Below are 97,689 nucleotides of genomic sequence, written 5' to 3'. Positions count from 1 at the left end.
CGCCGCCGGTCTGGAGCGCATCCAGGACCTCGGAGTCGGCGCGATGACCTTCCCGGCCGCCGGATCGGCAGCCGACCTGGCCCTGCTGCTGTGCGACCACCACGGCGCGTCGCTGATCGTCACGGCCGGTCACACGGCCTCGATCGAGGAGTTCTTCGACCGGACGCGCCAGCGCAGCAACCCCTCCACGTTCCTGACCCGGCTGAAGGTCGGGGAGAAGCTCGTCGACGCCAAAGCGGTGGCGACGCTGTACCGCAGCCGGGTGTCCGGCGGGGCGATCGCGCTGCTGGTGCTGGCGATGCTCGTGGCGGTGGTTGTCGCGCTGTGGGTGTCCCGGGCCGACGGTGCCGTGCTCGACTGGGTCGTCGACTACTGGAACCGTTTCACGCTCTGGGTACAGGGTCTCGTCAGCTGAACGGGTCGGTGAGCTGTGATCACGCTACGTGCGCACGCGATTTCCCTGGCGTCGGTGTTCCTGGCATTGGCCATCGGGGTGGCCCTCGGTTCGGGGCTGCTGTCGAACACCGTGCTGTCGGGGCTTCGTGACGACAAGAAGGAACTTCAGCACCAGATCGACACCCTCACCGACGGCAAGAACGCGCTGAACGAAAAACTCAAGGCGGCAGGCGAATTCGATGCGCAGATGGCACCGCGGATGGTGCACGACGCATTGAAGGACAAGTCGGTGGTGGTGTTCCGCACACCGGATGCCGTCGATGGTGACGTCGACGCCGTGTCGCGGTTCGTCCGCGATGCGGGTGGCACCGTGACCGGCAAGGTCTCGCTCACCCAGGAATTCGTCGAGGCCAACTCGGCCGACAAACTGCTCTCGGTGGTCAACTCGCCGATCGTGCCGGCCGGTAGGCAACTGAGCACCGCGGCGGTGGACCAGGGATCGCAGGCGGGCGACCTCCTGGGCATCACTCTGCTGATCGACAAGAACCCGGCCGCCGCGCCCGTCGACGACACCCAGCGCCAGACCGTGCTCGCCGCGCTGCGCGACACCGGGTTCCTGACCTATGGCGATCCGCACATCGGCGCCGCCAACACGGCGCTGATCGTGACCGGAGGCGGCCTCGGCCAGGACGGCGGCAACAGGGGCTCCACCGTGGCCCGGTTCGCCGCCGGGTTGGCGCCGCACGGCACCGGTACTGTGCTCGCGGGACGCTCTGGGTCGGCTTCTGGAACCGGTCCGGTGGCTGTGACCAGGTCAGATGCCGGTTTGACCGCCACGGTGAGCACAGTGGACGACGCCGATTCCAGCGCCGGTCAGATCACCGCCGTCCTGGCTCTGGGCGATCTCGTGAGCGGAGGGAAGCCCGGCAAGTACGGCACCGGGCAGGGCGCGACGTCGGTGACCGTCCCGCAGTAGCGAGCCGCGACCGCCCAACTGCTCCGCGTACGCGCGGCGCGTCAGCGACGGCTTGTCGGTGTCGGTGTTAAGGTGAGATTCCGTGGGTCGGCAGGCCACAGCAGTTTCTCGATTCCCTGCCCGTCGTCACGGAGGATGCTTTTGCCCGCCTTACGCAAGCACCCGCACACCGCCACCAAACACCTCTTCGTCACCGGTGGTGTGGCGTCATCGCTCGGTAAGGGGTTGACCGCTTCGAGCCTCGGTCAGCTGCTCACCGCGCGAGGGTTGCAGGTGACGATGCAGAAGCTCGACCCCTATCTGAACGTCGATCCGGGCACCATGAACCCGTTCCAGCACGGTGAGGTGTTCGTCACCGAGGACGGCGCAGAGACCGACCTCGACGTCGGCCACTACGAGCGGTTCCTGGATCGCAACCTGTCCCAGTCGGCCAACGTGACCACCGGCCAGGTGTACTCCACGGTGATCGCCAAGGAACGCCGCGGCGAGTACCTGGGCGACACCGTGCAGGTGATTCCCCACATCACCGACGAGATCAAGAGCCGGATCCTGGCCATGGCCGAGCCCGATTCGTCCGGACAGCGCCCCGACGTGGTGATCACCGAAATCGGCGGCACCGTGGGCGATATCGAGTCGCTGCCGTTCCTGGAGGCCGCCCGTCAGGTGCGCCATGAGGTCGGCCGGGACAACTGCTTCTTCCTGCACGTTTCGCTGGTGCCCTATCTCGCCCCGTCCGGTGAGCTCAAGACCAAGCCGACCCAGCACTCGGTGGCCGCGCTGCGCAGCATCGGCATCACCCCCGATGCCCTGATCCTGCGGTGTGATCGTGACGTCCCCGAACCGCTCAAGAACAAGATCGCGCTCATGTGCGACGTCGACATCGATGGTGTGATCTCCACTCCGGACGCGCCGTCCATCTACGACATCCCCAAGGTGCTGCACCGCGAGGAACTCGACGCGTACGTGGTGCGCCGGCTCAACCTGCCGTTCCGCGATGTGGACTGGTCGGAGTGGGACGACCTGCTGCGCCGGGTGCACGAGCCGCAGGAGACGGTTCGGATCGCCTTGGTGGGCAAGTACATCGACCTGTCCGACGCCTACCTGTCGGTGGCCGAGGCGCTGCGCGCCGGCGGCTTCAAACACCGCGCCAAGGTGGAGATCCGGTGGGTGGCCTCCGATGACTGCGAGACCGACCTCGGTGCGGCCGCCGCGCTGTCCGATGTCGACGGGGTGCTCATTCCGGGCGGTTTCGGCATCCGCGGCATCGAAGGCAAGCTCGGGGCGATCTCGTTCGCCCGCAAGCGCGGCCTGCCGGTGCTGGGTCTGTGTCTGGGACTGCAGTGCATCGTGATCGAGGCGGCGCGGTCGGTCGGTATCGCCGGTGCCAACTCCGCCGAGTTCGACCCGAAGACAGTGGACCCGGTGATCTCCACGATGGCCGATCAGAAGGACGCCGTCGCCGGTGAGGCGGACCTGGGCGGAACCATGCGGCTCGGCGCGTATCCCGCGGTCCTGGAAGCGGGATCGATTGTGGCCCAGGCATATCAGGCGACCGAGGTGTCCGAGCGGCACCGGCACCGCTACGAGGTCAACAACGCCTACCGGGACCGGATCGCCGAGAGCGGGCTGCGGTTCAGCGGCACCTCGCCGGACGGGCACCTGGTGGAGTTCGTGGAGTACGACTCGAAGATCCATCCGTTCCTGGTCGGGACCCAGGCCCACCCCGAACTCAAGAGCCGGCCGACGCGGCCGCATCCGCTGTTCGCCGCGTTCATCGGCGCGGCGCTGGACTACAAGGCCGAGGAGCGGTTGCCCGGCATGGACCTGCCCGAGGATTTCGCCGAGGATGCCGGGGAAGTGGAAGCCGGCGAAAGTCCTGTCGACGACGCCGAAGCCGCTTCACTTGGCTGAACACGACTTCGAGACCCTGGCCAGCGAAACCGTCTACGTCGGAAACATTTTCGCGCTGCGCGCGGATGAGGTCAGCATGCCCGGGGGCGGTTCGGCCCGGCGCGAGGTCGTCGAGCATTACGGCGCGGTGGCCGTGGTGGCTCTCGACGAGGACGGCAACGTGGTGCTGGTGTATCAGTACCGGCACCCGCTGGGCCGTCGGCTCTGGGAACTGCCCGCCGGTCTGCTCGACCTCGGTGGGGAGCCTCCCGAGGTGACCGCGGCCCGCGAACTCGTCGAAGAGGTCGGCCTCAGGGCCGACCACTGGCGGGTGCTGGTGGATCTCGATTCGACGCCGGGGTTCTCCGACGAGAGTGTGCGGATCTTCCTGGCCACCGGGCTGACCGACGTCGGACGCCCCGAGGCCGAGCACGAGGAAGCCGACATGGTGGTCGAACGCGTGCCGTTGCAGGAGGCCGTTCGCCGGGTGTTCTCCGGCGACATCGTCAACGGCATTGCGGTGGCAGGCATTCTGGCCGCGCACGCGATGCCCGATGGCGAGGCGTTACGACCGGTCGAGGCGCCGTGGACCGACCGGCCGACAGCGTTCAGGCGGCGAAAAGGCCTGCTATGACGACGCCGTCCCCCGTCCGATCGGCCCTCGACGACCAGTTACAGGGCTACCTCGATCACCTGACGATCGAGCGGGGCGTGGCGGCCAACACCTTGAGCTCCTACCGGCGCGACCTGCGCCGCTATGCAGAGCATCTGACCCAGCGTGGAATCGATGATCTGGCCAAGGTGGCCGAGGCCGATGTCAGTGACTTCCTCATCGCCCTGCGCCGGGGCGACCCCGAGTCGGGAGTGGCTGCGCTGTCGGCGGTCTCGGCCGCCCGGGCCGTGGTCGCGGTCCGCGGTCTGCACCGGTTCGCCACGGCCGAGGGGATCACCGCACTCGACGTCGCCCGCGGGGTGAAACCGCCCACACCCAGTCGCCGGCTGCCCAAGAGTCTGACCCTCGACGAGGTGCTCGCGTTGCTCGAGGCCGCAGGCGGGGACAGCGAGGCCGACGGTCCGCTGACGCTCCGCAACCGCGCGCTGCTGGAATTGCTGTACTCCACCGGGGCGCGGATCTCGGAGGCCGTGGGTCTCGACATCGACGACATCGACACCCAGGCCCGCTCGGTGCTGCTGCGCGGCAAGGGCGGCAAGCAACGGCTGGTGCCCATCGGCCGTCCCGCGGTCAGCGCCCTCGACGCCTACCTGGTGCGGGGCCGTCCGGATCTGGCCCGGCGCGGCCGGGGCACGCCGGGGATCTTCCTCAATGCCCGCGGCGGGCGGCTGTCCCGGCAGAGTGCCTGGCAGGTGTTGCAGGATGCGGCCGAGCGGGCCGGGATCACGTCGGCGGTCTCGCCGCACACGTTGCGGCACTCGTTCGCGACCCACTTGCTCGACGGCGGCGCCGACGTGCGCGTCGTACAGGAACTGCTCGGTCACGCCTCGGTCACCACCACGCAGATCTACACCATGGTCACCGTGCACACGCTGCGCGAGGTCTGGGCGGGTGCGCACCCGCGGGCGCGCTAACCGCCCAGATACTCCGATTCCAGCACCAGGTCAGGCAGCAAGGTCTGGTACTCGGCATGCGTCTTGTGATGCTTCGTATCCCAGAGTGACCCCTGCTGCTCCTGCATGTAGGCCAGGTACTTCGGGGCTCCCGGAAGCTTCACGTTGTCGGCGACCACGATCGAGCCGCGGTGCAGCCAGCCCCGGTCCACCAGGCTCTGCAGGTCGGTCAGATAGGCGTTCTTGTCGTGATCGAGGAACACGAAATCCAGCCCGCCGGCATCGAACCCGCCTGCCGAGAGCGCGTCGAGCGTGCGTCCGCCGTCGTCGATCGTCCCGACCACGCAGGTGATCCGGTCGGCCACCCCGGCGTGGGCCCAGATGCGTCGCGCGATGTCGGCGTTGGTGGGGGAGAACTCCACCGAGAACACCCGGGCGGCCGGCGCGGCGCGGGCGATGCGCATGGCCCCGTAGCCGCAATAGGTGCCCAGCTCCAGAGCCAGGCGCGGATTGGCCCGCACGACCGCCGCGTCGAGCAGCGCACCCTTCTCGTCGCCGACGTTGATCAGAAACGACTTCTCGTAGGCGAACTTGTCGACGGTGGCGATGACATCGTCGAGGTCGCCCGCGCGGGCGTTGGCCACGACATAATCGGCGGCCGCGGCCTCCCGGCCATCGCCCCACTGCCCGGTGCGGGCGAAGTGTCTGGCGCCGATTCCCATCCGGATGAACGACCACCGCAACAGCGGCAGCCGCTGTTTGAGACTCATGACGCACACCATATGCGCCCGATTGCCCGCGGGTCTGCCCGTCCTAGCTGCGTACCGACGTTAAACTTGCGGGGATGTGCGCCATGACTGCGGGATGCCTGACCGGTGGCGGTCGGGCGTGAACGACGACGGCGGGCATGACGGACTGTTCGAGCACAGCTCACCCGAGCTCGGTCTGACCGGGCGGCCACCGAGGGACATCCCCGAACCGCGGCCCCGTTCGACCCACGGCCCGGCCAAGGTCATCGCGATGTGCAATCAGAAGGGCGGGGTCGGCAAGACGACCTCGACCATCAACCTGGGGGCCAGCCTGGCGGAGTACGGCCGCCGGGTCCTGCTGGTCGACCTGGACCCACAGGGCGCGCTGTCGGCGGGCCTCGGCGTCCCGCACTACGAACTCGAGCACACGGTGCACAACCTGCTGATCGAACCGCGGGTGTCGATCGACGACGTCGTGATCAAGACTCGCGTCAGCGGCATGGACCTCGTGCCCAGCAACATCGACCTGTCGGCCGCCGAGATCCAGCTGGTCAACGAGGTGGGCCGCGAGCAGTCACTGGCCCGGGCCCTGTACCCGATCCTCGACCGCTACGACTACGTGCTGATCGACTGCCAGCCGTCGCTGGGCCTGCTCACGGTCAACGGGCTCGCCTGCGCCGACGGTGTGATCATCCCCACCGAATGTGAGTACTTCTCGCTGCGCGGGCTGGCACTGCTGACCGACACCGTGGACAAGGTGCACGACCGGCTCAATCCGAAGCTGTCCATCAGCGGCATCCTGGTGACCCGCTACGACCCACGCACGGTCAACGCGCGCGAGGTCATGGCCCGCGTGGTGGAGCGGTTCGGCGACCTGGTGTTCGACACCGTGATCACCCGGACCGTGCGGTTCCCGGAGACCAGCGTGGCCGGCGAGCCGATCACCACCTGGGCACCCAAGTCCGGCGGCGCCGTGGCCTACCGATCGCTGGCACGCGAAGTCATCGACCGGTTCGGCGCGTGAACGATGTCCTGAACAACCCGACCACCGAGGGCGCCGAAGCGGATGCCGCGGTCGGGGACGAACCGACTGCCGGCGATCAGCAGAACCGTTTCCAGGTTCGGCTCACCAACTTCGAGGGGCCGTTCGATCTGCTGTTGCAGCTGATCTTCGCGCACCGGCTCGACGTCACCGAGGTGGCATTACACCAGGTCACCGACGATTTCATCGCGTACACCAAGGAGATCGGCGCCCGCCTCGAGCTCGACGAGACCACGACGTTCCTGGTGATCGCGGCCACGCTGCTTGACCTGAAAGCCGCCCGGCTGCTGCCCTCGGGCGAGGTGCACGACGAGGAGGATCTCGCCCTGCTGGAGGTCCGCGACCTCCTGTTCGCCCGACTGCTGCAGTACCGGGCGTTCAAACACGTCGCGTTGATGTTCGCCGAACTCGAGGCCGCGGCGCTGCGCAGCTACCCGCGCGCGGTGTCGCTGGAGGACCGCTACTCGGACCTGCTGCCCGAGGTGATGCTCGGCGTCGATGCCGGCAAATTCGCCGAGATCGCGGCCGCCGCCTTCACCCCGCGCCCGGTGCCCACGGTGGGTATCGACCACATCCATGCGCCCAAGGTGTCGGTGCCCGAACAGGCGCACCGGATCATCGCCCTGCTCGAACAGCGAGGGATCGGCGAATGGGCAACTTTCTCCGAACTCGTGGCAGAGTGCACCGACGGACTCCAGATCGTCGGCCGCTTCCTGGCGCTGCTCGAACTGTTCCGGGCCAGGGCGGTAACATTCGAGCAACCAGAAGCGCTTGGAGTGCTCCAGGTTTCGTGGACCGGAGATCGGCCGACCAGCGAACATCTGGCAACCGCGGATGCGGAAGAATAGCGAGAACGATGACTGACGAGATCTCCGATTCCGGAGAGCTGTCCGATGATGCCCCGGGTGATGTGATCCCGGTCGGAGATGACCTGGGCATCGACGTGGCGACGGTTCCGGAGCTCGAAGACGGTGAACTCGGCGCCGTGTTGGAAGCGTTGTTGCTGGTGGTGGACACGCCGGTGACGGTCGACGCGCTGGCCTCGGCGACCGAACAACCCGCCTACCGGGTGATGGCCAAGCTGCGGCTGATGGCCGAGGACTTCGCCGCGCGGGACAGCGGCATCGACCTGCGCGAGGCCGCGGGCGGGTGGCGGATGTACACCCGGTCGCGGTACGCCCCGTACGTCGAGCGGCTCCTGCTCGACGGCGCCAGGTCCAAGCTGACCCGGGCGGCCCTGGAGACCCTGGCCGTGGTGGCCTACCGCCAACCGGTGACCCGGGCGCGGGTGAGCGCGGTGCGTGGCGTCAACGTGGACGCGGTGATGCGGACCCTGGTGGCGCGCGGTCTGATCACCGAGGCAGGCACCGATCCGGACTCTGGCGCGGCGGCGTTCGCCACCACCGAGCTGTTCCTGGAACGGCTGGGCTTGTCGTCGCTGTCCGACCTGCCCGACATCGCGCCGCTGCTGCCCGATGTCGACGTGATCGACGACCTGAGCGAATCACTCGGCGACGAGCCGCGTTTCGCCAAACTCAACGGCGGCTCATCCGGCAGCAATCAGCCGCTGGCCTTCGACGTGGACAAGGACTGACATGGCTGAAGAAGGCGTACGGCTGCAAAAAGTGTTGTCACAGGCCGGAATTGCCTCCCGGCGGGTGGCCGAACGGATGATCACCGACGGTCGCGTCGAGGTGGATGGTCGACTGGTGACCGAGCTCGGCACGCGGGTCGACCCGGCGGTCGCAGAGATCCGGGTGGACGGATCGCGCGTCGTACTCGACGACACCCTGGTGTACCTGGCGATCAACAAGCCGCGCGGCATGATGTCGACGATGTCCGACGAGAAGGGCCGCCCCTGTGTGGGGGACCTGGTGGAGCACCGGGTCCGGGGCAACAAGAAGCTCTTTCACGTCGGCCGGCTCGACGCCGACACCGAGGGGTTGCTGCTGCTGACCAACGACGGGGAGCTCGCCCACCGGTTGATGCACCCGTCCTATGAGATCCCCAAGACCTATGTGGCGACGGTGATCGGCACGGTGCCGCGCGGACTCGGGAAGAAACTGCGCGCCGGTGTCGAATTGGACGACGGCCCGGCCCATGTCGATGACTTCGCGGTGGTGGACACGGTCCCGGGCAAGACCCTGGTGAAGGTCACCCTGCACGAGGGGCGCAACCGCATCGTGCGGCGGATGCTGGCCGCAGTGGATTTCCCGGTGCAGGAACTGGTCCGCACCGACATCGGTTCGGTGGCGCTCGGCGAGCAGCGGCCGGGCAGTATCAGGGCGCTCAGCCGCAAGGAAATCGGCGAGCTTTATCAGGCGGTGGGAATGTGAGCGGGTCTCTGGTGGTAGCGGTCGATGGACCGGCGGGAACCGGAAAGTCTTCGGTTTCAAGGGGTTTGGCGCAGGCGCTGGGTGCCAGCTACCTGGACACCGGCGCGATGTACCGCATCGTCACCTTGGCGGTGCTCCGCGCCGGTGCCGACCTGGACGACGCCGAGGCGATCGACGCGGTGGCCTCGGGCGCGGTGATCGGTGTGGGTTCGGATCCCGGTGAGGACCGCGCCTTCCTGGCCGGTGAGGACGTCTCCGCCGAGATCCGTGGCGACGAGGTGACCCGGGCGGTTTCCGCGGTCTCCGCGGTGCCCGCGGTGCGCACCCGGTTGGTCGATCTGCAGCGCGAACTGGCGGCATCGGGCGGCCGCGTGGTGGTCGAGGGCCGCGACATCGGCACCGTGGTGCTGCCCAAGGCCGACGTCAAGATCTTCCTGACCGCGTCGGCCGAGGAGCGGGCCCGGCGCCGCAACGCCCAGAACATCGCGAGCGGGCTGCCCGATGACTACGCGACGGTGCTCGCCGACGTGCAGCGCCGCGACCACCTCGATTCAACGCGGGCCGTGTCGCCGCTGCGTGCGGCCGAGGATGCTCTGGTGGTCGACACCAGCGATATGGACCAGACACAGGTCGTGACACACCTTCTCGACCTGGTGACCCAGCATGCGGGGGTACGGCGATGAGCGTCTCTGACGGAGACGGCACCTGGTCGGACGAAAGCGACTGGGAGTTCGGCGACGAGGTTGCCGAGGTTCTTGAGGAAGCGGCGGCGCCGCCTCCGGTCCTGGCCGTCGTCGGTCGGCCCAATGTCGGGAAATCGACTCTGGTGAACCGGATCCTGGGCCGTCGCGAAGCCGTCGTGCAGGACATCCCCGGGGTGACCCGCGACCGGGTGTCCTATGACGCGAACTGGCTCGGTCGTCGGTTCATGGTGCAGGACACCGGGGGATGGGAACCCGACGCCAAGGGCCTGCAGCAGCTGGTGGCCGATCAGGCGCTCGTGGCGATGCGCACCGCCGACGCGATCATCCTCGTGGTCGACGCGGTCGTCGGCGCGACCTCGGCCGACGAGGCGGCGGCGAGGATGCTGCGCAAGTCGGGTAAGCCGGTCTTCCTGGCGGCCAACAAGGTTGACACACAGCGGGGCGAATCCGATGCCGCGGCACTGTGGTCGCTTGGCATCGGCGAGCCGCACGCGATCAGTGCCATGCACGGCCGGGGCGTGGCCGATCTGCTCGACACCGTGATGGAAAAGCTGCCTGAGGTTTCGGAGGTCGGTGGTAGCGGTGCCGGCGGCCCACGCCGCGTGGCACTGGTGGGCAAGCCGAACGTCGGCAAGAGTTCGCTGCTGAACCGGCTGGCCGGCGACGAGCGCTCGGTGGTGCACGACGTCGCGGGCACCACGGTCGATCCTGTCGACTCGCTCATCGAATTGGGCGGCAAGACTTGGCGTTTCGTCGACACCGCCGGTCTGCGGCGCAAGGTCGGCCAGGCCAGCGGCCACGAGTTCTACGCCTCGGTGCGCACCCACGGCGCGATCGACGCGGCCGAGGTGGCGATCATGCTGATCGATGCCTCCCAGCCGCTGACCGAGCAGGATCTGCGGGTGCTGTCGATGGTGATCGAGGCCGGGCGCGCACTGGTCATCGCATTCAACAAATGGGACCTGGTCGACGAGGACCGGCGGTACCTGCTGGACAAAGAGATCGACCGGGAACTGGTGCAGGTGCAGTGGGCGCCGCGGGTCAACATCTCGGCCATGACCGGCCGGGCGGTGCAGAAGCTGGTGCCTGCGCTGGAGACCTCACTGGCCTCCTGGGACAAACGGATCTCGACCGGACAGCTCAACAACTTCCTCAAGGAGATCGTCTCCGCGACACCGCCGCCGGTGCGCGGTGGCAAGCAGCCCAAGATCCTGTTCGCCACCCAGGCGGCCACCCGGCCCCCGACCTTCGTGCTGTTCACGTCGGGGTTCCTCGAGGCCGGTTACCGCCGGTTCCTGGAGCGGCGCCTGCGTGAGCAGTTCGGTTTCGAGGGCAGCCCGGTGCGGATCAACGTCCGGGTCCGCGAGAAGCGCGGAGCACCGAAGAAGCGCTAGTGATTTGTGCACGCCGGGTAACGCCTGGCGTGACGCGCCGTGCACAAGTCGGGCCGATAGGGTGGCCCGAGTGTCTGTCACCCACATGATCCTGATCGCCCTGGCCGGCGTCGGCGCGGGAGCGATCAACGCCATCGTCGGGTCCGGCACGCTCATCACCTTCCCCACGCTGGTGGCGCTGGGGATTCCGCCGGTCACGTCGACGATGTCGAATGCCGTCGGTCTGGTGGCCGGCGGGGTTTCGGGCACCTGGGGTTACCGGCGCGAACTGCGCGGGCAGTGGAAGCGGCTGCGCTGGCAGATTCCCGGATCGGTGATCGGCGCCGGCCTGGGCTCCTGGCTGCTGCTGCACCTGCCGGAAAAAGTGTTCGTCACAGTGGTGCCGATCCTGCTCATCCTGGCCCTGGTTCTGGTGGTCGTCGGCCCGCGGATCCAAGCCTGGGCACGGCAGCGCGCGGAGGCGTCCGGGCAGTCGGCCGACCATGTCAGCCCGAAGCGCATGGCTGTGCTGGTGATCGGCACGTTTGCGGTCGGTGTCTACGGCGGCTACTTCACCGCCGCCCAGGGAATCCTGCTTATCGCGGTGATGGGTGCGCTGTTGCCCGAGTCGATGCAGCGGATGAACGCCGCCAAGAACCTGCTGTCGTTGTTGGTCAACATCGTGGCGGCGCTGGCCTACACGATCGTCGCGTTCGACCGGATCAGCTGGGAGGCGGCGGGCCTGATCGCGATCGGTTCGCTGATCGGCGGATTCCTCGGCGCGCACTACGGCCGCCGGCTGTCGCCGAACGCGTTGCGGGCCGTGATCGTGGTGGTGGGCCTGATCGGGCTGTACCGGTTGCTGACGGTGTGAGCCCATCGACGGGATCCCGCCCACGCTCTTGTAGGCTTGCTCAGTCTGTCTAACGACGAGGGAGAGGGGCGACCGGTGGCTGAACGTGCATACCGAACCGCACCGTCTACCCTTGCTGCTCTCGAGCCGTTCTGGCCGTCGCGCCGGTTGATGGCTTTCGACGAATGGTGTCGCGCGCGCATCTGATCCGCGCCCGTCAGTCATCAGGTCGCCCGGCGACCACAATCGAAAGCAGCCGAACCCATGCGTTCGCTTCTGATCTTCACGCTCGTCGGCCTCGGGGCCCAGTTGGTCGATGGTGCGCTCGGCATGGCCTTCGGTGTCACCGCCTCGACCCTGCTGGTGCTCAGCGGGGTGGCCTCGGCGCAGGCCAGCGCCGCGGTGCACCTGGCGGAGGTCGGCACCACGCTGGCGTCGGGTCTGTCGCATTGGCGGTTCAAGAACATCGACTGGAGCATCGTGCTCAAGCTCGGTGTGCCCGGCGCGATCGGCGCATTCCTCGGGGCCACGGTGCTCTCCTCGCTGTCGACCGAGGACGCCGCGCCGCTGATGGCCTCGATCCTGCTCGGCATCGGCGTGTACGTGCTGCTGCGGTTCTCACTGGGTTCGCCGCCGGCGTTCCGTACCGGCAGCTCCTCGCACACCGCGAAGTTCCTGACCCCGCTGGGCTTGTTCGGCGGCTTCATCGACGCCTCCGGTGGTGGCGGCTGGGGTCCGGTGACCACCAGCACGCTGCTGTCGCAGGGCAAGACCGCGCCCCGCACGGTGATCGGATCGGTGAGCGCCTCGGAGTTCCTGGTCGCGGTATCGGCGTCGCTGGGCTTCCTGGTGGGCCTGCGGTCGGACTTCCTGCACAACCTCCCGATCGTGGCGGGCCTGGCGGTGGGCGGTGTCCTGGCCGCACCGCTGGCGGCCTGGTTGGTGTCGAAGGTCAGCCCCGCGCTTCTGGGCACCGCGGTGGGCGGCGTGATCGTGCTGACCAATGCACAGAAGCTGCTGAAGTACTTCGGCATCCACGGAGCCGCCTCGACGGCCATCTACGTCACGATCGCCGTCGCGTGGGCCGGACTGGTGTTGTACGCCTGGCGGACGTCGCGGGCGCCGGAATACCTGCCCGAGGAGCTCGACGCCGAGGAGCCTGCCGAAGAAGAGCTGGCAGACGAGCCGGACACCGCAGCGCGGTGACACAACGGGGGAGCGATTGGGGCGAAAGCGAGTCTCTACGGTAAGCTTTCGACTCGCTGCCGGTGCAAGCCGGAAGCAAGCGGGCTGTGGCGCAGCTTGGTAGCGCACTTGACTGGGGGTCAAGTGGTCGCAGGTTCAAATCCTGTCAGCCCGACAGATGAAGTAGCAGGTCAGAGGCGGTTTCCGAGGTTCGGGAACCGCCTTTTTCATGTCCGTACCCAAACGCTGTACCCAAACCGGTCGGGACGGCCGGTTGCGGCGCGATGGTCCTGCGACTGCCGGTCGTGCCGACGATGCGGCCGGGTCGCCGGTACACGATCGCGCCGAAGGCCACGTACACAACCATCCGCGCGGCTCGCCGGTCAATTACGGATTCGGTATTCCTGGTGTCAAAGCTCCCGGTGTCCCCGGTGTTACATCCAGCGCGGGTGCTGGAGGTCCCGGTGCGGGGATCCGTGGTCCCGGTATTTCCGGTGTCTCAGGTGGTCGCTCATCTGGCGGGATTCCCTCGGTGGGCAAGACCGGTTCGCTCCAGAAACCGTCCGGGGCCATGTGGTCTTTGCAGAAATTCGTGGAGTTCATCACCACCATGTATTCCCTCCACAACCCTGGCGGGTTGGGTGCTGGTGCCATCTCGCCATCTGGACAGCGCCACGTACAGCTGAGGGCGCCGACACCTGCGCCACCGAATGCGAAGCTACCGCCGCCGTTGGCGGCACCGAGAACGCCGTTGACGCCGAAACCACCTGCCTCGCAGTGCATATGCGAGCCGTTGATCTCGGTCGGATAGTCGCAAAAGCCACCTTGCGCGAACAGCGCGCCGCCGCCGGACCCAACGCCGGGATATGGGCAGAGGTCGGCGTGCGCCGATCCGGCCGGGAGAAACATTGACGCACAGAAGCCGAAAGACACCACCGAAGAGCAAGTTATGAGCTTCTTCATTCTCTTCATCCGATTCGTGTACTCGAATTTGGGGCCGCTACGAATTCGAATTCTGCTCCGGCCCATCGCCCAACGTGGTCCGTTTGATGCAGCCGCCGACTCGGAGTGGTCATGGCGACTTCACCTTCGTCGCCACGTCGACCAGGATTTTTGCCCAACTTCTTGGCGCGTCACGCGACGATGACGTCCGGAAATGGTTCTGACCTGCCCGGAATCGACACCCAGACACCTCAGCGGATGTCACGCCGATGGTCAGCCCAGGCCGATGCCGAAACCGAATTCGAAGTCCACATTGACGCCCGGCACCCCGCTGACGGTGTCGGTGGGCGCGTTCGGGTTGCCGACGCAGTAATCGACCTCGACGCCATCGACAACGTCGCTGGTGCAGGTTGCGATCGGTCCGGCCGAGGCGTTCGGCGCGCTGACGATCGCGGATAGGGCGAGCGTGCTCGCCGCCATTGCCCGCCGCCCGAATCGTGCCCGCACGGCGTGCTACTTCGTGAGCAGCGAGTGGTACAGCTCGAACGAGGCCTGTTCGACCCAACCGTGCTGCAGCTTGCCGTCGGCCACGGACCAGACAGCGGTGCCGGTCATGGCGATCGGTTTACCGTCGGGTTCGGTGCCGAGGATGCCGTTGTTGGTCCCCGTCAGTACCCACCGGGAGGTGACGCGGGTGCCGTCCTCGTTCTGAAAGGACTCGAGTGGGTTGATGTGCAAGTCGTTGACGTGATCGAGGAATTGCTGCACCCAGTGTTCGACGTCGTCTATTCCAGAGATTTTCTGACCGCCTGCTTCGATGACGATGTCGGCGGCGGCGAAGCGGCCGAGGGCATCGGCTTCGTGGGCGTTCCAGACGTCGTCCCAGAATGCCCTGACGATCTCTGTTGATCGCATATCTGTACGATCCCACTCTTCTGCCACGACCGTAGGGATTTCGACATGCGCGCAGAAAATCCTGGTTCTACTCCCGCGAGAACGAACTGATGCCCGGCGCCGTGCGGGTGGGCCACGACGGTTTTCCCGTTCGACGGATGGATCGGCGCGAAATCATTTGGCTGTGAGGGCAAATCGAACTGCTCGCGGTCTGTGCGACTGGGGGAGATGTGAAAGAAACCCGGACACACCCGAGTTCGGGTAATACGGTGGCAGTGTTGTCGATCCTGTCCGTCAGCATGCGTAGGGGAACGTCTTGCACAACATCGCGCGGGCATTCATCGACCATCCCGAGATTCCGATCTTCCTGGCGCTGGCCGGCGGCTATTTCTTCGGAAGATTCCAGTACAAGGGTCTGGGTCTCGGCGCGGTCACCGCGACGCTGCTGTGCGGCGTCATCCTCGGCGCGGTGTTCCAGACCGGTGGCGACAGCATCCACATCGACGGTGTGGTCAAGCAGGTGTTCTTCCTGCTGTTCCTGTTCGCGCTCGGGTACAAGCTTGGGCCGCAGTTCTTTTCGGGTCTCAAGGGTGACGGACTGCCGCAGGCGGTGTTCACCGTCATCCTGATCGTCGTCGGCCTGGCCACGGTGATCGTGCTGGCCAAGGTGCTCGACTACGACCCTGGCCTGGCGGCCGGCCTCGCATCCGGGGCTCTGACGCAGTCGGCGATCATCGGTGTCGCCCAGACGTCGATCGCCGACCTCAACATCGGAGCCGACACCATGCGGCAATGGCAGGACCTGGTGTCGGTCGGGTACGCGGTCACCTACATCTTCGGCACGATCGGCGCGGCGATCTACTGCGGCAGCATCGCCCCCCGTCTGCTCGGTATCCGGGACCTCCCGGCATCGGCGAAGGATCTCGAGAAGAAGCTGGGCTTCCGGGAAGAGGTCGCCGACGTGCTGCCGGCCTACGACCAGATCGTGCGACGGTCCTACCGGATCGTGCGCGGGCTGCCCGAGCGGCACGGCGAAGGTATGACGGTCACGGAGATCGAGGACTTCCTGCGCCAGGAGACCGGCGGCCGCGTGTCCATCGCGCAGGTCCGCCACGACGGCAAGATCGTGCCTGCCGCAGCCGATCTCCGGGTGTTCCCGGGTGACGATGTCGCGGTGAGCGGACGGCGGGAGTGGGTCATCGGCGGACCGATCACCGACCTGTGTGAGGAGGTCGATGACCCGGACCTGCTGTCCTATCCCCTCGAGGAACTCGACGTCGTGCTCACCAAACACAGCGTCGACGGTATGACGATCGGACAGGCTTCCGCCGACCCCGACTTCCGCGGCGTCTATCTCAAGCGCATCATGCGGGCCGGCCACGAGATCCCGATCGCCTCCGAGGTGAAACTGCGGCAGGGAGACGAGGTCCGTCTGGTCGGGGAACGTCACCTGATCGAGAACACCGTTGCCCTCGTCGGCTATCCGGAGCGCACCACTCCGGAGACCGACATGGTGACCGTGGGCCTCGGCGTCGCCGTCGGTGCGCTGATCGGGCTTCCCACCCTCATGGTGGAGAACATCCCGCTGTCGCTCACGACCAGTGTGGGTGCGCTGCTGATGGGTCTGCTGATCGGCTGGCGCCGATCGAAATCGCCGACCTTCGGCCGCATACCCCCTGGCGCACAGTGGTTCTTCGAAGGCGTCGGCCTGACCGCGTTCATCGCCATCGTGGGCATCACCTCAGGCCCCGGCTTCATCAAGGGTTTACAGAACTACGGCGTGTCCCTGTTCCTGGCCGGTGTGGTGGTCACGATGGTGCCGCTGGTGCTGATGACGTTCATGGCCAGGTACGTCTTCAAGTTCGACCCGGTACTGACGCTGGGCATGCTGACCGGCGCGCAGACCACCACCGCGGCGGTCGGATCGGTGCGCGAGGCCGCGAAATCCAGTGTGCCGCTGCTGGGTTTCACGGTGCCCTATGCCATCGGGAACATTTTCCTGTCCATCGGCGGCGCCGTCGTCGTCGCTTTCATGGCCTAGCCGCCACGATCCCCGAAAGGACCTTCGATGACCTTCGAACACATCTCCCGTGAGGAGATCGTCGAACTTCAGCAGCTCTCGCCGTTCGAACTCAAGTCCAAGCTGATCGAACTGGCCGACGAACTGGAGGAGCGCTCGACCTTCCACATGCTCAACGCCGGCCGCGGCAACCCGAACTTCATCGCCACCACACCGCGGGAGGCCTTCTTCGCCCTGGGAACTTTCGCGCTCGAGGAATCGCGTGCGGACCGGGAGTGGGACCACGAACTCGTCGGTGTGCCACAGAAGGACGGCATCGCCGACCGGTTCCGGGCGTGGCTCGCCGACCGCAAGGGACAGCCGGGGATCAAACTGCTCTTGCAGACATTGGGCTACGGTGTCGACGAATGCGGTTTCGACGCAGACTCTTTCGTGTGGGAGCTGGCCGACTCGATCATCGGCGATCACTATCCCGAGCCTGACCGGATGCTCAAGCACAACCACGAGATCACCAAGCGCTACCTGATGCAGGAACTGGTGCCCGGCAAGGACCTCGGTGACTACGACCTGTTCGCCGTCGAGGGCGGCACCGCGGCGATGTGCTACATCTTCGACTCGCTGATGCTCAACCGGCTGATGCACCGCGGCGACAAGGTCGCGCTGATGGTGCCGATCTTCACGCCGTATCTGGAGATCACCGAACTCGACGAGTTCGATTTCGAGCGCGTCTACATCGAGGCGTCGGCCACTTTCGAGGACGGCAGGCACTCCTGGCAGTTCCCCGACTCGGAGATCGACAAGCTGCTGGACCCGGACATCAAGATTCTCTACTGCGTCAACCCGACCAACCCACCGTCGGTACGCATCGCGCCAGGGACACTCGAGCGGATCGCCGACGTCGTCAACAACAAGCGGCAGGACCTCATCGTCATCACCGACGACGTCTACGGCACCTTCATCGACGGCTTCCAATCGCTGATGGGCGCCGCGCCCCGCAACACCATCACCGTCTACTCGTTCTCGAAGTACTTCGGCGCCACCGGCTGGCGGCTGGGCACCATCGGCATCGCGGCCGACAACGTGCTCGACGAGAAGCTGGCCGCGCTGTCGGAGGAGGACAAGGTCCATCTCGACAAGCGATATGCGCCATTGACGTTGACACCGCGCAACATCAAGTTCATCGACCGTCTGGTGGCCGACAGCCGCAATGTGGCGCTCAATCACACCGCAGGGCTGTCACTGCCCCAGCAGTGCCAGATGCTGCTGTTCTCCGCGTATTGCCTGCTGGACAAGGAGGACTACTACAAGCACCAGGCGCAGGCATTGATCGCCAGGCGGTACAAGGCATTACAGCGCGGGATGCAGATCGACATCGAGCCCGATCCGAACCGGGTCGCCTACTACGTGGAACTCGACTTCCTGGTGTGGGCCGCCGAGCGCACCTCGGATCCGAAGTTCATCGAGTTCGTCGAGGCCAACTACGAACCCACGGACATCCTGTTCCGGTTGGCCGAGCAGACCGGTGTGGTACTGCTCAACGGTGGCGGGTTCGAGGGGCCCGAGTGGTCGGTCCGGGTCTCTCTGGCCAACCTGCGCGACAAGCAGTACGAGGAGATCGGCGCGGCGATGATCACGGTGTGCGAGGAGTACCTCGCCGAGTACGGGGACAGCAAGGGCAAGAAGGGCTGACGGCCGGAACCCGCACGGCCCGGACGGTATTGGTTCTCCGGGCCGCGGGTTCAGGATCCCAGGGCGTGTGCCATTGCCACCACGATCGGGCCGAGTAGGGGCAACGCGACGTTGGAGAACGCGTAGACGATCGTGTAGGCCATCAACGGAGTGGCATTGCCCGCCGCCTGCTGGACCGCGGTGACGCCCGGCGTCGAGCACTGCTGGCCGGTGATGGCGCCCAGCGCGAGCGGCGCGGGCAGGTGCATGATCTTCCACGCCACGAACAGCGACACGAACGCCGGTATCGCCGTCATCGCGACACCCGCGATCGGAAGGCCGATGCCGAACTCTTTGACCAGCGAGACCGCTTGCGGGCCTGAGGACAGGCCGACCGCGCAGATGAACACCGCCAGGCCGAGCGTCTTGATGACGTCAGCCGCATCCGAGGCGTACTGCCCGAATGTGGGCCGCTTGGAGCGGATCCACCCGAACAGCAGGCCTGCGAGCAGGCAGCCGCCGCCGGTGCCGAGGGTGAGTGGGATATCGCCGATCGGCAAGACCAGTCGCCCAACGAGGAAGCCGGCGACGAGCCCGATCGAGATGAACACCAGGTCGATGGTGATCGACGGGTTGAGCCGGAACCCGATCCGGTCGATCAACCGCTGGAGGTCGTGAGAGTTACCGGCGAGGCGCACGACGTCGCCGTGCTGGATCGTGGTGCCGTCGCTGACGGGTAGGTCCTTGTCGCCGCGGGTCACGCGCTGGAGGAACACGCCGCGCCGTTCCTCGACACGGACATCTCGCTTGAACTGGCCCAGCGTCGTGGTCTTCAGTTCCTTGGCGGTGACAACGACATCGGCGATGTCGAGGTTCATCGCCAGGTCGTCGCCGACGACCTCCTGTCCGATGACGTCCTCGGCTCCGACGACCTTGTCGCGCAAGCCCACGACGAGGACTTTGTCCTTGAAGGCCAGTTGGAGATCGGGTTGGACCTCGAGGAGCCGGCCGCCTCTGGAGACCTGCTCGATGGTGGTCTCGTCGCCCAGGTTGCCCAGGACGTGGGCGACGTTTTCGCCGGCCGCGATCGTGACCTGGTAGACACGTCCGACGATGCGCGGCGCGGCGGGAGTGGCGGTGTCCTCGTCGGTTCCGCCGCCGAGCTGCTTCCACAGCTTGGCGGCCTCGTCGCGGAGGGAGACCCGCATGATCAGCGGGAAGAACTGACTGGACAGCAACACGATGGTGATGAGCCCGCAGATGTACGAGATCGAGTACGCGGTGCCGACATTCGCCTGGAGTGTCGCGATCTCGGCGTCCGAGAGCGGGAGTTTGGCGATGGCGTCGGTGGCCGTGCCGACTACCGCGGACTCGGTGGCCCCGCCTGCGAGCAGACCCGCCGCGGTGCCGACGTCGAGGTTCATGATGAGGATCGCCGCCGCGGTGATGCCCAGGACGGAGACGATCTCGACGACGGTGAACAGTCCGTACTTCAGGCTCTTGCGATTGAGGCTGGCGATGAATGTCGGCCCGGAGACGTACCCGAGCGTGAAGATGAACATCGCGAAGGCGAGAGTCTTCACCTGGTCGTTCAGCTTGATGTCGCCGGCCATGCCGATCAGGATCGCCACGAGCAGCGTTCCGGCCACGCCGCCGAGCGAGATCTTCCAGACCCGTACCTTGCCGACCGCGAATCCGAGCGCGAGACACACGAAGAGCGCGATCTCGGGCGTCGATTCGAGCATTTCGATGACCCCGCTGATCCCCGTCATCCGTTTCTCGCTCCCACGCGCTCTGCCGCGTCGCTCGAAAGCGGCATCCAGGTGTCGGAGCCGGTGTCCGATCTGCGCATAGGACTCCTCGGGGAGGGTTCACATCGAAACGGGCCCAGATGATTCGGCGGTTTCTCGTGTCGAGCGGTCGTCACTTCACTCGGCGGTCACCGACGATTGTGAATGTATCCGGATTGGGGGCTGCACACTGCACAACCGCAAATTCCACTGGGATACAGCGCTATCCGGATACGGCCCGGCGAGACGCGGTTTCACCGGGCACCAATTCGAGGTTGTCGCCGACGTCGATCGTGACCACGGCCGTCGCCTGGAACAGGCCGTAGAAGTCGTCGGTCCTGGCGAAGGTGTGTGCCCGGGAGAACAGCGGCTGCACGTCGAACACCCGCACCCGGAGCTTCTCGCGCGTGAGTCTGCCTAGTTCCCGGCCGGATTCGGGATCGGTGATCACCTGGTCCGACTCGGAGTGCACGGCAAAAACCATGCCCGGCACCACACCTGCCTCGGCGCCGCGATTGATCACCAACGTGTAGTCGTCCTCGATGAGCGCGACCTGGCCCGAGAGAATGTGCCCATCGGTCATGACGCCGCCAGGGAATTGCTTTCTCGCAAGGACTTGGGCGCGGAGCCTGCCCTGATGCGCGGCCGTGCGTCGTGGCCTTCCAGGGACAGCAGCGCGTCGACGTGGCTCGCTTCGTCCTGCTCGGTCCCGAGCGTGAGTTCGACGGCGGTCTTGGCCTGGAACAGCGCGATCATCGCGTGCTGCTGGCGTTCGGCGCCGAATGCGTTGAGCGCGACCGCGAGCTTCTTGTCGACGTACTCGACCGAACGCTGCAATTCGGGCGCCGAGGCTCCCTGGCTTTCCGCCCGCGGCGCTTGCTCGACGCCGAGTCCGCTGTACCAGCGGTGTGCGAGCGCACCGAGGGCGAACGAGCACACCGGGACCACCACGACGATGCAGGCCAGGCCGAGCGAGTTCGACAGTGCGATTGCCCCGACGATGCCCAGGAGCATGGTCATGACCACCACGGTCACCAGGCGCACGGCCGGCGGCACTGCCGCGATCGAGTTGGACAGCTGTCTCAGGGCTTGGCCGCCGGATCGCGCAATGCCGGCGACGAACCCGACCACGGCGGTGGCGGCAGTGCGCGTGACCTGCCCCACCTTGTCGGCCTGCTCGCGCGTCACCGCGGGCTTGGGCATCGACCACACCCGCTGCTGCTCCGGCGGCGCCTCGGCCGCGGTCTGTGGTTCACCCTGCACCTCGTCGGACTTCGGCTCGGACGTCTCGGGAGCCGGCACAACGTTTGTCACATTCGCATCAACAACCACATCTGCATCATCGCGCCGGTAGCGTCCGATGCCGGTTCCGGCGCGCCGAAGATCGGCAATTCAAAGGCTGGGTGTTGCTCACACGGCCAATCCCTTTCCCGGTGTGGCCGGTCCGCGCTATGAATCAATGGTGAGCAACCATGTGAACCTGACCGCGCAGGAAAGCTCGTTGATTGCTGAGAGTCATCCCGATGCTCTCGCTCGGATGGACGAGAAGTCGCTGAAGGACCTGCAGAGTCGGCTCAGACAAGCACGTGACAAGAACTTCAGCCTCTTGCGGCGCCAGGGCGCGGCTCGCGTCGAGGCTGAAGGTGCCCGCGGATCCGCTCAGCCGGCCAACGAAAAGCGCGGCGAAAAGGTGGACGTCTTCGATGAGGCGCTGGCTCGGGTGACTCAGCGCCTGGAGGACATCAGCGACGCCGAGTAGCACTCGGCGGGCTTTCCTGCGAAAGCCCTGTCAGCACTGTTTCCCCGGGTCGAACCTGCGGTAGCGTTGTTAGTGGTTCTAGGTAATCCGGCAACGTCCGGTCGGGAAGCAGAGGAGCAGCCGCGGTGGATCTCGGTGTCTGGGGTGATCTGACGATTCTTGCCGCCGTGATGGCGGCGACCTTCGCGGCGTGCGTCTTCGTGTACATCGGCCGGTTGGAGAGGCGAACCCCCGCTGCGCTCGGTGAGAAGGTGGGCGCGCACAAGGCCGTTCTGGCCAAGCTGCGCAAGCGCGAACCGATGTCACGGGACGAGTTCGACTACGCGACCGAGCTGGTGAACGACGCTCGATCACCGCTCGCCTACGCGATACCCGCCGTCCTGTTCAGCATGGGGTTCTTCTATGTGGTCGGCTGCCTCTACGAACTCCACGTTCACGGCGGCAACCCCTCCTTCCGGACGTTCATCGGGGGGATCCCGATGCTGACGTCGATGAACATCGCGGCGCAGTTGCGCCGCGTCGCGGCCCTGAAGGGAAAGCTCGGACAGGTTTCGGTCACGGCACCCGAACCGGCCGATGAGCTCAGACCTGTTGGCGCGAACTGAATTTCGCTACTTGCTCGGGCGTGACGACCCGGCGACCGGGTCTCCGTCCTCCCACAACAACAGTTGGCGCACCGCTGCGCGCGAGCCGTAGGGCTGCAGCATCTGGCTCGCGGGGCGGGGGCGCACCCGCAGCGGCCACCAGAACCAGCGCCCGAGCAGGGTGGCGATGGCCGGCGTCATGAACGAGCGCACGATCAGCGTGTCGAACAGCAGACCGAGGGCGATCGTCGTTCCGATCTGACCGAGGATCCGCAAGTCGGCGAACACGAACGAGGCCATGGTGGCCGCGAACACCAGGCCGGCCGACGTCACCACCGCGCCGGATCCCGCCATGGCGCGGATGATTCCGGTGTTCAGGCCGGCGTGGATCTCCTCCTTGAACCGGGAGACCAATAGCAGGTTGTAGTCCGACCCCACGGCCAGCAGCAGGATGACGGCCAGTGCGAGCACGATCCAGTACAGGTCGATGCCGAGGATGTCCTGCCAGATCAGCACGGAAAGCCCGAACGAGGCGCCAAGGGACAGGGCCACGGTGCCCACGATGACGATCGCCGCCACGATGCTGCGGGTGATGAACATCATCACCAGCAGAATCAGGGAGAGAGCCGCGATTGCCGCGATCATGAGGTCGTACCTGGCGCCGTCCTGAATGTCCTTGTAGGTGGCGGCAGTACCGGCCAGGTAGATCCTGGACCCGGCCAGGGGAGTGCCCTTGACGGCATCCTGCGCGGCGTGCCTGATGGCGTCGATGTGCGAAATGCCTTCGGGCGTAGCGGGATCACCGTCGTGGGTGATGATCATGCGAGCGGCCTTGCCGTCCGGTGACAGGAAAAGCTTGAGCCCACGCTGGAATTCGGGGTTGGTGAACGCCTCCGGCGGCAGATAGAACGAGTCATCGGTCTTCGACGCGTCGTAGGCCTGACCCAACGCGGTGGAGTTCTGCAACGCCGCCGCACTCTGGTCGTTGAGACCAGAATTGGTGGCGTAGTTCGTCATCGTCAGGTCGCGGTTGGTCTGTTGGCTGGCGATCTGAGGAGGAATCAGCGCCAACAGCTTCGGCTGCAGCGCATCCAGTTTGGCGATACTTCCCGAGACGTTTCCCAGCTGGTCGGTCAGCGCGTCGATGCCGTCGAGGGCGTCGAAGACCGACCGCAGCGCCGCGCACATCGGGATGTCGAAGCAGTGCGGCTCCCAGTAGAAGTAATTGCGCAGCGGGCGGAACTGGTCGTCGAAGTCGGCGATCTTGTCCCGCAGGTTCTGGGCCGTGGCGACCGTTTCCTGGAACGCCTTGCTCTGTTCATCGGTAATGGCGCTGGACTGCTGTTGAAGCGAATACTGCTGCCGCAGAACGTCGATCGAGCTGTTGATCACGTCCACCTGTTTGAGCAGGTCGGCCGTGCGGGCCTGCTGGAAGGGCAGATTGTTGATCTGTGCCGCATTGCTCGCGCTGATCTGGAACGGAATCGACGTGTGGTCCAGCGGCGTGCCCAGCGGCCGGGTGATCGACTGCACCTGAGCGATGCCGTCGGTGTGGAAGACAGCCTTGGCGACGCGCTCCAGCAGGATCATGTCGGTGGGATTGCGTAGGTCGTGATCGGCTTCGACCATCAGCAGTTCGGGATTCAGCCGGGCCTGCGAGAAATGGCGTTCCGCGGCCGCGTAGCCGACATTGGCCGGGGCGCTGGCCGGCATGTAGGGCCGGGCGTCGTAGCTCGTGCTGTATCGCGGCAGGGCGAGCAGCCCGATCAGGGCGACGGCGATGGTCACCACCAGGATGGGCCCGGGCCAGCGGACGATAGCGGTACCGATACGTCGCCAACCTCGGGTGCGCATCGGACGGGACGGCTCGAACAGGCCGAAGTGTCTGCCGATGACCAGCAGCGCCGGCGCGAGGGTCAGCGCTGCCACCACGGCGACGAGGACACCGATTCCGGCAGGCACGCCGAGACTGTTGAAGTACGGGAGCCGGGTGAAGGTCAGGCACAACACCGCGCCGGCGATCGTCAGGCCCGAGCCCAGGATGATGTGCGCGGTCCCGTGATACATCGTGTTGAACGCCGTGACGCGGTCCTGCCCCGCATACCGCGCTTCGTGAAAGCGGCCGAGGATGAAGATCGCGTAGTCGGTTCCGGCGGCGATCACCAGCAGGGTCAGCAGATTGGTCGAATACGTCGACAATTCGATGATGCCGGCGTTCGCCAGCACCGCGACGACGCCACGCGACGCGGTCAGCTCGATCATCACCGTGAAAATCACCAGAATCGCCGTCGTGAAGCGACGGTAGAGCGACAGCAGCATCACCAAGATCACCCCCAGGGTGATCAGGGTGGTTTTCAGGGTGCCGTGGCGGCCCACCTCGAACTGATCGGTGACCAGGGGAGCGGCACCGGTGACATAGGCCCTGACTCCGGGCGGCGGTGGTGTGTCATCGACGATGCGACGCACTGAATCGACGGATTCATTGGCCAACGACTCGCCCTGGTTGCCGGCGAGGTACACCTGCACCAGTGCGGCCTTGCCGTCGGCGCTCTGTGAGCCGGCCGCGGTCAGCGGATCGCCCCAGAAATCCTGGATGTGCTGGACGTGCTTGGTGTCCTGTCGGAGCTTCTGAACCAAGCCGTCGTAGTAGTGGTGCGCGTCGGCGCCGAGCGGCTGGTCGCCCTCCAGCACGATCATCGCCGAACTGTCGGAATCGAACTCGTCGAACACCTTGCCGATCCGCTTCGCGGCCTGCAACGACGGCGCGTCCTGGGGGCTCAGCGACACGTTGTGCGACTCGGCGACGGTCTCCAGCTGTGGCACGAAAACGTTCGTCACCACCGCCAGGCCCAGCCAGAACAGGGCGATGAGCACCGAGAACCGCCGGATGAGATCCGGAACCCGCTGGGCGCTCATCCGGACTTGTCCAGGCAGTAGGTGAAGGCGTTCAAGGTGTTCACTGTTCTCTCGTCCTTGACCACGTCGTCGATCTTGATCCGGCAGCCGATCGAGTCGCCGTTGCCCTGCGCCGAGACGTTCACCGCGACGGCGGGCTGGGTGGTGGTCGTGTCGTAGGTCCAGGGCAGCGTGACGGCGTCGGCGCGCTGCGGTTGGGCGTTGACGTCCATGTAGGTGATGGTCGCGACTGTGCCGGGCGGGCCGAAAACCTCCAGGACCACGTGTTTGGGGTTGAACGGCACGATGTCGCTTCCAGAGCCACTCGGTGTCGCCGTGACGTCCTGAGAGGCGAAGATGCCGTGCAGCCGGAACACCACGAAGCCGGCCAGCGCGATCACCACAACCGCTACCAGGTACATCCAGCGTCGGACCAGCCGGCGTCCGATCGAAAACCGCTGCATCCGTGACCCTTTCAATGCGCGGTGACAGGCGCGGACCGCAAGAACATTCCTCTAGGACGACTAATCAACTAGGTTGACACGGTATGGCACCGGGGCGGGCATCACAACCGCGTAGCTGCGGAATGTTCCTGTGCGTCACCTGGGAATCGGGCGCTGAGTACGCCGTCGCCGAACGAAGTGTGAACACCAAAGCCACAAAAGGCGTCGCTCGGGCATTACAGATTCGAAGCCTGAATCGAGTGGCCAAGGGGCCAACTATCCCACGTTGCTTGCCCTGGAGGACGCGTCGATGGCCGCATCTTGAATAACGAGCGAAGGCTGACGGCTCTAGACACTGGCATATCCGTGGCGGCCACCCGATGGTTGGTCGCGCACGGCAGGTGCCTGCTTGGTTGAGCTCCGTTTCTCGTACCCGCAACCCCACCCATCTCGGAGCGGCGAGAACTGTGCGTCAGCACTTCTGACGGGTCCTATGATTAGCAGCCGTTGTAGGTCGGTCACCGTGGCAGGACAGGGCCTTCGGTTGAGGGGGTTTGACAGATTTCTGGACGAGAGGCCCTCTGCGGTCAGCCAGCATTGAGGAAGTGCCCCAGATGAGGATCCACAAGGTGCTCCTCGTCATCACAGTAGTTGTCACAGTTCCCGCATTCGGCGCCCTAATCTTCTATGTCGCATTTGCGTTAGGGCGCGTCTCGACCGTGCCGGGCAGCACTGACTTCTGGAAGACATTTGGACCACCAATTGCGACGTTTGCCGCTGCAATTGCGACGGTCTGCATTGGTCTTGTCGCGTTCTTCGGGGCGGTGTACTCCACCTATCACCTAGCGAAAAGCAATGAAGCCACTCGCAAACAGACGGCGGCGGACAATAAGGCGACCCGAGAACAGACGGCGACAGACAACAAGGCCACCCGAGAACAGACGGCGACAGACAATGAAGCCACCCGCAGGCAGACAGCCAGAGACAATGAAGCCACTCGCAGGCAGACAGCGGCAGACAACGAAGCCACTCGGAAACAGACATCGAGAGACAACGAAGCCACCCGCCGACAGACGTCAGCAGACAACAGAGATGCTCGTCGACAGACAGCAACGGACAACGAAGCGAGTCGTAGACAAACAGCACGAGACGAGGAACTCGCCAGATGCTGGGATAGGTTTACCTGGCTGGTCGACCGCCTTGGCGGAACCTCGGCAGATAATGCGCAAGTTGCGACAGCGCCTAGCCTCTTCCCCGCTGACGTAGTCGTGGAGATTGCCATCAGTCTCGAAGCTGACGCCGACCGATTGGAAGACGAGAGCCTGAGGACGGCAGTACGCCTCTACCAACAAAGTCTTGGTGAACAGTTCGAGTTCTGACCTGCGCGTCTACTATGGAAATGGCCAAATGACGAACATCGCTCTCAGAATGAACAAGATGACGAACCCGCTTCGACTGCAGATCGAGGGAATGGAGCCGCGCAGGTACGCCCGAGCGGCCAAGAGGGCTGCCAAAGCGGCGGAAACCTCCGCCCGCAAGGAGGGCATCGAGGTGTCGGCTCGTATACGGCATCTGCTTGATTCCACAGAGGAGCAGTTAGCCGGCGAGCAACGTGCGCGGCTCGCAGCGCGGGCCGAGGGCGGCTCGCCAGCGGGTGGCGAAGCGGGCGGGAATCCGGCTGCACAATCCGAGTCGCGTCCAGACAAGGGACTCGAACTTCACAACCCTCTAACGCCTTCCGTGGAAGCGTCGACCGGCTTGGCGACGGCGGCGCGGGCGGCCGTGCTTACGTTACTTCCCACTACACTTCCCACTACTCTGTCCGGCCTCGGTCCTTCAGCGGCATCAGTCAGTGCAAGCCTTGCCACCACTTTCGGTCCGAGTCTGCTGTCCATCTGGTTGCAAGGCGAAGAAGGCCAGGAGAGGTCGGTTTTCGTAGAGGCAGCGGTTGAACGGCCCATCGGCCGAGATCTGCCGCTCCTAAAGGGCGAAGGGATGATGTCGGCGGATGGTTGCTGGCGAGTGAGCTGGACTGACGCCGGTGATCTGTCGGTGATCGTGAGAGGCGACGAGCCATGGTCAACGCCAGTTGCGGACGAGGATGTAGTGACTGTCGATCCCGCAACGGGGACGATCGTCGTAAAGGGTACGAATCCGCGTTCAGTGTGGACGAAGAACCCAATTGAGGCTGCACATAGATCCATCGGCCGCCGCGTGGGGGATCATGTCCAGGTCATTCGTATCCGCTGCCACGAACGCAGTTTCGCTCCGACCGTTATCGCTAGTCCGACATGGGAACGGATCCGTTCGATGGCGGGCGGCTTCATAGAAGATGAGGTGCACGAAGCACTGCCAACCGCCGACGTCGTTTGATGAGCGAGGACTTCGGTGGTCCTCTAGGCGAGGTCTGGATCGCTCCCCGAGAGTACGAATTGGGAGCGGAGCGGTGGCAGTCCGCTGCGATCGAACAACTAGCGCGGGCGATCGACCCTCTCCTTGGTCAGGTTGGCCGTGAAACCTTGCATGACCTGCCTGAGCCCGAGGATGAACAGGCATCCACCCCTAGCTCAGAGACGCCTCTGTTCCGTAGCGTGCGAATTGAGCACCAGTGGACGTGGAGCGCGGAAGACGTACTCAAGTTCGACGTCGACTCGTACCTTTGTCAGCTCTACGAAACGGCAGAATCTGTTGGGGGGCAGATGGTGAGCGCGATGCTCCACCACATAAGCGCAATCGCCGATGAATATGGACAGACACTCAGCGCCGAAGGGCGTAATTTCTACGATCTGCTAATCGAAGTTGCTGAGAAGATGGACATCGATTTCGATGATGACGGCAAGCCCACGACGATGATTGTGGTCAATCCAGAGACATATAAGAAGTTACAAGCGGATGGCCCGACACCCGAGCAAGAAGCGAAGTTGCAGACAGTGTTTGATCTGAAGCGGAAGGAGTGGAGTGCTTCGCGCAGTCGTAGAGACCTTCCTTGATTCGCTAAGCGAGCGTGAGTTTGATGCGCCTCTGTTGGCAATATTGGCAACTAGGGGCTTTTACGACATCCACTACATCCATGGAGCTTTCGAGTTTGGTAAGGATGTCATCGCCAAGAAAAAGGACCCGCATAGCGGAGACGTCTTCCAGTACTCTATTCAGTCGAAGGCAGGCAATGTGAGTCAGTCTGACTGGCGCACGATCCGGCCCCAGATCGAGGAGTGTGAGTACAACACGCGCGCGCACCCCTCCTTCGATGAGACCTTGCCGCGCGTTGCTGTCCTCGTGACTACAGGTCGTCTCAAGGGCAGCGCACCCATCGATGCGCAAGAGTTCAAAAGGAGCTGTCAGGCAAGAGGCCTTGCGGAGTTTGAGATTTGGGATCGGGAGGATGTTCTCCTGTGGTTGTCTACAGATCCGTCGCTCGGCCTAACGGCAGCCGACGTCCAGGACGACCTAATTGCAGTTGTCAGCAAGATTCGGAATAGGGACGTGACGGAGCCCAGCCTCGAGAGATTCTCTCGGACATGGCTCGTCGGAGAACCTGACAGGATTAGGCTCGCTCGAGCCTCCATTGAAGCCTCGATCTTGTGCAACGCACTCAGGCAAACTCAACGGCTCGATCTGGCGGCGTTGATGTCACTTCACCTCCACCGAGCCGCTTGGCGTCCGCTTGAGGGAAAGGACGTAGCCCGTTCTACTGAGTCGGAGTCCGCGATCCGGTTGTTCATCTCTTACTCGTCCGAGATATTGAACCAAGTCGAACCTTTTCTTAGCGACCCGCTTGAACTACTCCGAACTCTCATGAGTCCAGTTGCCATCGCGACATATTCGGCCGCGTGTATGCGACTGCTAGAGCTGCTCGGCTTGCTAGCTCTGGAGGCAGACGGCGAGCTGTCGAGTCGAGCTAGTAGGGCTGTCATTCAGCTGTGCGCCAACCATCCTGGTTCCTGGCGGCCTCCGGCGGATCAATTTGCAGCTTCGTTGATACCGCCAGTCGTTGTGATTGCGAATAGTGACAGTCACTCTGCAGCGATGTATCTCAAATCGGTCAGTAGCTGGCTGCTTGACCGGCATGACTCCCGTTGCAACGGACTGGGATTAGCCAGTTTGGATGAGAACGAACAGGTCGCTGTTGAGCGCTTGCTTGGTGGCGCTCTCGAAAGCACGGAATTGGACCGTCGGCGTTCGAGCTATGTCGCAACCGTGGTACTGGATCTGCTGTTAATTCTCGGATTCGATGAGCTGTATCAGGCAGTTCTCGCCAACGTTCGTGCACTGCAGATTCATCCAATCATCACTCGAGCGAACGAGTCGGACGAAAAGTGGATCCGTGGTGGCGGGCGGGTTTGGCCGCAGTCGAACATCGGTTACGAAGATGAAGGCGGCAAGAGACCGGAGCACCACTCGCTAGAACCGCCGGCCACGGCCAGCGACACGCTACTCTTGTCGGCGGTGGCCCGCAGCAGACACTACCCCCAGGCAATTAGCGAGCTTGTCCACCCCGTCTAGTGCGATCAACAATGGTGCATTATGGAATTGGAAGCCCATTTCGAGACGCTGTGCCTCTCATTTGCCGGTGCGATCGACAATCCGCTTGGCACCCCGAGGATCCTGAGACGGCTCGCACGAAGTGCCGCGGCCTGTGGGTAGCTGAGGTTGGAAATGCCAGCCTATTCGCCCACTCGGTGCTGATTCAGAGAGCTGATAAGTAACAAGCAACGGACGGGTTGATTCAAGCGCTATTTGGCCGTGTATCACGTCAGGTACGTTTCGTGCCCTTTGGGGAATCCACCGCCGTTGGTGGCAATGTGCACGTGGTCGTAGTGGTTGGCGGTAGCTCCGCCGCGATCCGACATCATTCGCGGGGCCTTGCCGTGGGAGTAGATCTGCTGCCGGAAGATCACGTGGTTCACGCCGAACCGATCGGCATTGTCGAGGACGTAGGCGACGATCCGGTCTCCGAGGGCTTTGCCCTCCGGAGTGCTGTAGTTCGGGATCATCACGTCGATCGCCAACCCGTTCGGGTGCCACTTCATGGAATCGGCCCGGACCCCGCCGATGTCCAGAATCTGGGGGAACCGCGCGCTGACCGCGCGGGCCGCCAGGATGGTCTCGATCTGGAGGCCCTTTTCCGAGGCCCGGCCGGCGGGCAGCGGGAACCGCATGTTCCGGCGCACGGCGCGGTCGGCACGCGCAGCGGGTGCCGCAGGCGCGGCTGCCGGCTGGACGGCTGGGGGTGCGACAACCTCGGCACCGCCCTTGGTGGCCGGCACGGTGTCTGCGCCGACGACGAGGAGTGCGGCGGCAGGCACGACGACGGCAGCCATCGCTGCAGATCGGCGGCGCCGATCCTTTTTCAACTGGTGTCTACCCACGAGGACCGGACCCTACCGGCGGGGTGGACCATCCCCGGAATCGCGAAGTTGTCTGGTGCTGTCGATGGCAACTAGTTCGGCGGGTAGCCGTCAACCGATGCTTGACGCGCACGGGCGTCGGGCGAACGCGAGGTGAACAATGGGCGAACCCCGGCGTATTGGCAGGTCAGAAATCATCGCACACGCGGTCGCCGGTCCGGATTTCCGTGGGCGGGCACGGTGTGCGAGCGGGCCCGAAGGGGGCTCGATCGGAGTGACGTGTGCCCAGATGGGCAAAATTTATGGCATTTACCACACCAGTCGGTCAACAGTGCCTACGCCGCGGCTGACGACGGCGTAATTTGAGCGAATCAAGCCCCGTCGAAAACGGGAGGTCGAGCCATGACAGATGTCGACTGTTGCGTGGTGGGCGCGGGCTTCGCAGGCCTCGCCGCGGCCTTGCGGCTCAAACAGGCGGGCCGCTCCGTGGCCCTGCTCGAGGCGCGTGACCGGGTCGGTGGCCGGACCTTCACCGAGGTGCTGGATGACGGAACGTGGATCGACCGCGGTGGGGCCTGGATCGGGCCGGGGCAGGACCGCATCAAGGCCCTGATGGCCGAGTTCGGCGTCGAGGAGTACAAGGAGTACGTCGACGGCGACGCCATGATGATCCTCGACGGCAAACAGCACCGCTACTCCGGCACGATTCCGTGGGCGATGAGCCCGTGGGCGATCGCCAACCTCGGCGCCGGACTGCTCGAGGTGGAGCTGATGTGTAAGACCATTCCGTTCGATGCCCCATGGGAGGCGAAGAAGGCGGTCGAGTGGGACCGGATCAGCCTGGGGGAGTGGATCAACCGTCACATGCGCTCCAAGCAGGCGCGCGAGATGCTCGAGATGGCGCTCGCAGGCATCTACACCTCGGCGGGATCCGAGGTGTCGTTGTTGTGGGCGCTTCACCAGATGGGGTCGGGCGGCGGTCCGGGCTTCGTCATCTCCAACAAGGGCGGTGCCCAGGACGCGCGGGTGCGCGGTGGCATGGGCGCCGTCTACGGACCGATGGCAGCCGAACTGGGCGGCGCGCTGCACCTTTCGCAACCGGTGCACCTCATCTCGCACGACGACGACGGCGTGACGGTGCACGCCGACAGCCTGACGGTGCGAGCCCGGCAGGCGATCGTCGCCGTCCCGCTGGCTGTGGCGAGCCAGATCATCTATGAGCCAATGCTTCCCGTGGACCGGATGTTCCTCCACCAGCGGATGCCCAGCGGTGCCGTCTTCAAGATCTCGGTCATCTACGACACGGCATTCTGGCGGGCCGACGGGCTGTGCGGACAGTCCGCCGCACCCGGCAGCCCCGCGACGCTGACCATCGACGCCTGCACCGACACCGGCACTCCCGGCATCATGTGCGTCATCACCGAGGGGCCCGCCGCCCGCAGGCTGGGGCTGCTGGACGCCGCCGAGCGCAAAGCTGTCGTGATCGGTGAGTTGATCGACCGGTTCGGTCCGAAGGCCGCGTCACCGGTGGGCTATCACGAGCAGAACTGGACGGTCGAAAGGTATTCGGGTGGCGGGATGATCAGCCACGCCCCGCCCGGTGTGCTCACCGAGTTCGGGCCCGCGCTGCGCGCCCCGTGCGGACGGATCCACTGGGCCGGCACGGAGAGTTCGGCCATCATGTGCGGCTGGATCGACGGTGCGGTGCGGTCGGGTGAGCGTGCCGCCGCCGAGGTGCTGGCCGCCGAGAGCGTGGCGGCCGCGTAATAAAGCCCACGTAGCGCGTTTGCGGGGGCTACCGTGCATTCGTCGGCGTTCGATCGAGTCCGGTATCGCTGTTCCGGGCCAGCCCGCGACGAGGTGATGTCGAGTGCACAGCGGTGAGTTGGAGAGTCGGCAGGCGCTCACACTCGACGAGTCCGTGCTGGCCGACGCCGAGGAACCAGACCGCCCGGTTGTCGACTTCCTGCGGGCCACGCCCGGTCGGATCGCGGTGCTGGCCGTCATCGTGATCGCGGCGGTGCTGACCGTGGGCGTGGCGGCATCGGCGACGGCGGCCGATCGGCAACGCGAGCTTCAGACCCTGCGGTCACACACCGAACCGCTGGCCGATGCCGCACAACGGATCTACAGTGCCCTGTCGTCCGCCAACACGACCGCGGCCACCGCCTTTCTGGCCGGCGGTGTGGAACCGCGCGAAGTCCGCGATCGCTACGACGCTGCGGTCGGAGAGGCCTCAGCCGGCCTGGTTACGGCATCGAATGGGGTGTCGCCCAACGATATCCAGTCGCTGACATTGCTCACCGACCTGTCCAACCAGCTGGCGGTCTACACCGGCATGATGGGGACCGCTCGTGCGGCCAACCGCGACGGCCGCCCGATCGGCGTCGCGTACCTGAGCGAATCGTCGACGCTGCTGCAGCAGTCGATGCTCCCGGACGCCGAGCGGTTGTACCGGACGCAGGCCGAAGCCGTCATGGCATCGGGACGGTCGGCCGCCGCGCCTCCTGCGTTGATCGCGGGAGCCGCACTGGCAGTGGGGTTGTTGCTGTTCGCGCAGGTCTTCGTCGCCCGGCGCAGCCATCGGCGCATCAACCCCGGTCTGCTGTTGGCATCGGTGTTGATGATTGTGCTCGCTGTGTGGCTGATGGTGGCCGGACTCGTTGTGACGCACGCCGTCAACGGTGCCCGCGCGGCCGGAGGTGAGCCGCTCGAATCGGCGGTGACCGCCCGGATCCTGGTGCAGCAGGCCCGTGCGGACGAAATCCTCGGGCTGCTCAAACGCGGCTCCGACACACTCTCCGACATCCGATTCGAAGAACGGACCACACAGGTGGGACGGATCCTCGACAGACATGCGGTGAACGGGGCGCAGGACGCGCTGCACGGCTGGAAAGCCGCACACAGCGAGATCCGCGGAAAGCTGGGCAGCGGTGACTATCCCGGTGCCGTGGCGATCGCACGTGACGACGAAGTACAGGGTTCGACGGCACAGTTCACCCGGCTGGACCAGGCGTTGGGGGACGACATCGCACGATTGCGGGACCGGCAGCGCGACGGGATCACCCGCGCGTACGGGGCGCTGAGTGCGTTGCCTGCCGGTGCGGCGGCCATCAGTGTGCTGGCCGCGCTCGCCGTCGCCGCGGGCATCGCGCCGAGACTGAGCGAGTACCACTGATGCGGGTCGCAGCCGGACTCATCGTCGTCGCCGCGACCGTGGTGACGGGATGTTCCACGACGCATCCGCTCGTCCAGGTGTCGGCCTCGCTCACCACGATGCCGACGCCGAGCGGCGCCGTCGTGGCCTCCGGGGTTCGCGGCGTCCCGGTCGAGAGTTGCGATGCCACCGCGAGTTTGCGGCCTTCGGGGGTGTCCGGACCGGCAGTGCAGGCGATCCGGCAGCGGGGCCGGCTCATTGTCGGTATCGACCAGAACACCAATCTGATGAGTTTTCGCGATCCCGTGTCGGGTGAACTGACCGGTTTCGACGTCGACATCGCGCGCGAGGTGGCCCGCGACCTGCTCGGCGACCCCGCCAAGGTGGACTTCCGCCTGCTGACGTCGCCCGAGCGCATCACCGCCCTGCAGGACGGCACCGTCGACATCGTCGTGAAGGCGATGACGATCACCTGCACCCGCGCCGAGGAGATCGCCTTCTCCACGGTGTATTTCGATGCGCACCAACGGCTGCTCGTGCCCAAGGACTCGCCGATCCGGGGACCGGCTGACCTGGCGGGCAAGAGGGTGTGCTCGCAGGTGGACACGACATCGCTGGCCACGGTCGCCCGGGTGGCGCCGGCGGCGGTCCTGCTGGCCGTCCAGAATTGGGACGATTGCCTGGTCGCGCTGCAGCAGGGCCAGGCCGATGCGGTCAGTACCGACGACTCGATCCTGGCCGGGATGGCCGTGCAGGATCCGTACCTGCACCTGGCCGGTCCGAGTCTTGAGGATGAGCCCTACGGCATCGGCATCAACAAGTCGCGCCAGGATCTGGTCCGGGCCGTCAACGCGAGCCTGGACCGGATGCGGCAGGACGGGACATGGTTGTCGCTGTACCGGAAGTGGCTCACGGTGCTCGGCCCGCCGCCGAGTCCGCCTCTACCGAGGTATCGGGACTGACATGGCAGAGCAGGAGGGAACGCGCGCTGTCCTGGTGACCGAGTCGTCACCGGTCAAGGTCGAGGGCACCCGCCCGCGGTTGCGCACCGGGCGCCGTCGGATCGGGGATGGCCTGGTCGAGATCCCGATCCGGGAGGACATCGAGCCGGCCGGCGCGCTACTCACCAATCCCGTTGTCGCCGAGTCCAAACGGGAATGCAGTGGCTGCGGCCGGCCGGTGGGCCGGGGGACCGCAGGCGGGCCCGGGCCGTGCGAAGGGGTGTGCCCGCATTGCGGCGCGTTGTTCTCCTTCTCACCGCAACTGGAGACCGGCGAGCTGGTGGCGGGCCAGTACGAGGTCCAGGGTTGCATCGCCCACGGGGGAGTCGGCTGGATCTATCTGGCCGTCGACCGCAATGTCAGCGATCGGTGGGTGGTGCTCAAAGGTCTGCTCCAACCCGAAGCGCAACAGGCGCAGGCGATCGTCGTCGCCGAACGCCAGTTCCTGGCGATGGTGAACCACCCCGGCATCGTCAAGATCTACAACTTCGTCGAACACCCGGGGTTCGACGGGCGCCCGGTCGGCTACATCGTGATGGAGTACATCGGCGGGACCACCCTGGAAGCCATCCTCGGGAAACAGCGGGCGGTGTCCGGTGAAACAACCAAACAGATGATGCCGGTGGAGCAGGCGCTCGGATACCTGCTCGACGTCATGCCGTCGCTGGCGTATCTGCATTCACTCGGCCTGGTCTACAACGACCTCAAACCCGACAACATCATGCTCACCGAGGACAACATCGAGTTGATCGACATGGGCGCGGTGTCGGGTGTCGGGGATTTCGGGTACATCTACGGCACCAGAGGTTTTCAGGCACCCGAGATCGTCCGGACCGGACCGTCGGTCGCCACCGATGTCTACACGGTGGGCCGAACCCTGGCCAAGCTGACCGTCGACCTGTCCGACGATCGCTATGCCGAGACATTGCCCGCCCGCGACGAGGTGCCCTTGTTCGAGCGGTACGAATCCTTCTATCGGCTGCTCGCCCGCGCGACCAACCCCCGGCCGGCGCAACGGTTCTCGTCCGTCGACGAAATGGCGGACCAGTGCCGGGGCGTCCTGCACGAGATCATCGCCGAGCAGACGGGCTCGCCGAGTCCGCGGACGTCGACGCTGTTCAGCGTGGCGCGCTCCACATTCGGCGTCGATCTGGCGTTGCAGGGCACCGATGTGTTCGTCGACGGCCGGCGGCGCATCGTTGCGCTGGACGCCCGCGACGTCGCGGACGCCCTGCCGGAACCGGTACCGGTCGAGGACGCCGAGGACGAATGGCGGGAGGACTGGGACGACGGGATCGCCGGCCTGGCGTCCGGTGATCTCGGGGCGGCGCTGACGTGTTTCGAGCGGGTCGTGGCCCTGCTTCCGGGTGAGCCCGCACCCAAGCTGGCGGTGGCCGCGACTGCGGAACTGCTGCTGGCCGCCGACGACGTGCCGAATGCGGAACGGTTGCGGCAGTTGGCAGAACGGTCCTACCGGACGTTGTGGCGCACCGACCATGCGGTGGTCAGCGCGGCGTTCGGCTTGGCCCGACTGCTCGCCGGTCAGGGCGACCGGGCCGCCGCGATCCATGTACTCGATCACGTCCCGGTGACCTCACGCCACTACGGCGAGGCCCAACTGACGTCGGTGGTGATGCTGCTCGAGGGGCGGACCAACGCCGAGATCACCGAGGCGGAGTTGCGCGATGCCGCACGGCGCGTGGGCGGTCTGCCCGAGACCGAGCCGCGCGTTCTGCAGATCCGCGCGTTCGTTCTCGGTGTCGCGCTCGACTGGCTCCGGTCCGGCGCGCTGCCCTCGGCCGGCGAGCCGATTCTCGGCCATGCCTTCGACCAACGTGGTTTGCGCGTCGGCATCGAGGAGGTGCTGCGGGAGCTGGCGCGGCACTCGCCACGGCGGCGTCATCGCTACCGGCTTGTCGACGTGGCGAATTCGATCAGGCCCCCGAGCTGGATGTGAGGCCGGCACGATGAGATCCGGGCTGCGTCGACGGCGCGCGTCCGCGGGATCCTGGCGCGCATCTGACATTGTGACGAGCATGAAGGCGCTGATGATCTCCCTGATGGCGGCTGTGGCCGGGCTCGCCCTGGCCCCGGCGGCTCTCGCCGACGATCAGGGCTATCTCGCGGAGGTTTCCTCACTGGGCCTGCCGGTCTCCGATGACAACCGGGACGTTCTCGTGCAGCTTGGCCAGCAGGCGTGCCTGACTGCCCACGAAGATCCGGCGATGCGGCCCGGTGATCTGGCGATGCAGATCGCCGAGGCCCGGTCGGCATATCCGTTCGAGAAGGCCACGCTCGTGGTGACCGCGGCCCTGCACAACTACTGCCCGGATGTGACGGCCACACCGGGCGCGTGAGCTAGTCGCCCGACCGGGTGATCCCTCGCACCACCGCGACGCAGAGGTCGGCGCATTCGGCCGCGAGTTCCTCGGTGGTTTCCGTGGGATCCGCCAGCCAGGCTTCGATGATCTGGTTCACGCCCCCGACCATGAACTGTGCGCCGCGGCGCAACTCGGCAGGGCTCGGTGTCGCGGAATGCAGGACGTCGGGCGCAAGCTGGACGATCAGGCCGGTGATCATCTCCAGGATGTGTGTGCGGTGTTCTGCCAGTCCGGCGACGCTGCTCACGTCGCCGGTGGCGATGCGGTGGATGTGGGGGTCGGCCGCGATGATGTCGAGGAACGCGGTGAGCGCCGACCGCAGCTTGTCGGACAGCGTGCCCGGGTCCCCGACGCCCGCGTTCACCAGCGCGGTGAGCAGCTGATCCCGCACGTCGTCGGAAATGGCGAACAGCAAGGCGTCTCGGCTCTCGAACTGTTCGTAGAAGTAGCGCGAGGTCAGCCCGGCGGCGGTGCAGACGGCCCGCACGGTCACCTCGGTGATCCCGGATTCGCCCCAGATCTGGCGTCCGGCGGCGAGCAGCTTGCCTCGTCGTTCCGTGCGGCGATCGGCCGCACTGACGCCGCCGTAGCCGCGCACCACCTGTACGCGCTTCATTGACAGCACCCTACCCGGCGCCTAAATTCTGACTACGTACGTAGTCAGTCATCCCGGTCGGCTCTGTCCAGGAGGTCACGTTGAACATCCCGGCTCGTCATCCCGAACGGCCACTTGCCGTTCCCGGTGCCATTCGGACGTTCGCGATGATGCTGGGCGTCCGCAACCCCGACGCGCGGCAGTGGCGCCGGCTCGGCGAGCGATTGACGGTCGGGGACGAGCCGATGGACCGCCTGGTCGACTGGATGTCGTCGGCGGGGATGGCGCAGATGCGTCCCATGTTCGAGAAGGCGCTCGCCGAGGGCATCGACAACGTGCCCGACGCCCCGGAACCGTTGCGCGAGTTCTTCACCCGCGTCGAGACGGTCCCGGCGTGGGTGGACCGGGACAAGCTGCGCAAAGGGCAGCGCGCACTGCTCCGGGGCGGTTCCGACGGGATGTCGATCGCGCGCGATGTGTCTCTGCTCGGCGGTTACCAGTTCTCGGGGTTCAACAAGACCCTGCTGCGCACGGGTGCCCTGGAGAAGGGATCGAACAAGCGCTTCGCCGAGACGATGCAGTGGGCGATGGACGTCATCTCCGACGGCGGCCTCGACTCCCTTGGGGCCGGGTACCGGTCCACCCTGCACGTGCGGTTGATCCACGCGTTCGTGCGTCGGCACGTGGTGGCGATGCCGGACTGGCGTGCCGACGAGTGGGGTCTACCCGTCAACCAGACCGATATGGCCGCGACTCTGGTCGGTGCGCTCGTCGCACCGCCGGTGGCCTCGCTCGCGATGGGAATCCTCCCTGCGCCAGGCGAACTCGACGCCATCGCGCACCTGACCCGCTATGTCGGTTGGCTGATCGGCGTGGAGGACGAATGGCTGCCCAAGACCTTCCGCGAGAGCATCCGCGTGCTGTACCACACGTCCACCGCGCTGGCCGTTCCCGATGAGACGACGCGGCAGCTGTCGGTTCCGATGGCCGAGGACCCGCTGTCGTGGCACTACCGCGGTATCGGGGGCCTGCGTCGCCGCCTGGCGTGGGCACGGCACCTGTCGATCACCAGTGCGTTCCTCGGGCCCAGCGCGATGCGTGTCCTGGGGCTGCCGGCCTACATGCCGCCGTGGTATCCGCTGGTGAAGATGCCGGTCAATCTGATGCGCAGCGCCGCGGCGATCGCATCGCCGAGCGGCATGGATCGTGCGGTCTCCCGCGGACAACGCGAGCAACAAGCCCTGCTGCGAACCATCATCGGCGACACCGCGGCCAAGATCGGCGAGTCAGCGGTGCACGTGAGCAGCGCGGCCTGACCGCGAGTACGCCTAGCGCGTCATGGAGCCGATGAAATAGGTTTCGTGGCCCGTGGGGTAGCCGCCGCCGTCGGTGGCGATGTGGACGTGGTCGAAGTGGTTGAGGGTCTCGTTCCCGTAGTCGGCGGTCCAATGCGGCGCTCCGATGCCCGGATAGAGGCCCTGCCGCCAGATCACGTGCAGCACACCCCAGCGCTTGGCGTTGGCCAGGGCGAAACCAGCGATCTGGTTACCGAGTTCGATGCCCTCCTTGGAGTGATAATTCGGGATCATCACGTCGATCGCCAGACCGTTGGGATGCCACTTCAGCGCATCCTGCCGATACCCGCCGATGGTGGTGATCTCGGGGAACATCACCGCGATGGCGCGGGCCACCCAGATGGTCTTGACCTGTAGGCCGCCCTCGGGTGCCGGGCCCTTCGGTAGGGAGAACTGGAAGTCGCGGGCCACCACGGGTGCGCTGGCCGCCACCAACTCGGCTTGATGAGCCGCCGGCGCCGGCTGCTGCTGCTGTTGCTCTACGGGCGGCGGCGCCGCAGGGACCTCCGCGCAACATTTCGACTCGGTGTTCTGGACATAGACCATGCCCGCGGCAACGGTGACCGAGACCGCGAGTGCCAGCAACCGACCCCTGCCGCCGGCCAACCGTCGTTTCCCCACCGCAGCAATTTACTGCGGTCGCAAGCCCGGTGGGACAGGAACGGCGTCTGGCAACCTCATGTCTTTCTCCACGGCACCCGGAATTGGCCGAAATCGGGCCCTCAGGGCCCGCCCGGTGCGGTCTCGGCTTCGCGGTGCGGGCAGGTTTCGGGGAACCTGCGATGAATGGCGTCGATCAGGTGATGCGTCTCGTACAGATCGGCACGCAACTTGCCGACCTCGCGGCGATCGCATGCCGACGCTCGGCGCTTGCGCCGCTCCGCCTTCTCCAGGCGCGTCGACACGTCCTCCACGTGCCGCCACAACTCACCCAGAAGGGACTGAGCCTGCGCGGTGTCGGCGGAGTGATTCACGTTACGGATCGTGCCATCTGTGTCTCTGTTCCGCTCACTTCCCCAGATCTTGACTAACGGGAAGGTCCAGCGGATTCTGAAGCCATGGTCAGGATCAGCGAAGACATCATGATCGCCGAACTGCTGATCCGCCTCGGGGTGGCCTATCCCGACACGTCCGATGAGGACATCACGGGCTGCGTCCGCCGCGCCCAGGAGCGCTTCCAGTCCAGCCCCATCCGCGAGTTCGTGCCGTTGCTGGTGGAACGGCGTGCGCGAGCGGAGCTCGCCAGGCCGATCGTCGGGGTCTGACCGCAGCTCCAGGCCGGGGCAGGGCGCGGGCATCCTCCGCGCGACCAGGCCCGCCCGCAACAACTCGGATCGTCCTGATTTGATCGGCCTGAGCCGAACCCGCGCAAACGTTGCAGCCAGCGAGTATCGGTAATTGACGGCCATGTTTCCCGTTGACGTGCGTTGACAGCTAATCGGCCCACTCCTAACCTCCCGCCCAGGCTCGGCGACGATGGGAATGAATGTGGGATCCGCACGGGAGTGCTCGGACAGCGCGGCAACGACGCCGCTGTCGCCGTCATGCGTCGATGCCCCGCGGCGATCGGGGTAACCCCGTGCCCGTCTTCCTCGGCAGTCGGTCCTGATGGGGATCGCCTGGGCCAAACCCGCTTTCGCGGTCGGCGATTTCGTCGTCCTGGCCGGCGAGACCTTCGCCGCGATGGCGCGCCCGCCGTTCGCCTGGCGCGAGCTGCTCGATCAGATCTGGTTCGTGGCCCGGGTGTCGATCGTGCCCACCGTCGTGCTGTCCATCCCGTACACGGTGCTGATCGTGTTCACCCTCAACATCGTTCTGCTCGAGGTGGGCGCCGGTGACCTGTCCGGTGCCGGTGCCGCCCTGGCATCGGTGACCCAGGTCGGTCCGGTGGTGACCGCGATCGTGGTGTCCGGCGCTGCCGCCACCGCGATGTGCGCAGATCTGGGCGCGCGGACCATCCGCGAGGAGATCGACGCGATGAAGGTGATCGGGGTCAACCCGGTCCAGGCGCTCGTGGTGCCGCGCGTGATCGCCGCGACTTTTCGTTGCACTGATGCTGTATTCGGTGGTCGCGGTGGTCGGGCTCACCGGCAGCTACGTGTTCGTGGTCTACGTCCAGCACGTCACGCCCGGAGCCTTCGTCGCCGGTCTGACGCTGCTGACCGGCCTGCCGCAGGTTGTGGTGTCCCTGGTCAAGGCGCTGCTGTTCGGGCTGTCGGCCGGCCTGATCGCCTGCTACAAGGGGCTTTCGGTGGGCGGCGGCCCGACGGCTGTCGGCAACGCGGTCAACGAGACCGTGGTGTTCGCCTTCATGGCGCTGTTCTTCATCAACATCCTTGCCACCGCCTTCGGCGTGAAGGTGGCTCCGTGACAACCACTTCCGAGGACCGCGGGCCCGAAATCCTGAACCGGGCCGTGGACGGCACCCGCCGCGTGGGGGAGCAGACCGCCTTCTACGGCCAGGCGCTGTTGTCCACCGGGGATGCGTTGCGGCGCTATCCGGGCGAGGTTCTTCGGCTGATCGCCACGATGGGCATGGGCACCGGGGCGCTCGCGGTGATCGGCGGTACCGTCGTGATCGTCGGGTTCCTGACCCTGACCACCGGTGCGCTGATCGCCGTCCAGGGCTACAACACGCTGTCCAACGTCGGAATCGAAGCTCTCACCGGGTTTCTGGGCGCCTTTCTCAATGTCCGGTTCATCGCTCCCGCGACCGCGGGTGTGGCACTGGCCGCCACCATCGGCGCCGGTGCCACCGCGCAACTGGGCGCCATGCGGATCAACGAGGAGATCGACGCGCTGGAAGTGATGGGCATCCGGGCGATCACCTACCTGGCGTCCACCCGCATCGTCGCGGGGGTGATGGCGGTGGTGCCCATCTACACGGTCGCGGTGTTGATGTCGTTTCTGGCCACCAGGTTCGGCACCACGATCATCTACGGCCAGTCGCGGGGTGTGTACGACCACTACTTCACCACGTTCCTGCACCCGGCCGACCTGGTGTGGTCGTTCACCGAGGCGCTCGCGATGGCGGCTGCGGTGATGGCGATCCACACCTATTACGGCTACACCGCCACCGGTGGACCCGCCGGCGTCGGTGAAGCTGTCGGCCGCGCGGTCCGCACCTCGATCACCGCCGGGGTGTTCATCCTGTTGACCATCACACTGTCCGTGTACGGGCAGTCCGGAAACTTCCACCTGTCGGGGTAGCCGCGATGACCAATTCACCCCGGCGAGAAAAGATCGACCCGATCTGGTGGGCTCCGGTCCTGGTCATCGTGATCGTGGCCGTGACCGCCCTGACCGCACTGCTGTTCACCGGCACGCTGCGCCGTACCGTCCCGCTCACCCTGGTCTCCGATCGGGCCGGCCTGGTCATGGAGGACGGCGCCAAGGTCAAGCTTCGAGGTGTCCAGATCGGCGAAGTCTCGTCCATCGCAGCCGAAGCCACCGCGGGGGAGGCCGGCGCGAGGCTCAGACTCAAGATCGATCCCGACGATTTCGCGTACCTCCCCGGCAACGTCGAGGCGGAGATCAAATCCAGCACCGCCTTCGGTGCCAAATATGTCGACCTCATCGTCCCGGACGGCGGTGCGAGTCCCGAGCCGCTCCGACCGGGCGCGGTGCTGCACTCGCGCAACGTCACCGTCGAGGTCAACACCGTGTTCGAAAACCTGCAGTCCGTTGTCACCGCGATCGACCCGGCGAAACTCAACGCGGTCCTCGCCGCCGTCGGCGAATCCCTGCGGGGCAAAGGGGAAGTCATCGGCCAGGCCATCACCGACGCCAACAAGGTGCTGCTCGCGGTTAACCCCCGGATGGACACCATCCGTCAGGACTGGCAGTTGTTCGGAAAGACGACCCAGGCATACTCCGTTGCCGCGCAAGACATCCTGTCGGTCCTGGACTCCTTCTCGACGACGGCGAACACCATCAGCACCCACGCCGGGGCACTCGACGAACTCCTGCTGTCCGCGGTCGGCTTCTCCCGCTCGGGCATCGACACTCTCGGCGCAAACCAACCCAACCTCGTGCGTGCGCTGAACCTGCTCGATCCGACCACCGCACTGTTCATGAAGTACTCGCCCACCTACACCTGCCTGTTCCAGGGGGCGGTCTGGTTCCTCGAACACGGTGGCCGGGATGCACTGGGCGGTAACGGAAAATCGGTGATCATGGACGCGGCCCTGCTGGCCGGCGACGATCCCTACCGGTATCCGGACAACCTTCCGGTGGTCAACGCCACGGGCGGGCCCGGTGGCGGGCCGAGTTGCGGCTCGCTGCCGGACGTCAGCAAGAACTTCCCGGTTAAGTACCTGGTGACCGACACCGGGTTCGGCACGGGACTCGACGTCCGGCCCAATCCGGGCATCGGATTTCCCGGCTGGGCCAACTATTTCCCGGTCACCCGCGCGGTGCCGGAACCGCCGAGCATCCGCTATCCGGGCGCGCCCGCGCCCGGTCCGTTGCCGCCGTACCCGGGCGCACCCGCCTACGGCGCACCCGAATACGGGCCCGACGGAGCGCCGCTCTACCCACCGCCACCGGGCCCTCCGCCAGGTCCGTCACCGGCACCACAGGAGGGACAGCCATGAGGCGCGCGACTTTCCGCGTCGCGACGCGGGTGGTGCTGTTCACCGCACTGAGCCTGGTCTTCACCTTCATCCTGGTGACCGTGTTCGGACAGTTCCGGTTCGATTCACGCGCCTCCTACAGCGCGGTGTTCACCAATGTGTCCGGGCTCAAGGGCGGCAATTTCGTGCGCATCGCCGGCGTCGAGGTCGGCAAGGTCAAAGACCTCACGCTGCACAAGGACGGGACAGTCACCGTCGACTTCGCCATCGACAAGACCCTGACGCTGACCGAGGGAACCCGCGCCGCGGTGCGTTACGAGAACCTGATCGGCGACCGCTACCTGTCCCTGGACGAGGGACCCGGATCTGTTCGCAAACTTCAGCCGGGACAGTCGATTCCGCTGGAGCGCACATCGCCCGCACTGGACGTCGACGCCCTGATCGGCGGATTCCGGCCGTTGTTCCGTGCGCTGGACCCGGATCAGGTCAACGCGCTGTCCGGGGAACTGCTGAAGGTGTTCCAGGGGCAGGGCGGCACCATCTCGTCGGTACTGGCCCAGACCTCGGCGCTGACCACCACGCTGGCCGGGCGCGACCAGCTGATCGGTCAGGTGATCACCAACCTCAACACCGTGCTCGGCACGTTCGCCGAACGCGACGAACAGTTCGCCGAAGGTCTCGACAAGCTGTCGGAGCTGGTGGCCGGGCTGGCCGAACGCAAATCCGACATCGCCACCGGGACGGCCTACATCAACGCGGCCGCCGGCTCGGTGGCCGACCTGCTGACCACCGCGCGCGAACCGATCAAAGAGGCCGTGACCCAGACGGATCGGTTCTCCGGGCAGATCATGGCCGACCGGGACTACGTGGACGACCTGGTCAAGACCCTGCCCGACGCCTACCAGGTGCTCGCCAGGAACGGGCTCTACGGCGACTATTTCGGCTTCTACCTGTGCGACGCGATTCTCAAGCTCAACGGAAAAGGCGGCCAGCCGGTGTATGTCAAACTCGCCGGCCAGGATTCGGGACGGTGCACGCCGAAATGACGCGACTGACACTCAAGCGGTTCACCATCAAGTGGCCCACGATCAAGCCGCTGGCAGAGCGTAGCCGGCCGGCCGTCGGTGCCGTGGCCATCCTCCTGCTCGCTGCCGCGGTGCTGGCGGCCTTCTCCTACGACAAGATTCCGTTCATCAAGGGCACCTCCGACTACTCTGCCTACTTCTCAGAGGCCGGCGGCATCAAATCCGGTAGCGACGTGCGGGTTTCGGGCCTGAGCGTGGGTCGGGTCGCGCAGGTTCGGCTCCAGGGCGCCCGGGTGCTGGTGGACTTCACCGTCCGCGACGGCGTCGAACTGGGCGAGCGCACGGAGGCGGCGATCAAGACCGAGACCGTGCTCGGAACCAAGGTGCTCGAGCTGACCTCCCGAGGCGACGGCACCCTGACCGGACCCATCCCGATCGAACGGACCACCTCGCCCTACGACCTGCCCTCCGCGCTGGGGGATCTGACCACCACGATCAGCGGACTGGACACCACGCAGTTGTCCTCGGCGCTCACCACATTGGCGGACACGTTCCGCGACACCCCACCGGATCTGAAACTCGCGCTTCAAGGCGTGGCCCGGTTCTCGGACACGCTCAACGCCCGTGACGCCCAGCTGCGCAACCTGTTGGCCAACGCCAACAAGGTCACCGGTGTGCTCGCCAAGCGCAGCGACCAGATCGCCAACCTGGTGGTGACCACCAACGCACTCCTGGCCGAACTGCTGTCCCAACGTGACTCGGTCGACGCGCTGATGAACAACCTCACCGCGGTGTCACACCAGATCTCGGGTCTGGTCGCCGACAACCGCACGCAACTCAAACCCGCCGTCGACAAGCTCAACGGCGTGCTGGAGATCCTGGACAACCGCAAGGGCGAACTGCAGCGCACGCTGTATCTGCTGCGCCGCTATGCGATGTCGTTCGGTGAAGTGCTCGGGGCGGGACCGTTCTTCAAGGCGTCGCTGGTCAACCTGCTGCCCGGGCAGATCGCCCAGCCCTTCGTCGATTCCGCGTTCTCCGATCTGGGCCTGGATCCCAATGTGCTGCTGCCGTCGCAACTGGTCGACCCGGGTACCGGCCAGCCGGGTACCCCGCCGCTGCCGATGCCGTACCCGCGCACCGGACAGGGTGGGGAACCGAACCTGTACCTGCCCGACGCGATCACCGGCAAGCCGGGAGATCCGCGTTATCCGTACCGGGAACCACTGCCCGCTCCGCCGCCGGGTGGACCGCCGCCGGGACCACCCGCATCGGCCCCCGCACCAGGGGAACTCCCGCCGCCCAGTTTCGGGCCGCCGGTACCGGCCGAAGGCGGGCGGTGACCATGTCGACACGCGTACTGCGGACCGCAATCGCCTCGGCGCTGAGCGTCATCCTGGTCGTCGCGATCACCGTGGTGGCCACCCCGTGGTGGGATCGGGTCAGGGACAACACCTTCACCGCCTACTTCGACAACACCAACGGGCTCTACACCGGGGACGAGGTGCGCATCCTCGGCGTGGCGGTGGGAACCGTCGAGAGCATCGAACCCCAACCCGACGCCGCCAAGGTCACCTTCACGGTCGACAGGCAATACCCGGTGCCTGCCGATGTCCAGGCGGCGATACTGTCGCCGTCGTTGGTCAGCGCCCGCGCACTCCAACTCGTTCCGGCCTATGAGAGCGGCCCGAAACTGGCCGACGGCGCGGCGATTCCACGGGAACGCACCGCGGTTCCCGTCGAATGGGACGATCTGCGCCAGCAGTTGGAGAAGCTCACCGACTCCCTGCAGCCCACCACCCCCGGCGGGCCCAGCGCGGTCGGCGAGTTCGTCAACAGCGCGGCAGACAATCTGCGCGGCCAGGGCGATACCGCACGGGACACGGTGATCAAACTGTCGCAAGCGGTTTCGGCGCTGGGCGATCACAGCACCGACATCTTCAGCACCGTCCGCAATCTGCAACTGCTGGTGTCCGCGCTGACCTCGAGCAGCGATCTGCTGGCGTCGTTCAACACCAACCTGGCCGACATCAGCACCGTGTTGAGCAACAGCCCCGACGAGGTGGCCAACGCCACCCAGGCCCTCGACGTAGCGGTCAACGACCTGCGCGGGTTCGTCGCCGAGAACCGCGAGGGCCTCGGCGTCACGTTCGACCGCCTCAACGCGATCACCACCGCACTCAACGACAGCCGCGCCGACGTCAAGCAGGTCCTGCACATCGCGCCGACGGTGTTCCAGAACTTCATGAACATCTACCAGCCGGCGCAGAGCGCGGTGACCGGGATCCTGGCACCGGTCAATTTCGCCAACACCGTCCAGTTCATCTGCAGCGCAGTACAAGCCGCATCCCGGAAGGACTGGGAGCAATCGGCGAAGTTGTGCGTGCAATACCTCGCGCCGATCATCAAGAACCGCCAGTACAACTTCCCGCCGCTCGGGATCAATCCGTTCGTCGGGGCATCAGCGCGGCCCAACGAGATCACCTACAGCGAGGACCGGCTCAATCCGCACCTGCCGCCGGCGGCACCGGCACCGCCACCGGCACCTGCGGAATCCCAGCCTGCGCCTATCCAAACCGATCCCGCACTGGGGCTGCCCGGCCTGATGCTCCCCGGGGGGACCCCATGAGGCGGCTGGTGGTCGCGGCATTCGTCGTCGTATGCCTGGCGGTCATCCCGGGATGTGAATGGCGCGGGCTGAATTCGCTGAGCCTGCCGGGAACCGAGGGCAACGGAGACGGCTCCTACACCATCCAGGCGCAGTTGCCCGATGTGGTGGTGATCCAGCAGAACACCCGCGTGCGCGTCGGCGACGTCAACATCGGCAATGTCACCAAGATCGAAGTCCAGGACTGGCATGCCCTGGTGACGATGCGCATCGACGGCGGCGTCCACCTACCGGCCAACAGCACCGCCAAACTCGGACAGACCAGCCTGCTGGGCTCCATGCACATCGAACTCGCACCGCCGGTGGGCGAGGCGCCGCGCGGCGAACTCGCCGACGGCTCGGTGATCCCGCTGTCGGCCGCCGCCACCTATCCGACCACCGAGCAGACTCTCGCGTCGGTGTCGGTGCTCCTCAACGGCGGCGGACTGGCCCAGCTGCAGGAGATCAACCAGACCTTCGCGAAGGCGCTGGCGGGCCGGGAGAACGACATGCGCAGTCTCCTCGGCCAATTGGACATCTTCATCGCGGGGCTCAACGCCCAGACCGATGACATCATCACCGCCACCGAGAGGCTCAACTCGCTGGCCGGCCAGGTGGCGGCCCGGGACGACACCGTCGACACCGCGCTCACCACGATCCCGAAGGCGCTCGCCGTGCTGTCCGAGCAGCGCACCAAGATCGCCGATGCCGTCGACGCACTCGGAAAGTTCAGTGCGATCGCCACTTCGACCGTCGCCCAGACCAAGGAATCGCTCGTCGACAACCTGCGCAACATCGCACCGGTGCTGCGGGAACTCGCGAACGCCGGACCCGCCCTCACCCGGGGCCTGGACTTCCTGTCGACGTATCCGTGGGTGAAGAGCACGGTGGCCAACTGGTTCCGCGGCGACTTCGCCAACATCACGCTGGTGGTCGATCTGACCTTGAGCCGGATCGACAGCAGTCTGTTCACCGGAACCCGGTGGGAAGGCAACCTCACCGAACTCGAAATGCAGTGGGGCCGCACGATCGGCCAGATGCCCAGCCCGTACACGGCGGGCAACCCGCTGATCGCTCCCTACCGGTGGGGGGCGTACTGACATGATCCGGCTGTCCCGACCGGTATGGATCCAGTTGGCGATCCTGTCCACGATCACCGTCGTCGCCGTGGGCATCATGGCATTCGGCTTCGTCAAGGTCCCGGCACTCCTCGGGTTCGGCCGGTACACGGTCACGGTCCAACTGCCCGCTGCCGGTGGGCTGTACCCGACCTCGGTGGTCACCTACCGCGGTACCGAGGTCGGAAGGGTCAAATCGGTCGACGTCACCCGTGCCGGAGTCGATGCGGTGCTGACCCTGGACTCGGACATCGCAGTGCCGTCCCCGGTGTCGGCCGCCGTGCACAGCCGGTCCGCAGTCGGGGAGCAGTTCCTCGAACTGACTCCCGACCGCGGCGCGACCGGTACCTTGCGCGACGGCGATGTCATCGGCGTCGACAAGGTGCGCATCCCGGCCGACATCGGGAATCTGCTCGATGCGACCAACAAAGCCCTGCAGGCCATTCCGCCGGACAATCTGCGCACGGTGGTGGACGAGTCGGCCAAGGCCGTCGGGGGACTGGGACCCGAGCTGTCCCGCATCGTCGACGGTTCGACCGCCCTGGCCATCGAAGGCGGCAAGACTGTCGATCCGCTCACGCAGTTGATCGACCAGTCCCCACCGGTGCTCAATTCCCAAGTACAGAGCGCCGATTCGATTGCGACATGGGCGCAGCGGATGGCCGCGATCACCGGCCAACTCAAAACCCAGGACGCCGCGTTCGCGGATCTGCTGACGAAAGGAGCGCCGGCACTGGGGGAGGGCAAGGCGCTCTTCGACCGGGTGGCCCCCACCCTGCCCGTCCTGCTGGCCAACATGGTGAGCCTCGGTGACATCGCGGTCACCTACCGCAACGACCTGGAACAGTTGCTGGTCCTGTACCCGCAGGGGACCGCCGTGATGTCGGCGATCACCCTGGCCAACGCCGACACCAAACAGGCGTACCGAGGCATCTACCTCGACTTCAATCTGAACCTCAACCTGCCGCCACCATGCAACACGGGATTCCTGCCGGTGCGCCAACAGCGGTCACCGTCCGACCAGGACTACCCGGAACGGCCCGCGGGCGAGCTGTACTGCCGGGTTCCGCAGGACTCGGCCCTCAATGTTCGTGGCGTGCGCAACATCCCGTGCGAGACCAAGCCGTGGAAGCGTGCGCCGACCGTCGAACTGTGCGAAAGCGACGAGGAGTACGTCCCGCTGAACGACGGCCTGAATTGGAAGGGCGATCCCAACGAGACGCTGTCCGGCCAGGGAGTACCGCAGTACGCACCGGGCACCGATCCGCGACTGCCGCCCCCGCAGGGCACCGGCACCGCGCCGCCGCCCGTGGCCTTCGTCCCGTATGACCCGGCCACCGGAACCTATCTGGCGCCGGACGGCCGGTCCTACACCGACTCCGACCTCGCCGACAGCACGAAAGGCAAGACATGGCAGAGCATGCTGACGCCGCCGAGCGGCTAGACCAACCGGACACCGGCGGCGGCAACCGTATTCCGATCGCGCTGGTGCTCGTCGTCGTGGCAGCGCTGGCCGCTCTCACCGGCTGGCTGGGCTACCGCGATCAGCGATCACACACCGCCGAGGAGCAGCGCAACCTGTTCGTGCAGGTGGCGCGCCAGGCGGCGGTGAACCTCACCTCGATCAGCCACTCCGAAGCCGACGCCGACATCCAGCGGATCCTGGATTCGGCGACCGGTACCTTCCGCGATGACTTCGAGAAGCGGTCGGGCCCGTTCGTCGAGATCGTCAAGCGGACCCAGTCGACATCCCGTGGGACCGTCGCCGAGGCCGGCCTGGAGTCCGAGACCGGTGACGAGGCGCGCGTATTGGTCGCCGTCTCGGTGAAGACCTCGACCGGTGCTGCACCCGAACAAGATCCGCGTCGCTGGCGGATGCGCATCAGCGTCGAGCAGGTTGGCGACGACGTCAAAGTGTCGAATGTGGAGTTCGTGCCATGACCACAGATACCGCAGCGGAGCTCTCCGATCCGAGGGCCGATGAGCTGGAGACCGACGACCTCGTCGTCGAAGAACTGATCGAGGACGATGTTGAACCTGCGGAGCAGGACCAGCCCGGTTCCCGGTCCATCTCGTGGACGCGGGTGCTGGTGTTCGGCGTGCTACCCGCTGTGGCGCTGATCCTGGCGTTGGCGGCGGGTTTCCTGAAATGGCAGGACGGAGCCGCGCGATCGGCACAGGCGGCAGGCGCGGAGTCCGTGCGCGCCGCGAGCGAAAGCACCGTGGCGATCCTGTCCTATCGACCCGACACCGTGGACACCGAGCTGCCCGCGGCCGCGGACCGGCTCACCGGTGAGTTCCGCGACCAGTACACGCAACTGATCGACGACGTCGTCATCCCCGGGGCCAAACAGCAGGTGATCTCGGCGGTGGCGACGGTGCCGGCTGCCGCGCCGGTATCGGCGTCGCCCCGGCACGCGGTGGTGCTGGTACTCGTCGACCAGACCACCACGATCGGCACCGGTCCGCCGACCAAATCCACCTCCAGCGTGCGGGTCACCCTCGACAAGGTCGAAAACCGATGGCTCATTTCGCAATTCGAACCGGTCTGATCGCCGCCGTCGCGGCCCCGTTGGCGCTTTCCGGCGCATGGGGTCCGGCGCCCGCGCATGCCGACAACCAGCGGCTGAACAGCGGCGTGATCGCCAACGTGTTCACGATCCAGCATCAGGCGGGCTGCACCAACAATGTGACGGCAGACCCGAAACTGCGGTTGGCGGCCGAATGGCACACCAACGATCTGCTCGCCGACCGCAGCCTGGACGACCATGCCGGCTCCGACGGATCGACGCCGCAGTCGCGCGCCGAGGCTGCCGGATTCCGCGGCCGGGTGGCTGAAACGGTCGCCATCAACCCGGCGTTGGCGATCAACGGCATCGAGATCCTCAACCAGTGGTACTACGACCCGGTCGATTTCGCGATCCTGTCCGACTGCGCCAACACCGCCATCGGTGTGTGGTCGGCCAACAGTTTCGACCGATCGGTGGTCGTGGCCGTGCTCGGTCAGCCGGCGAACACGTAGTAATACCCATCCCGACCCGGCGCTCGGACCGGCAGACTGAGGTCATGCCAATCGACGAGGCTGTGCCCTCCCAGGACACCGTCACCCGGGACACCAAGCCGGAACGCGACCGTGCGGTCGATGTTGCGCGCCTGGGCGCCCTGCTCGTGGTGATCTTCGGGCATTGCGCCCTGCTGCTGGCCACCATCGATTCCGGGGGCGTTCGGGTCGGCAACATCCTCGGTGCACTCCCGGCACTGGCCCCGATCACCTGGGTGCTGCAGGTGATGCCACTGTTCTTCCTGGCCGGAGGGGCTGCGGGTGCCTACAGTTGGCATTCCGGTCGCTCGTGGGGCGCGTGGTTGCTCGCCCGCGCCCAGCGCCTGTGCCGGCCGGTGTTCTGGTACCTGGCGGTGTGGTCGGTGGTCCTGGTCGTGGTGCACGCGACCATGGGGGCCGAGTCCGCCGCTGCGCTCGGGCGCGAATGCGTGGCCCTGCTGTGGTTCCTTGGTGTCTACCTGATGGTGCTCGCCTTCGTCCCGGCGTTGATGCACCTGCACACGGGCCGGGCGCTGGCATTGGTGGTCGCCGGACTGATCGTCGCGTCGGGAGTGGTGGATGCCATCCGCTTCGCGGTCGGCACACCCGAGGCGGGCACCGCCAACCTGATCATCGTCTGGCTGATTCCGGTGGTGATCGGGGTGGCCTACGCACGCCACCTGATCTGCGCGCGACGGGCGATCGCGATTGCCGTCCTGGCCTTCACTGCGCAGGTGATCCTGGCGCTCACCGGCATTTACGACGTGTCCCTCGTCGTCACCGGAACCGAGCACGTGTCGAACGTGTCACCGCCGACGCTTCTGCTGGCGCTGCACTGCACGTGGATGCCATGCCTGTTCATCGCCGCCGCGGACCCGATCCGGCGCTGGGCCGCCCGCCCGCGTGTCTGGTACGTGGTTGCGACAGGCAACGGGGGAGCCATGACGCTGTACCTGTGGCACATCCCGGTGATCGCGATCGCCGCGTTCAGTCTGCATGCCCTCGGCCTGGATGCGTTCGACCCGCACGCCCCGGGCTTCTGGCCCCATCTGGCTTTGCGTGCAGTGGTTTTCGCCGTTCTCATGGCGGCGGCCTTCCGGCTGCTGTCGCCGCTGGAGCATCGCCCGCTGCCGTGGTGGGACGACCGGGTTCAGATCAGCGGCGTCCGGTCGGTGGTCACCGGAGTGCTGCTGTGTGTCGCCGGCGCCGCGTTGACACTGATGGCCAAGAACGGCCTCGACGGCGTGCTGGGCTGGTCGGCGCTCGGCGGGTTCGTCCTCGCGGCCGTTGCTGCGCGGGCCAGTGCCGGGAGGGCTGTCAAGGCCTAATTGCCCTGTGCGGCAAGATCTGTGGATAGATCCGGTGCTGTGGATAACTGCTCGGGGAGTCGGTGATCGGCGGTAGAATTCGAACATGCATTCGAATACTGTCTCTGATCAGGAGACGGTGCTGGCTGCCTACGACGAATACGATGCCGTCTGCGCGAAAATGGCCGCCCTCAACTATCAGACGTTGAGCCTGCCTGAGCTTCTCGATCTGCAGTCACGGCGCGAACATCAATTCCGGTCCGCGCCTGCGGTGGACCACCGCCTGTTGACCGAAATTCAAACCCGGACCACCCCTGGCGAGATCGGTGCGAAAAGCTGGGCCGACGTCCTGGCCATCCGGCTACGCATCAGCAACAAAGAGGCCAAACGCCGCATCGCCGAAGCCGCCAACCTGGGCCCACGCACCACCGTCACCGGGCAGTCCATGGCGCCGGTGTTGCCCGCCACTGCCGCCGCTCAGGCTGCCGGTGACATCAACACCGACCACGTCGCGATCATCCGAAAGTTCTTCGCCAAGCCACCCGTGCCGCTGGATGCCGCCACCCATGCCCAGATCGACGCCGACCTGGCTCGCATCGCCGCCGGCAACAGCCCGGAGATTCTGAAACAGTGCGCCGACCGGATCGGCTTCCTGCTCGATCAAGACGGCGACGCACCCAGTGATGAACAACCCGAACGCCACGGGGAAATCATCATCGGGCCCCAAAACGCCGACGGCACAAGCGAAATCCACGGCAGGCTCACCCCTGAAGCCCGCGCCACCCTCGCCCCGATCCTCAGTCGCTACGGCGCCCCCGGCATGTGCAACCCAGCCGACGAGCACCCCTGCACCACCGGCACTCCCAGCGCGGAGGCGATCGCGGCCGATGCCCGCACCGTCGCTGAGCGCAACCACGATGCCCTGGTCGCCATCGGCCGAAACGCGCTGTCGTCGGGAGAACTCGGCCGGCACAACGGATTGCCGGTCACGATCGTCGTATCCACCACCCTGCGTGAACTCGAGACCAGGACCGGTAGCGGGCTCACCACCTCCGGCACCCGGTTGCCGATCGCCGATGTCATCCGGATGGCCGCCCACGCCCACCACTACCTCGCGGTCTACGAGAACCATCGTCAGGTCCCGCTGTATCTGGGCCGCAGCAAGCGCATCGCGAGTGCCGCCCAACGCCTCGTCCTGCACAACCGCGACCGGGGTTGCACCCGGCCGGGATGCACCTGTCCCACCGATCGTTGCCAAACCCACCATGCCAAAGCCGATTTCAGCCAAGGGGGCCTGACTGATGTCACCGACCTGACGTTAGCCTGCCCGAAGAGCAACCGCCTGGTCCACGAAAAGGGCTGGCGCACCCGCGTGCGCGACGACGGCCGGGTGGAATGGATCCCGCCGCCGCTCCTGGACACCGGCCAGGACCGCATCAACCATTACTGGCACCCCGAAGACCTCTTCCATCCACCGGACGAAGACGAGAGTGACGATCCCTAGGGGTGGGTTACACCCGCCGAGATCACCCGTGCATCGGATTCCACGGCCGGGTGGCGATCAGCTCCGCACTCCACGTGCCGGCCCTCACCAGGGCGGCGACTTCCTCGCGGATGGTGTCGCCGATCTTGACGCTGAGCTCACGAGGCAGGTCGAGTTGCTCGGTTGCGGCGACGCCGAGACGCTGACTGAGCGCGGAGTCCGCGATGGCCGCGAATCTCAAACGCCCATCGTCGATTTCGCGGCGGCACGCCGACAGCGGAAGGAACCCGTAAGCGATACCCGCCTCGATCATGTTCTTCATCACGGCAACAGAATCCGTCGTCGTCCGGTGACTGAACTGGACCTTGGTACGCAACGCCGCATTCTGCAGTGCCACACCGATCCCCGATGACGACCGGGGTACCACCAGAGGCAACCTGACCACATCGCTGAACCCCACGGCACTGGCGTCGTCGAGGTCCGACTCGGGCCCACCGATCAGGAACAGCTCTTCGGCCAACAACTCTCGATAGAAGACCCGTTCATCGGGTACCGGGTTGATGAGTGCCACGTCGACCGCACCTTTGAGCATGGCCTCGACGAGATGGTCGGTACTCCCGACGGTCACCGAGAACGTCGCCTCCGGGAAGACGGTGGTCAGGCTGGCCAGCAGCGGTGCGGCCAACAGGTCGATGGTGGTCTCGGGTAATCCGAGGCGCAGGGTGCGGTCGAGCCGGGCCAGCGGGGTCCCGGCGTACTGGACGGCCAGTTCCAACTGCCGCAGCGGCCCGGCGGTCGACGCCCGCAGCCGCTCGCCGGCCTCGGTGAGCTCGACACCGCGACGGGTGCGGGTGAACAACGTGACGCCGAGGTCCTCTTCGAGCAGTTGAAGCTGGCGACTCAACGCCGGTTGCGCGATGCCCAGCACGCCGGCCGCGCGCGTGATGGAGCGCTCCTCGGCGATGCGCAGGAAGTACTTGAGCCGGTGGGTGTCCATCGCTTCGAGATATACCAGCCATCGAATCTCGGCATGACTGGAACCCGAAATCGGTATTACCTCCCCGCTTGTCCCCGGCCATAGCGTTTCCGATCGAAGCCATGGTGAGAGGAGACACCCCATGACGGTGCACGACGATGCCGAGGCCATCGCAGCCCTGAATCTCGACAGCCTGCCGCGCCACATCATCGACAAACGGGTCACCGATTTGATGGATCTGTCGGGCAAGAAGGCGTTTGTGACCGGCGCAGGCGGAGATGGCCTGGGCCAGGCCATCGCCAATCGCTTGGCGGGTCTCGGCGCCGACGTGGCATTGATCGGGCGAACTTTCGAGAAGGTCGAGCGCCGCGCTGCCGAGATCGAACAGCGGTGGGGGGTCAAGGCCTACCCGGTGAAGGCCGACATGTCCGACTGGGATCAGGTGCATGACGCGGTCCACACTGCGCACGAAGAACTGGGCGGGCTGGACATCATGGTCAACAACCCCGTGATGGTCGTCGGCGGTCCGTTCGAGAACCACACCAAGGCCGACATCGACCACACCGTGCTGGGCAGCCTGACCATGATGATGTACGGCGCCCATGCCGCGCTGGAATTCCTGCTCCCGCAGGGGTCGGGCAAGATCATCAACATCGGGTCGGTGGGCGGCCGGATCCAACAGCGCGGCCTGGTGGTGTACAACGCCTGCAAGTCGGGTGTCGTCGGCTTCACCCGCAATCTCGCCCACGAGGTGGCCCCGCGCGGGGTGAACGTGCTCGGCGTCGCGCCGGGGATCATGATCAAACCGGAGATGATGGAGTACCTGCTCGACCCGAAGACCCCGGCCCATTTCGCGGGCCGGGGCGCGATCCTGGAGGCCATCACCACGCAGGTGCAACTCGGCCGCGCGTCGCTGCCCGAGGAAGCGGCCAACATGGTGGCATTCCTGGCGTCGGAGGCGGCGGATTACCTGTGCGGGCAGACGATCGATGTCGCCGGCGGGCAGTGGATGAACTGAGATGCCGACCGTCACGGATATCAAGGCCGGTGCCGCCGAGCAGACCGGTCTGACGGACTTCGGCGACGATTCGTTCGAAGAGGGGCTGGGCATCCTGCTGTCCTCGTTGGACACCGAGGCCCGGCTCAACGAGCGCGGACAGGCATTCCTCTACCCCCGCATCACCGGTTATCTGGCCCAGCGCCTGCAGGTCGAAGACTGGTACCGACGCCACCCGGAGATCGACGAGGTCCCGATCGTCGCCCCCGTCATCGGCTTGGGTCTGCCGCGCACAGGGTCCACGGCGCTGTCGATGCTGCTCGCGCAGGACCCGGACATCCGGTATCTGCGGCGATGGGAATCCTCGCAGCCGTGCCCGCCGCCGTCCACGGTTCGGGGTGTGGATCCGCGGGTCCCGCCCGACAAGGGGGAGATGGTCGGCACCCGGTATCACGTGCCCGCGGACACACACGGTCCCATGGAATGTCACGAGCTGATGGCCCTGGACTTCAAGTCACATCTGTTCCAGTCTTTCGCCCAGGTGCCCACGTACTCCACCTGGCTCGTGGAAAAGGCCGACCTGACAACGACTCTGGCGTATCAGCGGCGGGTGATGAAGCTGCTGCAGTGGGGTGAACCCGACCGGCCGTGGCGGCTGAAATGTCCATCGCACGTGCTGTGGTTGGAAGCGGTCGGCCAGGTGTTTCCCGACGCCAGATTCGTGATGACACACCGGGATCCGACCGATGTCATCCTGTCCGTGGCAGACCTTTACGCTGACATCATCGGCACCTTCACCGACGAGATCGACCGGCCCTACATCGGCAGGCTCAATGTCGAACACTGGTCGCTGGGCATGGACCGGGCCTTGCGCTTCCGGGCGGACGGTGCGCAGGACCGCTTCTACGACATCGATTTCCGGGCCATGCAGGCCGATCCGATCGGTGAGGTCACCGGCCTCTACGCCTGGCTCGGCCAGCCCGTGACCGACGAGTTCGCCACACGGATGGGCAGTTGGTGGACTCAGGCCGCCGCCGAAACGCGAAAGCCAGTTCGCACGCCGACCCGGCAATGTTCGACATCGACCTGGACCACGTGCGTCCCCGTTTCGCCCGTTACACCGACCATGCCAACCGCTGGACCACCCGCGCCGGCTAGAACAGGAGCCCCACATGGCAATCGACCTCACCGGCGGTATCGACCCGTCCCGCGAGTACGTGTTCGCCCAACGGCCGGACAACCCGGAAATGCGGGACTCGGTGAGTTTTTGGACCGTCGACGACCGCGGGCAGATCGGTTTGCCCCGCATCGGGATCGAGGCCGTCGCCGCGAACTGGGACAACCACGAGATGCAGATCAATGTCGCGTTCCCCGACGGCCGGGTGTACCGCCTGCGCGACGGCGGTCCGTCCCTGCCTGCCGAAGGGCCCGACGGCAAGCCGACCGTTCTCGGAGCAGGCGGGCTGGCCTTCCGCTGCGTCGATCCGTTCGACACCTGGACGATGACGTACGCGGGCAAGGCCGTTCAGACATCGGCGGCAGATCTGGTCGCGGGAAAGTCGGACGGCCCCCTGGTCGACGTGGCGTTCCAGGTCGAGGCCAAGATGGCCGTCCCTCCGTGGATCCAGGGGGCGCTACAGCAGGACGCGGCCGACCGGATCAAGAACTCGGTGGAAGGCGACCTGATGGGCGGCCCCCGCTACGAGCAACTGTTCCGGGCGCGCGGATCGGTGACGCTCGACGGGGACAGTCAGGATTTCACCGGCAGCGGCCTGCGGATCCGCAGGCAGGGGGTCCGCAAGCTGGGCAGCTTCTGGGGCCACGCCTGGCAATCGGCGGTCTTCCCCAGCGGCAAGGCTTTTGGTTACATCGCCTACCCCCCGCGTGACGACGGGCAGCCCACCTTCAACGAGGGCTACATCTTCACCGGCGACGGCGACCTCATCCCGGCCCGGGCGGTGCGGGCACCCTGGCTGACCAAGCTGCAGGCCCTCGGCGAAGACGTCTCCGTGGTGCTGGAAACCGCCGACGGCACGGTGCACATCGAGGGCGAGACGGTGTACTCGACCCACGACATCCACCACAACGACAACACCTTCTCGGTGCGCGAGATGAAGAAGGAGAACCCCAACTTCCCGGCCCTGCAACAAGCCGGTGTGCGCTACCGCTGGGACGGCGAGGAGACCTTCGGCATGCTGGAGCGGTCCAACCCGATCGAGAAGATCGATCTCGATGCTCGGGCTTGAGGGCAAGACGTTCATCATCGCCGGGGGAGCAACCGGCATCGGTGCCGGCACCGCCAAACGGTTGGCCGCCGAGGGCGCCTCGGTGGTCGTCGGTGACATCAACGCGGCGGGGGCGAAAGCCACCGCCGAAGACATCACGGTCGCCGGCGGCAGTGCCATCGCAGTCGAATTCGACTTGGCCGACGATGAATCCGTCCGGCACCTCGTCGACGCCACGATCTCGGAGTTCGGTGCGGTCCACGGATTGGACAACGTCGGTGCCGATCTGTCGGAGAACAACCTCGGACGTGACACCACGATCCTCGACACCCCGTTCGAGGTATGGCACCGCACCCTCGACGTCAACCTGCTCGGCTTCGTGCGCACCATTCGCGCCGTGCTGCCGCACCTGCTCGAAAACGGCGGCGGCAGCATCGTCAACACCTCATCGGGGGGCTCACTGGGAACCGACCCGATGCACGTCGCCTACAACGCCTCCAAGGCCGCGGTCAACCAGCTCACCCGGCACGTGGCGAACAACTACGGAGCCAAGGGGATTCGCAGCAACGCCGTGATGCCGGGCCTGGTGATGGGGGAGACGCAGGAACGCCAGAACGATCAACAGATACAGCAGATGTTCCTGATGGCGGCCAAGGTCACGCGCCTCGGCAGGCCCGCGGACCTGGCCGCGGTCACTGCGTTCCTGCTGTCGGACGACGCCGAATGGATCAACGGCCAGACCTGGTACATCGGCGGGGCATCGCACATGCGTCAGTGACGCGGTACGAGCCCGGCGAAAACCTCAGTCCTCCTTGCGGATCAACCGTCCCAGCGCTTCACGATCGGGTGCCAGCAGCTCATCGATGCGGGCCTGGTTCACATCGGCGACGATGATCTCGCCGACCTCCTGGTACACATCGCTGAAGATGCCGTGCGCCTTCATCTTCTCCGTCTGATAGACGTTGTCCTCGGTCGGCGTCACGTAGTAGACGATCTCCGGCTTGAACCGGTGGATCAGCCATACATGGATCAGATCCATCAGGCGCTTCTTGCGCAGCTTCTCGGCGAAGGTGTTCTGGTCGCGCACCGTCAGGATGTTGCGGCCATGCCGGTCCTTGATGGGGTCGACGACGACGTTGGCCAGTGGCTCCTCACCGTCGCCGTAGATGCCGAGGTCGAGCACGTCCGACCCGGCGCGGCGCGGCCGAAGCTGCACGCGCAGGTTCTCGCCGATCTTGTAGTAATCGCCCCACAGCGCCAGCCATTCCTCCAGCAGCTTCTTGGGCACCTCGGTCTGCACCAGATGCTGGTGTTGCGTGGAGCCCGCGCCCATCGCCTTGGTGGTGGCGGTGCGGCCCGAAGAGGCGGCCAGCGCGGCGTCGCTGCGCGGCCCGCCCACCAGGGTTTGCGGTGTGCGGTAAGGAGATTCGACCAGCCGCATCTTGCGTTGCAGCCGGGCCAGCGCCAGCATGCCCTCCTGCTGCAGGGACGTCGCGAACTCCTCGCACGCCACGCCGTCGACCTGATGTCCGCCGTAGGTGATGAAGTTGAAGACGAACCCCATCTTGCCGAGTTCAGCAGGGAACGCCCGCATCTCGTCATCGGTCATCCCGGTGGTGTCCCAGTTGAACGACGGTGACAGGTTGTAGGCCAGCATCTGGTCGGGGAACTCGGCGTGGATGGCGTCGGCGAACTGCTTGGCATCGGCCAGGTCGGCGGTCTTGGTCTCCATCCACAGGATGTCGGCGAACGGAGCGGCCGCCAGCGACTTCGCGATCGCATACGGGATGCCGCCGCGAACCTGGTAGTAGCCCTCGGGGGTCTTGACCCGCTCGCAGTCCCAGGCCACGTCGGCGCCCAGCTCGTGCGCCTTCTCCTGCGCCGTGTACAGCGATGCCCGGGCAGCGAAGGCGCGCCAGTCGGCGGCGCTCATCGCGGCGGGCTCGCCTTCCTTCGCGCGGTACTCCAGAAGCTCGGCGACCGCCTCGCCGTAGGTGTTCAGACCGGCGTCGGCCTGCCACGCCTCGACGAATGCCGACTCGACCTTGTCGAACATCGTGTCCACCGAATCGCCGGCCACATGCGCCTTGACGGCGTCGGCGATGGTGCTGGTGAGGCCCTGGCGTTCCAGCCAGGCCTCGGCGGTCGCGTACTCGCCGGCGGGCAGCGCGTACAGCAGATGGCCGTTGAGCTCGGTGACACCGAGGTCGTAGAACCGGCGCACCATTGCCAGGAAACACGACTTGTACGTCGGCACGGAAAGGTTCGTCGCGCCCAGCAGGAATGGTTGATCACGCTCGTCGGCGCGGCTGTCGATCAGGTTCGCGGCCTCGGCGTCGGTACGCGCGACGATGATGCCGGGCACCCGCATGATGTCCAGCTGGAATCGCGCGGTGTTGAGCCGTTTGATCTGCTCATCCGAGGGCACCAGCACCTTGCCGCCCTGGTGTCCGCATTTCTTGGTGCCGGGACGCTGATCCTCGATGTGATAACCCGGCACCCCGGACTCGACGAAGCGGCGGACAAGGTTGCGCACATGCGGATCGCCACCGTGACCGGTGTCGGCGTCGGCGATGATGAACGGCCGGTAGTCGACCGCCGGGGTGGCCGCGCGCTGTTCGGGGGTCATCCGCAGCCGCAGATACTGCTGGTTGCGGTCGGCGGTCAGCAGCGCCCGCACCAGCCCGGCCGCCTCGTCGGGCACCTGGCTCAGCGGGTAGCTGGCCAGGTCGGGCCCGGGATCCTCACTGATGGATCCCTTGGCCGAGGTGGCCCATCCACCGAGATAGATCCCTCGGATCCCCATCCGTTTCATCACGACCGCCTGACCCGGCGAATACGGACCGAAGGTGGTGATGCTCAGCTTCTGGGCGAACAGATCGCGGAGGTAGGGAAAGAACGCCGTGGCGGCCTCACGGGCCACCGGATAATCCGACGGGATCGTGCCACGCTGCTCGGCGACCTGACGCGCCGAGTACAGCCGGGTGATGCCCGCGAACCGAGGACTGTCGATGTAGGCCTGGGTGGCCTCGACATCCTCCCGGAACGGTGATGTCTCTGCGTTGGCTTCGATGGTGGCCATGGGTTTGCTCCTCTTCGAGCTCGGCTACCTCGATTATCGCGGCGGAGACGATTCGAGGGACCGGTTGCGGAAAAATCGTCGCGGTGCCCGGCGGCACCCATCGTCTGGCTTCGTCGAAAAGCTCTGTATTCCAGCCAGTTTGACAAGCGGTTTCACAGCCTTCGCCAAGCCGCGGTCGTCGCCTCGATTCGCCCCTACCATCGGGGGTATGCCGAAGCTGACCAAGAAGGTGAAATCGCTGTTCAGTAGGCGTCGGCCGGTCACGCGCGAAGATGCCGCGGAGATTGCCGACTGGCTCAACGAGGGCGGTGCGCTGCATCCCGACGGACCGCCGACGGTCATCGATCCGAAGAAGAACAAGAAGTCCTGACGCCGGACCGGATTCGCAGATAACGGTTCTGTGGCTTCCGCCCGGACCCTAGGCTGCACGCCATGTCGATCGACCGGGCCGCGCTGGCCGCCGGTGCCATCCGATTCGCGTCGGGCGTCTCGTTTCTCGTCGACCCGAAGCGGGCCGACCGGCTATGGGGCGGACGGGAAACGCCGGACGCGACCGCGCAGCTGATGTGGCGGTCGATGGGCTATCGCGATGCGCTGATCGGCGGCCTGCTGCTTACGGCGGGACTGCGGGGCAGGGACACCCGCGGCTGGTTCCTGGCCTCCGGCGGGGCTGATGCCGCGGACCTGCTCGGCGGGATGGCGGTACACGACCAGCTGCCACGGTCGCAGCAGGTCATCGGCCTCGGGGGAGCCGTGGTCGGCATCGCGGTGGGACTGTGGGGCGCCACCCGCCGTCGGGACCGCGCGGCAGACCCGGCCACTGGCTAGGCCGATCGACCTCGCTCTAGAAATCTTCCTCGACGATGTCGCCGCGGTACCAGCGCGTGCCCATCAGATAGCAACCCATGGCCATCAGCTGCAGCGTCGGCACCAGGATCAGCAGCGCCCGGCCCAGCGCGTGTGCGCCGAGATCAGGGGTCAGCGTGTCACTGATCAGGCCGGTGACGAACGGGCCGACAGCCCCCAGGGTCGCATTGAAGAACAAGAAGATCGCCGAGGCGGTCGCCCGCTGCCCGGGCAGCACCAGCCGTTGAATGGCCGCGATCGACGGGGCCATGTACGACGTGCCGATGATGTAGCTCAGCGCCAGGAACCACACGCACGCCACGCGACTCTCCACCGTGAACGCCAGCACCGAGGCCGGCAGCAGTAGGGCCGTGGTCAGCACCACGATCCACAGCAGCCAGCGCGGATCGCGCGTTGCCAGCCGGTCCGCCAGTCGGCCCACGATCAGCAGCCCCAGGACTCCGGCCACCCCGGTGGCCAGGCCGTACTCCCACCCGACCTCACTGAGCGTCATCGACCGGGTCCGCATCAGGAAGGCCGGGGTGAACGTGGTCAGCGAGTACCCGGCGGCCGCGATGAACGCGGTGCCGCCGACGAGTGACAGGAAGCTGCGTTTACGCAGCAGAGCCCACCACTCGACCTGCGTGCCCGGTTCCGTGGGCGCCGTCACCGGCAGTGACTGGCGAACCCCGACCAACAGCAGCACCAGCGGGGCGAACACCACGCTGATCGCACCCATCACCACGAAAGCCGTTCGCCAGCCGAGGTTGTCGGCCAACAGCCCGCCGCCGATCAGGCTGGCGCCGCTGGCCAGGGGGATGGCGAAGGTGAGCACCGCCAGCGGTGCCGCGCGACGCTGCGGGGCGAAGTTGCGGGCCACGTACGCGTGCGCGGCCGGGGTGCTGCCGGCTTCACCCACCGCAACGCCCACCCTGGTGAGGGCGAGCTGAAATCCGGACTGCACGGCGCCACCGAGCATGGTCATGGTGCCCCACAGCGTCAGGCAGGCCGCGACCACCGCGCCATACGTTCCCCGGTCGGCGATTCGAGCCACCGCGATGCCGAGCACCGCGTACACGATGAGGAAGCCGAAACCGTTGATCACCCCGATCGCGGTGTCCGACAGGGCGAGGTCGTGTTTGATGGGCTCGGCCAGCACCCCAGGCAGGAACCGATCGACGTAGTTGAGGGTCCCGACCAGGGTCAACAGTGCGACCGCCGCCCACGCCCGGCGCGGCCCGTGCCCGTCGGCGGCTGCGGGCGGCACGGTGGCCAGCGGCGCCTGGCCGGTCTCACCCATGCCGGACGCCGCGCGCGAACCGCCACAGGTACTGCGGCAGCCGCCGTACCGGCACGGACTTCGGCCAATCCCGCGGACGGAAGAAGGCGTCGGAGCCTCCGTCGACGAACACCACACTGCCGCAGAGGAAATCGGCCGAGTCCGACAGCATGAAGCAGATCCAGTCGGCCAGATGGCCGGCGTCGCCGTAGCCGCCGATCGGCACCGGGAAGGACCGTACTGCGCGGCCCTCGCGCGGATCCGCGAGTTGAGCCTCGAGCAACGGCGTCAGGATCGCCCCGGGGGCCAGTGCGTTGAGCCGGATCCCGGCACCGGCCCATGCCGCGGTGACCGCGTTGATCCGCAGCCAGCGGCTGACCGCGATCTTGGAGGCCGCGTACATGATGGCCGACCCGTTGCGGCCCAGCAGTCGCAACGAGCGCACCGCCTTGTCGGTGTCACGCGCCAGCAGCGCCCGAATGGTCCGGTGCGGGACGACCGGTACGGTGGTCGTCGAATTGCTGGCGATCACAACCACTTTGGCTCGGTCCGCGGCGGCCAGTGCCGGGCGCAAGGCATCCAGGAGCTCCACCACGCCGAGGAAGTTGACCTCGGCGATCAACCGGTTCCGGTCAGCGCCGGGCCCGGGACCCAGTCCGGCGGCCAGCACGGCGCCGTCGAGCACCCCGTCGCACGCTGCCGACACGCCGTCGGCCGCTGCGCGGCGCCCCTGCGGAGTGGACAGATCGGCCACCACCTCGCCGGACTTCACGTCCACGCCGATCACGGTGTGCCCGAGGTCTCGCAGCCGTTCGGCGGCCTGCAATCCCATGCCGGATGCGGACCCGGTAACCGCGTATGTGCCGATGATCGCCTCCTTGCGGCCCGATCGTGGGCCGGCCCGGCGGCCAAAGATAGCATCCGAGACATGACCGACCTTGCCAAATACGGGCCGTGGGCCGTAATCGCCGGAGGCTCCGAGGGGGTCGGCGCGGAGTTCGCCCGGATGCTCGCCGAAGACGGGTTCAACCTGGTCCTGCTGGCGCGTAAAGCCGGTCCGCTGGAGGTCACCGCGCAGCGCTGCCGGGACCTGGGTGTGCAGGTGCGCACCGTGGCGGTGGATCTGGTGGACGATGCGTCGACCGCGCAGATCGCCGAGGCGACCGCCGACCTGGAGATCGGCCTGCTGATCTACAACGCCGGGGCCAATACCTGCAGCGAACGCTTCCTGGATGCGCCGCTGGCCGATTTCCAGAAGGTCGTCGACCTCAACATCACCAGGATGATGGAGCTGGTCCAGCACTTCGGCAGGCCGATGGCCGCACGACGCCGGGGCGGCATCCTGCTGGTGGGGTCACTGGCGGGCTACGCGGGGTCGATGCGGCACACCGTCTATGGCGGGGTGAAGGCGTACGGCCGGCTGTTCGCGGAGAGCCTGTGGCTGGAGTTGCGCGAATACGACGTCGATGTGCTGGAGCTGGTGCTCGGCGTGACCCGTACCCCGGCGATGGAACGCGCCGGCCTGAACTTCGAGGCACCGGGAATGCGGATCAACGATCCGGCCGACGTCGCGCGCGAGGGGCTGGACCACCTCGGTGCGGGGCCGGTGCACGTGGCTGGCGGCAACGCCAGACGCGCCGAGATGAACAGTGCGCCGGACCGGGCGCAGGTGGTGCTCAAGTCCGACGCCGCGATCCGCAACCTGATCAATCAGCGGGCGCCGCAATGACATCCGAGCTGGCTGCGCTCGAGGCGCGGCTGCGCCGACTCGAGGACGAACGCGACATCGCCCGGTTGATCGCGTCCTACGGCCCGCTGGTGGACGCCGCCGACGCCGACGGGACAGCTGCGCTGTGGGCGACCGACGGCCGCTATGAGGTCGAGGGCTGGGCGATGGCCGGCCGGGCAGACGTTCACGCGATGGTCAGCTCGACATCCCACCGCGCCCTGGTGGCCACGGGCTGCAGTCACTTTCTCGGGCCCGCCGTGGTCACCGTCGACGGCGATGCCGCGGTGGCGGTGTGTGAGTCGCTGGTGCTCCTCCGCCGCGAAACCCCCGACGACGGGAGCGGCGAGTATGTGGTGTGGCGGGCCACGGCCAATCACTTCGAACTGGCCCGCATGGACGGGCGATGGCAGATCACCCGGCGGTCCAGCCGCCTGCTCAACGGCGACTCGGCAGCACACCGGCTGCTGATCGCCGGTGTGGCCGGGGAGCCCGCGACCTGACCCAGATGAATTCTCGGTGCCCGGGCGGTTACCGATCTCTCCTCCGAGATGCCGATGCGGCCGGGGCGACTTACGCTCGTCGCGGTCGGGTGTCAGCCGAGGGGAATCGAGGTCGCAGGGGTGAAGACAGTGCTGGGGCTGTCGGTGACTTCGCACCGCATCGCCTGGGCGCTGGTCGACGGCCGCTCGACGGATGTCACCGCGCTCGATGACGACGCATTCGAGGTCGACGCCTCCGATCAGCTGGCCGACCGCGTCGCTGCCGCTGCCCGCAGTGCGCAGGCCATCGCGGCGACCAGCGGCCAGGACGTGGCCGCGATCGGCGTGACCTGGCACGGGCCCGACTCCGCCGATACCGGCGACCACCTGCCCGAACTTCTCGACCTTCTTGCCGCCGCGGGATTCGACGACGTGCGCGTGGTTTCCGGACAGGCCGGCGCCGACGACCTGGACGAGGATGAAGCGCAGGTGCGCGACGCCCAGGCCGCCGCACGAGCTGTCGCGACCAACGCGGTCGCCGCGACATCCAGACTGCCCCGCTACCGCCCGCCTGCCCCGTGCAAGCACCGGGCGGCACGGGTGGTGGCCGCCGCCGCGGCGACGGTTGCGGCGGGCATGCTGACGGTCGGCTCGCAGTTCACCGCACCCGCACCGATCCCGGCCGGCGACGAGGGGGACATCGCCGCGGCGGCCCCGGCTCCGCGGCTGGTCACCGTCGCCGCACCCCGACTGTCGGAACGCGCGGTGACGATGCTGCCAACCGAGGAGCCCGTCCAGGTGCAGGTCGCCGAGCGGGCCGAACGGGTACCGGTCGAGCAACCGGTGGAACCGGTCGTGGCCGCACACGTGACGCCCGCCGAGCCGGTTGCTCCGGTGCCACTCGCGCAGCCGGTAGCCGTGGTGCAAACCGCTGTGCCCCAAGCGGTTCCAGTGGTTCAGATGGCAGTTCCGGCGCAGGCGCCGGTCGCGTCGAACATGCCGACGCAGCAGTCGGCCGGAGTCCCCGCCGCGCATCTGCCGGCTGTCCAGCCGCAACTTTCTGCCGCCGAGGCCCACATCGCGGCCGATCCGTCGCCGGGCCCCGCGTCGGCCCCCGCTCCCTTGTCGGTACCCGCCCCGGCACTGGCCCCCGCGCCTCTGCCGGCTCCCGCAGTTGCCCCGTACCTCCGCCTGATCCCATCAGCGGATGGCTGCTCGCCGCGATGCCGTAGCGCGGGGTCAACCCATCGTCGCCAGGTTGTTCCAGAAGTGCCTGAGACTGTCCGTGCCGCCGAACAACGTCGTGAAATTGGTGGAATCGACCAGGACGATGTCGCCGGCCCGGCCGGACGTCGGGGGCATCCAGATCAGCGCGTTGAACTCGGCGTTGCCCGCCTCGGTGAACGGATGCGGCCGGGTGGGGTCGACGAGCTGGCGCCCCAGCACCCGCAATGCGTCGCTTTCCGGTGCGGTCAGTTCGTAGTGCGGCAGGTGCGGATGGAAATTGAACGTGCTGACGTCGGCGAGCAACCCGGGGGAGTCCAGATCGCGTAGTGCGGTCAGCGGTGCGATCTCGGTGGTGCCCTCGACGACGGCCGGACGTAGCCCCCATACGTTGTGCACCGGGACCTCGAGCGCCGCCATCAGCGAACGGGTGTACTGCCCGAAGCGTTGTTGCCGTGGCACCAGCGGATCGCCGTGATGCAGGTACTCGACCTGGCGCCGGGCGAAGTCGTCGGTGTCGCCGACGTCGTGGTGCGGTGCCAGTAGCAGGCAGGTGCCCTCGCGCTGAAGCCAGCGCCGGATCGCCGCGATCTCCGCCGGGTCGGTTTCTTGTTCGGACAGGATGTGGTCGAGGCCGAACACCATCAGGGTGTCGCAGTCATCGAGAACCCGCTCGTCGATCGGGAGCCGGTAGCCGGCTTGATCGATTCGCTGGAACACGGCCACCGGATGCCCGGTGACCTCACCCGCCAATTCCTGGAAGGCCAGCGTCGAACGGTGGAACAACTCCAGCGTGCCTGCGATGCCCTGCAGGAAGGAGGCGGCGTCGTACTCGGGCGTCTCGTATGACGGCCACAGCACGTTGCGGACCTCGGTCATGGTGGAGAACCGGTTCTCCATGGCCGCCGGATCGCGTTGGGCTTCCCACGGGTAGCTCCAGGTCCAGTAGATGCTGATCCGGCGGCGCCCGTCGTGAGGGCGGGGAATGTGGGTCTGGTTGTACGTGCGGGCACCGGTCATGAGGCCGCCTCTCCGCCACCGGTGGCCAGGTAGCGCAGTCCCGACATGCCCGGCAGGAAGAAATACGCACCACCCCGAAGTGTGGTGAAAGCAGGAATCCCCTTGTGTACCTTACGTATCGGCCGTTTGGGGACGGTGAAGTCCATGGTTCCGTCCTGCGTGCCGCAAATGGGGTCGTGCTCGTTGCCCAGCTCGTGGAACGTCTTGTCGTTGATCCAGACGTTCTGCGCGAACTCGAACTGACGCACCAGGTCGGCGCAGATGATGAACGCCGCGATACCCCGGTCCGCTCCGTCGTCGGGTGCGCCGTCCGGCAGGGCCGGACCGTAGGTGGCGCCGCGCCGGATCATTCGCCGCCGGTTCATGTAGTGCGCGGTGTCGCGTGGATTGAGCCGGCGCGCATGCGACCCCAGGGGACAGGCGTAGCCGAAGGGGTCCATCTCCTTGTAGTTGAAATCGTTGTTGCGCATGGGATCCGCGCCCAGCTCGGGATCGTCGTGGTCGGGTGCCAGCACCAGGGGAGCGCCGCTGCGCCACCGGCCCATGAACTTCGCCGCCAGTAGTTCCTCGGCTTCCGGCGAATCCGACCGCTCACGGATGTAGTCCCGGAACAGCGTGACGTGTTCCTCCAGCCGGCGGTAGGCCATATAGCTGCCGTTGCGCGAAAGTACCTCCGGTTGTGGAAGATTGGGGACAGATCCGTCCTCGTCGGGATAGCCGAGGATGAACTCGCCGGGCTCCAGCGGGTCGCCCGAACCTGGTGTCGGCTCTTCCCCGGAACCCTTCATCACCGGCTGGGACAACCGGTCACGGAACCCGAAGTGATCGTGTGCGTAGTTGAACGGCGGCGTCGCGTTCAGGTCCAGATAGGACAGGCTGCGCACCCCGGCGGTTCTGTCGAGCAGTTTGTCGTGCTCCTCGATGGAGCGCAGGCACTGCTCGTCGGTGCGCGAGAACAGGATCGCGATCGCATGGAGATCCTCACCGGCAAGTCCGCCCAACCAGTGTTCGGGCGCGGCCTCACCGGTGTCCCCGAGGATCGTGGCACGCTGCGCCATGCCCTCCCGGAACGCCGCCGGGAAGCTCGCCAGCGACTCTTCGCCGACACCGAGTGCCCGCAGTCCGGACCAGGTGAACGCCAACGTGACCCAGCGGTCGGATTCGTCCATGGTGGATACCGCTTCGGCGGCCGAGGACACCTTGTCCAGCAGCTCGGTGAGCCACGCCCGGCCGCCCTCCGGGGTGTCGAAGGTCAGGAACTCGTAGCGCCCGGTGATGGCCGGGGTGCGAGTCAACAGGATGTGCTGGATCTCGTCGAACTCGAGCACGGCCGGCTACTGCATCTGATCGAGCATGGTGGAGAAGGCGGCCTTGAGCCGCAGTGCCTTCTTGATCTCGTCGGCGGTCACGTACGGGTACTCGCCGTACTCCAGGAAACTCGGGACCTGGTGGGCCCGGACGAACTCGATGAACGCCTGGGGGTTTTCCTTCCAGTCCTCGGGGAACCCCTCCAGATTGGTGAAGACAGTGGTGATGCCGGTGGCACTGAACAATTGCACCGCGTCCTCGGTGTACTTGTCGAAGTCGGTGTCGAAGATGCCCTGATATTGGAAATGCAGTCCCGAGCCGACGTCGAAAAGTACCCAACGCAAATAATGCAGCCGCAGCGGCGCCAATACGTCCGGGCTGCCCGCGATCGCCTCCTCGATCTGTTTTCCGTATGCCCGCACCGCGTCTTCGCGGCCTTCTTTCACCTTCGCGATGATGGAAAAGCCGTGGCAGGCAGGGGTTCTCGGGTAGGTGGGTCCGTAGCGGCCCGGCTCGAGTTCGAAATAGCCTTCCGGCGGGAGGGCCATGGCGGCCGGCTTGCTCCAGACAGGTTCGGTGGCAGTCAATTTGGGGCCCCCTATGCGCTCTCGGATAACGCGGAACGCTAGCACTGTTACAGGCCCGTCAACGGCGATTGTGTTGACGCGCCGTTAAATTTGCCGGGCATTTCTCGGAAAACCTGGAAAACGCTCGTACCGGGCGTATTGTCCGCTGTGTCGGGGCCGTTCGAGGGGTAGGCCGCGACCGTCCCGAGTGACAGTGCGCCAGAGATGGGGCAGTGATGACGATCGGAGCGGGCACGAGACGGCTCCTCGCCGTGGTGGCCGCTGTTTTGACGCCGGTTCTCGTCGGCGGACTCGATGCGCCGGTGGTGCACGCCTATTCCAATACGCCGATCGAGATCCTCACCGTGCCCTCGGCTGCGATGGCGCGTGATGTCCGCGTCGAGTTTCTCGGCGGCGGGGCGGGTTCGCATGCGCTGTACCTGCTCGACAGCATGGAGGCCGGCGACGACCGCAACGGCTGGGACATCAACACCGCGGCCTTCGATTGGTATGCCGGAAGCGGAATCTCGGTGGTCATGCCGGTCGGTGGCAAGTCCAGTTTCTACAGCGACTGGTACGCGCCCGCGGTGGGCAACGGCGGCACCTGGACCTACAACTGGGAGACCTTTCTGACCCAGGAGCTGCCGGGCTGGCTGGCCACCAATCGGCAGGTTGCACCGACCGGGAACGCCGTGGTGGGGCTGTCGATGGGCGGATCGTCCGCCCTGGTGCTGGCCGCCTACCACCCGCAGCGGTTCGTCTACGCCGGTGCGCTGTCCGGTTTTCTGAACCTGTCGGCCGCACAATGGCCGGGAATGGTCCGGATCGCCATGAACTGGAACGGCGGATTCAATCCGGACGCGATGTGGGGCCCGCCCGGGGATCCTGCCTGGGCCCGCAACGATCCGACGGTCAATGTGGGGCGGTTGGTCGCCAACGGCACCCGGGTCTGGATCTACTGCGGCAACGGCACGGCACGGGATCCGTCGCTGGCCAGTCCGGATGCGCCGATCGGTGGTCTTGGCTTCCTGGAGGGGTTCGCGATCGACTCCAACCGGGCGTTCGCCGACGCGTACCGGGCCGCCGGCGGCACCAACGCGGTGTTCAACTTTCCGGACGGCATCCACAGCTGGGGCTACTGGGGTGAGGAACTGCGCCGGATGAAGCCCGATCTGTCACGCGTCCTGGGTACCGCCCCGGTCGACGGCAGCGCGAGCGAAGGCGCGAACCCGGTCCTTCGCGACCTTCCCGTTGCCGGTCAGCGGTAGCGCCTCGGTGAAGAGCACCACCCGTGGTCGCTTGAAACCCGCGATCTCTGTCCGGACGTGGTCGACGAGTTCTTCGGCGGTCGGCCGGCGTCCCGGCATCGGGACGACCACCGCGCACACCGCCTCGCCCCAGTAGTCATCGGGTACCGCGACCACGGCCACCTGGTCCACCGCTGGGTGGCCGGACAGCACATCCTCCACTTCACGGGAGGACACGTTCTCGCCGCCGGTGACGATGATGTCCTTGAGCCGGTCGACGACGAACAGCCGGCCGTCGGGGTCGGTGCGGCCCATGTCGCCGGTGTGCAGCCAACCGTTCTCGGTACTGACACCGCCGGGCCAGTAGCCGGGTGTCACCTGCGCGCCGCGCACCACGATCTCACCGACCAGCCCGGACGGCAGCAGATCTCCGGACGGCGCGGCGATACCGATCTCGACGTCCCGGTGCGGATAGCCGGCACTGGTGAGCAGCTCGGGTCGGTCGGCCGCCCCGGCGCGGTGATCGTCGGGCCCGAGAAACGTGATGTTCCCACCGGTTTCGGTCATCCCATACCCCTGGTGGAAGTCCACGCCGAGCATCTCGATCGCGCGGCGCAGCAGATCCAGCGGCATCGCGGCCGATCCGTAGGCGATCGCCGTGAGGCTGGGCAGGTCGGTCCCGGTGCGGTTCAGATGGCCGAGCAGCGAGTGCAGCATCGTCGGCGCCAGCGAACACGAGGTCACCCCGTGCGTGCGGACGAGCTGGGCGAAACTCTCCGGGCGGAACTGCGCGCACAGGACGACTGTGGCCGCCACCGCATGCTGGACCAGCATGTTGTATCCGGCGATGTGACACATCGGGAACGGCAGCAGGTACACCCCGCCGGGCGGCACGGAGCGGCCCTCGACCGAGCCCCAGACCGCCGTGAGGATCGAACGATGGCTGTGCACAACAGCTTTCGGAACCCCAGTGGACCCGCTGGTGAACAGCAGCCAGGCCGGCTCGTCCGGGTTCGTGACGTCAGGGCAGGGGAGATCGGTCGCCGACGCGGTCCGCCACCGCTCGTCTTCGAACGCGATTGTCTGCTCGACGGGAGCCCCGGTGCCGGCCAGGGCCGACAGATAACGCTCGTCGCCGAGCAACAGGGAGGGCGCGGCGGTGGACAACTGCGCGGCCTGCTCGGCCGGGCTGAGACGCTGGTTGATCAGCGTCAGCACGCGTCCACTGCGCGGCACGGCGTAATACAGCTGCGCGTAGGCGGCGCTGTTGTCGGCGACCACTGCCACCCGGTCACCCGGAGCGGTCCGGGCGGCCACCCAGCCTGCGACACCACGGATCTGGCGGTCGAACTCGGCGAAGGTGGCGGTGGCGCCGTCGTCGGTCACCACGGCCCGGCGCTGTGGCGCACCGGCGGCCGCCGCCGAGATCAACTCATGCAGAAGGGTCATGCCGGGCCACCCGGGGGGAGTTCGAACCGGTCCAGATATCGCCGCACGAAATCCTGCGCCTGGGTATGGCCGCGGCTGATGCCCAGGCCCTGCTCGAGCACCAGGATGCGCGCCAGGCTGGCCACGATCATCGACATCACCACGGGCGGGAACTCGTCGGTGTCGACGCCGTGGGCCTGCAGTGCCGAGGCCATCGCGGACTCCTCGAGGTCACGGAACCGGTCGGCGTAGCCGGCGATCTCGCTGCGGATCGCCTTGCGGTGATTGGCCAGCGCCATGAACTCCATCCACAGCGCGGCACCTTGCGCGCTGTTGAGTTCCCACAGCGCATGCAGCGGAGAGTCCTCGGCGAAGGCCTCCTGCTGGGTGCTCAGGTTCGTCTCGGCGCCGGCCTGCAGGACCGCCACGAACAGGTCGTCCATGCTGGGGAAGTAGTAGTGCACGAGTGCGGGTTTGACCCCGGCCTGCGCGGCGACCCGCCGCGACGTCGCCGCGGCGTACCCCTCGTCGAGCATGACCTGGGCGGTGGCCCGGATCAGCTCCCTGCGGGTCGTCGATTCGCGTCCGGAAGGGGCCTTTTGCGTACTCATCGCACCCTTGACCACGCGCGGCAGCGGCTGCTAGACATGGCCTGAGTGTAATTATTGGGCGATCGCCCAATGTCGGCAGTGTGGTGGCACCTGCCCCTGGCAACGAAGGTGGGCAATGACAGGACGGGTCGACGGCAAGGTCGCACTGATCACCGGGGCGGCACGCGGGCAGGGCCGCAGCCATGCCGTACGGCTGGCCGCCGAGGGCGCCGACATCATCGCCGTGGACATCTGCGCGACCTTCGACCGGTCACCGGCATCGGGGGCGACGGCCGAGGACCTCGCCGAGACCGCCGATCTGGTCAAGAACCTCGGGCGGCGCATCGTCACCGCAGAGGTCGACGTACGCGATTTCAGCGCACTCAAGTCGGCGGTCGACAGCGGCGTCGAACAGCTGGGCGCCCTCGACATCATCGCGGCCAACGCGGGTATCGGCACCACCGGGGTGAAGCTGGACCGGATGGACGAGGACCTCTGGCAGGAGATGATCGACGTCAACCTCAGTGGGGTGTGGAAGTCGGTGAAAGCCGGTGTGCCCCATATGCTCGCGGGCGGACGCGGCGGCTCGATCATCCTGACCAGCTCGGTGGCAGGATCGAAGGCCTACCCCTTCACCGGGCACTATGTCGCGGCCAAGCACGGCGTGGTCGGCCTGATGCGCAGCTTCGCGGTCGAACTGGGCCAGCATTCGATCCGGGTGAATTCCGTGCATCCGACCCACGTCAACAGCCCGATGCTGATGAACGAGAAGACCTACCGCATGTTCCGGCCGGATCTGGAGAATCCGGGACCGGACGATCTGGCCCCGATCTGCCAGACCTTCCACATGCTGCCGATCCCGTGGGTCACACCCGAGGACATCAGCAATGCGGTCCTGTTCCTGGCGTCCGACGAAGCCCGTTACATCACCGGGGTCACGTTGCCCGTCGACGCAGGCAGCTGCCTGAAATGACGGTCTATTACGACCCGTACGACGTCGGCATCGTCGCCGATCCGTATCCGGTGTACACCCGTCTGCGCGACGAGGCGCCGATCTACTACAACCAGCGCTACGACTTCTGGGCGTTGTCCCGGCACGCCGACGTCGAAAAGGCGTTGTCGGACTGGGAGACCTTCTCAAACAGCCGGAGCGACATCCTCGAACTGGTCAAGTCCGACTTCGACATGCCGCCGGGCGTGATGATGTTCGAGGACCCGCCCATGCACACCCTGCTGCGCGGACTGATGTCGCGGGTGTTCACCCCGCGGCGCATGGCCGAGATCGAGGATCAGATCCGGCAGTTCTGTGTGCGCTGCCTGGACCCGCTGGTCGGCTCCGACGGATTCGACATCATCGCCGAACTGGCGTCGATGATGCCGATGCGGGTGATCGGAATGCTGCTCGGCATACCGGAATCCGAGCAGATCGGGGTTCGTGACGCCAACGACGCCAATCTGCGCACCAAGCCCGGTGCGCCGATGAAGGTCGTGCAGGCCGACCGTATCGCCGACGGCCGGATCTACGCCGACTATGTCGAGTGGCGGGCCAACAACCCCTCCGACGACCTGATGACGGCCCTGCTCAACGTCGAGTTCACCGACGAGTTCGGAGTCACCCGCAAGCTCGAGCGCAAAGAAGTCCTGCACTACACCCAGGTGGTGGCCGGGGCGGGCAACGAGACCACCGGCCGGCTCATCGGCTGGCTGGCGAAAGTGCTTGCCGAACACCCCGATCAGCGTCGCGAGGTGGCCGATGATCGCTCACTGCTGACCCGCGCGGTCGATGAGACACTCCGCTTCGAACCCACCGGACCGCACGTGGCACGTTGGGTGGCAAGGGATTTCGAGTACGACGGCACCACGGTGCCCGCCGGCAGCGCGGTGCTGCTGCTGTTCGGTGCCGCCAACCGCGACCCGCGTCGCTACCGCAACCCCGATACCCTCGACATCCATCGCGACAACATCAGTCACCTGACCTTCGGAAAAGGTCTGCACTACTGCCTGGGCGCCAACCTGGCCCGGTTGGAGGGACGCGTCGCGCTCGACGAGCTGCTCAACCGGTTCCCCGAGTGGGAGATCGACTACGACAGTGCCCAACTGGCGCCGACTTCGACGGTACGTGGCTGGGAGAAACTGCGCCTTGTGGTGAACTGACACCGTGAGCATCTGGATCGGACAGGCCCGGCGCAGCGTCAGCGGTGAGGTGCCGGCACCGCCCGAGCAGGTGCGGGCGTTCTACGTCGACCTGGACAACATCTCTCAGGTACACCCCCTCGTGCAGTGGGTGCGCAGCACGTCCCGGGTGGACCTGGCCGACGGGTATCGGCAGGACTATCAGGTACGCGATCGAATCCCGTTGGGGCCGTTCGCGCTTCCGATCACCTACCGGGCCCGGCTGATCGTCCCCGCCGCGGGTCCGGTGACCGCGCAGGCCCGGCAGTTCCCGCAGGTGAGGCTGGACAGCCGGGTGGACTTCGCGGCGACCGGGACGGGAACGCGGATCACCGAGGAGCTGACCATCGCCGCGCCGAGGCCGTTGCTGGCGATCACCGTGGAGCAGGCGGTTGCCGCCCACGCCACGATGCTCGCGGCCATCGGAAAGCTGTTCGCGGCCTGAACTGAGGCCCAACGCTTTTCCGCGAGCAGACGCTTACGTACCCGGAAACCGCGGATTTGGGGTACATCCGCGTCTGCTCGCGCTGAAAAAAGGGGCTCCTCGGGCTACGAGGTGGCGACCGCCTCGGCGTGCTCGGTGGCCACCGACTTCGCCCAGCGGTAGTCGGCCTTGCCTGCGGGGGAGCGCACGATCTGCGGGGACCGGACGAATGCCTTCGGGATCTTGTAGCGCGCGATCGAACGCTCACACACCGCCACGAGATCCTCGTCGCTGGCCGAGGCGCCCTCGGCGAACTGCACGACCGCGACGACCTCGTTGCCCCAACGCTCCGACGGGCGGCCGACCACGACCACGTCGTAGACGGCGGGGTGCGTGGCGATGGCCCGCTCGACCTCCTCGACGAAGATCTTCTCCCCGCCGGAGTTGATGGTGACCGAATCGCGGCCCAGCAGCTGAATCCGTCCGTCTTCCAAGACGTTTGCCCGGTCACCCGGAACCGACCAGCGCACTCCGTCGATGGTCGGGAAGGTGCGCGCGGTCTTGGCCTCGTCGCCCAGGTAGCCCAGCGGGATCAGGTCCCGGCGCGCCAGCCAGCCGCCGCCCTCGCCGGGGCCGAGCACCCGGGACAGGTCTTCGGCGACCACAGCGGTATCGGACTGCGGGTTGAAGGTGGCGGCCTGGGACTCGGTGCCCGCCGTCGACGCGGTGCTCATCTGGGCGCCGGACTCCGACGCGCCCACCGCGTCGATCAGCATCAGATGCGGCAGTGCGGCCAGGATGCGCTCGCGCACGGTCGGCGACAGCGGTGCGCCGCCGTTGCTGATCGTGAACAGACCGGACAGGTCGTAGTCGCCCTTCTCGATCTCGTCGATCAGCGGCCGGGCGATCGCGTCGCCGACCACCGGGATGCTCAGCACCCGTTCGCGCGCCGCCAGGGCCAGCACGTTGTCGGGGCGCATCCGCACCACGTCGTCGGGAATGACGAGCTTGCCGCCCATGGTGATGGCGTTGTAGGCGGCCCACTGTGCCGCGCCGTGCATGAACGGCGGGATCATCAGCAGCGACAGTCCGCCACCTGCGGTGCGGGCCCGCTCGGCGAGTTCCTCGTACGAGGCGATGAAGGTGTCGGTGCCGAACGGCCGGCCACCCATCGAGGACAGGAAGATGTCGTGCTGGCGCCACAGCACGCCCTTGGGCATGCCGGTGGTTCCGCCGGTGTAGAGGACGTACAGGTCGTCGCCGGACGGAGCCGGCATTCCTGCCTGGGGCGCAGGGGTTTTCAGGATCGTCTCGTAATCGACGGCACCGGGCAGGAGCTCGTTGCCCGATTCGTCGGCGACCTGGATGAGCACCTGCAGATTCGGCAGCTGGTCGCGGATCGCGGCCACCCGGGGTGCGAACTCGGCGTTGTAGATCACCGCCCGGGCATTCGAATCCTTCAGCAGGTAGAGGAGTTCCTCCTCGACGTACCGGTAGCTGACGTTGAACGGTGCCACCCGGGCGCGGTAGCTGCCGATCATCGACTCGAGGTACTCGTTGCCGTTGCGCAGGTAGATGCCGAGGTGGTCCTGACCTGATTCGTGTCCGGCGAGCCCGTCGCGCTCGGTGTGCGTGCCGAGACCGGCCGACACCAGGTAGTGGGCGAAGCCGTCGACGCGTGCGTCGAAGTCGGCGTAGCTGAAACGGCGGTCCCGCCACACCAGGAAGGTTTGATCGGGCACGGCTTTGGCGACCGTGGAGAACACTGTGGACAGGTCGAACTTCACGTCAGCGCTCATGGCACTCCTGGTGTGCGCGGATTTCGGGCTCCACGACCATACATGGATCACTTGGCTGTATGGCCGTGGGGATGTGACCCGCGCCTCAGACCGGGAAGAAGCCGTCTCCGGTCAGAATGCCCGGCTGCCAGCCCTGCGGTCCGAGGCACAGCATCGGCCGGCCGTCAGGCGACTGAGCGGCCTCCTGCGGCCCTGGGCACGGCGACCCGATCTCCTGCACGCCGTTCAACGGGTAGGCGTAGGTCCAGAAGCCCGTGTAGACCGGCGGCCACTGGTTGGGAATCCACTTGCACTGCATGGCGGTGCCGCCCGGGCCGCGGCCGAACACGTTGCGTTCCCAGCTGTAGCAGGGTGCGCCGTTGGACGCCTCGTAGCTCATTCCAGGGACATCGGTGGGGTAGCGGCCCGGATTGTCGGGATACATGTTGCTGCCGTCGTCGGCCATGGCACCCGGCGCTGCCGAGATCGCTGTTGCCAGTGCCGCCGCGGCGACCGCCGTCGTGGCGAAGAGTTCGCGAATCATGTTCCACCCTCAGCATTGCCGACCGCCAGTCGAATCAGGCTGGCCAGTTCTTTGACTTTGGGCCAGAAGCCTAGCTGGTCGCCGAGGCGAGCAGTCGCCAATTGGGGCCGTTGTTACTCGCCGGTATCGGTGTCGAGCACGCTGACCGCGATGCCGTAGGGCAGGAACCGCACCCGCCGGACCGGATCGGTGTTGCCCGCGTTGGCCCGAAGGGCTTCGAGCTCGCTGGGATAGACCTGCTCGATGTGGGCTCCGCCGGCGTCGTCGACGGTGTAGATGGCCCACACCCCGTCACCCTTCTCGCCGGTGGTCTCGGGCTCGGTCCTGGGCCGCGAGAAGCGGCTCACCTCATCCAGCAGGCCGGCCCACCCGGTTCCCTGGCCGGGATTTGCGATGAACTTGCTCAACCCGTCGAGGGCATCGCGCAACCCTTCGCCGGCCTCACGGGCGACGCGGTCGAAGTCCTCGGGGTCGAATCCGAACGGTCCACTGCCACTCATGGCGCTCTCCTCGGTGGTTGTGGGCAATCTCAACGTGTCAAACACCAGTGTGCGCGCACGCGGCGGTGAGCGGGATGGTAAACGAACCATATGGCCTTCACACGGGACGACCTGTTAGCCACCGTCGAATTGTCACCGCAGGCAGCGGGTGCACACGACCGCCAGGGATGGGTAGGACTGTTCGCTGCGGGCGGAAGGGTCGAGGACCCGGTGGGTTCGCGGCCACACCGCGGACCCGCGCAGATCGAGCGGTTCTACAACACCTTCATCGCCCCGCGCGACATCACCTTCCACCGCGACGTCGACATCGTCGCCGGGTCCACGGTGATCCGCGATCTCGAGCTCGAAGTCGCGATGAGCCCGTCGGTCACCATGCGGATCCCCGCGTACTTGCGCTACGCCGTCGCCCCTGCCGCGGAGGGACCGCGAATCGACGAACTGCAGGCCTATTGGGAGCTGCCCGCGATGATCGGGCAATTCGCCCGGGCCGGACTCGGCGCCGTACCGGTCGGGCTGCGGCTGAGCGCGGCGTTGCTGCGTAACCAGGGCCCTTCGGGTGCGCTCGGTTTCGCCAAGGGAATGGGTGGCGCGGGCCGCGCGGGCAGGCGCCTGATCGCCGGCCTGCTCGACGGCCTGTGCCGCGGTGACGCCGTGGCGGTGCAACGACGACTGGGCGCCGACGCCGTCATCTTCGAGGGTGACGACGGGCCGATGAGTACGTCCGGGCTGGTGGAGCGCACCTCGGGTGCGTCCTGGCGCAAACTGATCGCATCCGGCCCGAGCCTGGTGGCCGGGCTGGACCGCGACGGTCGCCGGGCCATCCTGATCGCCGATCTGGGCAGCCGGCCGCGCGCGATCGCCCGATTGCGGTACTTCGCTGACGCGACGTGACCGCGGCATGAACACGCATACGGGCCCGGCTGCACCATCCCCACTTACCGGCGTGAGACCGTAGAAGGATCATGGCTGATCACGCTTACATCACCTACGAGGAATTCGGTCGCCGGTTCTTCGAGGTGGCCGTATCCGAGGACCGGGTCGGCGACGCCATCGGGGCGATCGCCGGCGATGAGTTCGAGCTGGGTCCGATCGCCCAGGGGCCGGGCAAGATCGCCAAGGTCACCGCGCGGGTCAAGATCCAGAAGCCCCGGGTGAGCCGCATCGTGGGGGAGACCATCACGTTCTCCATCCGGATCCCGCTGGAGATCGACATGGTGATCGACCTGCGCATCGACCGGCCCAAGTTCATGGTGTTCGGCGAAATCGCCCTGCGCGCCTCGGCATTGGCCGCCGAGCCGCTGTTGCTGATCCTCGACGTCAAGAAACCGCGCCCGTCCGACATCTCGATCCACGTCACCTCGAAGTCGCTGCGCGCCGAGGTGTTGCGCATCCTGGCCGGCGTCGACGCGGAGATCAAACGGTTCATCGCCGCGCACGTGGCCGGTGAGATCGACAGCCCGGAATCGGAACAGGCCAAGGTGATCGATGTCGCCAAGGAGCTCGACTCCGCGTGGGGCGGGATCTGACACCGAGGCGGGTTCGCCGGCCGTCGGCCCGTACCATTCAAGCCATGCAGCGCAACGTGATCCGGTCCAGTCGAGTGCTCGCGGGTGTCGGGGCATCGGTGGTGACCGGGATCGCGGCTGTCGTCATCGCCGCACCGGCCCACGCCGATCCGGTGGACCAGACTTTCGTCGACGCGCTGAGCCAGGCGGGCGTGGGCGCGGCAGATCCGGCCCAGGCCGTGGCACTCGGGCAGTCGGTGTGCCCGATGCTCGCCGAGCCGGGGCAGAACGCCGCCGATGTGGCAGCCAAGGTCGCCGATGCCGGCGGGATGTCACTGGGGCCGGCCACGATGTTCTCCGGGGTCGCGATCTCGACGTTCTGTCCCGCGATGGTGGCCAAGGCGGGCGAGGGCGATCTGACCGGCGGCCCGGCCGACCTTGCCTGGTCGATCCTCGGCTTCGGTTAGGCACTCAGGTACATCAGGTCCGGCCGGCGCGGCGAGCGGCCGGTGCCGCCGGACTGGCCGCGAAGGTGACGCCACAGCCACGGCATGAGCATGTTCTGCGTCCACAGCACCTGTGAGTACGCCCGGGACCGGAACGACTGGGTCTGGTCACGACCGGTCGCCCGCGCCCAATCATGGTTGCTGCCAGGCAATCCGAGTGCCTCTGCGGCTGCCGCGGCGAACAGGCAGTGTCCCTTCGCCGACCCGTGTACCCGATCGGGACTCCAGGTCTCCGGTTCGCGCATCGAAGGCGCCGAGTACAGATCGACAAGGTGGAACCCGTAGCGATCGGCGGCACCGTTGACCGCGTCGTTGATCTGGATCACCCGCTTCCCGAGCAACCGGCCCACCGGAAGGATCTGGGTGATGTCCGGGAACGTCGTGGTGACGACGGTGGCCCCGGAATCCGCGAGGGCGCGGTAGACGTACTCGAGATCGCCGAGTGCGCGGGTGAACGAGCGGCCGGGCCGGGTCACATCGTTCATCCCGATGCACACGGTGACCAGGTCGGGCCGCATGGACAGCGCGGTGGGCAGTTGGGTGTGGAGCACATCGCCGATGCGGTGGCCGCGAATGGCGAGATTGGCATAACCCAACCCCGGGTACAGCCCGTCGAGGCGTACCGCGAGCCGGTCGGCGAAACCCATCAGGCCGACGGTGTCGTCGCCATCCCACAGGCCTTCGGTCTGGCTGTCGCCCAGGGCGACATACCGGGTGAAACGTCGCACTCTGGGGACTCTAGCGCGCACCGGATCGGGCCCCGCATCCAGACACGTCGAAGGGGCGCCCGAAAAGGGCGCCCCTCCTTGATGTTTCGAGAAGTTTGGGCTTACTTCACGTCCACGTAAACCGTCTTGTTGACGACGTTGGTCTGCAAGCTGTCGCCCGGGTTACCGGAATCTGTCCGGGTGTAGGTCTGCCCCGGTCGTACCGCCACCACCGACGCCTTGTCGAGCGGAGTGGAGCCGACGTGGTTGACGACCACCTTGTAGCCCTGGGCCTGCAGTTCACTGATGGTCTGTTGGGCGTTGCCCGGTCCGGTCGGAGCGGCTTGGGCGGGTGCGGCCAGGCCGATCACCGCTGCGGCTGCCGCGCCTACCAGTGCTGTGGCAAATCCGATTCTCATCATCTTTGGTGCCTTCTTTCTTGTTCTGTTATGCCGCGTGCGGCGCACCGGTAGGGGGATGCCGGTTGGCGCCGTAGCGTGTTCGTATAGGTGTTACATAAGAGTTAACCGGCAGTTCACAAATAAAATTCCGGCTGCACGAAAAGGTATGCAGAGGGCTGCGTCACACTCGGGAACCGGCGGGCGGGTGCCGTGCACGGGCTTTGGCGCCGGCCGTGAAGTGACCCGAGTTACGCGGATGCAGCAAAGTGTGCTGGATCACCCGCGTTGTCGTGCCCGGGTCCTCGCGTAGCGTGCAAGCCGTGGCAAAGCTGAGCGCCGGTGTCCTGTTGTACCGCTTCGCCGGAACCGATGTGGAGGTGCTGATCGCCCATCCGGGCGGGCCGTTCTGGGCACGTAAGGACGCCGGGGCGTGGTCGGTACCGAAGGGGGAGTACGCCGACGGGGAAGACCCGTGGTCGGCGGCGCAACGCGAGTTCACCGAGGAACTCGGCGCACCGCCGCCCACCGGCCCGCGGATCGATCTCGACCCGGTGCGGCAGGCGGGAGGCAAGGTGGTCACGGCCTTCGCGGTGCGCGGGGACTTCGATCCCGCGACGGCCGTGAGCAACACGTTCAGTGTGGAGCTGCCCAAGGGGTCGGGGCGGTTCGTCGAATTCCCCGAAATCGACCGTGTCGCTTGGGTTTCGGTGGCAGTAGCGCGCACCAAGCTGCTGAACGGGCAGCGTCCGCTGTTGGACCAGCTGATGGCCGCACCCGAACTGGCCGGCTACGGAGAGGGGCACCCGGAGGCCGGGTGAGGGCTCAGAGGTCGAGCGTCAGCCGGTCTCCGGCCTCGGCCCGCGACACGCAGGTGAGCAGATAGCCCGCATCGCGCTCCGGGTCGGTCAACAACGTATCGCGGTGCTGCACCGTCCCGTCGGTCACCTTGATCCGGCAGGTACCGCAGAACCCTTGCTGGCACGAGTACGGCGCGTTCACCCCGGCCCGGCCCAATGCGGCGAGCAGGGTCTCGTCGGCTCCGACGGTCACCGAGGCGCCGGTGGAGGCGATGGTCACCGAGAACTCGGCGCCATCGACAACCGGTGGCGCCGCGAACCTTTCGAAATGCAGCTCCACGTCGTCACGGCCGGTGAGCGCGGCCCGGATTCCGGTCAGCATCGGGGCCGGACCGCAGGCGTAGACCGTGGTGCCGTCGGGACAACCGCCGAGAAGATCCTCGGCAGTCGGCAGGCCGTCGACATCGTCGGTGCGGATCTCGATGCGGTCGCCGAACCGGGCGAGCTCATCCAGGAACGGCAGGCTGTCGCGGCTGCGCCCGGCGTAGACCATCGACCAGTCGACGCCCAACCGCGCCGCCAGCCCGAGCATCGGCAGGATCGGGGTGATGCCGATTCCGCCCGCGATGAAGCGGAACCGCTGGGTGGGCGACCCGTAGCCGGGCACCGTGAGGGCGAACGCATTGCGCGGGCCGTGCGTGCTCACCCGGCTGCCGACCTGCAGGCTGTCGTGCACCTCCAGGGAGCCGCCGCCGCCATCGGGGATGCGCCGCACCGCAATGCGATAACGATCGGCCGCGGCGGGATCCCCGCACAGGGAGTACTGCCGAATCCGGCCGCTGTCCAGGTGCAGATCGATATGCGCGCCCGGATACCACGGTGGCAGCGTCCCGCCGTCAGCGGCGGCCAGGGTCAGCGCGATGACGTCCTGATCGTGGGCCACCACCTGCCGGTCCGTCACGGTCAGCGTGATCGTGCGGTCGAGTTCGGGTGGAGGCGAGGGCCGCCGCAGCAACCGGTTCACTCCCCAGATGGTGGCGATGGACACCTCGGCCAAACCGAGCATGGGATCGTGCCGGAACCGGCCCGACGCGCTCGGTGGCAACTGGCGGTAGCGTGACAGCAGATTCGGCATACCGGCGCCCGTCACAGGTGGGCGGCCCGCGCCGCGGGGGAACTGGCCAGGTAGGCGACGGCCTGCGCTGTCGAGCCCATCTCCTCGGGGGAGAAACCGGGCCGACAGTAGGCCAGCGTGTTGGAACCGAACATCCGGGAGAACTTCGGCAGCAGCCCCAGTTTGGAGTCGCGCATCCGCAACCGGTTCATCCGCCACCAGCCGATGTCGAGGGTCGGATCACTCTTGACCATGGCCCAGCAACCGCGCTGGAAGAACATGTAGACCGCGGTCGCGGCGATGGACATGGCCCGTACCCGGCTGAAGTAGCTGTCCTGGAAGTAGACGGCGACGTCGTGGGCGACGCTGCGGTGCTCGACCTCTTCACTGCCGTGCCAGCGGAACAGATCCGTCATCGTCGGGTCGGCGTCGAAATCCTCCCACGTGCAGTTCAGCACGAAGTCGCCCAGTACAGCGGTGTAGTGCTCGATGGCGGCGATGAGCCATAGCCGGTCGCACAGGTTCGACAGCCGGCGGCGCGGGTCGGTGGACTCGGTCGGGCCCAGCATCTTGGTGAACACGTGCTCGACCATGGCCATCAGCGGCTGGTAGTCCACGCCGTGGGCGGTGAGGAACTCGTCGAGCACCTGATCATGGGTCTCGGCGTGGGTCGCCTCCTGGCCGATGAAGCCACGCATGTCATCAGCGAGTTTGGGATCGCGCACATACGGCAGTGCTTCGTTGAACGTCGCGACGAACCAGTGCTCGGCCATCGGCAGCACCACGTTGAACAGGTTGACCATCGTCGCGGCCACGGGATGGCCGGGGATCCAGTGCAACGGTATGCCGTCGAGATCGAAGTGCACTTTACGGGCCTGGATCTGTACTGGGCCCGGATCGATCTCATTGTCGAACCGCAACGGACGCAACATCGAGAGCCTCCCTGGGATGAGTGGACTCTCAGCAGTGTACGGATTTAGGTGGGAACAGCGGTACCGGGTTACCCCTTTGGGTGAGCCCGGGCTCGCATCAGGCAGGCGGCGGAGTACCCGCGCCCGGGGCTCCCGCGATCGGGACCACCGGCGTCGGCGTCACCGTGGTCACACCGTTGCTGCCGACCCTGGGGCCGCCCGGGACGGCCGTATCGGCACCTTGCTCGGCCGCCGCCTCGCTGCAGTCCAGCATCAGGATCATCTTGCCGCTGGAGTTGACCTTCTGGGAATCGACCAGGCACTCGGACTGCGGCAGGGCGCTGCCGAAGGAACCGCCGAAGGTGGCCTTGACACCCTGGCTCTTCAGGATCGCCAGCGCCTTCATGTACGGCTCGCCGACGACGTTGATCGAGGCCGCGGTCGGCTGTGAGGTGGCGGTGCCTGAGGCCAACAGGGCGATCGAACCGGCGGCGAGCAGACCTCCGCCGAGCGCAACAAGCTTCTTCACGTGAACTCCGTCAGTCGGGTGCGTTTGCGAACATATCGCAGCTGTGACGAATGTGAAACCGGAGCAGACGCCCCGCGCGTTACATGCGGTCGCGGCCCGGGCGGGCGGTGATCGACGCCATCACGTCGCACAACGCCGCCGCCCGCGGATCCGCGAACACGTCCTCGAGCAGAATTCGCCTGCCGTCGGGGCCCGCCAGCGGGATCCGCCAGTTCGGGTATTCGTCGGTGGTTCCGGGCTGATTCTGGGTGCGCACCTCGCCGACCGCGTCGGCCAGTGACAGCGCCAGCAATTTCGAGGGAGTGCGGCCGAGATAGCGGTAGAGGGCCGACACGATCTGATCGGTATCCGGATCGGGTCCGAGCAGCCCGGCCCGGCGCAGCTCGTCGAGCCATGCCGCCTGCGCGGTGCGGTCCGCCGCCAGCTCCTCATCGGCAGGCCGGGTCAGCAACCCCAGCCGTTCCCGTAGCCGCACATGCTCGCCGGCCAGGTATCCGGGTGTCGGCGGCAGATCGTGTGTGGTCACCGACGACAGGGAGTACTCGCGCCAGCGTTCGGCGGGCAGGGGTCCTCCGGACTCGTCGGACTCGAACCACAGGATCGAGGTGCCGAACAGGCCCCGCTCGCGCAGGTAGTCACGCACCCATGGTTCGACCGTGCCAAGGTCCTCGCCGACCACGAGGGCGCCGGCGCGATGCGCCTCGAGCGCGATGATGCCGATCATCGCGTCGTGGTCGTAGCGCACATAGGTGCCCTCGGTCGGCGCGGCCCCCTTCGGGATCCACCACAGCCGGAACATGCCGATGATGTGGTCGATGCGCACCCCGCCGGAATGCCGCAGCGCCATGTTGACCACTGCCCGGAACGGTTCGTAGGCCTGCTCGGCGAGGCGGTCCGGTCGCCACGGCGGCTGCGACCAGTCCTGCCCGAGTTGATTGAACTCATCCGGCGGTGCGCCCGCCGTGACCCCCAGTGCCAGCACATCCTGCAGGGCCCAGGCGTCGGCACCGTCGGGATTGACGCCGACAGCGAGGTCGCTCATGACGCCCAGCTCCATCCCCGCCTGTACCGCGGTGGCCTGGGTCGCGGTGAGCTGTTCGTCGAGCAGCCACTGCACCCATCGGTGGAAGTCGACCGCCTGCGGATCGGCCGCCGCGAATGCGGCCACCTCCGGGTTCGCCGGATGCTGCAGCGCGTGGGGCCAGCCGTGCCAGTCGGCGCCGTACTGTTCGGCCAGCGCGCACCAGATCGCGAAATCCTCGAGGCTGCGGCCCTGCCGGGCCCGGTAGGCGGCGTACGCCACCTCCCGGCCCGCCGAGCGTTCAACCCGGTACACCTGTTCCAGCGCGGTGCGTTTGGCCCGCCAGGCCGCGTCGCGGTCGATGGTCGCGTCACGGTCGGCGCGTCTGTTGAGCGCGGTGCGCAGCGCCCGGATGCGGCCGCGGTGCCGGACCGTGGCGAACTCCGGGATGGCTTCCACCCGCAGATAGAGCGGACTGCCGAAGCGCCGGGAGGTGGGCAGGTACGGGGAGGGCTCCATCGGTGCGGTGGGGGCCGCCGCATGCAGCGGGTTGACCAGGATGAACCCGGCGCCGTGCTCGGCCGCCGACCACACCGCGAGATCGGTCAGATCGGTGAGATCGCCCGTGCCCCAGGAGTTTTTCGAGCGAATGCTGTACAGCTGGACAGCCAGGCCCCAGGATCGCCGCCGGCCCAGCCGGGCGGGCAGTTCCAGCGTGGCGGGCGAGATCACCACGGAGGTCTGGATGACGTGCTCGCCGACCCGCAACCGCAGCCGGTGATAGCCCAGCGGCAGGTCCGCAGGCAGCTCGAACGTGGCCTCACCGACCAACCGGTCCCCGAGGTCGTACGGCGGCCGGTTGTTCTCCAGCTGTCGCAAACCGCTGCGTTCGGTGCCGTCCTCGAGTAACAGCGTCAGGTCGACCGGATCCCCGTGGGTGACGTGCACCCAGAAGCTCGACGCCACCGCCGTCCGGCCCAGCACGATGGGCGGCAGAGCGCGTTGCCAGTACTGGCGGTCGTGGGCGGCCAGGGCGTCGGCTCGTTCCTGCTCGGTGCCGGCCGGCACGCCGAGCGCCTCCAGCACGGCCACCAGCGTGGACTCCGGGACGTCGGTGCGCCGGCCGGTCCAGTCGTCGAACTCGGCGGCCACCCCGTAGCGGCGGGCCAACTCCAGCAGGGCCGATGACGAAGCGGTCATGCTGCCAATCTTGGTGCCAAGAACGCGATCGTGTCAGTCGACATCGCGGGACAGCAGGTCCTCCCAGGTGTCGCGGCGCACCACCAACCGGGCAGTTCCGTTGTGCGCGAACACAACCGGAACCCGACGGGCGCCGTTGTACTGATTCGACATGGTGTAGCAGTACGCCCCGGTGACCGGCACCGCCAGCAGGTCGCCGACCTTCGGTTCGCGCAGCGCGACGGCGTCGACGAGCTGATCTCCGGACTCGCAGTGCCTGCCGACGACGCTGACCGTTTCGCCGCCGCCGACCCGGTCGGCGATGGTGGCCTCGAACCGCTGCCCGGTCAGCGACACCTCCAGGTTGTCGCCCATCCCGCCGTCCACCGCCACATGGGTGATCACCCCGTGTTTGACGGTGGTGACGCGGTACAGGGTGCAGGCACTGGTCGCCACCATGCTGCGACCGGGTTCGACGATGAGCAGGCTGTCGTGCGGCAACAGCTCACGGGCCTGGGCCACCATCGCCTCGGCGTAGTCGTCCAGGCTCGGCGGGTGCTCGTCGTAGGTGTAGCGCACCCCGAGTCCGCCGCCGAGGTCGTAGACCTCGAACGTGCCCAGCGCGGCGATCGGTTCCACCGCCGCAGCCAGCTGCTCGACATTGAGCAGTTGCGATCCGACGTGGGTGTGCACACCGTCCATGCGTAGCCGCGGGCTGGCCTCGATCCGCGCGATCGCGGCCCGGGCGTCCGCGGGCATCAGCCCGAACTTGGACCCGGCGTGGCCGGTGGCCTGCGAGGCGTGCGTGGCGGCCTCGACGCCGGGGATCACCCGGACCAGACACGGTTGCTTGTAGCCGGCGGGCACGATCCGCTCCAGCCGGTCGATGTCGTCGAAGTTGTCGATCACCACCAGGCCCACGCCGTGCCCGACGGCCAGCGTGAGCTCTTCGTCGGTCTTGGCGTTGCCGTGCAGCACCAGCCGGGCCGGGTCGGCGCCGGCCTTGATCGCCGACAGGATCTCGCCTCCGCCCGCGACGTCGAGCTGTAGTCCCTCGGACACCATCACCCGCTGGACCGCGGTGCACGGGAAGGACTTCGACGCGAATGCGACATCGCTGCGCGGCCAGCGGCTGCGGAAGGCCGCGAGGTAGTCGGCGGCCCGCTGCCGCAACGCGCCCTCGTCCACCACGATCGCCGGGGTGCCGAACTGATCGGCGATGGTATCCAGCCGGCAGCCGCCGACCATCAGCGTGCCGTCGGCGTCCTGCTGCGTTCCCGGCGGGAAGAGCCCGATCAGATCGTCGGCGGTGGTCTCGCTGTGGATCGTCACCGGTTCAGCGTGCCACTGGCGAAGTGCCCGCGAGCGCTGTTAGCCTGTCTGTAACGATCCTTACAGAGGTGGGTTCAGATGACCGCGGCAGCCACGAGACGACAACAGCAGGGCGCGGATTCTCGCGAACAGATCCTCGACGCCACCGAGCGACTGATGGCCACGCGCGGTTACGCCGCCACCTCGATCAGCGACATCCGCAAGGCCTGCGGCCTGCCGGCCAGCTCGATCTACTGGCATTTCGGGTCCAAGGACGGAGTCCTGGCGGCCGTGATGGAACGCGGCGCCGACCGGTTCTTCGCGGCCATCCCGAGCGGCGGGAGCATCGACGACCAGCTGGCGGTCCTGGCCGACCAGCAGTCGCAGCGCCCCGAGTTCCTCCGCATCCTCTATCTGCTGTCCCTGGAACGCGGCGACGACCCGACGGTGACAGCGGTGGTGCGCCGCGTGCGGGACACCGCCATCTCGCGCTTCTCGGCCGCCGTGCGCGGCCAGTTGCCCGACGACGTGCCGCCACGCCGTGCGGAGCGGGTGGTCGCCGAACTCACGGCATTCGCCGTGGCGCAGTCCGACGGCGTGTTCTTCGCCGGACACCTCGAGCCCGACACCACCGACGTGGCGCGCATGTACCTGCGGCTGTGGCAGGCCGTCACCGCCCTCATCCCGATACTCCTGGAGGAAAAGTGACCGGCAAGACCGCGATCATCACCGGTGCGAACACGGGGCTCGGATTCGAATGTGCCCGTGCACTCCTGGAATCCGATCCCGGGTGGCATGTGGTGCTGGCCGTGCGCGACACCCGACGTGGCGCCGACGCGGCGGCCCGGCTCGACCGTCCCGGACGCACCACGGTCGCTGAACTCGACCTGGCCTCGCTGCGGTCGGTGCGTGACTTCGCCGGCAGATTGCCGGATCTGGAGGTTCCGCCGTTGACCGCGCTGGTGTGCAACGCCGGGCTGCAGGTGGTCTCGGGTGCGGCGACGACGGCGGACGGCTATGAGTTGACGTTCGGTGTCAACCACCTCGGTCATTTCGCCCTGGTACAGCAGGTGCTCGGTGCCCTGACGGCCCCGGCCCGAATCGTCGTGGTCGGCAGCGGCACCCACGATCCGGACAAGTTCACGGGTATGCCTGCACCGCAATATAATTCAGCTGAGGAACTGCTGCGCCCGCCGGTGGGTGGCCTGACGGGTGAAGAGGGCCGGCGTCGCTACACCACTTCCAAACTCTGCAACATGCTCTTCACCTACGAGTCGGACCGGCGGCTGGGGCACGGGGCCCGCGGAGTCACGGTCAACGCATTCGATCCGGGCCTGATGCCGGGTTCAGGGCTGGCCAGAAACTATGGGAGCGCCCAGCGGCTGGCCTGGCGCCTGGTCATGCCGGTACTGCGGATCTTGCCCAATGTGAACAGCACCAGACGTTCTGGAGCCAATCTCGCCGCTCTGGTCGACGATCCCGCCCTCGAGGGCGTCACGGGGGAGTACTTCGAGGGAACTCGCCGGATCCGCTCCTCGCACGATTCGTACGATCCGGCCCTGGCCGCCGATCTCTGGCAGGTCAGCGAGCGGTTGGTGTCGGCGGTCGGCTAGCTTTCCCGGCGGCCCAGTAGTGTCGCCTCGGTGGCATCCGGACCGGTCTCAGAACAACGCGGCACCGCCGCGCTGCGCCGGGCCCGGATCGCCGTGGGAGCGCTGTTCCTGACCAACGGAGCGATCTTCGCCAATCTGCTGCCGCGCTACCCGGAGATCAAAACCGACCTGCACCTGAGCAACGCGGTGTACGGCGCGGCCGTCGCCTCGTTCTCCGGCGGGGCACTCGTCGCGGGATTGACTGCGGCGACGCTGATTCGACGGTTCCACAGTGCGCGGGTCGCGGTGATCGGCACCGTGGCCCTTTCCGCCTTCGTCATCGCGGCCGGCGTCGCGGGCACACCGCTCATGCTTGCCGCGGCGCTGTTTCTGGCCGGGGCGAGCGATTCGGTGGTCGACGTCGCGCAGAACGCACACGGGCTGCGGCTGCAACGCAGACACGGGCGCTCCATCATCAATTCCCTGCACGCGGTCTGGGCCGCCGGGGCGATCCTCGGCGGACTCATCGGTGCCGGTGCGATCGCGCTCGGAATACCGCGCGGAATCCAGCTTTCGGTGGTCGGAGTGCTGCTGAGCGCGGTGGCCGTGGTCGCCTACCGCTACCTGCTGCCCGGCCCCGACCATGACGACCACCCGGCCGCACACGCTTCGGCGGCGGGGACCAGGGCCGGGCCGAGGGTGTACCTGATCCTGGTGGCCCTGGTGCTGATCGCCATCGCGGGTGCCACCGTCGAGGACGCCGGAAGCTCGTGGGCCACGCTGTACCTGCGCGACTCCCTGCACACGCCGCCTGCGCTGGCGGTCTCCGGTTACATCGCCCTGGTCGGGTTCATGTTCATCGGCCGCCTGCTCGGCGACCGGCTGGTCGACCGGTTCGGCGAGGCCACGGTGGCGCGGGCGGGTGGCCTGATCGCGGCGGCCGGGATGGGGGCCGCACTGGCCTTCCCGAGCATCGCCACCACGATCGCCGGGTTCGCGCTCGCGGGACTGGGGGTGGCCACCCTGGTGCCCGCCGCCATGCACGGCGCCGATCAGCTGCCCGGACTGCGACCCGGCACCGGTCTGACCGTGGTCACCTGGCTCATGCGGGTCGGCTTCTTCGGGGCGCCGCTGCTGGTCGGGCTCGTTGCCGATGCCGCCGGATTGCGGGCCGGTCTGCTGGCCGTACCGGTGGCCGGAGTGGTGGCCGCCCTGCTGGCCGGGGTGCTCCCGCGAAAGACGGCGCCGGCACCCGATTCAGTGGGTGGGGCCGACGCCCGCGAGCTCGATCGTGAACACACCCGACACGATTAACGCGATGCCCAGCATCATCACCGGGGTCAGCGGCTCCTTGAAGAGGAACTTGACGATGACCGCGACGAGGGCGACCCCGCACGCGGTCCAGATGCCGTAGGCGATCCCCACCGGCACGCCCAGGGACAGGGCCAGCCACAGCAGATAGAACGACATCACGTACCCGGCGACGACCGGCACGACCCAGACCTTGCGGCGGAATCCGTCCGATGCCCGCAGTGCCAGCGTGGCGAACACCTCGACCAGGATCGCCCCGGTCAGCGCCAGCCACATCATGATTCGGCCCGGGGCGGGTGCGATCCGAGTTCGACCAGCAGCACGCCCCCGATGATCAGACCGATGCCGGCCACGATCGGCCAGGTGAAGGGATCCCCGAACAGCACCGCGGCCAGCACGGCCGTCGCCGCGGTACCCAGCGCGCCCCAGATGCCGTACGCGACGCCGACGGGCATGCCGGCGCGCAGAACCAGGGTCAGCAACACGAACGCGGCCAGATAGCCGGACACCACCAACACCAGCCACCCCGCATGGTCCTGGGACGCGCGCAGCGACAGGGTGGCACTGACCTCCGTGGCGACGGCCGCGATCAACAACGCCCAGGTCCGCACCCGACAAACCTAGCCGAGCTCTCCTGCGTGCGGCGTCGCGGTTGTCGCGGGCCGGCTCAGAGCACCAGGCCCAGGCGCGGCGGGCGGGTGCCGTGCAGCGTGTGGTTGCCCAGGTGGACGTACTTCCATCGGGCCGGATCATGCAGCGAATGGGTGCGCACATTGCGCCAGTGCCGGTCGAGATTCGCCGCCGTGTCCGTACCCGAGGTGCCGGTCAATTCGAAGATGGCACTGGCGATTTCGACCGCGTACTCCTGTGCGAGCGCCTTGGCGGCGGCAACCTGCAGCGACGCGCGCGCTGCGGTGTCCCGCGACAGTTCGGTCTCGGCCAATCCCTCGTCGACCACCGCGGTGCCGTGGGCGAGCAGGGCCTCCAGTGCGTACAACCGGGCGGTCAGCTCACCGAACCGGCGCACCACGTGGGGCTCCTCGTCGGCACGGGTCACCCCGGCCAGCACCGCCTCCTTCCACGGCCGTGACCGGGTGCCCACGAACTCGGCGCCGTCCTCGAGCGCGGCGCGGGCGATGCCGATGTCCACCGCGGCGTGCAGGGCCTGGTCGTAGGCGCCGAGCACACTGGGCGGCCCGTCGACCGGATCCGGTGCGGCGCCCTCCTCGATCACCAGGTCCCCGGCGACCACGACGTCGTCCAGTCGCACCTCGCCGCTGACGGTGCCGCGCTGTCCGAACGCCGACCACTGGTCCAGATCGAGGGTCACCCCGTCCTGATCCGGCCGGATGAACACCGTGGCGGTCTCGCCGTCCCTGCCGGCGATGACGGCGGCCACCGCGATCCACTTCGCACCGAGGGCACCCGTCGCGTAGTACTTGGTGCCGTTGAGCACCCACGTCCCGTCAGCCTGCGGGGTGACGGTCGTGCGCCGGTCCAGGGCGGTCGCGGTGCCGCGTTCGGCGGTGGCATTGCCCAACTGGGCACCGGCCAGGATGTCCGCGTAGATGCGCGGCGCGGGCTGCTGTTGCCCGAGGCCAGAAATCGCTTGTCCGATGACGAAATGCGACAGCAGCAACTGGCCGATCGCGCTGTCGCCGCGGGACAGCCGGCGCAGCACCTCGACCTTGACGGCCGCCGACAGCCCCGGCCCGCCATGCTCGGCCGGAACCACGACGCTCAGCAGGCCCGACTCGGCAACCTGTCGCAGTTGGGGCAACAGGGAGGCTCCGGAACGCTCACGCTCGGCGCTGCCGGCGGCGAGTTCGCCTGCCAGCGCCGCGGCGGCGGCCAGGGCCTGTTCCGCCGTGCCCAGCAGAGCGGGAGTGGTGGCTGGATCGATGTCGGTGACGGTCATGGCGGCCGACGCTACGACGGCCGCACCGCCGGGCCGAGGTTTGCAACCAGCGCGAATATTTTCCGGCCCCGCGCAGCGGGTGAGTACCGTGGGGGAGTTCGCCCAGATTCACCGAGGAGCCCGCATGACCGATCCGACACGCGCTTGCACCAGGGGTTTCCCGGGCGCCGACGAGCGGGCCGACTCGTGACGGCCCCAGGCGGACCGATCGTCGACACCGGGTACGGCCCGGTTCGCGGGACCGACGACGGAACCGTCAAGCAGTGGCTGGGTATTCGCTACGCGGAAGCACCGGTCGGTGAGTTGCGCTGGCGGTCACCGCAACCGCCCGCGCGCAGGCAGGAGATCGCCGATGCGACCGCACCGGGGCCGGTGTGCCCGCAGATCACCGATCCGAGGCTCCCGCTCGACCTCGGCGGCCGCCAGGGCGAAGACAGCCTGGTGCTCAACGTCTGGGCGCCGAGCGGAACCGAGGCCGGCGACGGCAAACCGGTCATGGTGTGGGTCCACGGCGGTGCCTACGTCCTGGGCTCGGGAAGTCAGCCGCTTTACAGCGGGGCGGTCCTGGCCGCCGAGGGTGATGCCGTGGTGGTCACGGTCAACTACCGGCTCGGCCCGTTCGGTTTCCTCGACCTGTCCCAGTTCAACGGGCGTCCAGGCGCGAAGGGACTGCGGTTCGACACCAACCTCGGCCTGCGTGACGTGCTGTCCGCGTTGCATTGGGTACGCGACAACATCGCCGCATTCGGTGGCGACCCGCAACGGGTGACCCTGTTCGGTGAGTCGGCCGGCGGCGGGATCGTCACCACCCTGCTGGCCAGCCCGGCCGCCGAAGGGCTGTTCAGCGCTGCGATCGCGCAGAGTTCCCCTGCGACATCGGTCTACGACGTCGAGCGGTCCCGGGCCGTGGCCGCCCAGTTCCTCGAGCGCCTCGGCATCGAAGGTGACGAGGTCGGGCAATTGTCCGGCGCACCGGTGCCCAGCATCCTGGCCGCGGCCAAGGAGGTGTTCGACGCGGTTCCGACCCAGACGCCCGGCCTGCTGGCGTTCGCCCCCGTCGTCGACGGCGATGTGGTCCCGGACTATCCGGTGACGGCGGCAAGGGAGGGGCGCACCCACCCGGTACCGCTGATCATCGGAACCAACGAGCACGAAGCCACGGTGTTCCGCTGGATGAAGTCGCCGCTGATGCCGATCACCCCCGGCGCGCTGCGGTCCATGTTCGCCGCGATCGCGGCCGAACAACCCGGCCTGCAACTGCCGACCGAATCCCAGATCACCTCCGCCTACGCGGGTCTACGCCCCAAGGCGATCGGATTGGGCATGGCGCGCGACATCGGATTCCGCATGCCGACACTGTGGTTCGCCGAGGGGCACAGCGCTGTCGCTCCGGTGCATCTGTACCGCTTCGACTTCACCACCCCGATGCTGCGCCTGCTGCGGCTCGGTGCCGCCCACGCCACCGAGTTGCCTTACGTGTGGGGCAATCTCGTTGCCGGGTCGAAGGATCCGACGTTCAAGCTGGGCGGGCTCAAGCACGGACGTGCGGTGTCGCAGCGGGTGCGTCGTCGGTGGGTCAACTTCGCCGCCACGGGGCAACCCTCGGGTGCCCTCGGGGAACCGGTGTGGCGCCCGTACCGCCGCGAGGACCGGGCCACCCTGGTGATCGACAAGCAGGACAAGACCGTCGCCGACCTGGACCGCGATCTGCACGCGGCCTGGGGAAGCCAGATACTCAATTTCCGGTGAGACGAATCCGCTGAGACAGAGACATTTACATGGACATGATCAGGTCCGTTCTGGACTTCCTGCCTCCGCCGATGCGGGACCCGGTGTTCTTCGCGATCCCGTTCTTCCTGGTCTTGCTGACCGTGGAATGGGTTGCGGCCCGGCGCCTGGAGCACATCGAGTCCCAGCGGGCGCCCGCCGGTGCGTTCGACTCCCGCGACGCGTGGGCGAGCATCTCGATGGGGTTGGTGTCGATCCTCACCACCGCCGGATGGAAGCTGCTCGCGCTGCTGGGTTATGCCGCCATCTACGCCTACCTGGCGCCATGGCACCTGCCCGGAAACCGGTGGTACACCTGGGTGATCGCGATCGTCGGGGTGGATCTGCTGTTCTACGCCTACCACCGGATCGCGCACCGGGTGCGGTTGATCTGGGCGACGCATCAGGCCCATCACTCCAGCGAGTACTACAACTTCGCCACTGCGCTGCGGCAGAAGTGGAACAACAGCGGTGAGATTCTGGCCTGGATTCCGTTGCCTCTGCTCGGCGTCCCGCCGTGGCTGGTGTTCGCCAGCTTCTCGGTGAACCTCGTCTATCAATTCTGGGTGCATACCGAGCGAGTCGGAAAATTTTGGCGGCCAATCGAATTCATCTTCAACACGCCGTCGCACCACCGCGTGCACCACGGACGCGACCAGCTGTACCTGGACCGCAACTACGGGGGCATCCTCATCATCTGGGACCGGATGTTCGGCACCTTCCAGCCGGAGGTGTTCCGGCCGCACTACGGGCTGACCAAGCCGGTGAACACGTTCAACATCTGGAAGCTGCAGACCCACGAATACGTGGCGATCGCCCGCGACGTGCGGCGGGCCGGCCGGCTGCGTGACCGGCTCGGCTACATCTTCGGTCCACCGGGCTGGCAGCCCGCCGAGGTGTCCGAATCCCAGCCGGTCGGGTAGCGCGGTTTTCCCGGGCCGACCCGCCTTTCGCCAGAATCATTGGCCGGCACAGGAATTGACGCGACTTACGATTCGCGTCGGCCCGGGCCGTGCTACCGGAGGAATGCCCTGCGGGCCCTGAATCGCGACACGCCGTGAGTGGGCGATCCGGGCCTTCCGGCATCGAAATTCCCAGTGTTCCCCAGTGTTTGTGTGACGTTTGAATTCGGGCCGAGCCGAATGGCACCAAAGCAAACTTCAAGTCAGTAAGGTCGACAGGAGCCGGGTGCACAATCCGGATCACGGTTCAGAAAGGGGCAATGCGTGGGAGACACACTGACCGAAGGACAGAAGCTGGAGAAGGGGGGGTCGCTCACCTCCAACAACGGCGCGTACACGCTGACGTTGCAGGATGACGGCAACCTCGTGTTGGAAGCACGCGGCCAAGCGGTCTGGTCGACTTCCACCAACGGCCAGGACGTGCAGCGGGCGGAGGTGCAGACCGACGGCAACTTCGTTCTGTACACGTCCGAGAAGCCGGTGTGGCACACCGACACCAAGGGCAAGAAGGACGTCAAGCTCGTTCTCCAGGATGACCGCAACTTGGTGCTGTACGCCGCGGACGGGCCCGCGTGGTCGTCCAAGACCGAGACCTCCGAGCCGCCGCCACCGGCCCCCGAGGCCGCCGCTCCCGAGGTCGAGGTTGCC

The 97,689-nt window shown here is 66.8% G+C and carries 95 protein-coding genes, 1 tRNA gene and 3 pseudogenes; 64 read left to right on the top strand and 35 right to left on the bottom strand.

Annotated features, from left to right (window positions below):
- From steA to xerD, 5 genes are all read left to right on the top strand, one after another.
- Positions 1–415, top strand: a 415-nt coding sequence (steA, locus tag TX88_RS19870; protein ID WP_044518924.1) for a putative cytokinetic ring protein SteA, incomplete at its 5' end; no start/stop codon positions are given.
- Between the two features lie 15 nt (positions 416–430).
- The gene (locus tag TX88_RS19865; protein WP_044518923.1) at positions 431–1,372 is read left to right on the top strand and encodes a copper transporter; all 942 of its coding nucleotides are present in this window, start codon (positions 431–433) and stop codon (positions 1,370–1,372) included.
- A 141-nt stretch (positions 1,373–1,513) separates the two neighbouring features.
- The gene (locus tag TX88_RS19860) at positions 1,514–3,283 is read left to right on the top strand and encodes a CTP synthase (RefSeq protein WP_044519606.1); all 1,770 of its coding nucleotides are present in this window, start codon (positions 1,514–1,516) and stop codon (positions 3,281–3,283) included.
- Positions 3,276–3,896: an NUDIX domain-containing protein gene (locus TX88_RS19855; protein WP_044518922.1), complete on the top strand. Its 621-nt coding sequence runs from the start codon at positions 3,276–3,278 to the stop codon at positions 3,894–3,896. The genes TX88_RS19860 and TX88_RS19855 overlap by 8 nt, the downstream gene beginning before the upstream one ends.
- Positions 3,893–4,849 (top strand): site-specific tyrosine recombinase XerD, encoded by a 957-nt coding sequence (xerD, locus tag TX88_RS19850; RefSeq protein WP_044518921.1) that lies wholly within the window; start codon positions 3,893–3,895, stop codon positions 4,847–4,849. Before TX88_RS19855 ends, xerD begins: the two co-directional genes overlap by 4 nt.
- On the opposite strand, the gene TX88_RS19845 is transcribed toward xerD, so the two are convergent.
- The gene (locus tag TX88_RS19845; RefSeq protein WP_044518920.1) at positions 4,846–5,598 is read right to left on the bottom strand and encodes an O-methyltransferase; all 753 of its coding nucleotides are present in this window, start codon (positions 5,596–5,598) and stop codon (positions 4,846–4,848) included. The two genes, xerD and TX88_RS19845, sit on opposite strands and share 4 nt — an antisense overlap.
- A 94-nt stretch (positions 5,599–5,692) precedes the next feature.
- On the opposite strand from TX88_RS19845, the gene TX88_RS19840 reads away from it, so the two are divergent.
- The 9 genes from TX88_RS19840 to TX88_RS19800 all read left to right on the top strand — a co-directional run bounded on the left by TX88_RS19840 (position 5,693) and on the right by TX88_RS19800 (position 13,245).
- The gene (locus TX88_RS19840; protein ID WP_234927183.1) at positions 5,693–6,601 is read left to right on the top strand and encodes a ParA family protein; all 909 of its coding nucleotides are present in this window, start codon (positions 5,693–5,695) and stop codon (positions 6,599–6,601) included.
- Entirely contained in the window at positions 6,598–7,467 is an 870-nt protein-coding gene (locus TX88_RS19835; protein ID WP_110917981.1) for a segregation/condensation protein A, read from the top strand. The genes TX88_RS19840 and TX88_RS19835 overlap by 4 nt, the downstream gene beginning before the upstream one ends.
- 8 nt (positions 7,468–7,475) lie before the next feature.
- A complete protein-coding gene (gene scpB, locus TX88_RS19830; protein WP_209447009.1) occupies positions 7,476–8,213 on the top strand; it encodes an SMC-Scp complex subunit ScpB in 738 nt (245 codons plus the stop codon).
- A gap of 1 nt (position 8,214) precedes the next feature.
- Positions 8,215–8,955 (top strand): pseudouridine synthase, encoded by a 741-nt coding sequence (locus TX88_RS19825; RefSeq protein WP_044518918.1) that lies wholly within the window; start codon positions 8,215–8,217, stop codon positions 8,953–8,955.
- Complete coding sequence (gene cmk / locus TX88_RS19820) at positions 8,952–9,638, top strand: (d)CMP kinase (RefSeq protein WP_044518917.1); 687 nt, start codon at positions 8,952–8,954, stop codon at positions 9,636–9,638. The genes TX88_RS19825 and cmk overlap by 4 nt, the downstream gene beginning before the upstream one ends.
- Positions 9,635–11,053, top strand: a complete 1,419-nt coding sequence (gene der, locus TX88_RS19815) for a ribosome biogenesis GTPase Der (protein ID WP_044518916.1) — start codon at positions 9,635–9,637, stop codon at positions 11,051–11,053. The genes cmk and der overlap by 4 nt, the downstream gene beginning before the upstream one ends.
- A gap of 85 nt (positions 11,054–11,138) precedes the next feature.
- A complete protein-coding gene (locus TX88_RS19810; RefSeq protein ID WP_084621945.1) occupies positions 11,139–11,906 on the top strand; it encodes a sulfite exporter TauE/SafE family protein in 768 nt (255 codons plus the stop codon).
- A 243-nt stretch (positions 11,907–12,149) separates the two neighbouring features.
- On the top strand, positions 12,150–13,091 hold the full coding sequence (locus tag TX88_RS19805; protein WP_044518914.1) for a sulfite exporter TauE/SafE family protein: 942 nt from the start codon (positions 12,150–12,152) through the stop codon (positions 13,089–13,091).
- Between the two features lie 80 nt (positions 13,092–13,171).
- A tRNA-Pro gene (locus TX88_RS19800) sits at positions 13,172–13,245 on the top strand.
- Positions 13,246–14,285: 1,040 nt separating this feature from the next.
- Here TX88_RS19800 and TX88_RS19795 read toward each other — a convergent pair.
- Both TX88_RS19795 and TX88_RS19790 read right to left on the bottom strand, forming a co-directional pair.
- On the bottom strand, positions 14,286–14,492 hold the full coding sequence (locus TX88_RS19795; protein WP_084621943.1) for a hypothetical protein: 207 nt from the start codon (positions 14,490–14,492) through the stop codon (positions 14,286–14,288).
- A gap of 33 nt (positions 14,493–14,525) precedes the next feature.
- On the bottom strand, positions 14,526–14,927 hold the full coding sequence (locus TX88_RS19790; protein WP_044518912.1) for an ester cyclase: 402 nt from the start codon (positions 14,925–14,927) through the stop codon (positions 14,526–14,528).
- A 295-nt stretch (positions 14,928–15,222) separates the two neighbouring features.
- Between TX88_RS19790 and aspT (TX88_RS19785) the strand changes: the two genes are divergently transcribed.
- Together aspT (TX88_RS19785) and aspD are read left to right on the top strand one after the other, a co-directional pair.
- On the top strand, positions 15,223–16,947 hold the full coding sequence (gene aspT / locus TX88_RS19785) for an aspartate-alanine antiporter (protein WP_044518911.1): 1,725 nt from the start codon (positions 15,223–15,225) through the stop codon (positions 16,945–16,947).
- A gap of 27 nt (positions 16,948–16,974) precedes the next feature.
- Positions 16,975–18,615, top strand: coding sequence for an aspartate 4-decarboxylase (aspD, locus tag TX88_RS19780; RefSeq protein ID WP_044518910.1), 1,641 nt, complete (start codon positions 16,975–16,977; stop codon positions 18,613–18,615).
- Between the two features lie 50 nt (positions 18,616–18,665).
- On the opposite strand, the gene aspT (TX88_RS19775) is transcribed toward aspD, so the two are convergent.
- From aspT (TX88_RS19775) to TX88_RS19765, 3 genes are all read right to left on the bottom strand, one after another.
- Positions 18,666–20,366 (bottom strand): aspartate-alanine antiporter, encoded by a 1,701-nt coding sequence (gene aspT, locus TX88_RS19775; protein ID WP_049925087.1) that lies wholly within the window; start codon positions 20,364–20,366, stop codon positions 18,666–18,668.
- Positions 20,367–20,607: 241 nt separating this feature from the next.
- Positions 20,608–20,967, bottom strand: coding sequence for a hypothetical protein (locus TX88_RS19770; RefSeq protein ID WP_044518909.1), 360 nt, complete (start codon positions 20,965–20,967; stop codon positions 20,608–20,610).
- On the bottom strand, positions 20,964–21,698 hold the full coding sequence (locus TX88_RS19765; RefSeq protein WP_244438459.1) for a hypothetical protein: 735 nt from the start codon (positions 21,696–21,698) through the stop codon (positions 20,964–20,966). The genes TX88_RS19770 and TX88_RS19765 overlap by 4 nt, the downstream gene beginning before the upstream one ends.
- 145 nt (positions 21,699–21,843) lie before the next feature.
- On the opposite strand from TX88_RS19765, the gene TX88_RS19760 reads away from it, so the two are divergent.
- Positions 21,844–22,143, top strand: coding sequence for a hypothetical protein (locus TX88_RS19760; RefSeq protein ID WP_044519602.1), 300 nt, complete (start codon positions 21,844–21,846; stop codon positions 22,141–22,143).
- A 125-nt stretch (positions 22,144–22,268) separates the two neighbouring features.
- Complete coding sequence (locus tag TX88_RS19755; protein WP_110917980.1) at positions 22,269–22,748, top strand: hypothetical protein; 480 nt, start codon at positions 22,269–22,271, stop codon at positions 22,746–22,748.
- A 6-nt stretch (positions 22,749–22,754) separates the two neighbouring features.
- On the opposite strand, the gene TX88_RS19750 is transcribed toward TX88_RS19755, so the two are convergent.
- Together TX88_RS19750 and TX88_RS19745 are read right to left on the bottom strand one after the other, a co-directional pair.
- Positions 22,755–25,643, bottom strand: coding sequence for an MMPL/RND family transporter (locus TX88_RS19750; protein WP_044518907.1), 2,889 nt, complete (start codon positions 25,641–25,643; stop codon positions 22,755–22,757).
- The gene (locus tag TX88_RS19745; protein WP_110917979.1) at positions 25,640–26,086 is read right to left on the bottom strand and encodes an MmpS family transport accessory protein; all 447 of its coding nucleotides are present in this window, start codon (positions 26,084–26,086) and stop codon (positions 25,640–25,642) included. Before TX88_RS19745 ends, TX88_RS19750 begins: the two co-directional genes overlap by 4 nt.
- Positions 26,087–26,679: 593 nt before the next feature.
- Here TX88_RS19745 and TX88_RS34330 point away from each other — a divergent pair.
- From TX88_RS34330 to TX88_RS19735, 4 genes are read left to right on the top strand one after another with little or no spacing between them, the layout of a single operon-like run.
- Positions 26,680–27,444 (top strand): hypothetical protein, encoded by a 765-nt coding sequence (locus TX88_RS34330; protein WP_162563168.1) that lies wholly within the window; start codon positions 26,680–26,682, stop codon positions 27,442–27,444.
- The gene (locus TX88_RS34325; protein ID WP_162563167.1) at positions 27,425–28,438 is read left to right on the top strand and encodes a hypothetical protein; all 1,014 of its coding nucleotides are present in this window, start codon (positions 27,425–27,427) and stop codon (positions 28,436–28,438) included. Before TX88_RS34330 ends, TX88_RS34325 begins: the two co-directional genes overlap by 20 nt.
- Complete coding sequence (locus TX88_RS19740; protein WP_044518906.1) at positions 28,438–29,055, top strand: hypothetical protein; 618 nt, start codon at positions 28,438–28,440, stop codon at positions 29,053–29,055. Before TX88_RS34325 ends, TX88_RS19740 begins: the two co-directional genes overlap by 1 nt.
- Positions 29,024–30,568 (top strand): hypothetical protein, encoded by a 1,545-nt coding sequence (locus TX88_RS19735; protein ID WP_044518905.1) that lies wholly within the window; start codon positions 29,024–29,026, stop codon positions 30,566–30,568. The genes TX88_RS19740 and TX88_RS19735 overlap by 32 nt, the downstream gene beginning before the upstream one ends.
- A gap of 245 nt (positions 30,569–30,813) precedes the next feature.
- On the opposite strand, the gene TX88_RS19730 is transcribed toward TX88_RS19735, so the two are convergent.
- Positions 30,814–31,386, bottom strand: a complete 573-nt coding sequence (locus TX88_RS19730) for a VldE C-terminal domain-containing protein (protein WP_044518904.1) — start codon at positions 31,384–31,386, stop codon at positions 30,814–30,816.
- 429 nt (positions 31,387–31,815) lie between these two features.
- Here TX88_RS19730 and TX88_RS19725 point away from each other — a divergent pair, with 429 nt between their 5' ends.
- The 5 genes from TX88_RS19725 (at position 31,816) to TX88_RS19705 (ending at position 37,928) form a co-directional block, all read left to right on the top strand.
- A complete protein-coding gene (locus tag TX88_RS19725) occupies positions 31,816–33,180 on the top strand; it encodes a flavin monoamine oxidase family protein (protein WP_044518903.1) in 1,365 nt (454 codons plus the stop codon).
- Positions 33,181–33,283: 103 nt separating this feature from the next.
- A complete protein-coding gene (locus tag TX88_RS19720) occupies positions 33,284–34,591 on the top strand; it encodes a GlnX family signal transduction membrane protein (protein WP_044518902.1) in 1,308 nt (435 codons plus the stop codon).
- A complete protein-coding gene (locus tag TX88_RS19715) occupies positions 34,591–35,532 on the top strand; it encodes a glutamate ABC transporter substrate-binding protein (protein WP_044518901.1) in 942 nt (313 codons plus the stop codon). Before TX88_RS19720 ends, TX88_RS19715 begins: the two co-directional genes overlap by 1 nt.
- A gap of 1 nt (position 35,533) precedes the next feature.
- A complete protein-coding gene (locus tag TX88_RS19710; RefSeq protein ID WP_044518900.1) occupies positions 35,534–37,528 on the top strand; it encodes a serine/threonine-protein kinase in 1,995 nt (664 codons plus the stop codon).
- A gap of 79 nt (positions 37,529–37,607) precedes the next feature.
- Positions 37,608–37,928 (top strand): DUF732 domain-containing protein, encoded by a 321-nt coding sequence (locus tag TX88_RS19705; RefSeq protein WP_044518899.1) that lies wholly within the window; start codon positions 37,608–37,610, stop codon positions 37,926–37,928.
- A 1-nt stretch (position 37,929) separates the two neighbouring features.
- Here the strand turns inward: TX88_RS19705 and TX88_RS19700 are convergent, their stop codons facing one another.
- Positions 37,930–38,568 carry a TetR/AcrR family transcriptional regulator gene (locus tag TX88_RS19700; RefSeq protein WP_044519599.1) on the bottom strand — a complete coding sequence of 213 codons (639 nt, stop codon included), beginning with the start codon at positions 38,566–38,568 and terminating at the stop codon, positions 37,930–37,932.
- An 80-nt stretch (positions 38,569–38,648) separates the two neighbouring features.
- On the opposite strand from TX88_RS19700, the gene TX88_RS19695 reads away from it, so the two are divergent.
- Positions 38,649–39,863 (top strand): oxygenase MpaB family protein, encoded by a 1,215-nt coding sequence (locus tag TX88_RS19695; protein ID WP_044518898.1) that lies wholly within the window; start codon positions 38,649–38,651, stop codon positions 39,861–39,863.
- Between the two features lie 12 nt (positions 39,864–39,875).
- Here TX88_RS19695 and TX88_RS19690 read toward each other — a convergent pair whose 3' ends face one another.
- Together TX88_RS19690 and TX88_RS19685 are read right to left on the bottom strand one after the other, a co-directional pair.
- Positions 39,876–40,532 carry a VldE C-terminal domain-containing protein gene (locus TX88_RS19690; protein WP_409365885.1) on the bottom strand — a complete coding sequence of 219 codons (657 nt, stop codon included), beginning with the start codon at positions 40,530–40,532 and terminating at the stop codon, positions 39,876–39,878.
- A gap of 92 nt (positions 40,533–40,624) precedes the next feature.
- Positions 40,625–40,876: a hypothetical protein gene (locus TX88_RS19685; RefSeq protein ID WP_044518896.1), complete on the bottom strand. Its 252-nt coding sequence runs from the start codon at positions 40,874–40,876 to the stop codon at positions 40,625–40,627.
- 84 nt (positions 40,877–40,960) lie between these two features.
- Here TX88_RS19685 and TX88_RS19680 point away from each other — a divergent pair, with 84 nt between their 5' ends.
- The 14 genes and pseudogenes from TX88_RS19680 (at position 40,961) to TX88_RS19615 (ending at position 55,117) form a co-directional block, all read left to right on the top strand.
- Positions 40,961–41,167: a three-helix bundle dimerization domain-containing protein gene (locus TX88_RS19680; protein ID WP_044518895.1), complete on the top strand. Its 207-nt coding sequence runs from the start codon at positions 40,961–40,963 to the stop codon at positions 41,165–41,167.
- Positions 41,168–41,510: 343 nt separating this feature from the next.
- A pseudogene (locus TX88_RS19675) lies at positions 41,511–42,273 on the top strand (MlaE family ABC transporter permease).
- Positions 42,270–43,112 (top strand): ABC transporter permease, encoded by an 843-nt coding sequence (locus TX88_RS19670; protein WP_044518893.1) that lies wholly within the window; start codon positions 42,270–42,272, stop codon positions 43,110–43,112. The pseudogene TX88_RS19675 and the gene TX88_RS19670 overlap by 4 nt, the downstream one beginning before the upstream one ends.
- A 5-nt stretch (positions 43,113–43,117) precedes the next feature.
- The gene (locus TX88_RS19665; RefSeq protein ID WP_044518892.1) at positions 43,118–44,497 is read left to right on the top strand and encodes an MCE family protein; all 1,380 of its coding nucleotides are present in this window, start codon (positions 43,118–43,120) and stop codon (positions 44,495–44,497) included.
- Positions 44,494–45,522: an MCE family protein gene (locus TX88_RS19660; protein ID WP_044518891.1), complete on the top strand. Its 1,029-nt coding sequence runs from the start codon at positions 44,494–44,496 to the stop codon at positions 45,520–45,522. Before TX88_RS19665 ends, TX88_RS19660 begins: the two co-directional genes overlap by 4 nt.
- A complete protein-coding gene (locus tag TX88_RS19655) occupies positions 45,519–46,844 on the top strand; it encodes an MCE family protein (RefSeq protein ID WP_210741294.1) in 1,326 nt (441 codons plus the stop codon). The genes TX88_RS19660 and TX88_RS19655 overlap by 4 nt, the downstream gene beginning before the upstream one ends.
- On the top strand, positions 46,841–48,130 hold the full coding sequence (locus tag TX88_RS19650; RefSeq protein WP_044518889.1) for a virulence factor Mce family protein: 1,290 nt from the start codon (positions 46,841–46,843) through the stop codon (positions 48,128–48,130). The genes TX88_RS19655 and TX88_RS19650 overlap by 4 nt, the downstream gene beginning before the upstream one ends.
- On the top strand, positions 48,127–49,248 hold the full coding sequence (locus tag TX88_RS19645) for an MCE family protein (RefSeq protein WP_044518888.1): 1,122 nt from the start codon (positions 48,127–48,129) through the stop codon (positions 49,246–49,248). Before TX88_RS19650 ends, TX88_RS19645 begins: the two co-directional genes overlap by 4 nt.
- Position 49,249: 1 nt before the next feature.
- Positions 49,250–50,710, top strand: coding sequence for an MCE family protein (locus TX88_RS19640; RefSeq protein WP_044518887.1), 1,461 nt, complete (start codon positions 49,250–49,252; stop codon positions 50,708–50,710).
- Positions 50,677–51,207, top strand: coding sequence for an Rv1363c family protein (locus tag TX88_RS19635; protein ID WP_209447007.1), 531 nt, complete (start codon positions 50,677–50,679; stop codon positions 51,205–51,207). Before TX88_RS19640 ends, TX88_RS19635 begins: the two co-directional genes overlap by 34 nt.
- The gene (locus TX88_RS19630) at positions 51,204–51,818 is read left to right on the top strand and encodes an Rv1363c family protein (RefSeq protein ID WP_049925083.1); all 615 of its coding nucleotides are present in this window, start codon (positions 51,204–51,206) and stop codon (positions 51,816–51,818) included. Before TX88_RS19635 ends, TX88_RS19630 begins: the two co-directional genes overlap by 4 nt.
- A complete protein-coding gene (locus TX88_RS19625; RefSeq protein WP_044518886.1) occupies positions 51,788–52,288 on the top strand; it encodes a CAP domain-containing protein in 501 nt (166 codons plus the stop codon). The genes TX88_RS19630 and TX88_RS19625 overlap by 31 nt, the downstream gene beginning before the upstream one ends.
- 44 nt (positions 52,289–52,332) lie before the next feature.
- On the top strand, positions 52,333–53,634 hold the full coding sequence (locus tag TX88_RS19620) for an acyltransferase family protein (RefSeq protein WP_044518885.1): 1,302 nt from the start codon (positions 52,333–52,335) through the stop codon (positions 53,632–53,634).
- 85 nt (positions 53,635–53,719) lie between these two features.
- Entirely contained in the window at positions 53,720–55,117 is a 1,398-nt protein-coding gene (locus tag TX88_RS19615) for an HNH endonuclease signature motif containing protein (protein WP_044518883.1), read from the top strand.
- 22 nt (positions 55,118–55,139) lie between these two features.
- On the opposite strand, the gene TX88_RS19610 is transcribed toward TX88_RS19615, so the two are convergent.
- On the bottom strand, positions 55,140–56,093 hold the full coding sequence (locus TX88_RS19610; protein ID WP_044518882.1) for a LysR family transcriptional regulator: 954 nt from the start codon (positions 56,091–56,093) through the stop codon (positions 55,140–55,142).
- Positions 56,094–56,214: 121 nt separating this feature from the next.
- Here TX88_RS19610 and TX88_RS19605 point away from each other — a divergent pair, with 121 nt between their 5' ends.
- The 4 genes and pseudogenes from TX88_RS19605 to TX88_RS19590 all read left to right on the top strand — a co-directional run bounded on the left by TX88_RS19605 (position 56,215) and on the right by TX88_RS19590 (position 60,072).
- Complete coding sequence (locus tag TX88_RS19605) at positions 56,215–57,090, top strand: SDR family NAD(P)-dependent oxidoreductase (protein WP_044518880.1); 876 nt, start codon at positions 56,215–56,217, stop codon at positions 57,088–57,090.
- A 1-nt stretch (position 57,091) separates the two neighbouring features.
- Positions 57,092–58,227 (top strand): annotated as a pseudogene (locus TX88_RS19600) (sulfotransferase family protein).
- Between the two features lie 89 nt (positions 58,228–58,316).
- Positions 58,317–59,315 carry a DUF7064 domain-containing protein gene (locus tag TX88_RS19595; protein ID WP_209447076.1) on the top strand — a complete coding sequence of 333 codons (999 nt, stop codon included), beginning with the start codon at positions 58,317–58,319 and terminating at the stop codon, positions 59,313–59,315.
- Positions 59,302–60,072: an SDR family NAD(P)-dependent oxidoreductase gene (locus TX88_RS19590; RefSeq protein ID WP_044518878.1), complete on the top strand. Its 771-nt coding sequence runs from the start codon at positions 59,302–59,304 to the stop codon at positions 60,070–60,072. The genes TX88_RS19595 and TX88_RS19590 overlap by 14 nt, the downstream gene beginning before the upstream one ends.
- A gap of 24 nt (positions 60,073–60,096) precedes the next feature.
- Here TX88_RS19590 and aceA read toward each other — a convergent pair whose 3' ends face one another.
- The gene (gene aceA, locus TX88_RS19585; RefSeq protein WP_044518876.1) at positions 60,097–62,376 is read right to left on the bottom strand and encodes an isocitrate lyase ICL2; all 2,280 of its coding nucleotides are present in this window, start codon (positions 62,374–62,376) and stop codon (positions 60,097–60,099) included.
- A 208-nt stretch (positions 62,377–62,584) separates the two neighbouring features.
- Here aceA and TX88_RS34320 point away from each other — a divergent pair, with 208 nt between their 5' ends.
- Both TX88_RS34320 and TX88_RS19580 read left to right on the top strand, forming a co-directional pair.
- Entirely contained in the window at positions 62,585–62,746 is a 162-nt protein-coding gene (locus TX88_RS34320) for a hypothetical protein (protein ID WP_162563166.1), read from the top strand.
- A 62-nt stretch (positions 62,747–62,808) separates the two neighbouring features.
- Positions 62,809–63,204 (top strand): DUF4267 domain-containing protein, encoded by a 396-nt coding sequence (locus TX88_RS19580; protein ID WP_044518875.1) that lies wholly within the window; start codon positions 62,809–62,811, stop codon positions 63,202–63,204.
- Between the two features lie 16 nt (positions 63,205–63,220).
- On the opposite strand, the gene TX88_RS19575 is transcribed toward TX88_RS19580, so the two are convergent.
- Positions 63,221–64,522, bottom strand: coding sequence for a spinster family MFS transporter (locus tag TX88_RS19575; protein WP_044518873.1), 1,302 nt, complete (start codon positions 64,520–64,522; stop codon positions 63,221–63,223).
- Positions 64,515–65,369, bottom strand: coding sequence for an SDR family oxidoreductase (locus TX88_RS19570; protein WP_209447075.1), 855 nt, complete (start codon positions 65,367–65,369; stop codon positions 64,515–64,517). Before TX88_RS19570 ends, TX88_RS19575 begins: the two co-directional genes overlap by 8 nt.
- Before the next feature lie 60 nt (positions 65,370–65,429).
- Here TX88_RS19570 and TX88_RS19565 point away from each other — a divergent pair, with 60 nt between their 5' ends.
- Complete coding sequence (locus TX88_RS19565) at positions 65,430–66,230, top strand: SDR family NAD(P)-dependent oxidoreductase (protein WP_044518870.1); 801 nt, start codon at positions 65,430–65,432, stop codon at positions 66,228–66,230.
- Positions 66,227–66,730 (top strand): nuclear transport factor 2 family protein, encoded by a 504-nt coding sequence (locus TX88_RS19560; protein ID WP_044518869.1) that lies wholly within the window; start codon positions 66,227–66,229, stop codon positions 66,728–66,730. The genes TX88_RS19565 and TX88_RS19560 overlap by 4 nt, the downstream gene beginning before the upstream one ends.
- 539 nt (positions 66,731–67,269) lie before the next feature.
- On the opposite strand, the gene TX88_RS34315 is transcribed toward TX88_RS19560, so the two are convergent.
- From TX88_RS34315 to TX88_RS19545, 4 genes are all read right to left on the bottom strand, one after another.
- Positions 67,270–67,443 carry a hypothetical protein gene (locus TX88_RS34315; protein ID WP_162563165.1) on the bottom strand — a complete coding sequence of 58 codons (174 nt, stop codon included), beginning with the start codon at positions 67,441–67,443 and terminating at the stop codon, positions 67,270–67,272.
- 505 nt (positions 67,444–67,948) lie between these two features.
- Entirely contained in the window at positions 67,949–68,953 is a 1,005-nt protein-coding gene (locus TX88_RS19555; RefSeq protein WP_044518867.1) for a hypothetical protein, read from the bottom strand.
- On the bottom strand, positions 68,950–70,281 hold the full coding sequence (locus tag TX88_RS19550; protein ID WP_044518865.1) for a Dyp-type peroxidase: 1,332 nt from the start codon (positions 70,279–70,281) through the stop codon (positions 68,950–68,952). The genes TX88_RS19555 and TX88_RS19550 overlap by 4 nt, the downstream gene beginning before the upstream one ends.
- Positions 70,282–70,287: 6 nt before the next feature.
- Positions 70,288–70,848, bottom strand: a complete 561-nt coding sequence (locus TX88_RS19545) for a hypothetical protein (protein ID WP_209447005.1) — start codon at positions 70,846–70,848, stop codon at positions 70,288–70,290.
- Positions 70,849–71,063: 215 nt separating this feature from the next.
- On the opposite strand from TX88_RS19545, the gene TX88_RS19540 reads away from it, so the two are divergent.
- Complete coding sequence (locus TX88_RS19540) at positions 71,064–72,095, top strand: esterase family protein (RefSeq protein ID WP_084621939.1); 1,032 nt, start codon at positions 71,064–71,066, stop codon at positions 72,093–72,095.
- On the opposite strand, the gene TX88_RS19535 is transcribed toward TX88_RS19540, so the two are convergent.
- Positions 72,003–73,523 (bottom strand): AMP-binding protein, encoded by a 1,521-nt coding sequence (locus TX88_RS19535; RefSeq protein WP_044518863.1) that lies wholly within the window; start codon positions 73,521–73,523, stop codon positions 72,003–72,005. The two genes, TX88_RS19540 and TX88_RS19535, sit on opposite strands and share 93 nt — an antisense overlap.
- Positions 73,520–74,113 carry a TetR/AcrR family transcriptional regulator gene (locus tag TX88_RS19530; protein WP_084622030.1) on the bottom strand — a complete coding sequence of 198 codons (594 nt, stop codon included), beginning with the start codon at positions 74,111–74,113 and terminating at the stop codon, positions 73,520–73,522. The genes TX88_RS19535 and TX88_RS19530 overlap by 4 nt, the downstream gene beginning before the upstream one ends.
- A 115-nt stretch (positions 74,114–74,228) precedes the next feature.
- On the opposite strand from TX88_RS19530, the gene TX88_RS19525 reads away from it, so the two are divergent.
- From TX88_RS19525 to TX88_RS19515, 3 genes are read left to right on the top strand one after another with little or no spacing between them, the layout of a single operon-like run.
- A complete protein-coding gene (locus tag TX88_RS19525) occupies positions 74,229–75,065 on the top strand; it encodes a mycofactocin-coupled SDR family oxidoreductase (protein ID WP_044518861.1) in 837 nt (278 codons plus the stop codon).
- Complete coding sequence (locus tag TX88_RS19520; RefSeq protein ID WP_044518860.1) at positions 75,062–76,246, top strand: cytochrome P450; 1,185 nt, start codon at positions 75,062–75,064, stop codon at positions 76,244–76,246. The genes TX88_RS19525 and TX88_RS19520 overlap by 4 nt, the downstream gene beginning before the upstream one ends.
- A gap of 4 nt (positions 76,247–76,250) precedes the next feature.
- A complete protein-coding gene (locus tag TX88_RS19515) occupies positions 76,251–76,709 on the top strand; it encodes an SRPBCC family protein (protein WP_044518858.1) in 459 nt (152 codons plus the stop codon).
- A 104-nt stretch (positions 76,710–76,813) separates the two neighbouring features.
- Here TX88_RS19515 and TX88_RS19510 read toward each other — a convergent pair whose 3' ends face one another.
- From TX88_RS19510 to TX88_RS19500, 3 genes are all read right to left on the bottom strand, one after another.
- Entirely contained in the window at positions 76,814–78,487 is a 1,674-nt protein-coding gene (locus TX88_RS19510; protein WP_044518857.1) for an acyl-CoA synthetase, read from the bottom strand.
- 85 nt (positions 78,488–78,572) lie between these two features.
- Positions 78,573–79,010, bottom strand: coding sequence for a hypothetical protein (locus tag TX88_RS19505; protein WP_044518856.1), 438 nt, complete (start codon positions 79,008–79,010; stop codon positions 78,573–78,575).
- 113 nt (positions 79,011–79,123) lie between these two features.
- Positions 79,124–79,510, bottom strand: a complete 387-nt coding sequence (locus TX88_RS19500) for an Rv0313 family protein (protein WP_044518855.1) — start codon at positions 79,508–79,510, stop codon at positions 79,124–79,126.
- 90 nt (positions 79,511–79,600) lie between these two features.
- Here TX88_RS19500 and TX88_RS19495 point away from each other — a divergent pair, with 90 nt between their 5' ends.
- The 3 genes from TX88_RS19495 (at position 79,601) to TX88_RS19485 (ending at position 81,482) form a co-directional block, all read left to right on the top strand.
- Positions 79,601–80,401 (top strand): ketosteroid isomerase family protein, encoded by an 801-nt coding sequence (locus TX88_RS19495; RefSeq protein ID WP_044518854.1) that lies wholly within the window; start codon positions 79,601–79,603, stop codon positions 80,399–80,401.
- A 71-nt stretch (positions 80,402–80,472) separates the two neighbouring features.
- Positions 80,473–81,036: a hypothetical protein gene (locus TX88_RS19490; RefSeq protein ID WP_029109350.1), complete on the top strand. Its 564-nt coding sequence runs from the start codon at positions 80,473–80,475 to the stop codon at positions 81,034–81,036.
- Between the two features lie 44 nt (positions 81,037–81,080).
- The gene (locus tag TX88_RS19485; protein WP_044518853.1) at positions 81,081–81,482 is read left to right on the top strand and encodes a DUF732 domain-containing protein; all 402 of its coding nucleotides are present in this window, start codon (positions 81,081–81,083) and stop codon (positions 81,480–81,482) included.
- On the opposite strand, the gene TX88_RS19480 is transcribed toward TX88_RS19485, so the two are convergent.
- Both TX88_RS19480 and TX88_RS19475 read right to left on the bottom strand, forming a co-directional pair.
- Positions 81,479–82,249, bottom strand: coding sequence for an SGNH/GDSL hydrolase family protein (locus TX88_RS19480; protein WP_044518851.1), 771 nt, complete (start codon positions 82,247–82,249; stop codon positions 81,479–81,481). The genes TX88_RS19485 and TX88_RS19480 overlap by 4 nt on opposite strands.
- Positions 82,250–82,350: 101 nt before the next feature.
- Positions 82,351–82,650: a hypothetical protein gene (locus TX88_RS19475; protein WP_044518850.1), complete on the bottom strand. Its 300-nt coding sequence runs from the start codon at positions 82,648–82,650 to the stop codon at positions 82,351–82,353.
- Positions 82,651–82,949: 299 nt separating this feature from the next.
- Here TX88_RS19475 and TX88_RS19470 point away from each other — a divergent pair, with 299 nt between their 5' ends.
- Positions 82,950–83,447, top strand: coding sequence for an NUDIX hydrolase (locus TX88_RS19470; protein WP_044519593.1), 498 nt, complete (start codon positions 82,950–82,952; stop codon positions 83,445–83,447).
- Between the two features lie 4 nt (positions 83,448–83,451).
- Here the strand turns inward: TX88_RS19470 and TX88_RS19465 are convergent, their stop codons facing one another.
- From TX88_RS19465 to lysA, 5 genes are all read right to left on the bottom strand, one after another.
- Positions 83,452–84,561, bottom strand: a complete 1,110-nt coding sequence (locus TX88_RS19465; RefSeq protein ID WP_044518849.1) for a PDR/VanB family oxidoreductase — start codon at positions 84,559–84,561, stop codon at positions 83,452–83,454.
- Between the two features lie 11 nt (positions 84,562–84,572).
- Positions 84,573–85,472 (bottom strand): metal-dependent hydrolase, encoded by a 900-nt coding sequence (locus tag TX88_RS19460; protein ID WP_044518848.1) that lies wholly within the window; start codon positions 85,470–85,472, stop codon positions 84,573–84,575.
- Positions 85,473–85,569: 97 nt separating this feature from the next.
- Positions 85,570–85,980: a hypothetical protein gene (locus tag TX88_RS19455; protein ID WP_044518847.1), complete on the bottom strand. Its 411-nt coding sequence runs from the start codon at positions 85,978–85,980 to the stop codon at positions 85,570–85,572.
- A gap of 79 nt (positions 85,981–86,059) precedes the next feature.
- Positions 86,060–88,201: a 4-alpha-glucanotransferase gene (gene malQ, locus TX88_RS19450; protein ID WP_044518846.1), complete on the bottom strand. Its 2,142-nt coding sequence runs from the start codon at positions 88,199–88,201 to the stop codon at positions 86,060–86,062.
- Positions 88,202–88,234: 33 nt separating this feature from the next.
- Positions 88,235–89,512, bottom strand: coding sequence for a diaminopimelate decarboxylase (gene lysA / locus TX88_RS19445; protein WP_044518844.1), 1,278 nt, complete (start codon positions 89,510–89,512; stop codon positions 88,235–88,237).
- 78 nt (positions 89,513–89,590) lie between these two features.
- On the opposite strand from lysA, the gene TX88_RS19440 reads away from it, so the two are divergent.
- Genes TX88_RS19440 through TX88_RS19430 form a run of 3 tightly spaced genes read left to right on the top strand, consistent with a single transcriptional unit; the run spans position 89,591 to position 92,397 of the window.
- A complete protein-coding gene (locus tag TX88_RS19440) occupies positions 89,591–90,199 on the top strand; it encodes a TetR/AcrR family transcriptional regulator (protein ID WP_044518843.1) in 609 nt (202 codons plus the stop codon).
- Positions 90,196–91,104 carry an SDR family NAD(P)-dependent oxidoreductase gene (locus TX88_RS19435; protein WP_044518842.1) on the top strand — a complete coding sequence of 303 codons (909 nt, stop codon included), beginning with the start codon at positions 90,196–90,198 and terminating at the stop codon, positions 91,102–91,104. The genes TX88_RS19440 and TX88_RS19435 overlap by 4 nt, the downstream gene beginning before the upstream one ends.
- Before the next feature lie 30 nt (positions 91,105–91,134).
- On the top strand, positions 91,135–92,397 hold the full coding sequence (locus TX88_RS19430; protein ID WP_044518841.1) for an MFS transporter: 1,263 nt from the start codon (positions 91,135–91,137) through the stop codon (positions 92,395–92,397).
- Here the strand turns inward: TX88_RS19430 and TX88_RS19425 are convergent.
- Genes TX88_RS19425 through TX88_RS19415 form a run of 3 tightly spaced genes read right to left on the bottom strand, consistent with a single transcriptional unit; the run spans position 92,341 to position 94,312 of the window.
- Entirely contained in the window at positions 92,341–92,670 is a 330-nt protein-coding gene (locus TX88_RS19425; protein ID WP_044518840.1) for a DMT family transporter, read from the bottom strand. The two genes, TX88_RS19430 and TX88_RS19425, sit on opposite strands and share 57 nt — an antisense overlap.
- Positions 92,670–93,005 (bottom strand): DMT family transporter, encoded by a 336-nt coding sequence (locus TX88_RS19420; protein ID WP_044518839.1) that lies wholly within the window; start codon positions 93,003–93,005, stop codon positions 92,670–92,672. The genes TX88_RS19425 and TX88_RS19420 overlap by 1 nt, the downstream gene beginning before the upstream one ends.
- A 56-nt stretch (positions 93,006–93,061) precedes the next feature.
- A complete protein-coding gene (locus TX88_RS19415; RefSeq protein WP_044518838.1) occupies positions 93,062–94,312 on the bottom strand; it encodes an acyl-CoA dehydrogenase family protein in 1,251 nt (416 codons plus the stop codon).
- Positions 94,313–94,498: 186 nt separating this feature from the next.
- Between TX88_RS19415 and TX88_RS19410 the strand changes: the two genes are divergently transcribed.
- From TX88_RS19410 to TX88_RS19400, 3 genes and pseudogenes are all read left to right on the top strand, one after another.
- A complete protein-coding gene (locus TX88_RS19410; RefSeq protein ID WP_044518837.1) occupies positions 94,499–96,061 on the top strand; it encodes a carboxylesterase/lipase family protein in 1,563 nt (520 codons plus the stop codon).
- 29 nt (positions 96,062–96,090) lie between these two features.
- Positions 96,091–97,002: a sterol desaturase family protein gene (locus TX88_RS19405; protein ID WP_044518836.1), complete on the top strand. Its 912-nt coding sequence runs from the start codon at positions 96,091–96,093 to the stop codon at positions 97,000–97,002.
- Positions 97,003–97,305: 303 nt separating this feature from the next.
- A pseudogene (locus TX88_RS19400) lies at positions 97,306–97,689 on the top strand (LysM peptidoglycan-binding domain-containing protein); the annotation flags it as partial.

Source organism: Mycolicibacterium septicum DSM 44393, assembly GCF_000455325.1.
In the GTDB taxonomy this organism is placed as follows: Bacteria; Actinomycetota; Actinomycetes; order Mycobacteriales; family Mycobacteriaceae; genus Mycobacterium; species Mycobacterium septicum.
Note: the sequence above shows the minus strand (reverse complement) of the source record. Positions and strands in the feature narration are given on the sequence as shown.

Coding starts and splice junctions, on each gene's coding strand:
- xerD (WP_044518921.1), top strand. CDS start 3,893: ATGACGACGCCGTCCCCCGTCCGATCGGCCCTCGACGACCAGTTACAG.
- TX88_RS19845 (WP_044518920.1), bottom strand. CDS start 5,598: ATGAGTCTCAAACAGCGGCTGCCGCTGTTGCGGTGGTCGTTCATCCGG.
- TX88_RS19840 (WP_234927183.1), top strand. CDS start 5,693: ATGCCTGACCGGTGGCGGTCGGGCGTGAACGACGACGGCGGGCATGAC.
- scpB (WP_209447009.1), top strand. CDS start 7,476: ATGACTGACGAGATCTCCGATTCCGGAGAGCTGTCCGATGATGCCCCG.
- TX88_RS19825 (WP_044518918.1), top strand. CDS start 8,215: ATGGCTGAAGAAGGCGTACGGCTGCAAAAAGTGTTGTCACAGGCCGGA.
- der (WP_044518916.1), top strand. CDS start 9,635: ATGAGCGTCTCTGACGGAGACGGCACCTGGTCGGACGAAAGCGACTGG.
- TX88_RS19810 (WP_084621945.1), top strand. CDS start 11,139: ATGATCCTGATCGCCCTGGCCGGCGTCGGCGCGGGAGCGATCAACGCC.
- TX88_RS19805 (WP_044518914.1), top strand. CDS start 12,150: ATGCGTTCGCTTCTGATCTTCACGCTCGTCGGCCTCGGGGCCCAGTTG.
- TX88_RS19795 (WP_084621943.1), bottom strand. CDS start 14,492: ATGGCGGCGAGCACGCTCGCCCTATCCGCGATCGTCAGCGCGCCGAAC.
- TX88_RS19790 (WP_044518912.1), bottom strand. CDS start 14,927: ATGCGATCAACAGAGATCGTCAGGGCATTCTGGGACGACGTCTGGAAC.
- aspD (WP_044518910.1), top strand. CDS start 16,975: ATGACCTTCGAACACATCTCCCGTGAGGAGATCGTCGAACTTCAGCAG.
- aspT (WP_049925087.1), bottom strand. CDS start 20,366: ATGACGGGGATCAGCGGGGTCATCGAAATGCTCGAATCGACGCCCGAG.
- TX88_RS19770 (WP_044518909.1), bottom strand. CDS start 20,967: ATGACCGATGGGCACATTCTCTCGGGCCAGGTCGCGCTCATCGAGGAC.
- TX88_RS19760 (WP_044519602.1), top strand. CDS start 21,844: ATGGTGAGCAACCATGTGAACCTGACCGCGCAGGAAAGCTCGTTGATT.
- TX88_RS19750 (WP_044518907.1), bottom strand. CDS start 25,643: ATGAGCGCCCAGCGGGTTCCGGATCTCATCCGGCGGTTCTCGGTGCTC.
- TX88_RS19745 (WP_110917979.1), bottom strand. CDS start 26,086: ATGCAGCGGTTTTCGATCGGACGCCGGCTGGTCCGACGCTGGATGTAC.
- TX88_RS34330 (WP_162563168.1), top strand. CDS start 26,680: ATGAGGATCCACAAGGTGCTCCTCGTCATCACAGTAGTTGTCACAGTT.
- TX88_RS19740 (WP_044518906.1), top strand. CDS start 28,438: ATGAGCGAGGACTTCGGTGGTCCTCTAGGCGAGGTCTGGATCGCTCCC.
- TX88_RS19730 (WP_044518904.1), bottom strand. CDS start 31,386: ATGGCTGCCGTCGTCGTGCCTGCCGCCGCACTCCTCGTCGTCGGCGCA.
- TX88_RS19725 (WP_044518903.1), top strand. CDS start 31,816: ATGACAGATGTCGACTGTTGCGTGGTGGGCGCGGGCTTCGCAGGCCTC.
- TX88_RS19715 (WP_044518901.1), top strand. CDS start 34,591: ATGCGGGTCGCAGCCGGACTCATCGTCGTCGCCGCGACCGTGGTGACG.
- TX88_RS19710 (WP_044518900.1), top strand. CDS start 35,534: ATGGCAGAGCAGGAGGGAACGCGCGCTGTCCTGGTGACCGAGTCGTCA.
- TX88_RS19705 (WP_044518899.1), top strand. CDS start 37,608: ATGAAGGCGCTGATGATCTCCCTGATGGCGGCTGTGGCCGGGCTCGCC.
- TX88_RS19700 (WP_044519599.1), bottom strand. CDS start 38,568: ATGAAGCGCGTACAGGTGGTGCGCGGCTACGGCGGCGTCAGTGCGGCC.
- TX88_RS19680 (WP_044518895.1), top strand. CDS start 40,961: ATGGTCAGGATCAGCGAAGACATCATGATCGCCGAACTGCTGATCCGC.
- TX88_RS19665 (WP_044518892.1), top strand. CDS start 43,118: ATGACCAATTCACCCCGGCGAGAAAAGATCGACCCGATCTGGTGGGCT.
- TX88_RS19660 (WP_044518891.1), top strand. CDS start 44,494: ATGAGGCGCGCGACTTTCCGCGTCGCGACGCGGGTGGTGCTGTTCACC.
- TX88_RS19655 (WP_210741294.1), top strand. CDS start 45,519: ATGACGCGACTGACACTCAAGCGGTTCACCATCAAGTGGCCCACGATC.
- TX88_RS19645 (WP_044518888.1), top strand. CDS start 48,127: ATGAGGCGGCTGGTGGTCGCGGCATTCGTCGTCGTATGCCTGGCGGTC.
- TX88_RS19640 (WP_044518887.1), top strand. CDS start 49,250: ATGATCCGGCTGTCCCGACCGGTATGGATCCAGTTGGCGATCCTGTCC.
- TX88_RS19635 (WP_209447007.1), top strand. CDS start 50,677: ATGGCAGAGCATGCTGACGCCGCCGAGCGGCTAGACCAACCGGACACC.
- TX88_RS19630 (WP_049925083.1), top strand. CDS start 51,204: ATGACCACAGATACCGCAGCGGAGCTCTCCGATCCGAGGGCCGATGAG.
- TX88_RS19625 (WP_044518886.1), top strand. CDS start 51,788: ATGGCTCATTTCGCAATTCGAACCGGTCTGATCGCCGCCGTCGCGGCC.
- TX88_RS19620 (WP_044518885.1), top strand. CDS start 52,333: ATGCCAATCGACGAGGCTGTGCCCTCCCAGGACACCGTCACCCGGGAC.
- TX88_RS19615 (WP_044518883.1), top strand. CDS start 53,720: ATGCATTCGAATACTGTCTCTGATCAGGAGACGGTGCTGGCTGCCTAC.
- TX88_RS19610 (WP_044518882.1), bottom strand. CDS start 56,093: ATGGACACCCACCGGCTCAAGTACTTCCTGCGCATCGCCGAGGAGCGC.
- TX88_RS19605 (WP_044518880.1), top strand. CDS start 56,215: ATGACGGTGCACGACGATGCCGAGGCCATCGCAGCCCTGAATCTCGAC.
- TX88_RS19595 (WP_209447076.1), top strand. CDS start 58,317: ATGCGGGACTCGGTGAGTTTTTGGACCGTCGACGACCGCGGGCAGATC.
- TX88_RS19590 (WP_044518878.1), top strand. CDS start 59,302: ATGCTCGGGCTTGAGGGCAAGACGTTCATCATCGCCGGGGGAGCAACC.
- aceA (WP_044518876.1), bottom strand. CDS start 62,376: ATGGCCACCATCGAAGCCAACGCAGAGACATCACCGTTCCGGGAGGAT.
- TX88_RS34320 (WP_162563166.1), top strand. CDS start 62,585: ATGCCGAAGCTGACCAAGAAGGTGAAATCGCTGTTCAGTAGGCGTCGG.
- TX88_RS19580 (WP_044518875.1), top strand. CDS start 62,809: ATGTCGATCGACCGGGCCGCGCTGGCCGCCGGTGCCATCCGATTCGCG.
- TX88_RS19575 (WP_044518873.1), bottom strand. CDS start 64,522: ATGGGTGAGACCGGCCAGGCGCCGCTGGCCACCGTGCCGCCCGCAGCC.
- TX88_RS19565 (WP_044518870.1), top strand. CDS start 65,430: ATGACCGACCTTGCCAAATACGGGCCGTGGGCCGTAATCGCCGGAGGC.
- TX88_RS19560 (WP_044518869.1), top strand. CDS start 66,227: ATGACATCCGAGCTGGCTGCGCTCGAGGCGCGGCTGCGCCGACTCGAG.
- TX88_RS19555 (WP_044518867.1), bottom strand. CDS start 68,953: ATGACCGGTGCCCGCACGTACAACCAGACCCACATTCCCCGCCCTCAC.
- TX88_RS19540 (WP_084621939.1), top strand. CDS start 71,064: ATGACGATCGGAGCGGGCACGAGACGGCTCCTCGCCGTGGTGGCCGCT.
- TX88_RS19535 (WP_044518863.1), bottom strand. CDS start 73,523: ATGACCCTTCTGCATGAGTTGATCTCGGCGGCGGCCGCCGGTGCGCCA.
- TX88_RS19530 (WP_084622030.1), bottom strand. CDS start 74,113: ATGAGTACGCAAAAGGCCCCTTCCGGACGCGAATCGACGACCCGCAGG.
- TX88_RS19525 (WP_044518861.1), top strand. CDS start 74,229: ATGACAGGACGGGTCGACGGCAAGGTCGCACTGATCACCGGGGCGGCA.
- TX88_RS19520 (WP_044518860.1), top strand. CDS start 75,062: ATGACGGTCTATTACGACCCGTACGACGTCGGCATCGTCGCCGATCCG.
- TX88_RS19510 (WP_044518857.1), bottom strand. CDS start 78,487: ATGAGCGCTGACGTGAAGTTCGACCTGTCCACAGTGTTCTCCACGGTC.
- TX88_RS19505 (WP_044518856.1), bottom strand. CDS start 79,010: ATGATTCGCGAACTCTTCGCCACGACGGCGGTCGCCGCGGCGGCACTG.
- TX88_RS19500 (WP_044518855.1), bottom strand. CDS start 79,510: ATGAGTGGCAGTGGACCGTTCGGATTCGACCCCGAGGACTTCGACCGC.
- TX88_RS19495 (WP_044518854.1), top strand. CDS start 79,601: ATGGCCTTCACACGGGACGACCTGTTAGCCACCGTCGAATTGTCACCG.
- TX88_RS19490 (WP_029109350.1), top strand. CDS start 80,473: ATGGCTGATCACGCTTACATCACCTACGAGGAATTCGGTCGCCGGTTC.
- TX88_RS19485 (WP_044518853.1), top strand. CDS start 81,081: ATGCAGCGCAACGTGATCCGGTCCAGTCGAGTGCTCGCGGGTGTCGGG.
- TX88_RS19475 (WP_044518850.1), bottom strand. CDS start 82,650: ATGATGAGAATCGGATTTGCCACAGCACTGGTAGGCGCGGCAGCCGCA.
- TX88_RS19465 (WP_044518849.1), bottom strand. CDS start 84,561: ATGCCGAATCTGCTGTCACGCTACCGCCAGTTGCCACCGAGCGCGTCG.
- TX88_RS19460 (WP_044518848.1), bottom strand. CDS start 85,472: ATGTTGCGTCCGTTGCGGTTCGACAATGAGATCGATCCGGGCCCAGTA.
- malQ (WP_044518846.1), bottom strand. CDS start 88,201: ATGACCGCTTCGTCATCGGCCCTGCTGGAGTTGGCCCGCCGCTACGGG.
- TX88_RS19440 (WP_044518843.1), top strand. CDS start 89,591: ATGACCGCGGCAGCCACGAGACGACAACAGCAGGGCGCGGATTCTCGC.
- TX88_RS19425 (WP_044518840.1), bottom strand. CDS start 92,670: ATGTGGCTGGCGCTGACCGGGGCGATCCTGGTCGAGGTGTTCGCCACG.
- TX88_RS19415 (WP_044518838.1), bottom strand. CDS start 94,312: ATGACCGTCACCGACATCGATCCAGCCACCACTCCCGCTCTGCTGGGC.
- TX88_RS19405 (WP_044518836.1), top strand. CDS start 96,091: ATGGACATGATCAGGTCCGTTCTGGACTTCCTGCCTCCGCCGATGCGG.